Annotated in this window: 97 protein-coding genes, 1 tRNA gene and 2 pseudogenes (1 of these 100 running past the window's edge); 59 read left to right on the forward strand and 41 right to left on the reverse strand. The window is 56.4% G+C overall.

Features of this window, described 5'->3' with window-relative positions; all coding sequences use genetic code 11:
* Window positions 1-199 precede the first annotated feature (199 nt).
* A complete protein-coding gene (locus C5Y44_RS07475; RefSeq protein WP_105324377.1) occupies window positions 200-1,180 on the reverse strand; it encodes a pseudouridine synthase in 981 nt (326 codons plus the stop codon).
* Between C5Y44_RS07475 and C5Y44_RS07480 the strand changes: the two genes are divergently transcribed.
* The 4 genes from C5Y44_RS07480 to C5Y44_RS07495 all read left to right on the forward strand — a co-directional run bounded on the left by C5Y44_RS07480 (window position 1,179) and on the right by C5Y44_RS07495 (window position 3,751).
* Complete coding sequence (locus C5Y44_RS07480; RefSeq protein ID WP_105324378.1) at window positions 1,179-1,379, forward strand: hypothetical protein; 201 nt, start codon at window positions 1,179-1,181, stop codon at window positions 1,377-1,379. The two genes, C5Y44_RS07475 and C5Y44_RS07480, sit on opposite strands and share 2 nt — an antisense overlap.
* A 171-nt stretch (window positions 1,380-1,550) precedes the next feature.
* Window positions 1,551-2,477, forward strand: coding sequence for a universal stress protein (locus C5Y44_RS07485; RefSeq protein WP_066838331.1), 927 nt, complete (start codon window positions 1,551-1,553; stop codon window positions 2,475-2,477).
* A 286-nt stretch (window positions 2,478-2,763) separates the two neighbouring features.
* Complete coding sequence (locus C5Y44_RS07490; protein WP_105324379.1) at window positions 2,764-3,012, forward strand: GlsB/YeaQ/YmgE family stress response membrane protein; 249 nt, start codon at window positions 2,764-2,766, stop codon at window positions 3,010-3,012.
* A 130-nt stretch (window positions 3,013-3,142) separates the two neighbouring features.
* Window positions 3,143-3,751: a TetR/AcrR family transcriptional regulator gene (locus C5Y44_RS07495; RefSeq protein ID WP_105324380.1), complete on the forward strand. Its 609-nt coding sequence runs from the start codon at window positions 3,143-3,145 to the stop codon at window positions 3,749-3,751.
* Here C5Y44_RS07495 and yidC read toward each other — a convergent pair.
* Window positions 3,748-4,845, reverse strand: coding sequence for a membrane protein insertase YidC (gene yidC / locus C5Y44_RS07500; protein WP_233189907.1), 1,098 nt, complete (start codon window positions 4,843-4,845; stop codon window positions 3,748-3,750). The genes C5Y44_RS07495 and yidC overlap by 4 nt on opposite strands.
* 107 nt (window positions 4,846-4,952) lie before the next feature.
* On the opposite strand from yidC, the gene C5Y44_RS13235 reads away from it, so the two are divergent.
* From C5Y44_RS13235 to C5Y44_RS07515, 3 genes are all read left to right on the forward strand, one after another.
* Window positions 4,953-5,546, forward strand: coding sequence for a sortase domain-bontaining protein (locus C5Y44_RS13235; RefSeq protein ID WP_233189908.1), 594 nt, complete (start codon window positions 4,953-4,955; stop codon window positions 5,544-5,546).
* 213 nt (window positions 5,547-5,759) lie between these two features.
* Window positions 5,760-6,977: a sensor histidine kinase gene (locus C5Y44_RS07510; protein WP_105324381.1), complete on the forward strand. Its 1,218-nt coding sequence runs from the start codon at window positions 5,760-5,762 to the stop codon at window positions 6,975-6,977.
* A gap of 39 nt (window positions 6,978-7,016) precedes the next feature.
* Window positions 7,017-7,655, forward strand: a complete 639-nt coding sequence (locus tag C5Y44_RS07515; protein WP_105324382.1) for a response regulator transcription factor — start codon at window positions 7,017-7,019, stop codon at window positions 7,653-7,655.
* Window positions 7,656-7,821: 166 nt separating this feature from the next.
* On the opposite strand, the gene C5Y44_RS07520 is transcribed toward C5Y44_RS07515, so the two are convergent.
* Complete coding sequence (locus C5Y44_RS07520) at window positions 7,822-8,460, reverse strand: DUF6474 family protein (protein WP_105324383.1); 639 nt, start codon at window positions 8,458-8,460, stop codon at window positions 7,822-7,824.
* 92 nt (window positions 8,461-8,552) lie between these two features.
* Between C5Y44_RS07520 and C5Y44_RS07525 the strand changes: the two genes are divergently transcribed.
* On the forward strand, window positions 8,553-10,070 hold the full coding sequence (locus C5Y44_RS07525) for a TM0106 family RecB-like putative nuclease (protein WP_105324384.1): 1,518 nt from the start codon (window positions 8,553-8,555) through the stop codon (window positions 10,068-10,070).
* A 35-nt stretch (window positions 10,071-10,105) separates the two neighbouring features.
* On the opposite strand, the gene C5Y44_RS07530 is transcribed toward C5Y44_RS07525, so the two are convergent.
* Window positions 10,106-11,287, reverse strand: coding sequence for an MFS transporter (locus C5Y44_RS07530; protein WP_105324385.1), 1,182 nt, complete (start codon window positions 11,285-11,287; stop codon window positions 10,106-10,108).
* Window positions 11,288-11,384: 97 nt separating this feature from the next.
* On the opposite strand from C5Y44_RS07530, the gene C5Y44_RS07535 reads away from it, so the two are divergent.
* Window positions 11,385-12,287 (forward strand): LysR substrate-binding domain-containing protein, encoded by a 903-nt coding sequence (locus C5Y44_RS07535; RefSeq protein WP_105324386.1) that lies wholly within the window; start codon window positions 11,385-11,387, stop codon window positions 12,285-12,287.
* Here C5Y44_RS07535 and C5Y44_RS07540 read toward each other — a convergent pair.
* The 4 genes from C5Y44_RS07540 to C5Y44_RS07560 all read right to left on the reverse strand — a co-directional run bounded on the left by C5Y44_RS07540 (window position 12,262) and on the right by C5Y44_RS07560 (window position 15,533).
* Window positions 12,262-12,465: a helix-turn-helix transcriptional regulator gene (locus tag C5Y44_RS07540; RefSeq protein ID WP_105324387.1), complete on the reverse strand. Its 204-nt coding sequence runs from the start codon at window positions 12,463-12,465 to the stop codon at window positions 12,262-12,264. The genes C5Y44_RS07535 and C5Y44_RS07540 overlap by 26 nt on opposite strands.
* 4 nt (window positions 12,466-12,469) lie before the next feature.
* Window positions 12,470-12,922, reverse strand: coding sequence for a hypothetical protein (locus C5Y44_RS07545; protein ID WP_105324388.1), 453 nt, complete (start codon window positions 12,920-12,922; stop codon window positions 12,470-12,472).
* 89 nt (window positions 12,923-13,011) lie between these two features.
* Window positions 13,012-14,154 carry an amidase gene (locus C5Y44_RS07550; protein WP_233189909.1) on the reverse strand — a complete coding sequence of 381 codons (1,143 nt, stop codon included), beginning with the start codon at window positions 14,152-14,154 and terminating at the stop codon, window positions 13,012-13,014.
* Between the two features lie 776 nt (window positions 14,155-14,930).
* A complete protein-coding gene (locus C5Y44_RS07560) occupies window positions 14,931-15,533 on the reverse strand; it encodes a superoxide dismutase (protein ID WP_105324391.1) in 603 nt (200 codons plus the stop codon).
* 149 nt (window positions 15,534-15,682) lie between these two features.
* Here C5Y44_RS07560 and msrA point away from each other — a divergent pair, with 149 nt between their 5' ends.
* Window positions 15,683-16,333: a peptide-methionine (S)-S-oxide reductase MsrA gene (msrA, locus tag C5Y44_RS07565; protein ID WP_066838366.1), complete on the forward strand. Its 651-nt coding sequence runs from the start codon at window positions 15,683-15,685 to the stop codon at window positions 16,331-16,333.
* A gap of 10 nt (window positions 16,334-16,343) precedes the next feature.
* Here the strand turns inward: msrA and C5Y44_RS07570 are convergent, their stop codons facing one another.
* Complete coding sequence (locus C5Y44_RS07570) at window positions 16,344-18,272, reverse strand: alpha/beta-hydrolase family protein (protein ID WP_199186006.1); 1,929 nt, start codon at window positions 18,270-18,272, stop codon at window positions 16,344-16,346.
* A gap of 98 nt (window positions 18,273-18,370) precedes the next feature.
* On the opposite strand from C5Y44_RS07570, the gene C5Y44_RS07575 reads away from it, so the two are divergent.
* The 7 genes from C5Y44_RS07575 to C5Y44_RS07605 all read left to right on the forward strand — a co-directional run bounded on the left by C5Y44_RS07575 (window position 18,371) and on the right by C5Y44_RS07605 (window position 25,977).
* Complete coding sequence (locus C5Y44_RS07575) at window positions 18,371-19,318, forward strand: L-lactate dehydrogenase (RefSeq protein WP_066838369.1); 948 nt, start codon at window positions 18,371-18,373, stop codon at window positions 19,316-19,318.
* A 175-nt stretch (window positions 19,319-19,493) separates the two neighbouring features.
* Entirely contained in the window at window positions 19,494-20,480 is a 987-nt protein-coding gene (gene nadA, locus C5Y44_RS07580; RefSeq protein WP_233189910.1) for a quinolinate synthase NadA, read from the forward strand.
* A 7-nt stretch (window positions 20,481-20,487) separates the two neighbouring features.
* Window positions 20,488-22,008 carry an L-aspartate oxidase gene (nadB, locus tag C5Y44_RS07585; protein WP_105324392.1) on the forward strand — a complete coding sequence of 507 codons (1,521 nt, stop codon included), beginning with the start codon at window positions 20,488-20,490 and terminating at the stop codon, window positions 22,006-22,008.
* A 1-nt stretch (window position 22,009) separates the two neighbouring features.
* Window positions 22,010-22,882: a carboxylating nicotinate-nucleotide diphosphorylase gene (nadC, locus tag C5Y44_RS07590; protein WP_105324393.1), complete on the forward strand. Its 873-nt coding sequence runs from the start codon at window positions 22,010-22,012 to the stop codon at window positions 22,880-22,882.
* Window positions 22,883-22,958: 76 nt separating this feature from the next.
* Window positions 22,959-23,675, forward strand: a complete 717-nt coding sequence (locus C5Y44_RS07595) for a glycerophosphodiester phosphodiesterase family protein (protein ID WP_105324394.1) — start codon at window positions 22,959-22,961, stop codon at window positions 23,673-23,675.
* Window positions 23,676-23,707: 32 nt separating this feature from the next.
* A complete protein-coding gene (locus C5Y44_RS07600) occupies window positions 23,708-24,628 on the forward strand; it encodes a DUF5926 family protein (RefSeq protein WP_066796835.1) in 921 nt (306 codons plus the stop codon).
* Window positions 24,629-24,831: 203 nt separating this feature from the next.
* Entirely contained in the window at window positions 24,832-25,977 is a 1,146-nt protein-coding gene (locus C5Y44_RS07605; RefSeq protein WP_105324395.1) for an HNH endonuclease signature motif containing protein, read from the forward strand.
* Between the two features lie 148 nt (window positions 25,978-26,125).
* Here C5Y44_RS07605 and C5Y44_RS13365 read toward each other — a convergent pair whose 3' ends face one another.
* From C5Y44_RS13365 to C5Y44_RS07620, 3 genes are all read right to left on the reverse strand, one after another.
* Window positions 26,126-27,580 (reverse strand): LCP family protein, encoded by a 1,455-nt coding sequence (locus C5Y44_RS13365; protein ID WP_199186007.1) that lies wholly within the window; start codon window positions 27,578-27,580, stop codon window positions 26,126-26,128.
* Window positions 27,581-27,650: 70 nt separating this feature from the next.
* Window positions 27,651-28,388: a CPBP family intramembrane glutamic endopeptidase gene (locus tag C5Y44_RS07615; RefSeq protein ID WP_105324396.1), complete on the reverse strand. Its 738-nt coding sequence runs from the start codon at window positions 28,386-28,388 to the stop codon at window positions 27,651-27,653.
* Window positions 28,389-28,402: 14 nt separating this feature from the next.
* Window positions 28,403-29,530: an amidase gene (locus C5Y44_RS07620; RefSeq protein WP_105324580.1), complete on the reverse strand. Its 1,128-nt coding sequence runs from the start codon at window positions 29,528-29,530 to the stop codon at window positions 28,403-28,405.
* A gap of 33 nt (window positions 29,531-29,563) precedes the next feature.
* Here C5Y44_RS07620 and pheA point away from each other — a divergent pair, with 33 nt between their 5' ends.
* From pheA to C5Y44_RS07640, 4 genes are all read left to right on the forward strand, one after another.
* Window positions 29,564-30,478 carry a prephenate dehydratase gene (gene pheA / locus C5Y44_RS07625; RefSeq protein WP_105324397.1) on the forward strand — a complete coding sequence of 305 codons (915 nt, stop codon included), beginning with the start codon at window positions 29,564-29,566 and terminating at the stop codon, window positions 30,476-30,478.
* Between the two features lie 10 nt (window positions 30,479-30,488).
* Window positions 30,489-31,166, forward strand: a complete 678-nt coding sequence (locus C5Y44_RS07630; RefSeq protein WP_105324398.1) for a histidine phosphatase family protein — start codon at window positions 30,489-30,491, stop codon at window positions 31,164-31,166.
* A gap of 251 nt (window positions 31,167-31,417) precedes the next feature.
* Window positions 31,418-32,581, forward strand: a complete 1,164-nt coding sequence (locus C5Y44_RS07635; protein WP_105324399.1) for an NRAMP family divalent metal transporter — start codon at window positions 31,418-31,420, stop codon at window positions 32,579-32,581.
* A 38-nt stretch (window positions 32,582-32,619) separates the two neighbouring features.
* Complete coding sequence (locus tag C5Y44_RS07640) at window positions 32,620-33,387, forward strand: putative hydro-lyase (protein ID WP_105324400.1); 768 nt, start codon at window positions 32,620-32,622, stop codon at window positions 33,385-33,387.
* Window positions 33,388-33,396: 9 nt separating this feature from the next.
* On the opposite strand, the gene C5Y44_RS07645 is transcribed toward C5Y44_RS07640, so the two are convergent.
* The 7 genes from C5Y44_RS07645 to C5Y44_RS07675 form a co-directional block, all read right to left on the reverse strand.
* Window positions 33,397-34,011 (reverse strand): GntR family transcriptional regulator, encoded by a 615-nt coding sequence (locus C5Y44_RS07645; RefSeq protein WP_105324581.1) that lies wholly within the window; start codon window positions 34,009-34,011, stop codon window positions 33,397-33,399.
* 61 nt (window positions 34,012-34,072) lie between these two features.
* Entirely contained in the window at window positions 34,073-35,794 is a 1,722-nt protein-coding gene (locus tag C5Y44_RS07650; RefSeq protein ID WP_105324401.1) for a biotin carboxylase N-terminal domain-containing protein, read from the reverse strand.
* On the reverse strand, window positions 35,784-37,337 hold the full coding sequence (locus tag C5Y44_RS07655) for a carboxyltransferase domain-containing protein (protein WP_105324402.1): 1,554 nt from the start codon (window positions 37,335-37,337) through the stop codon (window positions 35,784-35,786). The genes C5Y44_RS07650 and C5Y44_RS07655 overlap by 11 nt, the downstream gene beginning before the upstream one ends.
* Complete coding sequence (locus tag C5Y44_RS07660) at window positions 37,337-38,098, reverse strand: LamB/YcsF family protein (RefSeq protein ID WP_105324403.1); 762 nt, start codon at window positions 38,096-38,098, stop codon at window positions 37,337-37,339. The genes C5Y44_RS07655 and C5Y44_RS07660 overlap by 1 nt, the downstream gene beginning before the upstream one ends.
* Window positions 38,099-38,337: 239 nt before the next feature.
* Window positions 38,338-38,685 carry a metallopeptidase family protein gene (locus C5Y44_RS07665; protein ID WP_105324404.1) on the reverse strand — a complete coding sequence of 116 codons (348 nt, stop codon included), beginning with the start codon at window positions 38,683-38,685 and terminating at the stop codon, window positions 38,338-38,340.
* Between the two features lie 22 nt (window positions 38,686-38,707).
* A complete protein-coding gene (locus C5Y44_RS07670) occupies window positions 38,708-39,799 on the reverse strand; it encodes a septum formation family protein (RefSeq protein ID WP_105324405.1) in 1,092 nt (363 codons plus the stop codon).
* A 35-nt stretch (window positions 39,800-39,834) separates the two neighbouring features.
* On the reverse strand, window positions 39,835-40,587 hold the full coding sequence (locus C5Y44_RS07675) for a GntR family transcriptional regulator (protein ID WP_105324406.1): 753 nt from the start codon (window positions 40,585-40,587) through the stop codon (window positions 39,835-39,837).
* Between the two features lie 130 nt (window positions 40,588-40,717).
* On the opposite strand from C5Y44_RS07675, the gene serS reads away from it, so the two are divergent.
* From serS to glpK, 4 genes are read left to right on the forward strand one after another with little or no spacing between them, the layout of a single operon-like run.
* Complete coding sequence (serS, locus tag C5Y44_RS07680; RefSeq protein WP_066796791.1) at window positions 40,718-41,977, forward strand: serine--tRNA ligase; 1,260 nt, start codon at window positions 40,718-40,720, stop codon at window positions 41,975-41,977.
* Between the two features lie 48 nt (window positions 41,978-42,025).
* A complete protein-coding gene (locus tag C5Y44_RS07685; protein ID WP_105324407.1) occupies window positions 42,026-42,985 on the forward strand; it encodes a 1-acyl-sn-glycerol-3-phosphate acyltransferase in 960 nt (319 codons plus the stop codon).
* 2 nt (window positions 42,986-42,987) lie between these two features.
* Complete coding sequence (locus C5Y44_RS07690; protein ID WP_105324408.1) at window positions 42,988-43,812, forward strand: HAD family hydrolase; 825 nt, start codon at window positions 42,988-42,990, stop codon at window positions 43,810-43,812.
* A complete protein-coding gene (gene glpK / locus C5Y44_RS07695) occupies window positions 43,812-45,311 on the forward strand; it encodes a glycerol kinase GlpK (RefSeq protein ID WP_105324409.1) in 1,500 nt (499 codons plus the stop codon). Before C5Y44_RS07690 ends, glpK begins: the two co-directional genes overlap by 1 nt.
* On the opposite strand, the gene C5Y44_RS13585 is transcribed toward glpK, so the two are convergent.
* The 3 genes from C5Y44_RS13585 to C5Y44_RS07710 form a co-directional block, all read right to left on the reverse strand.
* Window positions 45,295-45,510: a PLDc N-terminal domain-containing protein gene (locus tag C5Y44_RS13585; protein ID WP_105324410.1), complete on the reverse strand. Its 216-nt coding sequence runs from the start codon at window positions 45,508-45,510 to the stop codon at window positions 45,295-45,297. The two genes, glpK and C5Y44_RS13585, sit on opposite strands and share 17 nt — an antisense overlap.
* Window positions 45,511-45,530: 20 nt before the next feature.
* Window positions 45,531-45,869 carry an SdpI family protein gene (locus tag C5Y44_RS07705; RefSeq protein ID WP_105324411.1) on the reverse strand — a complete coding sequence of 113 codons (339 nt, stop codon included), beginning with the start codon at window positions 45,867-45,869 and terminating at the stop codon, window positions 45,531-45,533.
* Between the two features lie 164 nt (window positions 45,870-46,033).
* Complete coding sequence (locus C5Y44_RS07710) at window positions 46,034-48,256, reverse strand: N-acetylmuramoyl-L-alanine amidase (RefSeq protein WP_233189911.1); 2,223 nt, start codon at window positions 48,254-48,256, stop codon at window positions 46,034-46,036.
* A gap of 154 nt (window positions 48,257-48,410) precedes the next feature.
* Between C5Y44_RS07710 and glf the strand changes: the two genes are divergently transcribed.
* The 16 genes and pseudogenes from glf (at window position 48,411) to C5Y44_RS07790 (ending at window position 73,588) form a co-directional block, all read left to right on the forward strand.
* Window positions 48,411-49,619 (forward strand): UDP-galactopyranose mutase, encoded by a 1,209-nt coding sequence (gene glf, locus C5Y44_RS07715; RefSeq protein ID WP_105324412.1) that lies wholly within the window; start codon window positions 48,411-48,413, stop codon window positions 49,617-49,619.
* A 496-nt stretch (window positions 49,620-50,115) separates the two neighbouring features.
* Complete coding sequence (locus tag C5Y44_RS13370; protein WP_199186008.1) at window positions 50,116-50,724, forward strand: three-helix bundle dimerization domain-containing protein; 609 nt, start codon at window positions 50,116-50,118, stop codon at window positions 50,722-50,724.
* Window positions 50,725-50,931: 207 nt separating this feature from the next.
* Window positions 50,932-52,878 carry a glycosyltransferase gene (locus tag C5Y44_RS07725; protein ID WP_105324413.1) on the forward strand — a complete coding sequence of 649 codons (1,947 nt, stop codon included), beginning with the start codon at window positions 50,932-50,934 and terminating at the stop codon, window positions 52,876-52,878.
* Complete coding sequence (locus C5Y44_RS07730) at window positions 52,871-53,395, forward strand: phosphatase PAP2 family protein (protein WP_105324414.1); 525 nt, start codon at window positions 52,871-52,873, stop codon at window positions 53,393-53,395. Before C5Y44_RS07725 ends, C5Y44_RS07730 begins: the two co-directional genes overlap by 8 nt.
* Window positions 53,392-54,399 (forward strand): decaprenyl-phosphate phosphoribosyltransferase, encoded by a 1,008-nt coding sequence (locus C5Y44_RS07735; RefSeq protein ID WP_105324415.1) that lies wholly within the window; start codon window positions 53,392-53,394, stop codon window positions 54,397-54,399. Before C5Y44_RS07730 ends, C5Y44_RS07735 begins: the two co-directional genes overlap by 4 nt.
* A gap of 146 nt (window positions 54,400-54,545) precedes the next feature.
* The gene (gene zomB, locus C5Y44_RS07740) at window positions 54,546-56,465 is read left to right on the forward strand and encodes a flagellar motor control protein ZomB (RefSeq protein ID WP_105324416.1); all 1,920 of its coding nucleotides are present in this window, start codon (window positions 54,546-54,548) and stop codon (window positions 56,463-56,465) included.
* Window positions 56,466-56,632: 167 nt separating this feature from the next.
* The gene (locus tag C5Y44_RS07745; protein ID WP_105324417.1) at window positions 56,633-57,664 is read left to right on the forward strand and encodes an alpha/beta hydrolase family protein; all 1,032 of its coding nucleotides are present in this window, start codon (window positions 56,633-56,635) and stop codon (window positions 57,662-57,664) included.
* Between the two features lie 423 nt (window positions 57,665-58,087).
* Entirely contained in the window at window positions 58,088-60,043 is a 1,956-nt protein-coding gene (locus C5Y44_RS07750) for an alpha/beta hydrolase-fold protein (RefSeq protein WP_105324418.1), read from the forward strand.
* 13 nt (window positions 60,044-60,056) lie between these two features.
* Window positions 60,057-60,566, forward strand: coding sequence for a hypothetical protein (locus tag C5Y44_RS07755; protein ID WP_105324419.1), 510 nt, complete (start codon window positions 60,057-60,059; stop codon window positions 60,564-60,566).
* Window positions 60,567-60,612: 46 nt separating this feature from the next.
* Window positions 60,613-61,554, forward strand: a complete 942-nt coding sequence (locus C5Y44_RS07760; protein ID WP_105324420.1) for a cutinase family protein — start codon at window positions 60,613-60,615, stop codon at window positions 61,552-61,554.
* A gap of 79 nt (window positions 61,555-61,633) precedes the next feature.
* On the forward strand, window positions 61,634-63,484 hold the full coding sequence (locus tag C5Y44_RS07765) for a FadD32-like long-chain-fatty-acid--AMP ligase (RefSeq protein ID WP_105324421.1): 1,851 nt from the start codon (window positions 61,634-61,636) through the stop codon (window positions 63,482-63,484).
* A 204-nt stretch (window positions 63,485-63,688) separates the two neighbouring features.
* A complete protein-coding gene (pks13, locus tag C5Y44_RS07770; RefSeq protein WP_105324422.1) occupies window positions 63,689-68,593 on the forward strand; it encodes a polyketide synthase Pks13 in 4,905 nt (1,634 codons plus the stop codon).
* Window positions 68,577-70,145, forward strand: coding sequence for an acyl-CoA carboxylase subunit beta (locus tag C5Y44_RS07775; RefSeq protein WP_105324423.1), 1,569 nt, complete (start codon window positions 68,577-68,579; stop codon window positions 70,143-70,145). Before pks13 ends, C5Y44_RS07775 begins: the two co-directional genes overlap by 17 nt.
* 243 nt (window positions 70,146-70,388) lie before the next feature.
* The gene (pabB, locus tag C5Y44_RS07780; RefSeq protein ID WP_105324424.1) at window positions 70,389-72,425 is read left to right on the forward strand and encodes an aminodeoxychorismate synthase component I; all 2,037 of its coding nucleotides are present in this window, start codon (window positions 70,389-70,391) and stop codon (window positions 72,423-72,425) included.
* A pseudogene (locus C5Y44_RS13555) lies at window positions 72,422-73,105 on the forward strand (aminotransferase class IV); the annotation flags it as partial. The gene pabB and the pseudogene C5Y44_RS13555, both read left to right, overlap by 4 nt.
* 168 nt (window positions 73,106-73,273) lie before the next feature.
* Window positions 73,274-73,588, forward strand: coding sequence for a helix-turn-helix transcriptional regulator (locus tag C5Y44_RS07790; RefSeq protein WP_199186018.1), 315 nt, complete (start codon window positions 73,274-73,276; stop codon window positions 73,586-73,588).
* Between the two features lie 123 nt (window positions 73,589-73,711).
* On the opposite strand, the gene C5Y44_RS07795 is transcribed toward C5Y44_RS07790, so the two are convergent.
* From C5Y44_RS07795 to trmB, 7 genes and pseudogenes are all read right to left on the reverse strand, one after another.
* Window positions 73,712-74,854, reverse strand: a complete 1,143-nt coding sequence (locus C5Y44_RS07795) for an HNH endonuclease signature motif containing protein (protein WP_105324425.1) — start codon at window positions 74,852-74,854, stop codon at window positions 73,712-73,714.
* A 115-nt stretch (window positions 74,855-74,969) separates the two neighbouring features.
* Window positions 74,970-75,688: pseudogene (locus C5Y44_RS13590) on the reverse strand (urease accessory protein UreD).
* A gap of 294 nt (window positions 75,689-75,982) precedes the next feature.
* Entirely contained in the window at window positions 75,983-76,339 is a 357-nt protein-coding gene (locus tag C5Y44_RS07805) for a DUF3054 domain-containing protein (protein WP_066796707.1), read from the reverse strand.
* Window positions 76,336-77,379, reverse strand: coding sequence for a YbhN family protein (locus tag C5Y44_RS07810; protein ID WP_105324426.1), 1,044 nt, complete (start codon window positions 77,377-77,379; stop codon window positions 76,336-76,338). The genes C5Y44_RS07805 and C5Y44_RS07810 overlap by 4 nt, the downstream gene beginning before the upstream one ends.
* The gene (locus C5Y44_RS07815) at window positions 77,380-79,782 is read right to left on the reverse strand and encodes an MMPL family transporter (RefSeq protein WP_105324427.1); all 2,403 of its coding nucleotides are present in this window, start codon (window positions 79,780-79,782) and stop codon (window positions 77,380-77,382) included.
* Window positions 79,783-79,795: 13 nt separating this feature from the next.
* Window positions 79,796-80,389 (reverse strand): NYN domain-containing protein, encoded by a 594-nt coding sequence (locus tag C5Y44_RS07820; protein WP_066796701.1) that lies wholly within the window; start codon window positions 80,387-80,389, stop codon window positions 79,796-79,798.
* Entirely contained in the window at window positions 80,389-81,138 is a 750-nt protein-coding gene (trmB, locus tag C5Y44_RS07825) for a tRNA (guanosine(46)-N7)-methyltransferase TrmB (protein WP_105324428.1), read from the reverse strand. Before trmB ends, C5Y44_RS07820 begins: the two co-directional genes overlap by 1 nt.
* A gap of 411 nt (window positions 81,139-81,549) precedes the next feature.
* On the opposite strand from trmB, the gene C5Y44_RS07830 reads away from it, so the two are divergent.
* Window positions 81,550-83,373, forward strand: coding sequence for a phosphoenolpyruvate carboxykinase (GTP) (locus tag C5Y44_RS07830; RefSeq protein WP_105324429.1), 1,824 nt, complete (start codon window positions 81,550-81,552; stop codon window positions 83,371-83,373).
* Window positions 83,374-83,409: 36 nt separating this feature from the next.
* Here C5Y44_RS07830 and C5Y44_RS07835 read toward each other — a convergent pair whose 3' ends face one another.
* Window positions 83,410-84,159, reverse strand: a complete 750-nt coding sequence (locus C5Y44_RS07835) for a class I SAM-dependent methyltransferase (RefSeq protein ID WP_105324585.1) — start codon at window positions 84,157-84,159, stop codon at window positions 83,410-83,412.
* A 25-nt stretch (window positions 84,160-84,184) separates the two neighbouring features.
* On the opposite strand from C5Y44_RS07835, the gene C5Y44_RS07840 reads away from it, so the two are divergent.
* Window positions 84,185-85,285, forward strand: a complete 1,101-nt coding sequence (locus C5Y44_RS07840) for a glycosyltransferase family 4 protein (protein ID WP_105324430.1) — start codon at window positions 84,185-84,187, stop codon at window positions 85,283-85,285.
* Here C5Y44_RS07840 and C5Y44_RS07845 read toward each other — a convergent pair.
* Both C5Y44_RS07845 and C5Y44_RS07850 read right to left on the reverse strand, forming a co-directional pair.
* Window positions 85,194-86,696, reverse strand: coding sequence for a hypothetical protein (locus C5Y44_RS07845; protein WP_105324431.1), 1,503 nt, complete (start codon window positions 86,694-86,696; stop codon window positions 85,194-85,196). The two genes, C5Y44_RS07840 and C5Y44_RS07845, sit on opposite strands and share 92 nt — an antisense overlap.
* Window positions 86,686-87,621, reverse strand: coding sequence for a DUF3068 domain-containing protein (locus C5Y44_RS07850; protein WP_105324432.1), 936 nt, complete (start codon window positions 87,619-87,621; stop codon window positions 86,686-86,688). Before C5Y44_RS07850 ends, C5Y44_RS07845 begins: the two co-directional genes overlap by 11 nt.
* A gap of 33 nt (window positions 87,622-87,654) precedes the next feature.
* Here C5Y44_RS07850 and C5Y44_RS07855 point away from each other — a divergent pair, with 33 nt between their 5' ends.
* Window positions 87,655-88,746 (forward strand): acyltransferase, encoded by a 1,092-nt coding sequence (locus tag C5Y44_RS07855; protein ID WP_105324433.1) that lies wholly within the window; start codon window positions 87,655-87,657, stop codon window positions 88,744-88,746.
* On the opposite strand, the gene C5Y44_RS07860 is transcribed toward C5Y44_RS07855, so the two are convergent.
* Genes C5Y44_RS07860 through C5Y44_RS07870 form a run of 3 tightly spaced genes read right to left on the reverse strand, consistent with a single transcriptional unit; the run spans window position 88,671 to window position 92,339 of the window.
* The gene (locus C5Y44_RS07860) at window positions 88,671-91,646 is read right to left on the reverse strand and encodes an alpha-(1->3)-arabinofuranosyltransferase family protein (protein WP_105324434.1); all 2,976 of its coding nucleotides are present in this window, start codon (window positions 91,644-91,646) and stop codon (window positions 88,671-88,673) included. The two genes, C5Y44_RS07855 and C5Y44_RS07860, sit on opposite strands and share 76 nt — an antisense overlap.
* On the reverse strand, window positions 91,647-91,820 hold the full coding sequence (locus tag C5Y44_RS07865) for a DUF2613 domain-containing protein (protein WP_079005596.1): 174 nt from the start codon (window positions 91,818-91,820) through the stop codon (window positions 91,647-91,649).
* A gap of 15 nt (window positions 91,821-91,835) precedes the next feature.
* Entirely contained in the window at window positions 91,836-92,339 is a 504-nt protein-coding gene (locus C5Y44_RS07870) for a universal stress protein (protein ID WP_105324586.1), read from the reverse strand.
* 61 nt (window positions 92,340-92,400) lie between these two features.
* Here C5Y44_RS07870 and C5Y44_RS07875 point away from each other — a divergent pair, with 61 nt between their 5' ends.
* Both C5Y44_RS07875 and C5Y44_RS07880 read left to right on the forward strand, forming a co-directional pair.
* Window positions 92,401-93,468, forward strand: a complete 1,068-nt coding sequence (locus C5Y44_RS07875) for a glycoside hydrolase family 3 N-terminal domain-containing protein (protein ID WP_105324435.1) — start codon at window positions 92,401-92,403, stop codon at window positions 93,466-93,468.
* 28 nt (window positions 93,469-93,496) lie between these two features.
* Window positions 93,497-95,179, forward strand: coding sequence for a VanW family protein (locus C5Y44_RS07880; protein WP_199186009.1), 1,683 nt, complete (start codon window positions 93,497-93,499; stop codon window positions 95,177-95,179).
* Window positions 95,180-95,186: 7 nt separating this feature from the next.
* Here the strand turns inward: C5Y44_RS07880 and C5Y44_RS07885 are convergent.
* Window positions 95,187-95,260 (reverse strand) — tRNA-Gly (locus tag C5Y44_RS07885).
* A 59-nt stretch (window positions 95,261-95,319) separates the two neighbouring features.
* On the opposite strand from C5Y44_RS07885, the gene dcd reads away from it, so the two are divergent.
* Together dcd and C5Y44_RS07895 are read left to right on the forward strand one after the other, a co-directional pair.
* On the forward strand, window positions 95,320-95,883 hold the full coding sequence (gene dcd, locus C5Y44_RS07890; RefSeq protein WP_066796668.1) for a dCTP deaminase: 564 nt from the start codon (window positions 95,320-95,322) through the stop codon (window positions 95,881-95,883).
* Window positions 95,884-95,925: 42 nt separating this feature from the next.
* On the forward strand, window positions 95,926-97,254 hold the full coding sequence (locus tag C5Y44_RS07895) for a UDP-glucose/GDP-mannose dehydrogenase family protein (RefSeq protein WP_199186010.1): 1,329 nt from the start codon (window positions 95,926-95,928) through the stop codon (window positions 97,252-97,254).
* Here the strand turns inward: C5Y44_RS07895 and C5Y44_RS07900 are convergent.
* Window positions 97,166-98,368: a YibE/F family protein gene (locus tag C5Y44_RS07900; RefSeq protein ID WP_105324436.1), complete on the reverse strand. Its 1,203-nt coding sequence runs from the start codon at window positions 98,366-98,368 to the stop codon at window positions 97,166-97,168. The two genes, C5Y44_RS07895 and C5Y44_RS07900, sit on opposite strands and share 89 nt — an antisense overlap.
* A 208-nt stretch (window positions 98,369-98,576) precedes the next feature.
* Here C5Y44_RS07900 and C5Y44_RS13240 point away from each other — a divergent pair, with 208 nt between their 5' ends.
* The 3 genes from C5Y44_RS13240 (at window position 98,577) to C5Y44_RS07910 (ending at window position 101,136) form a co-directional block, all read left to right on the forward strand.
* Complete coding sequence (locus tag C5Y44_RS13240) at window positions 98,577-99,335, forward strand: hypothetical protein (RefSeq protein WP_146108483.1); 759 nt, start codon at window positions 98,577-98,579, stop codon at window positions 99,333-99,335.
* 15 nt (window positions 99,336-99,350) lie between these two features.
* The gene (locus C5Y44_RS07905) at window positions 99,351-99,854 is read left to right on the forward strand and encodes a hypothetical protein (protein WP_146108484.1); all 504 of its coding nucleotides are present in this window, start codon (window positions 99,351-99,353) and stop codon (window positions 99,852-99,854) included.
* 118 nt (window positions 99,855-99,972) lie between these two features.
* Entirely contained in the window at window positions 99,973-101,136 is a 1,164-nt protein-coding gene (locus tag C5Y44_RS07910) for an HNH endonuclease (RefSeq protein ID WP_105324438.1), read from the forward strand.
* On the opposite strand, the gene C5Y44_RS07915 is transcribed toward C5Y44_RS07910, so the two are convergent.
* Genes C5Y44_RS07915 through C5Y44_RS07925 form a run of 3 tightly spaced genes read right to left on the reverse strand, consistent with a single transcriptional unit; the run spans window position 101,120 to window position 103,251 of the window.
* A complete protein-coding gene (locus C5Y44_RS07915; RefSeq protein ID WP_105324439.1) occupies window positions 101,120-102,349 on the reverse strand; it encodes a pyridoxal phosphate-dependent aminotransferase in 1,230 nt (409 codons plus the stop codon). The genes C5Y44_RS07910 and C5Y44_RS07915 overlap by 17 nt on opposite strands.
* Before the next feature lie 19 nt (window positions 102,350-102,368).
* Entirely contained in the window at window positions 102,369-102,911 is a 543-nt protein-coding gene (locus C5Y44_RS07920; RefSeq protein WP_105324440.1) for a DUF1707 domain-containing protein, read from the reverse strand.
* 4 nt (window positions 102,912-102,915) lie between these two features.
* On the reverse strand, window positions 102,916-103,251 hold the full coding sequence (locus C5Y44_RS07925; RefSeq protein WP_105324441.1) for a ferredoxin: 336 nt from the start codon (window positions 103,249-103,251) through the stop codon (window positions 102,916-102,918).
* Between the two features lie 142 nt (window positions 103,252-103,393).
* On the opposite strand from C5Y44_RS07925, the gene C5Y44_RS07930 reads away from it, so the two are divergent.
* Genes C5Y44_RS07930 through C5Y44_RS07950 form a run of 5 tightly spaced genes read left to right on the forward strand, consistent with a single transcriptional unit; the run spans window position 103,394 to window position 108,278 of the window.
* Window positions 103,394-104,176: a phosphoadenylyl-sulfate reductase gene (locus C5Y44_RS07930; protein ID WP_369831078.1), complete on the forward strand. Its 783-nt coding sequence runs from the start codon at window positions 103,394-103,396 to the stop codon at window positions 104,174-104,176.
* Between the two features lie 29 nt (window positions 104,177-104,205).
* On the forward strand, window positions 104,206-105,108 hold the full coding sequence (gene cysD / locus C5Y44_RS07935; protein ID WP_105324442.1) for a sulfate adenylyltransferase subunit CysD: 903 nt from the start codon (window positions 104,206-104,208) through the stop codon (window positions 105,106-105,108).
* A complete protein-coding gene (locus C5Y44_RS07940; RefSeq protein ID WP_105324443.1) occupies window positions 105,108-106,376 on the forward strand; it encodes a sulfate adenylyltransferase subunit 1 in 1,269 nt (422 codons plus the stop codon). The genes cysD and C5Y44_RS07940 overlap by 1 nt, the downstream gene beginning before the upstream one ends.
* A 10-nt stretch (window positions 106,377-106,386) precedes the next feature.
* A complete protein-coding gene (locus C5Y44_RS07945; protein WP_105324444.1) occupies window positions 106,387-107,028 on the forward strand; it encodes a nucleosidase in 642 nt (213 codons plus the stop codon).
* Window positions 107,028-108,278, forward strand: a complete 1,251-nt coding sequence (locus C5Y44_RS07950) for an AI-2E family transporter (RefSeq protein WP_105324445.1) — start codon at window positions 107,028-107,030, stop codon at window positions 108,276-108,278. Before C5Y44_RS07945 ends, C5Y44_RS07950 begins: the two co-directional genes overlap by 1 nt.
* Here C5Y44_RS07950 and C5Y44_RS07955 read toward each other — a convergent pair.
* Window positions 108,268-111,702, reverse strand: coding sequence for a bifunctional proline dehydrogenase/L-glutamate gamma-semialdehyde dehydrogenase (locus tag C5Y44_RS07955; RefSeq protein ID WP_105324446.1), 3,435 nt, complete (start codon window positions 111,700-111,702; stop codon window positions 108,268-108,270). The two genes, C5Y44_RS07950 and C5Y44_RS07955, sit on opposite strands and share 11 nt — an antisense overlap.
* Window positions 111,703-112,192: 490 nt before the next feature.
* Between C5Y44_RS07955 and dnaK the strand changes: the two genes are divergently transcribed.
* The 3 genes from dnaK to dnaJ all read left to right on the forward strand — a co-directional run.
* A complete protein-coding gene (dnaK, locus tag C5Y44_RS07960; protein WP_066796631.1) occupies window positions 112,193-114,052 on the forward strand; it encodes a molecular chaperone DnaK in 1,860 nt (619 codons plus the stop codon).
* Window positions 114,052-114,726: a nucleotide exchange factor GrpE gene (grpE, locus tag C5Y44_RS07965; protein WP_105324447.1), complete on the forward strand. Its 675-nt coding sequence runs from the start codon at window positions 114,052-114,054 to the stop codon at window positions 114,724-114,726. The genes dnaK and grpE overlap by 1 nt, the downstream gene beginning before the upstream one ends.
* 159 nt (window positions 114,727-114,885) lie before the next feature.
* A protein-coding gene (gene dnaJ / locus C5Y44_RS07970; protein WP_066796626.1) for a molecular chaperone DnaJ crosses the window boundary here: on the forward strand, window positions 114,886-115,343 show its beginning. It continues 721 nt past the right edge of the window; only the first 458 of its 1,179 coding nucleotides appear in the window; the start codon lies at window positions 114,886-114,888; its stop codon lies off the right edge, out of view.

Genomic DNA, 115,343 nt, shown 5'->3' on the forward strand with positions numbered 1-115,343 from the left:
GGAAGCTAAGCCTGCCCGCGCTGATGGTACTGCACCCGGGAGGGTGTGGGAGAGTAAGTTACCGCCGACATAAAACATAAATAACTGAATATTAAAAGGAAGGCTAGTACGCGACATGATGTTGCTGCTAGCCTTCCTTTTCGCGTTTTATACCTAAGTTCGCCCGATACCTAGCGAGGTACGGGCGAAAAAGAGAATGTTAGAAGGTCAACGACGTATGGAAATGTCGGGGCTTCCCGCTGAGAGGATCTGTAAAGGCCAATTTGGCTGCAGTGAGATGCATCGGGACATTCATATCTTCCGCATCTACAGGATAGATAACCGGGTAGACAGGGTCGCCCAGGATAGGAACACCGGCCGCCCACATATGCAGTCTAAGCTGATGAGTCTTCCCGGTTTCGGGTGATAAGGAATAGCGTGCTAACTGCGGGTGACTGCCGTGAATGTCTTCCATCGCTTTCTGCTCAGTAGGAGTCAACGGCGTAATGCTATTCAAATTGGTAATGGCGTTGCTTTCACCTGGTTCGATTCGGCCTTGAATCTCCCCGGGTGTCTTCTCCATCCGTGATTGCCACACTAAGGGAGTATCAAAGAGTTTGTACTCGGCGATGGCACTGTAGGTCTTGTGCACCTCGCGACGGGCAAATAGAGTTTGGTAGGCACCGCGGACTTCGCGACGTTTGGTGAACAGTAAAAGCCCTGAGGTTAAACGATCCAAACGGTGTGCCGGAGCGAGGACATCGATACCGGTGCTTCGGCGTAGTTTGACCGTGGCCGTTTCTACGATGTGGCGTGCCCGCGGCATGGTCGCCATAAAAGGTGGTTTATCGGCAACCAGGATGTCATCGTCCTCATAGACGATGGGAATGTCATAAGGAACCGGGGTTTCCGGTGCCGGAGTTCGATAGAAAAAGACATCTTGCTCCGCCGATAATAGGTATTCGGGGGAGATCGGGGTGGAATCGAAAAGCACGACCTCTTGGTCGGCAAAACGTTTCAGCAATGCTTCCCGGTCATCATCAGGGTGACGGTGCCGTTGAGTCTGAATTACCTCCATAAGAAAGTCAGCCGCTTTAATCGGGGCAACTTCTTCTGGCACGCGAACACGCGTAGGGTTCAGCCCATCTTTGATTGGTAATGGGATGTAGCCCCTGCGCTGATGCGGTAATCTGTTTCCCATGGACTATAAAGAACTCCTTGACTCAGCTGTAGAATTTTCTTCCGATGGTATCGGAGCAATCATGCTCAAAGTAGCCGAATTTTTCTACACCATTTTGTACCCATCGAATGCAGACCCAGCAACGCCGGGCTCTCCTGCAGCTTTAGAGTCTAAAGTGGACTCTGCTATGAAGCTAAAAGATGCTCTGGTATCTCCGTAAATGTGAGATAAATTCAGAGTACTGCCCACTGATTAGGGTATAACAACCCCTGCCACCGGTAATAAACAGCTATACTTAAGTCTAGGAAATGAAATTATTTCATCCCCGTAGATTGTCACCTGACCAGTGCGGAATTGCCGTCAACTGGCTAAAACCGAGGAAGGGAACATCATGGCCAAAGAAGACATCGTTGTTGTAGCAGTAGACGGGTCGGAAGCCTCCAAAAACGCCGTCCTGTGGGCAGCTAACACCGCAACCAAGCGCGGCATCCCGCTGCGCATCGCATCCAGCTACACCATGCCGCAGTTCCTCTACGCGGAGGGAATGGTTCCACCGAAGGAGCTCTACGAAGACCTCCAGAATGAGACCGCTGCTCGCATTGAAGAGGCTCGCGTCATCGCGCACGAGGCCTTCCCAGATCTGAAAATCGGGCACACCATTGCTGAGGGCTCTCCTATTGATATGTTGTTGGAGCTTTCACACGATGTCACCATGATCGTCATGGGCTCCCGCGGCATGGGCGGGCTGTCCGGCATGGTTATGGGCTCGGTTTCGGCGAACGTCGTCTCTCACGCTCATTGCCCAGTTGTTGTAGTTCGTGAGAACAACGCAGTGACCGCTGATAACAAGTACGGTCCTGTGGTTGTTGGCGTGGATGGCTCTGAAGTGTCCGGCAAGGCAACTGCGTACGCTTTCCGCGAGGCGCAGGCGCGTGGAGCAGAGCTTGTCGCCATCCACACCTGGATGGATATGCAAGCACAGACTTCGCTGGCAGGTCTGGCCGCAGCACAGGCTGAGTGGGGCGAGATTGAAAAGGAACAGGGTGAGCTGCTTTCAGAGCGCCTCGAGCCTTTTGAAAATGAGTACCCAGACGTGAAGGTTACCCGCATCATTGCTCGTGACCGTCCAGTTCGCGCGCTTGCCGATGCCGCCCAGGGCGCCCAGTTGGTCGTCGTTGGTTCGCATGGTCGCGGTGGTTTCCGTGGCATGCTGCTGGGCTCGACCTCACGCGCACTGCTGCAGTCCTCTCCTTGCCCAGTGATGGTTGTCCGTCCAGAGTCCTACATCGGTGACGAAGAAGGACAAGATGATAAGTAGGTCAGGCTAGCATCTAGCCTCGGCTTCGAGTAGGCTCCAGCTTCCAATAATAGGAAGCTGGAGCCTTTCTTTTTTATTACAGTTCGCAAACAATATCACTACGAACATTTACGTTAGTGGCACAAGGTGGCACCATAGTTGGTAGAGCCTTTTGACTTCACCGATGAAGGCATAAGGTCAGTCTCGATCTAGAAAGAAGAATGACACAAACAATTGATTTGAGCTGAAACTAGAGTCTAATAAAGGCCTAATACGGCTGTTTCAGCCCGCAAGGAGGAAAGAACTCATGAGTATTATCGGCTGGATTATTATTGGTGCCATTGCCGGCTTCTTGGCAGAAAAGATTATGAAACGTGACCACGGTCTGTTGACCAACATCGTCGTCGGTATTGTTGGCGGTGTTATCGGTGGTTGGTTGCTCTCGCTCGTTGGCTTGGGCAGCGGCGGTTGGCTCTGGACGTTGATCACGGCAGTTATCGGCGCTTGTCTGTTGCTGTGGGTCGTGGGAGCAATTCGTTCGAAGGCCGCGAACTAGTATTGGGAGCACAGTCCTAAGCTGTGGGTAGTGAATAGATACCCACCCAAAAAGTAGCGAACAAACCGGTTTGTCTATATTGTATAGATGAACCGGTTTAGTTGTGCCTGCACCCAGGAAGGATGTCACAGTGACCCAAAAGAAGTCGCGCCGTAATCGCCCGAGTCCTCGTCACCGCCTTTTGGCATCTGCAACGAACCTATTTACAACCGAAGGCATCCGCGTTATCGGTATTGACCGTATCCTGCGTGAAGCCGATGTGGCTAAGGCCTCGCTCTATTCGCTCTTTGGCTCTAAAGACGCGCTCGTTATTGCTTATGTGGAAACGCTCGATGAGCAATACCGCGAAGCCTGGGCAGAACGCACCGCAGAGGTTTCTGAACCGCAGGGGAAAATTCTCGCCTTCTTCGATATGGCTATTGAAGAAGAACCCGGTAAAGAATTCCGCGGTTCGCACTTTCTCAATGCAGCGGGCGAATACCCACGACCGGAAACTGATGCCGAGCGCGGCATTGTAGAAGCCTGTCTAGAGCACCGTCGTTGGATGCATTCGACAATGACGGAGCTGCTCAACGAAATTAACGGCTACCCTTCTGGCAGCCAGGCAGACCAGCTGCTGATCTTCTTAGACGGCGGCATGTCGGGCGCGCGTTTGATGCGCGATATCAAGCCTTTGAATACTGCGCGTGACCTGGCGGTCCACATGCTGTCCGAACCGCCAGCGGATTACTCCATTTAGTCTTCTGTCTTCTTGGCGTCTGTCTCTTGAACGTCTAAGTCTTTAACTTCAGCGTTCTCAACCTGTTCAGCAGAGTCCTCGGACTTCGCTTTTTTCTTTTGCGCCAACTTTGCTTGGCGTTCCTCACGGCGTTTGGCCATACGAATCTTGTTAGCTTCGCGGCGAATTTCCGCGGTCTTCTTATTTTCTGCCTTGGTCGCGGCCTTGCGCTCTTTCTTTTCGGCAGATGGCAGCTTGCGGAATTCCTTGAAATCCGTGATGGACTCGCGGCGCATGTTATGGACTTCATCGGTAAGCGGATAGTTTTTCGCCAGCGCGATCTGGCACACGATGGTCAGCGCCAGCGTGAATAGGTTCGTGCAGAACCAGTAGAAGATAACAGCCAGCGGGATAGGACCATTCATCGCCAGGGTCCACAGCAAAATTGGGACGAATGGGATCAAAATCAGCATCAAGATAAAGACGCGGCGGGTGAGCTTCGAGTTGAAGTCGGTGGTCCAGAAGCTACGCGTGGTGGAGATGCACAAGTTGATAACGGTAAAGGCAATCGCCAGTATGAGCCACGGCAGGGCCTTCTCACGTACCAAGGCAGGGTCGACCGCCAAGTCGGTAGCCCAAGAATCAGGCATGGAGATAAACGCCGGAATAGGCACGCCATTTAACACGGTGTCGCGGAAGGAATCGACTTCTTCGGCGGTAATAAAGCCAATGCTGCCGTTGAAAGTCGGGCGCGCCATGCGCAGCACTACTTGGTACAAACCTAGGAAAACCGGCAGCATAATCAGCGGAGGCAGACAGCCAATCGCTGGGTTGTAGTTGTGTTCTTTATGCAGCGCGTCGATTGCCTCTTGGTTTGCCTGAAACTCTTCGGGGGTAGTAGCAGGTGGTAGCTCCGCCTTGCGTGGGCGCAGCAGCGCGGAGATGCGACCGGCCTTAACCGAGTACCACGTCAGGGGCGCAATAAGTGCGCGAACTGTGAGAACCAGCAGGACAATGGATACAAGCCACGCAGTTTGTTCCTCAAAAAAATGATGCGTGAGCAAATGCCACAGCTTCATGATTCCCGAAACTGGGTAGACAAATATATCGAGCATTTCTGCCTTTCTGCGTGGGTCTTTCCGCTCACTATAATTTCAATTATGAAAAATCCCGCATCAGCTTACGCCAAATTTTAGGTGAGCTGCTATTAACAGCCGGTGCTGTGCTGTTGCTCTTTGCGTTTTATGAAGCGTATTGGACAAATGTGGAATCCGGAAAGTTACAAGAGCAAGCCCAAGAGCAGCTCGATGAAACTTGGCAAAATCTCCGTAAGCAGCTTAACCCGAAGCTCGGCGAAGCTTTTGCTCGGATGTACATCCCGGCTTTCGGCGATGATTTGCAGTTCGCGATTGTTGAAGGCACTGATGAAAATGACCTGCTGCACGGACCTGGGGACTATGAACAAACTCAGAGACCGGGCGAGGAAGGCAATTTCGGTGTTGCGGGTCACCGCGTGGGCAAGGGATCGCCGTTTAATGATTTAGGCTCGCGGGAGACTTGCGATGCCATCGTGGTGGAGACCAAACCACCTGAGGGATCTACCGTGTGCTGCCGATTGCGGAGGAGGAGGTGCCGCGGTTGGATGTTTCAGCTCGGAGCAGCAGGACAAGTTGCAGGCAGAATATTTCCACGTGCAAGGTCGGCATATTACGGTGCCGAGCGCATGATTATTCACGCGATGGAAGTAGAAAATCTGCCCAAGACAGCCAGCTGCAACACCGGTAATCGACCCGCACCATTAGAAGAACACCCATAGGAGAAATCATGTACCGCGCACTTTGGAATCTGTTACCCGGACCGGACCGGTGAAAGCACTTTTAGATATCGCGTTGGCAGTCGGAGTATTTTTGCCTGCTCATGGAAGTTGTCATCCCGCAGTCCTCGGCATCGGAGGGGGTTTCAGCGGTGCAGGCGGAGAACACCTGCTGCAACTACCAGCGAGATTGCGCGGGGAAGTAGGCTCAATGGCATGAGTTACAGTCTAGACCAGGACGAGCTAGAAGCCATCGAGTCCTCCGAGGGCGCAGAAATCATGCGCAACGGCGTGCATATTCTCACCGCGACGATCCTTGTTGTGGCGATTTTGATGTCGGTGCGGATGGAATTGTCGCTCGCCGTGCTGAATTTGGTGCTGCTCTCGCTATTTGCTGGGCTGTACTTTGTCGGCAGCTTCTATTTGGAGCGCATGACTGGCGTTTGGAAATTGGCGTGGCTGATAGCGCTGACGGTGGTGTGGATAGCCGATATCCTGGTTGCTTCTGCCGGTATCTACCTGCTGTTTGTGCTGTTTTTCCTGTATCTGCGGGTTCTTGGCATGGTCTGGGGCAGTATCTCGGTGATTTTCGGCACCGCGGTCTCAGTGGGTATTCAAATTCCGCAGGGGCTGACCTTTGGTGGCGTGATGGGCCCGGTGGTCTCCGCGCTGGTGACCGTGGCGATTTTTTATTCCTTTACGCGCCTTCATGAGATTAATACTGAGCGCACCGCATTGATTCGGGAGTTGATGGAAACGCGCGAGCAGCTGGCAGAGACCGAGCGCGCGGCTGGTGTTGCGGGGGAGCGCCAGCGCATTGCCCATGAAATTCATGACACGCTTGCCCAGGGCCTGTCGTCGATACAGATGCTCTTGCATGCGGCTAACCGGGATTTAGACGGTGATATTAACGTGGATAAAGCACGTGAGCGCATTGGCCTGGCGCGACAAACCGCGGCGGATAATCTCCAAGAAGCTCGCGCGATGATTGCAGCACTACAGCCGGCGGCCCTGTCACAAACCTCATTGGTGGGTGCGTTGGACCGCATGGCACAGGGCTTTGCCGCAGCGGCGGACCTTAATATCGAAGTCGAAGCAGATGGGGAGGTTTCTCAGCTGCCGATGAAACTCGAAGCCGTCCTTCTGCGCATTGCCCAAGGGGCGGTGGGTAATGTGGCAAAACATGCTCAGGCTACGCGTGCGCGAATCACGGTGTCTTATTCCGACGACGCGGTGCGAGTAGACATCGTCGACAATGGCGTCGGTTTTGATGTGAAAGCCGTCGAATCACGCCCGGCAGGCCTGGGACACATCGGTCTTGCGGCAATGAAACGGCGTGCGGAAGAAGTCTCGGGCGAAGTAGTTATTGAATCGAGCCCGGGCAACGGAACTGCAGTCAGCGTTAGTGTACCCTTAACAACGAACGCCCATTAAACTTTTGGTGGACGATACATAGCAAAAAGGAGTGATGAAGTGATTCGTGTCTTGCTAGCTGACGACCACGAAATCGTTCGTCTGGGCCTTCGTGCAATTTTGGAAGAAGCCCAAGACATTGAAGTGGTCGGCGAGGTAGCCACAGCTGAAGCTGCGATCACCGCGGCCCAAGCAGGCGGAATCGACGTCATCTTGATGGACCTGCGTTTCGGCGCAGGCATTGAAGGAACCCGCGTGATGGGTGGCGCCGAAGCAACCCAGCGCATCCGTCAGGCGATGGATAATCCGCCGAAGGTGCTAGTGGTGACAAACTACGACACGGACGCTGATATCCTCGGCGCCATCGAAGCAGGCGCTGTTGGCTACCTGCTCAAAGATGCGCCGCCGCAGGAGCTCACCAACGCGGTGCGTTCCGCAGCCGAGGGTGATTCCGCGCTGTCGTCGATGGTTGCTGACCGTTTGATGACCCGCGTGCGCACCCCGCGCTCCTCGCTGACCCCGCGCGAGCTAGAGGTTCTGCAACTAGTCGCAGGTGGCTCCTCGAACCGCGAAATCGGCCAGGAACTGATGCTTTCGGAAGCAACCGTGAAATCGCACCTCGTGCACATCTACGACAAGTTGGGCGTGCGCTCTCGCACCTCGGCTGTCGCAGCCGCCCGCGAGCAGGGTGTTTTGTAGGCTATCGCTACCAAAACACATTAAGTACTAGCGGCACACGCCACGCAGAGCTACCAAAACACGTTAAGTCCTAGCGGTACGCGACAGGCTTGGCATCAAAAATGACCTTGGGAAGTAAATTCTCCAAGGTCATTCTGCTTTTAGGTTAAATTCGGCTTGACCGAATTTAACCCCGGGTGATGCGGTCCTGGATTTCCTGGGTGGCCATATCGATCTCGCGGTTAATCGAGCTGTGCGCGCGGCGGCGCTGCTGTGGGGTCATCAGCTCAGCGTTATCAACGGCGGCATCGAGGTCATCGAGGCGTTCTTTGATATCGCGCTTGAAACCGGCTGGCAGGGAATCATTTTGATCGATGGTGTTGCGAATCCCCTGGGTACGCGCCTTGATGGAGGCGCCATGGCCGGCGAAAGAAGCAAGCTGGTCGGTGGTGACACCGGCCTTTTTCGCGCGGCTTTGCTCGAATTGCTGGCGGCCGGAGACAATAACGCGGTAGAGCAAAGGCAACAGCAAAGGAGCGGCGGTGCGTGCCGCACCGGCGTAGCGCTTGACGTTATCGGTGTTAAAGCGGCCCGCGCGCAGCCTTTCCAATTCGGTCTTAGCAAGCTTAAGCTCATGCTTGCGGCGCTGCTTTAGGCCCTTCTCTTCGGATTTAACCAGCTGCTTCTCCTGATTGGCCAGAAGCTTCTGCTGGCGCTTGCGCGCCTTGTCTGCGGACTTGACCTCGGCTTTCACCTTGGTTTTTGCCGCCTTTAACTCAGCTTTAGCGGCGCGACGTGACTTGCGGAATTTCTTCAGAAGGCTCATGGATTAGTTTCCGTTCATTTCTTTTGTTCATCAAGTGCAGTACTTATTGTATTTACTGTATTCAACATTACCTTGATGAGTGGGTTAAGCTCATGAGAGTGGAAAAACAGGTACGTGCGTCAGATCTCGTGGGCTGCCGACATCGGCTCGTCCAGCGTCGCACCCACCCCGAGGTCCCGCGCACCGATGCAGCACAAGCCCGTGCCGCACGCTATGACGCCGCGCGTGAGGCCGTGTGGGAGAAATTCCCCCGCAAATCAGATTCGCGTCGCAGAGTATTTCGCCGCATCGATCTGGGTCCTCTTCCCGCTGAAGATCCGTGGCTGCGTTCTTTAGAGACCTTAGAAGCTCTCGCCACTGGCGCAACGCATATCACCGGCGCAGTCTTCACCAATGAGAAGTGGCTGGTGGGGGTGGATATGTTGGTGCGCGAGGGGGCATCGACAAGCGAAAGCTCCTATACCCCGGTGATGGTCTCTACCCACCGTGTGGCGCGCAAACATGACTCCGTGAAAATACTGGGCGTGCCCACCCACCGGCTGGGATTAAGTGAGCCTTTAGAACTTGGTTATAAGCCGCGGCACCACGTGCTTGATGGCTACCATTTGGCGATGGCCGCGCGGGCACTCGAAGACTTAGGGCTGAATTCGGGACGTGGTGCGCTGGTAGGCCAAGACCAGTCCCTGGCCTTTTATTCTGATACAGCAAGCTACCAGCCGGCCCTGGACGCGGCTTTGGCAGCGGTGGAGCCAGCCAACCTGCCCACCCAGCCGCGGCGGGTCAAAGAGTGCGCTAGCTGCCGCTTTTGGCCTTTGTGCGAACCGGAGCTCAAAGCCATGGATGATATCAGCCTCTTTCTCCCTGGCGACCGCGCGCGAGCATATCGCGAAGACGGGATTAATACGGTGCAAGGGCTTATCGATGCCTCCCTCGGCCTTCCTTCGCAGCTCGCCTCCGCGTGGCGCGACGGCACGGTACTTCTAGCGCATGGGGATATCACCATGCCGCGTGCCGATGTCGAAATTGATGTGGACATGGAAGCGTACATGGACCAAGGCGCATACCTGTGGGGTGCGTGGATGGACGGTACCTACTACGACTTTGTCACCTGGGAGAAGCTGGGTTCCAAGGCTGAAGCGCACAATTTCGCCGACTTTTGGACCTGGTTGATGGAAAGGCGTGATGAGGCGCATGCGGCGGGCAAGACTTTTGCTGCCTATTGCTACTCGGCGCACGGCGAAAATCACTGGATGCGCATGTCAGCGCAGCGTTTCCATGACCACACCCCGGGCGTGCCTTCAGTGGAGGAAGTCAACGCGTTTATCAATTCTGGCGAGTGGGTGGACATGTTCGTCCACGTGAAGAAGAACTTCGTCGGCCCCTATGGTTTGAGCCTGAAGACGGTGGCGCCACAGGCTGGTTTCAACTGGGAGCAGGGTGATTTCGACGGCGAAGAATCCGTCAACGCGCGCCGGGTTGCAATTGGCTTGGATGAGACGGCAATGCGTGCGCGGGAGACGCTTTTGACCTATAATGCCGATGATGTGCAGGCAACGCTCGCGGTGCGTGAGTGGATGAGCGATAACGCGCCGGGCGTCCCACGTCTGTGATTTATCGGTAGGGGAAGCAAGGAATCTGTAGCTGCTTAGACCGCAACGGGCTCTTTGACGCGGCTGGTGGATTTCAGCAGCCATGCGCCGATGAGGATGACCGCGACGGTGAAACAGGAGATGAAAGCGATAAAGCCAGTCCACGAGGTTGCTTCAAAGACAAGGCCGGACGCAGCGCCGACGGCGGACGAGCCGGCGTAGTAACACAGCAGATACATACTCGATGCCTCAGCGCGGTTGGTGGCAGCGGCCTGGCCGACCCAGCCAGAGGCGGTGGAGTGGGCCGCGAAAAAGCCCGCGGTAAAAATGAACATGCCGGCCAACAGCACCGGCAGCGGCCCGAGTGTCATCACAATGCCCAAGGCATAAAGCACTGCGGAGACAACGAAAGTCTTGCCGTGGCCGTATTTATTGATGATGGTGCCCACGCGTGCCGATGACCACGTTCCCGCCAGATACATCAAAAACACCAGGCCCGTCAGTGTAACCGGTAAGCCGAAGTGGTGGATGAGCCGGAATGTAATGAAGTTATACATGGAGACAAAAGCGCCCATGCCTAAGAAGGCGAAAAGGAAAAGCAGGCCGAGCTCCAGATTGCGCCAGTGATTAATCATCGCGCGTATTTCGGCTTTAAAGTGCAGCTGCTTAGGCCGGAAGTTTTCCTGTTTAGGCAGCAAAATGACAAAGAGCACAGCGAAAATCGCTGACACCGCGGCCGATCCCAGTAGCGCGCCGCGCCAACCGGTAAAGTCCAGCAGCCCGGTGGGAATCAGGCGGCCCGCGATGCCACCGAGGGTATTGCCGGCGATGTACAGTCCCATCGCGCGCGGCAAGATATCCTCATCAAGTTCTTCTGACAACCACGCCATCGCCACAGCTGGAGCACCGGCCAAAACAGCACCCTGCAGTGCGCGGACGGCGATGATCGCCAAAACATTCTCGCCGACCAGTGGCACTGCAAAAGCCAAGATGGTAGCGAGTACTGCAGAGATAACCAGCAGCCGCCCGCGTCCAAAACGCTCAGACAAAATAGATAGCGGCACGATGCACAGCGCCAAAGCACCAGTGGCAGCAGAAACGGTCAGTGCGGCCTCAGTCGGGGTAAAGCCCAGCACTTCGACGAAGGTCGGCAGCATAGCCTGGGTGGAGTACAGACCTGAAAAGATTGCCAAGCCCACAAAGAGCATGGCGACCATGGCGCGGGTATTTCTTTGCATGTACCTATAGTCCCTCACCGCGAAGTATGAGTAAAATGCATTTTAGTACCCAATTCAATGCGTAGCGTGCATAACTGACCGTTCCAGGGGGAAGCCCATGAATTTTCACGACATTGAAGGATTTCTGGCGATCGTGCGCGCAGTGGATGCCGGGGAGAATCTCACCGACGCCGCGGATGACCTGTATCTCTCCCAATCTGCTCTAACGCGCAGGCTGCAGCGACTAGAGCACGAGCTGGGCACGTCGCTGTTTGAGCGGCACGGCCGCAAGTTGGTTCTAAACACCCGTGGGCAGGCATTTTTGCCGCACGCAAAAGCCATGATCGATGAGCGCACGCAGGCAATCGATAATGTCACGCGCTTGATGGATCCGGAGCGTGGTCGCGTCCGCCTGGACTTCATGCACTCTTTGGGTACCTGGATGGTGCCAGACCTTTTGCGTAGCTACCGGCAGATGTATCCGCATGTGCAATTTGCGCTGCATCAAGGAGCATCGCAGTATTTGGCGGACCGGATTCGCGCCGGGTTGAGCGATGTCGCACTTGTGGGCCCGAAGCCGCAGGATCTGGCCGCGCCGGGCCAGGTGCAGCTGTGCTGGCACCAGTTGGAGATGCAGCGGCTGGCGATTGCGGTGCCGGAAGGGCATTGGGCATCGACAAGAAAAAGCATTGCCATGGCAGAGCTTGCCGATGAACCCTTTATCGGCATGTTGCCTGGCTACGGCACGCGCATGTTATTAAATTCCTTGGCGGCTGAGGCAGGGTTCGTGCCCCGTTTCGTATTTGAATCCATGGAACTGACCACCGTCTCCGGGCTGGTCACCGCTGGCTTAGGCTGCGCGTTGTTGCCGCTGGATGACCCGTACTTAAATGCCACAAACTTAATTCCACTCGAGCCTGCCCGCTACCGTGAACTCGGCATGGTGTGGCGTGATGGGGATGATGCCCCGCCGGTGAAACAATTCCGAGAGTTTATTAGGGCGTCGGGGAATCAGGGATGAAGAGATCCTCGATGGCGCAATCAAATTGCGCAGCCAGCTGGAAAGCCAAGGGCAATGAGGGATCGTAGCGGCCTTTTTCAATACTGATGATGGTTTGCCGGGAAACGCCTAAGGCATCGGCAAGCTTTTGCTGCGAAAGGCCATGCTGCTCACGCAGAGTTTTCAAGTTATTGTCCATGATTTTATGAATCGCGGCGCTTGTTCAGGAGATAGCTGCCGGCAAACGCGGCCATAATAACCACGTAGCTGGCGATGGCAAATGTGCCGAGGGAAAGCTTCACATCCGTAAAGACGCTGGCCACGCCCAAGATACCGACGATAACCAGGATGATGTGGAACGTGGTCTGTGATGCATTGTCGTACCACGTGGACTCGATGGAATCCTGGGGATTGGGCGTGGCACCTGCGATGGTGTCGCGATCCACCAACGCCGCCCAAGCTCCAGCGGAGGCGACGGGAAATAGGCATAGCGTGAAGATGCCCAGGTACAGCGCCGCGGATTCTTCAGGGCGCACGATTGCCCAGACGATGAGCGCAGCTACAAAAGAAATTGCTAAACCCGCGATGATGGAGCCTGAGATTAGTGCGGCTGGCGGACCGCCGAATTTTGAGCGGCCGAAGCGTGAGCGTGTCATGAGAACTGATCCTTAAGCGGTCGGAGTGTGGGGGAACTATCTCCAGCCTATGTAAAGTACCCTTTACATGTCAAGGGTGCTTTACAGCTTTAGACGTGAAGCTGGCGCGCCAAAGCAAGCAGTTCTGCATCTTCCAAGGTCAGCGAACCTAAGTGTACTGCCGCCGGCTGTACGCGTCCTGGCACTGGCCACGGCAAGGAAATAGCACAGGTGCCAGCGATATTAAACAATGAAGTCCACGGAACCCAGCGTGCTTGGGCTGCGAAATTCTCCGCCGGCGGTAGGGAAGTGAAAGTGCCGGTCTTAGGCGGATCGGATGCAATAGTCGGATTAAGGATAACGTCCACGCCCCAATATTTAGCGAGCTTGCCCTTGAGTGCGCGGGCATAGGTCTCGGCCTCTGCGACCTGCTCTGGTGTAACCGTCAACCCTTTTTCACGCAGCCACTGCGCGATGTAGTCATAGTGCTCTAACTCGACTAGTCGGTGTGAGAATAAATTGGTGAAATGCCCAAAGGTCACCTCCGCCTCTGGCCAGCCGCCGACTTCGATGACCTCGTGGCCTGCATCGACAAGCTGCCCTGCGGCTTCTTCCACCGCCGTGATGTATTCCTGCTGCACTTCTGTCTTGGAGATAATCGGCGTGGTCAGCACGCCGATGCGAAGTTTGCGCTCCAGACGTGGCTCAATCTGGTGCAAGAATGCCTGGTCTTCCACGGAAGTGGTCAGATACCCATGCACGGCGAGCGTGTTCGCGGATGGCTTGTATCCGACAATTCCACAGGCCGCCGCCGGTATGCGGATGGAGCCACCCGCGTCCGATGCGTGCGCCGCGCGCACCAGCCCGCGCGCCACCATCGCTGCCGCGCCACCGGAAGAACCGCCCGGTGTGTGGCCTGGCCAAATGGGATTATCTACCGCAGGCAGGTCGCGCGGCTCGGCATCAACCGTCAGCCCCAGCTCCGAAGACACCGACTTTCCGGGAATTAGCGCACCACGCGCTTCATAGGCGGCGATGAAAGGGTCTGTCTCCGTTGCCATGCGCGTACGCGCCTTGGAGCCGAAGGTGGTGGGCATACCTGCAACGTCATAAAGGTCTTTGGCCGGAATGATCCACCCCGACAAATCGCCTTCCGCCACCGGTTCGCGTTCTAAATCAATATGGGAGAATCCGTGCTGCTCGGCAGTTAGGCCTTCCAGCGCATTTGCGAGGTCTGAGATTGATTCCGTCATGCTCCCCATCATAGAGCCAGTGTAGGGCGGCCGGTTTTAACTCGAAGACTGACGTGTAGAGGGTAGCTGCTAGGGCATTCGAATGCTTTATTGGCAGGTGGGTTTCCACGTGTATTCCCTTAGACCGAGGTTGTATCAGCAGCTCTGTTTTCTGATCGAGCCATCTCCTACAAGTTCTGCAGCAATTTTGGTGATTAGGCCAATCTTTTCGGTGAGGCGAAATTCGACGTAGGCACTTGATTCTGATCCCGTTAAATCTGCACTAAGTTCGAAACTTCCTCCCTTAGCTAATTACGAACGTGGGACGGCGGCTAATGCCTGGTTGTCGGATAGCTGGTGAAAAATTGTGTCTTCTTTGACCCAAAATAATGGTGCTACTGGAGTACTGGAGAGTCCTGCTTCCTCGAACCGCAGGAACATACCGTCATCGGCGCCAACACATAAGTCATTTTCAACCAAGTATGACGTAGGGGTATTGCGTGCTCACGCCGTCTACAACCTGAGATCCCGAAATGACCGCGGAATTTTCCCAAACATTAATCGCAGCCTTCAAATGGGCACTGAGGAAACCTTGCCCATTCTGAGAGGTAATGAAAGATTCCACATCTAGGAACTCGGTTTCACAGGTCTGAGATATAACCCCTCGCCAGTGCTGTGTCATCGTCATGGGAAAGTACTCAAATGCCAAAACCCCTGCCGGAACTTCTGAAAATCAGAAGAAGCCGGCAGGGGCAGGTGTGTTTCCGCGCACTAAAGCCTGCGCTAAGAAACTTTAACTACTTGGATGCAGCTGCGAAGCGCTCTGCTACGTCATCCCAGTTGAAGACGTTCCAGACTGCCTTAACGTAGTCAGCCTTAACGTTCTTGTACTGCAGGTAGAAAGCGTGCTCCCACATATCGAGCATTAGCAGTGGGGTGAAGTCTACAGAAATATTGCCCTGCTGATCGGTCAACTGCTGAATGATCAGGCGGCCTGCGATGTGATCGTAACCAAGAACCGCCCAGCCGGAGCCCTGCAGGCCAAGTGCTGCAGCAGAGAAGTGAGCCTTGAACTTCTCGAAGGAACCGAAGTCGCGGTTGATAGCTTCTGCCAAGTCACCGGTTGGCTCGCCGCCACCGTTTGGAGAAAGGTTCTTCCAGAATACGGAGTGGTTGGTGTGGCCACCCAAGTTGAACGCCAAGTTCTTGGACAGTGCGCGAACCTTATCTGGGTTTGCGTCACCGTTGCGCTCTGCTTCCAAAGCCTCAAGAGCAGCGTTTGCGCCAGCTACGTAGGTAGCGTGGTGCTTGGAGTGGTGCAGCTCCATGATCTCAGCGGAGATGTGTGGCTCCAGTGCGTCATAAGCGTAATCAAGTTCTGGTAGTTCATAAACAGCCATGAGTGTTTCCTTTCGTTGGGTACGCATCCCATGATATTCCGAAACATTATTTTGGCAACGATATTGTGCCCGAATACTGTGAACTCGCTGGTAGGGGAATTTTTAGGCGGTGGTGTATGTTGATTAAAAACAGAAAGGAGACGATTTCTATGTCGTTCTTATTTGCACCTACCCCTCAACTTGTTGCTAAAGAAGATGCATTACCCGGCCGCGCAGAACCTATCTTGGAGCCTAAGCCGCATGCGGTTTTAGGCACTCCGATTACCGGTCCGTGGAAGGAAGGTCAACGCTCTTTATTGGTAGCGCTGGGATGTTTCTGGGGACATGAAAAGATGTATTGGGAAACTGAAGGTGTGGAATCTACATCGGTAGGCTACGCCGGTGGTACCACCCCCAACCCGACTTATTTCGAGGTCTGCCGTGGCCAAACCAATCACGCTGAGGTCGTAGAAATTACCTATGACCCGGAAAAGATTAGCCTGAAGGAACTCGTGGTGATGGCGCTTGAAGCCCATGACCCCACCCAGGGCTTTAGGCAAGGAAACGACGTGGGCACCCAATACCGCTCTGCCTTTTATCCACGCACCCAAGAAGAGCTTGAAATCATCCAGGAATTGGTGGATAGCTACGACAAGAAGCTCGCCGAGAATGGCTTTGGTGCGATGACTACCGAGGTCAAGCTGCTCAGCGACACCGATTCGGGCGAGTACTACCTAGCCGAGGACGAGCACCAGCAGTACCTATACAAGGTGCCTAATGGTTACTGTCCGCATCACTCCACTGGGGTGAAGTGCGACTAAACCCTGCTAGTTAGCTTGGGTGATCGCGTATCCACTTCTCCGCGCGCTGCGCTAGCCGCGGAGTCAGTGGTGCTCGTGACTGGGAGCCAAGCACTGAATCCCAGTACCAGAAGGTTTCTTCGTAGTAGTTGTGCCCGTGTCCGCCAGGGACGTTTAAAGAGTTAATTTGGTCGAGCCCGATTTGCCAGAAACTAATCAGCGGCGCCCAGCCCATGTCGTGAAAAGTATCGGCGTACAGCGTCGAGGGTGCGGGCTCATGCATCCACGTGGGGCGGCGGTAGATGAGTTTGCTGGACCACCACACGATGGGATCAGAGGTGTGCTGGGCAATTAATACTCGAGGTCGTTGCCATTCATTGCTATAGCTGCGACCGAAGGCATCGTGACGCGTGTGCGCAGGTGCTGCGGCGAAGCGAATATGCCGGCCACCGTCGACGGTAGGTACGCGTTCCAAAGAACCCGGATCGTGCTCTAAATTGGCAAGCAGTTTTGTCATGCTTGGTGGGCCGGTAAATACCGCACCGTCGCAGGAGGCTAGGAGATCTTCAAAGTTGTCATAGCCATCGAGGTGCGCATACGCGCCTAAGGATTCGCCCGATAAGTACAGCTTGGGACGGTTATCTTCGGGCATGGAATCAAGTCGGTTGCGCACCGCGCGAATAAGTAAATGTGCTCCATCAATAGGGGCTTGCTTGTCGACGACATAAGAAAAAGCCGATGGCAGAATCGAATACTGCAGGGTTACTGAAGCGCAATTTCCCTTGGTAAGAAATTCTGGGGCAGCAGACATCCATTCACTGACCCAGCCTGAACCAGAAGGCATCTGAATCACGATGGTGTTGCGGTGAAAAGCTCCGGTTCTCTCCATTTCTAAGAGCACGCGACGAACTTGGCCCCGGACAGTCCGCCCGGACATGAGACCGGCGTAAATCCGAATGGGCTCACGGGCACGGGTAAATTCCATGACTTCCGCGATATCACGTGCACGCGGACCGCCGGATAAAAAGCGGCGACCATGCGCTCCTACTGCTGTCCAACGTTCATAAGACCACGGGCTGCCGGAACGCTCTGGTTCCCACGGCATGATGGAGCCGGGAAAGACTGACCTGTTAATCTTTTGTGCGCGTACCGATGCAGAGTGGATGAAACGGCGCAATACTACCCGGTCAGATAAAGCGACGATGACCACGATAAATGTTGTTACAGCCAGAGGCCAGGCCACCAACATTGGCACTGCACGCCCTAGCTGTTGGGACATTTTGGAGACGGTAAATTGCACAATTTCTCCGAGCAATAACAGCGCACCGTATCCCAGGGAGCCAAGGGAAAGGCCGATAGCAGCCTGCACGGGGCCACGGTCCAGCGATTTACCGACCAGGTCTGCCTGAATGCCCTGGTTGCGCACGGATTTAGCCATGGCTGCGATAGTGATGGTTCCCAAGACCCAGTGAGCATTGCGTTTGAGCCGTGGAGTGAGGTGATCCTGCGGGCGTTTGCCGGCAGCACGTAGTGCATTCTTCAAGCCAAAAGCAGCCGATGCGGCAAAGAAATGCCCGATGGCCTGCCCGATGGCCACATTGAGCGCCGTTACCCACCAGGGCCTGGGCAATAGTGAAGGCCAAATCGCTGCCCAGGTTGCGACTTCCGCACCTAATATGCCTGCCGTCATATTGCGCGGGAGCCGGTTACGCCGGGCCATGCGCACCGCCGGGGTGATATCGCTGAGCACTTCTAAACCGATGATGGAAACCTGCAGCGCACCTGAGGCTAGTTTCAGTGACGATGACGCGGTTTTAAGGGCAATTCGCCGCAGGGAACGGGGAAGAGGCGGCGCCACACTTTTTCGCGGCTCCACCGACTGCGGCTGAGGGCGCGAAATTTTCTGAAATAACCAGCACGCAAGTTGTCCTCTCCGGGGCTTACGTGCATTTTTGCTCATGGACACTATTGTCCCAGAACACGAAATTTTCTGCATACACAATAGTCGAATTTTGGCTGGAAAGCGCCGTTGTAAAACCTCGCGCATAATGAAGAAGTATGAGCCCAAATGTTGGAAACAAAGTTGTCCTCATCGGCGCGGGTGATGTTGGTGTCGCCTACGCATATGCATTGGTAAACCAAGGAACCGTTGACCATCTCGCCATCATCGATATTGATGAAAAGAAGCTTAAAGGAAACGTCATGGACTTAAATCATGGCGTGGTGTGGGCGCCTTCGCGCACGCGAGTTACTGAAGGCACTTACGAAGATTGCAAGGACGCAGCCATCGTCGTTATTTGCGCAGGCGCTGCGCAAAAGCCCGGCGAAACTCGCCTGGACTTGGTGGATAAGAATGTCACCATCATGAATGCCATCGTTGAATCTGCCATGGAGGCAGGCTTCGATGGCCTTTTTGTTGTAGCGACCAACCCAGTAGACCTGCTGACCTATGCCGTGTGGAAAGCCTCCGGGTTGCCCACCTCGCGCGTCATCGGTTCGGGCACGGTGCTGGATTCTGCGCGCTATCGCTACATGCTCGGGGAAATGGCAGGTATCGCGCCAACTTCCGTGCATGCCTACATCATCGGAGAGCACGGCGATTCTGAACTACCAGTTGTATCCTCGGCAAATATTGGTGGCGTCCCGCTTGCGCGCCAGGCGGAAAAAGAGCCCGGATTCAACGAACGCATCGAAGAAATCTTTGAACAAACCCGTGATGCGGCCTATCACATCATCGACGCTAAAGGCTCGACGAGCTATGGCATCGGCATGGCGCTGGCGCGCATTACTCGCGCGATTATCCAGAACCAAGATGTTGCGCTGCCGGTTTCGGCGTATATCGATGGACACTATGGCTACAACGACATCTACTTCGGAACCCCGGCAATTATCAATCGTGGGGGCGTTGCTCGCGTGCTGGAGCTAGACCTCGACGAGCACGAGAAAGAGCGTCTCGATGCCTCCGTGAACACGCTACTGGACATCAAGAACCAAGTATTTGATTAAAATTCAGTTTTAGCCCGCGGGGCTAATTCCGGGTATTCCCGCTGCATGCAGGCGATTGCGAAAACGCATGACGCCTGCCGTGCGGTGGGTCACTTTTTTATTTTGATGGGAGGTGGTGCTACCGTAGCCGGGGTTATCGACCGTGAGACAAAAACCCCAAAAGAAAGAACCCACCATGGCAATCAAATTAGGCACCACCGTAGAAACTGACTGGATGGAAACAGTCCGTGAACTGGCAAGCCAGCGCAATGCCGTCATCCTGGCGCACAACTACCAGCTGCCAGAGATCCAAGACGTAGCTGACTACGTCGGAGATTCTTTGGGGCTTTCGCGCATCGCGGCGGAAACAGACGCTGATGAAGTGATTTTCTGCGGCGTGCACTTCATGGCTGAGACCGCAAAGATCCTCTCGCCGGAAAAGCGCGTGTATATCCCGGATGCTAATGCCGGCTGTTCTTTGGCGGACACTATTAACGCCGACCAACTACGTGAGTGGAAAGCACAACACCCTGATGCGGTGGTGGTCAGCTACGTGAACACCACCGCTGAGGTCAAAGCGCTCACGGATGTCTGCTGCACCTCCTCCAACGCTGCCGACGTCGTGAGTTCCATCGACGAGGACAAAGAAATTCTATTTCTCCCGGATCAGTTCCTCGGCGCACACGTACGTCGCGTGACCGGCCGCAGGAATATCCACGTCTGGGCAGGCGAATGTCACGTGCACGCAGATATTTCCCCGAGTGCCTTGGTGGATACGGTCCGTGCCAACGAGGGTGCGGAACTCTACGTCCACCCAGAATGCGGCTGCACCACCAGCGCTTTGTGGATGGCGGAATCCGGTGAAATTCCAGGCGACAACACCCACATCCTGTCAACCGGCGGCATGCTGGAAGAAGCCAAGAAGACCACTAGTGAGCGCGTCTTAGTCGCAACGGAAATCGGCATGCTGCACCAGCTGCGCAAAGCCAACCCGACCACGGAATTTCTCCCCGTCAACCCGCAGGCCGCGTGCCCATTCATGCAGATGATTACCCCAGAAAAGTTACTCAAGTGCTTGCAGGAGGGAACGGATGAGGTATTCGTCGATAAGCGCACAGCCGATGCCGCGCGCACTGCGGTCGAGCGAATGATTGCCATCGGAAACCCCGGCTCCGGCGAATAGGAAAAGCATGACCACGGAACTTATCACTCCTGCTGAGAGCTTTGCCGAGTGCACCGACGTGCTCATCATCGGTTCCGGCGCGGCAGGTCTCACCTCTGCGCTGACCATTGCTGAGGCCGACCCAGCACGCTCGGTCACCGTTATCACCCGCGGTGAGCCGGCGGACAGCTCCACGGCATGGGCACAAGGTGGCCTTGCGGCAGTCATCTCCCCGGAAGACTCTTTTGACCTGCATATCGAGGATACGATGGCCGCGGGTGGTTTCCACGGCGACCGCGCCCGCGTCACCGAACTAGTCCAGCAGGCAAAAGAAGCCATCGACCGCCTGGTATCCCACGGCGCCCAATTCGCCGATGACCTGCACTTGGAGGGCGGGCACAGCCTACGCCGCATCGTGCACGCTGGCGACCAATCTGGGTGGGAAGTGGAGAAAACCCTCCTGCGCGCAGCCCGTGACCGCGGCATTAACATCATCTCTCATGCCCGTGCGATTGACCTGCTGACCACCGCCGATGGCATCGTGTGTGGAGTGCGCGGCTTCCATAATGGCCAGGTTGGTCGCTGGCTTGCCGATGACGTCGTGCTGGCCGCCGGCGGTGTTGGCGCGCTGTGGACGCTGACCTCCAACCCGGCCGTTGCCACCGCTGATGGACTGGCCATGGCCCTGCGCGCCGGGGCAGCCACGCGCGATATCGAATTCGTGCAGTTTCACCCCACCGTGTTGGATCTTCCCCGCACGGGCGGTCGCGATGTGCTCATCTCAGAGGCAGTGCGCGGCGAAGGAGCAGTGCTTATCGATGCAAAGGGCACCCGCTTCATGAAATCCCTCCACCCTTTAGCCGAGCTTGCCCCGCGCGATGTGGTCTCTGCTGAAATTATTAACCACCTGCAGGAAACCAACACGGAGCAAGTCTTCCTCGACGCTCGCTCGATTACTGATTTCCCGCAACGCTTTCCGACGATTCATGCCAAACTTCTAGCCCGCGGCATCGATGCCACCGTCGATCCCATTCCAGTGCGACCAGGCGCGCACTATCACTGCGGCGGCGTCGCGGCTGATCTTGACGGGCGCACCAGCCTTAAAGGACTTAGTGCCATCGGGGAAGTTGCCGGCACGGGCGTGCAAGGCGCCAACCGGCTGGCCTCGAATTCTTTGACGGAAGCATTGGTGGCGGGCCATCGATGCGGGATCCGCCTGGCCATCTCGAAGCGCGCCGGAATAACCCAAACTCCAATCGCACGAACGCAGGTCACGCCTGTTGACGGCGCTGCAACCATCCGCTCAGCGATGGATTCCTATGTTGGTGTTAGCCGTGATGATGCCGGCCTGAGCGCCGCGTTAGATATCCTCGCCTCATTGCCGCAGGACACGGAGCTAAACGATGCGACCTTAGACTCCACGAATATGGCCGCGGCCGGTCTTGCCATCGCGCAAGCTGCACGCGAGCGAACCGACTCACTCGGCTGCCACCGCCGCAGCGACAACATTGGCGCAACCACCAAGAACTACCACTTTGCAGGAGCATAATATGACCATCTCAGCAGATACCGCCAGACTTGATCTGAACGCAACACGTGCGCACATCGAAGCCGCCCTCGATGAGGATCTCGCCTGGGGGCCGGATGCGACCACCCTCGCTACCATCGGAGCCGATGTCACCGGTACCGCGGAAATCGTCGCCCGCGAGCCTGGCTGCTTGGCGGGGGTTCCCATCGCGGCGCTGGCCCTGCAGATTACCGCCGAGCGTGATGGCGTTGACCTAGACATTGAAATCCTGCGCGAAGACGGCGCAACCGTTGCTGCAGGAGACCCCATCCTGCGGGCGACGGGCCCGGTGCGCACCCTTTTGACCGCCGAGCGCACCGCACTAAATTATGTATCCCAACTATCCGGCGTGGCCACGGCCACCCACCGCTGGGTAAAGGCGCTGGAGGGCACAGGCACTGCCGTGCGCGAAACCCGCAAGACCGTCCCAGGCCTACGTGTTTTGCAAAAATACGCTGTGCGCTGCGGCGGCGGTACCAATCACCGCATGGGCTTAGGCGATAGCGCGTTGATCAAGGACAACCACATCTTGGCCACGGGTTCGTTGGCCGCCGCGTTTAGGGCCGTCCGCGAGCAATTTCCGGATCTTCCCGTGGAAGTCGAGTGCGACACCCTTGAGCAGGTCGCCGAGGCAGTCGACGTCGGCGCGGAGCTGATTCTTCTCGATAATATGTCGCCCGATACCGCTAAAGCCGCCGTAGAAATCTGCCGCCCGGCTGGCGTGCGCACCGAAGCTAGCGGCGGTATTACCTTCGACAATGTCGATGCTTATCGCGACACCGGCGTCGATTACATTGCAGTCGGCGCGTTGACCCACTCCAACCGCGTCCTTGATTTAGGCTTCGACCTGGCCTGAGCATACCGGCGCCTTCGTCAGCAGTGAACTAGAGTTGGTTGAGCACGAGAAAGCAGACTGCGAGGGACGTTCGACGTTGAAGATTGTTGCGCACAGAGGCTATTCGGGGAAGTACCCGGAGCTAAGCCCGTTGGCCTTTAAAAAGGCCTTGGAGCTGCCTATTCATGGCATCGAGTGCGATGTGCGCATGACGCGGGATGGCAAAGTCGTGGTCAATCATGATGCGACGTTGGATAGGACATCGGATCGCACGGGGCAGCTTTCTGCGCTGGATTGGGCGGAGATTAAACGCGCCGATATCGGCAATGAAAAATACCCGAACCAGCACCCGCTGCTGCTCGATGAGCTTTTAGAGTTGTGGGCACCCCGCGGCCAGCACCTTTATATTGAGACCAAGCACCCGGGCGCGATGGGCGATATTTTGGAAGAGCAGGTGGTACTTCGCCTGCGTTATGCAGGGCTTATCGATGACCCCCGCATCCACATCATCTCCTTTTCCCACCGGGCTATCCGCCGCATGAAGTCTTTGGCGCCGCACATGGACCGGATTTATCTGCGCCGCGACTGGGAACGTCACGTCAACCGCACCGACTTCTTGCTGTCCGAACCGACCGGCCTGGGCATGTCGCTTTTGCGCGGGAAACTGCAACCTTCCGCCATCGGGGCGCATGGGCTGCCGACGTACATGTGGACCATCGATAAGCCTGAAGACATGAAATGGGCCTGGGCCAACGGCGTCGACATCCTGGCCACCAACCAACCCGAAGTTGCGCTGCACGCCATTCAAATGTGAGCGGTATAAAACGTCACTGTATCGTGTAAGGCATGGCCAAGAAGAAAAAGAACAAAGAAGAACTACCTGAGGGTATGTCTCGCCGCCAAGCTAAGCTTGCTGCCCGTGCGGCAGAGCGTGCGGCTTTGGAAAAGGATCCCCGACCATATGGTGGTTTAGCTGCTGAAACCCAGCTTATTGCGCTGCAGGAATTCGTTCCTTCCGCGACCGCGAAGCTTAGCGTCAAGGGCTTTGACCGTGACGTGTACGTGTGCTCGATTTTGCCGGGGGCATCGGCAGGCATGGTGCGCGACGCAGAGGCTGGCGGCGCTGCTTATGTTGCGCTGCAGGTACGCACGCACACCCACAACCCAGGTCGTGACCTGGCATACGCTTTGAACTGGGCAAAGAACGCGCAGCCAGGCGAGACTTTGGAATCTACTGCCGCTGATGGCGCGCAGCCAGATCTCAAGGACTTGGTCGATGAGTCGGCTGTTTTGGAGATTACTGACCACCAGGATTTCGCATGGTGGATTCCTGAGGGCACGCAGATCACCCCAGAGATCGCGCAGACCCTGAACCAGGCGAACGAGACTGTTATCGAATCCCACCAGGTTGGTGCAGATATCGATGGTACTTTGTTCTGGGCAAACTCCGGCGGCGATAAAGCGCACATCCGCTGGGTATTCCCAATTGAGAACGAAACCGGTTTGTTGAACGCGATTGCCCGCGTTGCTGCTCGTGGGGAGATGAACCTCGGTGAGGGCACCAAGTTCGCTGGTGTTTTCCGTACCCATGGTTTGATTGCTCCGGTCTTTGACCTGCAGCCTGATGTTGCTTATGACTCTTACGAGTCCGAGCTTGCTCGCGTCGAGAAGGCTCTGAAGGCCGAAATCGACAACGATGCACAGCTCAATCCTGATGAGCGCAAGCAGCTCGAGAACCTGAAGTCGCGTCAGGTGACCCTGCGCTAGTACCCGCGTTAACGCTCGCGTTGTTTAAAGCCTGCTTTGTGGCTCCCGATTGGAGTGCGAAAGCGGGCTTTTTCTGTGCTTTTCGGCGTTTTCGGTAGTGCCTGTGGATAACTAAGCCGTTTGGGTGACGTGTCATGTGAAATTTGGGCAGTTTTTAGAACTTGCTCTGGTGCGGGGTTGCGGCGGGTTTTAGTGTCGAAGCTATGGACGAATTAATGAAAGCTTTCAAGCTTCTCACGAGCAACGGCATCGGATTCCTCCGGCTGTGTGCTGAGTGCTCACCTTACGATCTCGCCGATGACGGGATTGAAATTTCCTTAGCCAAAAATTACGCCAAACTTGCAGACACCCTTTTTAGCCCGTGTGATTCCCCGCGCGTGCAGCGCGAGGCTATCGCGCTTGCCGAACTAAGGGAATTGAGCGTCAACCACCTGTTGATGATTAACAAGCACGCCAAAAAGTTGAAAGCCCGCGGCGCCGCGTGGAAGCTGCGTGCTGAGCTTATCGCTCGTGAAGGCTCATTAGAGGAAGTCAACGAATACGCCAAGACTCGAGTCACCGAGGAAGGCGGCGACACCAAGAAGAAACCGGGCGTGCGTCTCGGCCGCGTCATCGACGGCCTGCGAACTATCAGCATCACCGATACCCAGCGCCGTATTACTGACCTCGGGAAAACGCTTGATGCTGGCATCAAGCACGATGATGGCCAGCCCCGCTCCGAAGCATTGCTCGAGCCTTTCTGGGACTTAGTCGACGGCGACGGCACCGGGCTTATCAAGCCTGAATACCGCACCGTGATTGCCATTGGTCTCGACGATTTCGCGAAAGTCTCCTGTGGCAACGGCGACGAGGTTATCATCGGACTATCCGATGGCACAACCATGACCGGTGCAGAATTTATCAACGCGGCCATGGAAGGCGAGCTTGGCGAACAACTTCACGTCGGGCTTTTCCACCCCACCGCCGGGCCCGTGAACCTCTATGAGGCCCGCTTCGCATCGGACAAGCTGCGCACTCTAGCCATGGCCGAGAATCTGGTCTGCCCGTGGCCGGACTGCAATGTTCCGGCCGATAGATGCCAGGTGCACCACATCGACGCACACAAGAACGGTGGCCATACGAAGCCGTCGAACCTGACGATGCTGTGTAAGTATCACAACGGCGTCAACGACGATGGTGACCCGGGTAATCTCGGGTCACAGAAAAGAAAATATAAGCGAGGAAAAGGCAAGCCAAGTCGCGGCAGGATGCGACGCCACCGTGGCAAGGTCCGCCTGCACACCCCAGGCGGAAAGCTGGTGGGAAACACCCACAAGGTGAGCAGCATGGGGGCGATGAACCTGATTTAATCGCCCGGCGCTGCGACAGCGGCACTCGCTGAAACCCCGACTAGAGATTCCGGTCTGGTCGGGCAATTCGGCGATCCTTTTTAAAAAGCAGAGCTCGTTGTGCAGGTAAAGCGGACCGGCTTTAGCCAGGAGCATTTACTCCGAAGATTTACTGCATGGAGCTAAACAACTCCTGGGCGCCGGCTTCGTCCCAGAGGACGACGTTGCCAACGTTGGTGTCCATGAATCCACCAACCGGTACGGTTTCGGTGTCCACGCCGGAAGACATCGCTAGTGCTACGCGGGCTAGGTGCCAGACGTGGTCATCTTCGTTGACCATAAACGACTGCGAGGTGTTGTTGATCAAGGAGATAGCGCGGAACGGGTTGATTAAAGTTGCTGGTGAGGTGATTTTATCCAGCAGGGCAGCGAAGAACTCGCGCTGGCGTTGTACGCGATCCAAATCGCCTTGCGCGGTGGCGCGGGTGCGGACGTAGCCTAGTGCGTCGGCGCCTTTTAGGTCTTGGCAACCGGCGGCCAAATCAATACCAGCAAGAGGATCTGTGATGGCGTCTTCCACACAGATTTCTACGCCACCGACGGAATCGACGACATTCGCGAGTCCACCCATGCCGATTTCGGCGTAGTGGTCAATACCGACGCCCGTTGCTTCTTCGACGGTTTGTGCCAGCAGTTGCGGGCCACCGTAGGTAAAGGCAGCGTTGATTTTATCGGAGCCGAATCCTGGCACATTGACGTAACTATCACGCGGGATGGACACCAATTGCGCTGTGCCAGAACGTGGAATATGCAAAAGCATAATGGTGTCGGTGCGGCCGATGCCGACATCGCCACCGGTTCCGAGTTCAGCCTGGTCTTCTTCGCTTAGGCCTTGGCGGGAGTCCGAACCAACTAGCAGCCAATTCGTGCCGGAGCCGCTGGAAGCATTACCAGGAGGCAAGGCATCGGTGCGCGAGAGTCGCGAGTCTGTCCAGAACACAAAGAGCACGAGGGAGATAACCAGCGCGAGAGCAATCCAGCCCGAGCAGCCGAAGAAACGCTTGACGGGGTTGCCGCGTTTGCGTCGGGTTCCGCCTTGACGTGGGGAAATGCCACGGTCCGTTCCACGCCCGGTTCCACGACCGCGGGATCCGCCGACCTGCCCGGCACCTTGAAACTGCCGTTGAACTGGTGCTTGGTTGTCTGCGTTATAACCTTCCGGCGGCATCTGCTGGCGAGGGCGTCGCTGAGAGGCGCCAGCAGCGGCACCCGTGGTGCGTGCTGCGTGAGGGCCGATATCGAAGCGGGTGGCCTCAGGCTGCTGACGGTTGGTGGAAGGATTGACCGCACGGAAAGACCCGGCTGAAGGCTCTTGGCGGCTCTGCGGCTGCGGCTGGGGGTTGCGCGGCGTGCGGGGCGGTTGCTGCGCACCACCCCGGGGAGCAGGACGCTGGGACGCAGGACGCTGAGATGCGTTACGCTGTGGACTTCCACCTTCGCGGCGCATGACAGGGCGACCGTAGCGGTCTCTTAAAGGCTGCCCATCGGCGCCAATGACATAACGAGACGAGCGGTCGCCAGCACGGCGGGATTCGCGGTCGGGGTCATGGCCGGAAGAATTCATGGCTTAAGACTACAAGCCTTAGGCCCTGATCTAGAACCAATCCGCAGCCACGTGCAGGATTCGTGCGGGATTACAGACCGAATATGGAGAGATCTCCCAGCAAGGAATAACCGACAAAAGCGATGGCATCGATAAGAAAATGTGCGATGACAAGGGGCCAAACGCGCCCGGTGCGATGGTAGAAGTAACAAAACACGAGGCCCATGATGATATTGCCGAAGCCAGCAGAGACACCTTGGTAGAGGTGGTAGGAGCCGCGCAGTAACGATGACGCGCCGATAATCGCGGGGAGCGACCAGCCGAGGTGCTTAAGTCGGGTCATAAGCCACATGACCACCACGATTTCCTCGCCGAAGGCATTGGCTCCCGACCACAACAGCAGCGCGGGCGCTTCAACCCACGGGTTGGTAAAAGCGGTGGGGATAACTTCTTTGGACAGGCCCAGGTGCACGGCGGAGACATGGAGGACAAGCCCCGGGATGCCGATGAGGGCGGCGAGACCGGCGCCCCAGCTGATATCGGACAGCTTCGGCATGGCCGGGCGAATCCCTGAGCCCGCGAGCAAGAACAAGGCAAGCGCGCCATAGGCAAACAACACCCCAGCGGAGCACAGCTGCAAAGCGATATCCAGCCACGCCAAGTCAGACTGCGGCGCATTCAGCGTGACGCTTTGTTCGTTTAAAGGTGCGGGGTCGAGGAGGGCATCGACAAGTCGCAAGATGGCGCGCACGCCGGAGATACCAAAGGTAATCGCTAGGACGATGAGAATTTCCGCGCGAATGCGCTGCGGGGAATCCGAAACGGTCATGAGGATATAAAACCTTAAGCGTGAAGCGACGATGCCAGGTGCAAAAGCTCGGCATCAGATAGCGTGATTGAGCCTACTTGAACGCCGATTGAGGACCACGGGACGGAAATTGCCGGCAGGTGCGCGACGTTAAACAACGAACCCCATGGCGACCACCGGGTCTGTTCCATGAAGTTCTCATCGTGGTCCAGCGCCAAAAACGTGCCAATCGGTGGCGGGGTATAGGCAAGCATGGGAGTGAGGATTGCATCGACTTGCCAGCAGTCGGCCAAAAGGCGGGGGAGACCGGCTGCGTGGCGGAGGGCATCGGCAAGCATGCGCTTGGACACCTTAAGACCTTGCTGCCTGACCCATTCGAAGTAGCCTTCACCGGCATCCATGCCGGCTAGCCGCGAGGTGAAAATATGCCGGAAGGACTCAAAGGTTACATCGGCGGTTGGGTAGGGCTTAATCTCTTCGACCGGATAACCCGCGGCAGAAAGCTGTGCGGCAGCCTCATCCACCGCGCGCAAATGCCGCGGGTCGACGCGGGTGTGCGCGAAAAGCGGCTGCTTGAGCACGCCAATGCGCGCGGGTGCGGGACGTGGGGTGATGTCGTGGAGAAAGGCGGCATCGGCAACCGTGCAGGTGATAAAACCAGAAACGCCCAAGTCCGTGCCGGACTGTTTGAAACCCACCACGCCGCAGGCCGCAGCCGGAACACGGAGCGAACCGCCGCCGTCCGAACCGTGCGCTGCGCGCAGCAAACCGCGAGCCACCTGCACCGCGGCACCGCCGGAAGAACCGCCAGGAGTCGCGCCGGGATGCAGCGGATTGACCGGATGCGGCATATCCACCGGCTCCGTATCCACGCGCAGACCCAGCTCCGGCGTGGAAGATTTCCCCACAATCAGCGCGCCCTGCTCCTCCAGCGCGGCGATGGTGGCATCGGAAGTCTCAGCGTTATAGGCGCGGTGCTTCGCGCCCTTCGACGTGGGCATCCCGGCGACATCATTGAGGTCTTTCGCAGATAATATCCACCCCGACAACCGGCCTTCCGAGCGCGGGCGGCGGGCGATATCAATGTAGGTAAAGCCATGTTCTTGCGGCGTCAGCGTCGATAAATCACGGGCCAATTGCGAAAGGCTAAACCTGGAATCCATACGCATCAACGTTAGTGGTTTAGATTAGAAGGCATGACTTCAACCGTGGCTTTTTTGGGACCAGCAGGAACTTTTACTGAGGCGGCGCTCGTGGCCTTTGAGAAGGCGGGCGCAGTCAGTCGCGTGCAGCAGCTGCCTGTTAATTCCCCCTCGGAGGCTTTCCAGGCCGTGCGTGAGCGGCGTGCGGATTTTGCGTGTGTGGCCATTGAAAATTCCGTGGATGGCGCGGTGACCACCACGTTTGATGCTTTTACAGAAGGGGATGCGCTGCAGGTCTACCAGGAAGTGGACTTGGAGGTCGCTTTCGCCATCATGGTGAAAAAGGGCTTATCGCTTGACGATGTCCACACGATCGCCACGCACCCCGTCGCCTACCAGCAGGTGCGTGGCTGGTTGGCGGAGAATATTCCGGATGCGAAGTTCCAGCCGGCGTCATCGAATGGCGCTGCGGCGGAGGCGGTGTCGCGTGGTGAGGTGGATGCGGCGGCTGCCCCGGAGCGTGCGGCGGAGATCTTTGGCCTGGATGTACTGGCGAATTCTGTAGCTGATGTTAAGGGAGCTACGACGCGCTTTGTGCTCGTCGGTAAGCCTGGCAAGCCGACGCCGCGCACCGGCAATGACCGCACCTCGGTGGTCTTTACGGTTCCGCATGAGCCGGGATCTTTGGCGAGCATCTTGCAGGAATTTTCCTATCGCAACGTGGATATGCTGCGCATTGAGTCGCGTCCAACGCGTAAGAAATTCGGTACCTATAACTTCTTCATCGATTTGGCCGGCCATATTGAGGATGAGCCCTTGTCTGAAGCGCTGCGCGCGCTGTGGCTGCGTACGGATAACTTGCGCTTTATTGGCTCCTGGCCAGCGGCCGATCAGTCTGGCCCGAAGCTGGATACTACGGAGTTCGATAAGGCAACGGCTTGGGTAGCAAAGGTACGAGAGGGTCGCTAGGTTTGATGTTATGACTGGACGAATCATCTTGCTGCGCCACGGCCAAACATTTTCCAACGTAGAACGTTTGCTGGATACTCGTCCACCCGGGGCAGAGCTGACCGAACGTGGCCGTGAACAGGCCACGGATGTGGGCATTGAATTGGCGCATTTGGTGGCTGCATCGAAAGGCGAGCAAGGACGCCTGCGTGGTTTTGTCACCTCGGTTGCGTTGCGGGCCCAGCAGACTGCGATGTTGGCTGCGCGTTCTTTTGAATCCACCGCCGGTCTGCCGCAGTTTAGCGTGGACGTTGAGGTGCGCACGGGTATTCATGAGGTCTTTACCGGGGATTATGAGATGAGTAATTCCGAGGATGCGCACCGTAGCTATTCCGTGGCGTTGCGTGGCTGGTTGGATGGCGATGTTGACGCTCGGTGTCCAGGTGGGGAGAACTACCAGGATGTTTTGGCTCGCTATCAGCCGGTGCTGGAAAATATTGCCGCGGGACTTGGAGATGATGACGATGTCGTGGCGGTCTCCCACGGCGCAGCTATCCGGCTGGTGGCAAAGCATGCTTCTGGCGTTGATGCGGACTTTGCTTTTACCGGCTACCTGCAAAATTGCCGCTTTGTGGTGCTAGAGCCGCGTGGCCAAGAATTCGGGAAGTGGACGGTTACGCGCTGGGCGGATACAGAAGTAGACCAGTAGTAGTTTTCCTGGAGCCTCATCGTTTCTGCGGTGGGGCTTTTTTGCGTCCGGGGGTGGGCGGTTTTACCCCCGTTGAAACGTGCTGACCTGCTGCTAGTGGCTGAAGCTTAAGCGACCCTTTCAAGATTGTTCAACAAACGCCTAAGATGATGCGCATCACATTTTAAGTGCGACCCTCATCACGAAAGTGAGTTCCCGTGAGTGCTGAAACAATCACCCCAGCCAAGAATCCGCCTCGTGGATTAGGCGCAATGGCAGGCGCCATGTTCCTCATGGCCACCTCAGCTATTGGTCCGGGCTTTCTAACCCAAACATCTGTCTTTACCGTCCAGATGGGCGCGGCTTTCGCTTTCGCGATTTTGCTGAGCATCCTCGTGGATATCGCAATCCAGCTCAACGTCTGGCGCGTTCTGTGTGTCTCCGGCTTGCGCGCCAACGAACTGGGCAACACCGTGCTTCCGGGGCTCGGATGGTTCCTGGCCATCTTGGTCTTCATAGGCGGCGTGGTCTTTAACATCGGCAATATCGCGGGCTCTGGCCTGGGCCTGAATGCGATGTTGGGCATCGACGCGCGTATCGGCGGCGTGCTGTCTGCCGCCATCGCGATTTTTATCTTCTTGTCCAAGAAGGCGGGCATCGCGCTGGACCGCATCGTCGCGGCGCTGGGTGCCATCATGATCCTGCTCATGCTCTACGTCGCGATTGTTTCGCAGCCTCCGGTTGGCGAGGCTCTGAAGAACACCGTAATGCCTGAGCAGATTGACTTCTTTGTCATCACCACGCTGATTGGTGGCACCGTGGGCGGCTACATCACCTTCGCTGGTGCCCACCGCCTGATTGACTCTGGGCTTTCTGGTCCAGAGCACGTCAAAGACATCACTATTACCTCGGTCATGGGCATTATCATCACTGGTGTGATGCGCGTTCTGCTGTTCCTGGCAGTGCTCGGCGTTGCTGCTACCGGTGTGGCGCTGTCTGAAGACACTACTGCTGCCGATGCCTTCTTCCACGCCGCCGGCGAATTCGGTCTCCGCGCATTCGGTGTGGTCCTCTTTGCAGCTGGTCTGTCTTCCGTTATCGGTGCTTCGTACACCTCGATTACGTTCGTGACCACCCAGCGGGTTGCACCGCGTATCCGTAACTTCCTCACCGTGGGCTTTGTTATCGGCTGCACCATCTTGTTCGTCATCTTGAACTCCGCGCCGCAGAAGCTGCTGATTTTCGCAGGCGCTTTCAACGGCATCATCTTGCCTATCGCTTTCGCCCTGGTGATGTGGGTGGCGTTTCGCCGCCGCGACCTGCTGGGCGGTGTGAAGCATCCAGCGTGGCTGCTGGTTGCTGGTGCACTGGCGCTGATTCTGGAAATCTACATCGGCATCAAGGCCTTCTCTGGCATCGTCGATATGTGGGCCTAGCAGCGGAGCAAAAGGAGATAGATGTGCAACCTCATGAGATGACAGCCGCGGATGTGCGCAAGCTTGCCCGTGTGGAAAACCTGACCACAACCTCTGGCTATGCGGCTGGCTTTATGCAGGCCAACCTGCTGGCCGTGCCGCAAGAATACGCTTTTGACTTCCTGCTTTTTGCGCAGCGCAACCCCAAGGCTTGTCCTATCGTCGGGGTCTTGGAAGCGGGCGAGTATTCCTCATCGCTTTTGCCAGAGGGCGATATTCGCACCGATATTCCGAGCTACCGCATATTTAAAGACGGCGAGCTCGTGGATACTGTCACGGATGTGACCGAGTACTGGGGCGAGGACATGGTGGCCTTTTTGATTGGCTGCTCGTTTACCTTCGAAACCGCGCTGGTAGAAAACGGCATCAAGCTCGAGCACATTGAACAAGGCCGCAATGTTGCGATGTATCGCACCAGCACCCCAACCGTGCCGGCCGGCGTGTTCTCTGGACCGCAGGTGGTATCCATGCGGCCAATACCTGCGGATCGAGTTGCCGATGCTGTGCGGATTACGTCCCGCTACCCATCCGTGCATGGGGCGCCGGTGCATATGGGCAACCCAGAGGCTATTGGAATTACAGATTTATCTAAGCCTGACTTTGGCGAGCCAGTAGAGATTCCCGAAGGCCACATCCCGGTGTTCTGGGCGTGCGGTGTAACCCCGCAGGCGGTGGTGATGAATTCACGTCCGCGTCTAGCGATTACGCATGAGCCAGGAAAGATGCTGGTGACTGACGCTCGGGACCTGGAATACCAAGTTCCGTAGCGTTAGGGCTTAAAGAACGAAGCGGATTGAGTTATACGCCTTCAGGAGGCTGTCACGGGAAACCGTGGCAGCCTCTTCGCGTTGCCCGGCAGCAATGAGCGTGGCCAGACGGACGTTGTTTTCAATGTGCTCGTTGTGGATATCAGGCAGGTGTGGCAGCGCCAGCAAGAAGGTCAGGCGCATGCGGGCGAGTAGGCTGCTCATTTGTTCATCGAGAGTCGTGGAGCCCAACGATGCCACAAGCGCGCGGTGGAAACGCTGGTTGATGCTGGATACCGCTTGATCGTCGCCAGTTTCTGCGAAACGGCGTGCGGAGGCGGCGAGCTCGATGAGGCGGTCGGCAGCGGGGAAATCGCCCCACAGCACGCCGGCGTGCTCGAGCGCCATGCGCGCGAGGTAGAGGTCTTTTACGTAGTCCGTATCCGGGGTCGCAATAAAGACCCCGCGGTTGGGGATGCGCTCTACTAGGCGCTCTGCTGCTAGTTCAGTAAAAGCCTCCCGCAGGGTATTGCGGGAGCACCCGAAGCGTTCTGCGGCCTTGACTTCACTAAGTTGCTGACCGGGCTGGTAGTCGCCAGCAGAGATTGCATCCCGGATTGCGGATGCCACGGACTGAGAAAGCATAGCCATAAGTTTAGCTAACCGGGCTAAAGCAGCGCGGTTAGCTATCTCATGCGATCAGGGATTATTCGATGGTCGCAATGACCGTCGAAGTAGACAGTCGGTCGCCTTCTTTGGCCTGCAACGTGATGGTGCCGGTGCGTGGAGCCTTGATGGCAGACTCCATCTTCATGGCCTCAACGGTAGCGATGGCATCGCCTTCAGAAACGGAGTCACCGTCGGAGACTTTCCAGGCGACGAGGTTGGCATCGAAAGGCGAAGTGACTGCGCCGTCGGGGCTCTGCGCGCTGTCTGTGCTTGGGGCGGACGGTGCTGGGGCGGCAGAATTGAAGAACTCCACTGGGATGCCAACGTTGATGAGTTTGCCGTCGATTTCCACGGCGATGTTCTGGCGCTGGGCGTAGATGGCCTCGACCTTTTCGACCTGGTGGGCAGCCGAGGGGCGGTAGTTGTGGTCGACCCAGTCGGTGAACACGCCGAGTTTGTCGCCCGTGAGCGCGGTTTCTTCCATCATGTCGCGGTGGAAAGGCAGGACGGTGCGCACGCCTTCGATGTTGAATTCGCGCAGGGCACGCTTGGCGCGGCGCAGGGCGATCTCCCGGGTTGGGCCCCACACAATCAGCTTCGCGATGAGCGAATCGTAGTACGGCGGGATGATGGAACCAGAGCGCACAGCAGCATCCACGCGGATGCCAGGGCCGGTTGGGGGCTCAAAGCGAACGATGCTTCCTGGGCACGGCGCAAAGCCGTTGAGGATATCTTCGGCGTTGATGCGGAACTCAAACGCGTGGCCGGTGGAGGCGGGGTCTTCGGTGAAAGAAAGTGGCTCGCCGGCGGCGATGCGGATTTGCTCGGCGATGATGTCCACGCCCGTCACAGCTTCGGTTACGGGGTGCTCAACCTGCACGCGCGTGTTTACTTCGAGGAAGGAAATGGTGCCATCTTCGGAGACGATGAACTCGACGGTGCCGGCGCCGGTGTAGTTGACCTTGGAGCAAATTGCGCGAGCACCCTCGATAATCCCGGTGCGTTGCTTCTCGGTGAGATCCGGTGCGGGTGCTTCCTCGATGAGCTTTTGGAAGCGGCGCTGGGTTGAGCAGTCGCGGGTGCCAAGGACGGCGACATTGCCGTGGGAATCGGCAAGCACCTGGGCTTCGACGTGGCGTGGGTGGGTGAGAAATTTCTCCACGTAGCACTCGGCGCGCCCGAATGCTTCCATGGCTTCACGGCCGGCGGAGTTGAAAGCTTCTTCGATGTCCTCGAGGTTGTCCACGACCTTCAAGCCACGCCCGCCACCGCCATAAGCTGCCTTAATCGCAATCGGGAGGCCGTGCTCTTCGGCGAATTCGCGAGCTTCCTGCCAATCGTCGATGGGGTCGGAGGTACCCGGTGCCAGCGGTGCGCCGACTTCTTCGGCGACGCGGCGTGCGGCGATTTTATCGCCGAGCAGCTCGATGGCCTCGGGCTGCGGGCCAATCCAGACCATGCCGGCGTCGGTGACCGCACGGGCGAAATCGGCATTCTCGGACAAGAAGCCGTAGCCTGGGTGGATTGCATCGGCACCCGCGCGCGCTGCGATATCGAGCAGCGCAGGCACATTCATGTAAGTATCCGAGGCAGAGTTGCCGGTCAGTGCGTAGGCTTCATCGGCAAGCTGCGTGTGCAAAGCCCCAGCATCTGCCTCCGAGTAGATGGCAACGGACTTAATGCCCAGGTCACGCGCGACGCGGGCGATACGCACGGCGATTTCACCGCGGTTGGCAATGAGAATGGTCTTAATGGTCATGAGTGTTTCCCTTAACTTCAAAGCGCACTAGAGCCCCGGGTGGGAGCTGGGCTGCAATATCGATATCTTCATCCAAAACGGTGGCGATAACCGGATAGCCGCCGGTCACCGCGTGGTCGCGCAGAAAGAGCACGGGCTTGCCATTGGGAGGAATCTGCACGGAACCTGCGACCATGCCCTCCGACGGGAGTTCGCCTTCGCGCACACGCTCGACGGTGGTGTCCGAGTCCAAGCGCAGTCCGACACGGTTGGAATGCGAGCTCACGGTCCACTCGGTATCTAGGAACAGCTGGACATTGTCGCCGAACCAGTCATCGCGCGGGCCGAGCACGCAGCGCAGCGTGGCGACGGTGCGACCATCGCTGGATTGGCTGACACGCAGTGGGTTCGCCAGTTTGCCGTCAGTCATGCCGGTGGAGCGTGGAAGCACGCCGAGGATATCGCCGGCGCTGACAGGTGCTGGGCCCAAACCGGAGAGAACATCCGTGGCTGAAGAACCTAGTTCGGAATCGGCGATGAGCCCGCCGCGGATAGCGACGTAGTTGCGCATGCCGTATTCAGCAGGCTCGATGACTACCGTTTGGCCAGCGGTGACCAGAACCGGGCGGGCGAGCTGGACTGGCATATCGCCGAGGCGGACGCGCGCTGCGGCACCAGTTACGCACACGACGGTATCGCTTAAAGCGCGCAGTTCCATGCCGCCGATGTTTTCCAAGACGGTCGACTGCCGGGGGTTGCCTACTGCAATATTTGCAGTTGCTGCCGATGCCCTATCTGCCGCACCCGAGGAAGTCACACCAAGGTCGCCGAATCCTGGGCGGCCCAAATCTTGGTACAAAGTCAAAAGTCCTGCGTCGACAACTTCCATGCGCGGTAGGCGCGCCGGGGAACGCTTGGTGTTAGAGCCGGCGTCGTAGATTTCGGGCAAAGAACTCACTGCACGGTAGCGCACGCGGTCGCCGGGTTGGACCAGCGCGGGTGGCTCAGCTTGGGAATCCCACATGGGCGTATTCGTGGTGCCCAGTAGCTGCCAACCGCCGGGGGATTGGCGTGGGTAGACCGCCGAGAAATCGCCGGCGATAGCCACTGCACCTGCGGGAACAGCGGTACGCGGGCTGGAGCGTCGCGGAATGGACCGCGCGTCGGCGGGGTTCGCGGGTGCGCAGTAGCTAAACCCAGGTGCGAAACCACCAAAGGCAGCAGTCCACTCGGTGGAGGTATGCCAGTCGATGACCCCTTCGCGTGACATTCCGAGCAGATCGGCTACTTCATCGATGTCTTCGCCGTCATAAAGTACGTCGATTTCTACCGTGCGTGCCTCGGACATCTTGGCAGGTCCTGGGGTGAATTTTTCTAGGTACTTCGCAGCATGGCGCGCTGAGTCAGGAGTCTCGAACGTAAGCAACACAGTGGTGGCAGCAGCAATGCAATCCACCTGGTTCTTTAGCGGTTTGGCGCTCAGCGCTGCGTGATAGTCCATGACCTGGTTAAGTCCATCAAGATCGATGAGCAGCGCGCGGGTTCCAACGGGGTGGATCTGCATTAGGCGAAGCTCCGGATCTCAATATCGCGACGGTTCAGCTCCGCGACCACCTCGCGCAGAAGATTAACGGATCCCGGGGAATCGCCGTGGGTGCATACTGATTGGGCATCGACCTGCAAGACGCTGCCATCGATAGCTGTAATCGAGCCGCGTTCTGCGACTTCGAGCACGCGGGCAACCACATCGGCTGGGTCGTGCAAGACCGCATTAGCTTTACGACGGCTGACCAATGTGCCGTCTGGATTGTAATTGCGGTCCGCGAAAGCTTCGCGAATGACGGTCAGGCCGGACTTTTCGGCGATCTCGACGGCCACGCCGCCGGGTAGCAGCATCACGGGGATGTCGCCGAATGCCTTGATGCCATCGATAACTGCTTGCGCTTGTGCGTGGTGGTGCACGATGGCGTTGTACATTGCGCCATGTGGCTTCACGTAGGAAATCTTGGTGCCGTTGGCCCGTGCGAGGGCGTCGAGTGCACCGATTTGATACGTGACTTCATCGGCAAGCTCTGCCGGATTGTAATCGAGAAATCGCCGGCCAAACGCTGCTGGATCGTTGTATGCAGGGTGCGCACCCACGGTCACGCCGGCTGCGGCTGCCGCTTTGAGCGTGCCAGCAATGGAGTGCGGGTCACCTGCGTGGAAACCTGTTGCCACGTTGGCTGATGAGACCATTTGCAGCATGGCTCCATCGTCAGCAACGGGGTTACCAGCGGTGGTTTCGCCTAGATCGGCATTCAGATCAATATGCACCGAAGACATACAGCACCATCCCAAAAGTTGTTGAACAATCTATAGGGACAGTGTAGCGCCAATCACTAAGATTTGTGAAGCCCATTACTTTAATTATTTAAAGTGTCGGAGAAATCGCACCTTTCGCGCGCGATTTCCTGCTGCCGTGGTGGAAGTTTCTCGCTGGTGGGGTCCGCGCTGTGGGTGTTTCTCGGTGAGTTTTGCTTTTTGGGTGAGTTTTGCTTTCTCGGTAACGCAGCGGTAGCGAGTTACCCCCAGCCGAGGCGGTGGAGTTCTTCTTCGCTGAAGCCGAAGTAGTGTCCGAGTTCGTGGAAGACGGTGACTTTAACTTCGTGGGCTAGTTGCTCTTCGGTGGAGCACATATTTTGTAGTGCACCGCGATAGATGAAAATGGCGTCGGGTAAAAAGCCGGTGTGGTGGTGGGTGCGCTCGGTAAGGGACACGCCTTCGTAAAGCCCTAAGATGCCGGGGCTGTCTTCGTTGAAATCACGCACCAGGATGACCAGATTGCGCATCTTGGCGACGAATTGGTCTGGGATTTTATCCAGAGCATCGTTGACCATTTCATCGAAACGCTCTTCAGAAACTTCCACCATGTACACTCACCGATGCCCGACGCTACTGCGCTGGTGCAGCCTCGGGCTCGCTTGTGGCAGGAGTGCTAGGGGCGGCGCGCCTATTGTCTTCGGAGCCACGTAGCGGATTGCGTTCAGGCTGCTTTTCGGGAGCCTTGCCGTTGATGGTGAATCCGTCGCGGCCATCGGTGGCGGTGCCAACGATTTCAGAGAAGGAATCGCCATCATCGCCCGCGTGAATCAAGGAACAGTTCACCGAACGCGTGCCGCCATTCCAGGAAGTCTCTGAAATGGTTCCCCAGTAAGGCTGCAGTGTTGATTGGTAGAGATTTTCCTCATCGCCTAGATAAGCAATGGCATCGTCGGCGCATCGTGAAGCAAGGAAATCATTCTGATCGTCGATAGATGGTGTACCGCGTGAGAATTCTTCAGCCAGGTTGACCACGGAGATGGTTTCCATCTGGTGTGGCTGGGCGCAATCGACGGTGCGTAGCACCTGGTCGTCACCGATTTCACGGCACTCACCAGGCTGGGCAATATTTGCCTGGTCTACTTCCGAGACACGGCCTTCGGTGCGCTGCGGGATGCCTTCTTCATTGGTGGTTTGTAGGCCACACAACATGGTGCGATCGCCATTGGCCCAAGCGTCAGCTGGCGGCAAAATAGGAGCAATGGAGTACTTGCCCGCAGGATCGAACTGTCCATCGAGGTAGTTCAGCGTGGACCCTTGGCATAGCTCTTCGCGCAGCTGAGCTTGTCGTTCCAAATCAGGAATCTCAGCCTCAGGGCCGAATTCACTGGTCGGGTAGATAGCCAAGTTTTCTACGGTTGCGACTTCGAAACGGTGCTCATCGGCGCAATTGGTAACGCTGAAATTAGAGAAAGTACCATCGCTTCCCACATCCCAGGTGACACAATCACCGGCGCTAGCTTCGGTAAAAGGCGTAGAACTATTGCCCGGCGAAGGCGCAGAAGTAGTGGTGTTGATGACATCGGACTCAGCAGCAATTTGTGCAGCGTTGCCACTGACGTAATCGTAAGTGCCTAAAAATGCAGCGGCACAAGCAGCAGCGACAAGTGCAATGCGTGGGGCGGCCGCGGATCTCCAGGCCTTCGATGTGCTTGCAGTAGTCATAAGAAACCTTAGTTTAGCCGACTGTATGGGCGAGTCTAGAATTCCAGCGCGCGAGCAATTCGGGTGGACAGTCGGTAACGGTCAGTGCGATATACAGATGAACACCACTCTACGGGTTTATCCCCTGAGCTGGAATATCTAATGATGTGCAAAAGTGGTGTACCAGGGGAGACATCGAGAAGCGATGCGACTTCTTCGTCGGCTGCCACAGCGGTCACGGTTTGATCTGCGCCGGAAATGGGCAGGTCAAAATCGTTTTCTAAAATTGAATAGACGGAGTTATAAACGTCATTCTCGAGCAAGGTTGGCGCCAGTTCGGAGTTGTACCAGCCATCATCGATGGAATAAGGCTCGCCGTCGCCCAGGCGCAAGCGGCGCAGGTGAATGTGCGGAGTACTTTCTTCGGTTTGAAAGAACTTATTGACATCAGTCGGTGCTGTGGCCCGGCCGGAGAGCAAAATCCGCGAGCTCGCAGAGACATCTTGCGCACCCATCTCATCAGAAAAAGATGCTAAGTGCAGGCGTGAGACCAGCGGGTTAGGGGCAACGAAAGTACCTTTGCCGCGCACGCGCCGCAGGCGACCGGCCGCGACCAGATCACCAATCGCCCTGCGCACCGTGATGCGCGAGACGCCGTAGAAATCTTCCAGAAGGCGTTCGCCAGGCAGGGGATCGCCCGGTTTTAAAGTTGTGCGGCACACCTCGGCGAGGATTTCGCGCAATTGGGCATGCTTCGGCGTCGGGCCATCAATAATTTCCTTGTGGGGAAGAATCGGCGCTTCGGACATAGATCCATCCTAGGCTTCTGGTTATGACCAGTGCAACCGGAATGGACGATGTAGTTCTCCTTTAAATAGGAGTGCTGCAGGCTGGTGGTTGTGACTGTAACGCGAGGATGGGTGCGGTAGGATTGAGCTCGTGATTGATCTTAAATTCCTCCGTGAATCCCCTGACGTCGTCCGTGCCTCACAGGTCACCCGTGGTGAGGACCCGCAGCTTGTTGATCAGCTGCTGGAAGCAGATGCTGCACGTCGATCTGCGATCTTAGCTGCCGATGAGCTGCGTGCAGAGCAAAAAGCTTTCGGCAAGAAGATCGGTCAAGCGTCTCCGGAGGAGCGTCCAGCACTGCTGGAAGGCTCAAATGAGCTTAAAGAAAAGGTCAAGCAGGCCGAAGAATCCCAGCGTGCTGCCGAAGAGCAGGTAGAGACCCTGCAGTACAAGCTTTCCAACGTTGTTGAAGGCGCACCTGCTGGCGGCGAAGATGACTTTGTGGTCTTGGACCACTATGGCACAAAGCCGCAGTTCGACTTTGAGCCTAAGGACCACTTGGAGCTGGGCGAATCCTTAGGACTTATTGACACCAAGCGCGGTGCGAAAATCGGTGGCGCGCGTTTTTACTACCTCACCGGTGACGGTGCTTTCTTGCAGCTGAGCATGATGCTTCTCGCTGCGCAGAAAGCGCGTGCGGCTGGATTCACCTTGATGATTCCACCAGTGCTGGTACGTCCAGAGATCATGGCTGGTACTGGATTCTTGGGTGACCACTCGGATGAAATCTACTACCTAGAACGCGATGACTTGTACCTTGTTGGTACCTCTGAGGTGGCACTTGCGGGCTACCACAAAGATGAAATTATCGACCTTTCCAATGGTCCAATTCAGTACGCTGGCTGGTCTTCGTGCTTCCGTCGTGAAGCTGGTTCCCACGGCAAGGACACCCGCGGCATCTTGCGCGTGCACCAGTTCGACAAGGTAGAAATGTTTACCTACTGCAAGCCTGAGGATGCGGAAAAGCAGCACCAGCAGTTGCTGGCCATGGAGCGCGAGATGCTCGATGCGATGAATCTGCACTACCGGGTCATCGATGTGGCTGGTGGTGACTTGGGCGCATCAGCTGCGCGCAAGTTCGACACCGAAGCGTGGGTGCCAACCCAGGATGCGTACCGCGAGCTAACCTCGACCTCGAACTGCACCACCTTCCAGGCGCGACGTCTGCAAACCCGCTACCGCGATGAAAACGGCAAGACCCAGATTGCTGCGACCCTCAACGGCACTTTGGCGACCACCCGCTGGCTGGTTGCAATTTTGGAAAACAACCAGCAGGCTGATGGCTCTGTTGTTATTCCAGAAGCGCTGCGTCCAATGATGGGCAAGGACATCCTGGAGCCAATTAAGTAATTGCGAACCTTCTATCCCGGGCACACAGAAAGCTAAACAGGAAACGTCATGGTTAATTCGAATACCGCGTTGGAACTGCGCGAACGCATTTTCTGGGTGCCTGTTGACTTAGACCGTCTGCCACCCCACAAAGAGCACAAAGAACGTCTCTACGCGGGCATTATTTCGCTTGCGCGAAACATCATGCAAGCACAAGGGCTGCGTATTACCGTGTTGGGCGCGGAGAATATCCCCGCCGATGGTGGCGCGGTCTTAGCGATGAATCACACCAGCTACTATGACTTCATTTTAGGTGGTGTACCTGCGTATTTGCGCGGCAAGCGCATGGTGCGGTTTATGGCGAAGAAGGAAATCTTCGGCAACTCTTTCATCGAGTGGCTAGGCAGAAAGATGAAGCACATTCCTGTGGACAGGTCTGCTGGTGGTTCATCGATAAGCGTTGCGGTGGACAGCATCAAAGAGGGCAACCTCGTCGGCATTTTCCCTGAAGCTACTATTTCGCGTTCTTTTGAAATTAAGGACATGAAAAACGGGGCTGCGCGCATCGCAAATGCTGCTGATGCGCCGTTGCTACCGATGGTGTGCTGGGGCTCGCAGCGCATTTACCCCAAGGGTGGGGAAAAGAACTTGGGGCGCTCGAAGACTCCGATCATCATGATGGTTGGAGAAGCAATCCCCACCACTGGTGATGCCGAAAAAGATATTGACGCGTTGTACTTTGCCATGAAATCCATGTTGGAGCAGGCACGCCAGCTTTACGATGAACGCTACGGCCCTTTCGAAGACGGCCTTGCCTGGCGTCCAGCGTCCATGAATGGTGCTGCGCCTTCGTTGGAGGAAGCCAACCGGATGGATGCGGCAGATCGTGCTGCCCGTGCGGCGCGAAAAGCCAAAGAGACAGAGCAAAAAGCGACTAAAGACGCACGCAAGCAAGAAGATAAGCTGGCCAAGCGTGCACAAAAACAATTGAAGAAGATGGCTAGTAGGGCGCGGAAGGAACAGCAATAACCATGGATGCTCCGAAGTTTATTGCCTCGGATATTGATGGAACCTTCCTAAACCCCGATCACCGAGTAGTTCCGCGCAACCGTGACGTGGTTACCCGCGCGGTGGAAGACGGCGCGAAATTCGCGCTGGCTACGGGGCGTCCACACCGTTGGATTCAGCCCGTGCTGGAGCAAATCCCGTTGCGTCCTTTGTGCGTGACTTCTAATGGCGCGGTGGTCTACGACTCCGACCAGGATCAGATTTTGCGCGCCATTGAAATGGACTCTGCGGCTATGAATGAGATTGTCTCCACCGTGCAAGAGATTATGGCACGCCATGGGGATGTGTCATTTGCCGTGGAGCGCGCAGGCCTTTCCGCCAAGGATCCGCTGGATGAGCTGTATGTAGTCGATGAAATCTACGCTGAGCATGCACCTTTTGAAGGGTTTGGGGTGGCCCCTGTTGAAGGCGTTGTGGCCCAACCAGCGGTGAAATTGATTATCCGAAATCCGGATATGCAATCCCAAGAACTCTTCGACTTGATCAACCCCCACGTGGATCCAGAGATTGGGCATGTCACGTTCTCTATCCCCGATGGCATGTTGGAAGTTGCCGCACCAGGAATTTCAAAAGAAGTCGGGGTGGAGTTTCTAGCGAGCCACTACGGTATCGCCCGAAAAGACGTGATGACCTTTGGGGATATGCCTAATGACATCGAAATGCTCGAATGGGCTGGAGTTGGTGTCGCCATGGACAATGCTGTGCAGGCGGTGAAAGACGCAGCCGACATCGTGACGGTATCTAATGCTGAAGCTGGTGTAGCGCATATTCTTGAACGGTGGTTCTAATGGGAACACCACGCTTTATTGCTGCACTTGACCAGGGCACGACCTCGACTCGGTGCGTCATTGTTAACCATGAGGGAAGTATTTGTGCTTCCGCGCAGTTTGAGCATGAGCAGATCATGCCGCGGCAGGGCTGGGTTGAGCATGATGCCACGGAGATTTGGTACAACGCGCGGCGGGCAGTGTCTGCCGCGATGGTGGAAGTGGATGCAACTCCCCAAGACTTCGCGGCGTTCGGTATAACCAATCAGCGTGAAACTGCCGTGGTGTGGGATAAAGCTACTGGTAAACCCATTTATAACGCGATTGTGTGGCAAGATACGCGCACTTCACACGCCATCAACCCGGATAATAAGTGGTTAGACCGCACTGGAATTTTAGCGAACTCTTATCCCGCAGGTCCGAAGATTGCGTGGATCCTCGACAACGTTGTTGGTGCACGTGAGCGTGCCGAAAATGGCGAGTTGCTCGCCGGCACCATCGATACTTGGTTGCTGTGGAATCTCACCGGCGGTGCCCGCGGGGACCAGGGCAACCAGGCTTTGCACCTCACCGATGTCACCAATGCTTCGCGTACCCTGCTCATGAATATTCGCACCCTGCAGTGGGATGAAGAGCTGTGCAAGGAAGTCGGCGTGCCACTGTCGATACTGCCGGAAATTCGTCCCAGCATCGGCAGCTTCGGTCATGTGCGTGCAGCGGGTTCTTTGGCAAAAGTCCCGATTACTGGTGTGCTCGGCGACCAGCAAGCCGCACTCTTTGGCCAGGCGGCCTTTGACGAGGGTGAAGCTAAAAACACCTACGGCACAGGCTTATTTATGCTGCTTAATACTGGTGAAAAGCCGCGCTGGTCGGACAATGGATTGCTCACTACCGTGGCTTTTCAGTGCGAAGGGCAAAAGCCGGTCTACGCATTAGAAGGCTCAGTCGCGGTGGGCGGGTCACTCATTCAGTGGCTGCGCGATCAGCTCGGAATCATTCCAAATGCCACGTCCAGTGAAAAGATCGCAGCGAAAGACAACGGCGGAGTCTATGTTGTCCCTGCATTCTCAGGCCTGTTCGCCCCGCGCTGGCGCCCTGATGCCCGTGGTGTAATCGTCGGCTTGACGCGTTTTGCCGACCGCACGCATATTGTCCGTGCTGCCTTGGAGGCAACGTGTTTTCAAACCCGCGAAGTTGTTGAAGCGATGGAGGCAGATTCCCGTATTGAGCTCACCGCGCTGCATGTCGACGGCGGCATGGTAGCCAATGAACTGCTCATGCAGCTACAAGCTGACCTCTTAGATACAGCAGTCATTCGTCCGCGGGAGATTGAAACCACGGCGCTGGGTGCTGCCTTTGCTGCAGGTCTTGGCCAGGGCTTCTGGGAAGATTTGAAGTCACTGGAAGAACTAGTAGCTACGGATAAGTGCTGGATCCCGAATATGGACGCTAAAGAACGCGACCGACTTTATGCCGAATGGAACAAAGCAGTCGAGCGCACTTTCAACTGGGAAGACTAGTTTTGACCAGCGGGAAGAATTTCAAGTAAAAGATTAACGCCAGCGGCCCCGCGATGGGTAGAAATAGCACTACCAAGAACCACAGAACCGAAGCGGTCGGCCGCATCTCTGCTTTGAAAATGAGATAAACACTCGCTACCAGCAATAATATCGCCGTCAAAGCAACTGTGGTTGTTAACGCGTCGTATAACGTGATCATGGAAGCAGCCTCAAAGCTTCTTATTGAGTGATCGCAGCGTTGGCTTTATTATTTGCGAGCACCGTGCTGATGAGCAACACCAAAACAACAGGGATGCTTATAAAACCAATGAAGGATTCATTGAGAAAGAGGCAAAGGACACCGAAGATAGACAGGGCGATCCCGCTGAATTTCAGATAGCCAGAGGCAGCTTTGTGTCCCTGAATCCACGCTTCGTCGTTGGCCATAAGTTTCGGTGTACGCAGCCCGATCCAGGAGTTCATTGGCAACTTCCCGTGGGCCATTTTATTGGCTACATAGAACAAACCTGATCCCGCAATAAGAAAAGTTACGGCCATAATTATGGAGTACACAGTCATCTATTTCCCCTTCGGTTGAAATCCCCCAGTGAAGTAAACCTTAGCCCACTGGCCGACTCAACGACTTTGGACATGTAAAAGCGGCGCCTAGCTGTGCATAAGCTAGACGCCGCGGGGGAGATTCTCACTCAAGTGCTACCAGCCGGCATGGCGGCACTCGAAGACTAGTTGGTGTGCACATCCACGGTTGCGGTGTTTGGATCGTAGGTGATGTAGCCGCCCTGGAAATCCACGCGGACGGAAGTGCCGCCGGCTTCGCCGCCCACAGCGTACTGGTCAGTCGTAGGCAGACCCAACTGTGCTGCAGTGTCACCTTGTGCCCAGGCACGAGCGAATTCACCAATCAGCGCGTGAGTACCGGTGTCTTCGGAAGATAGCACTACGCCGTTGTTAAAGAGCTGGTAAACAAGCTGTGCATTCTCGGAATCAGGACCGCCCACTGGCGCGCCCAAAATTGGTCCAAAGATGTTAAGGATGGAATCAAAAGCAGCGATTGCTTCTTCATTACCGGCAATTGCTAGTACCTGGGAAATGATTCCAGGCAAAGCATCGGCGCTAACACCTGGTGCGACTTCACCGCCGGATTCCGGCAGGGTAACTGCGCCAGCGGTAATTGCAAGACCCGCAACCGCAGCGGCAACCGCGGTTACAGCCTGGATTTCCTCATCGCTGAAATCAGAGGAGCCCTGCTGGTTGGCGCCCCGCTCAGCTATCGATGACAGCCCCGGCAGCACGGCAGCTAGATCGTTAGTGCCGGTCTGCTCGTTGCCCGCATTGCCGCCATTATCACCGAGGACAGGAGCAGAGGTATCGCCTGGCGATGGCTCGCTAATTGCGCCACCTGTCGAGATCGCGTCGTACTTGGTCTTTGTGGCATTGCGGATTTCATCCCAGCGCGAGATGACGTATCCGCCCGGGCATGCGGTGTAGTGCAGGTCGGAGTGACCGTGGAAGGTAGGTACGGTAGCAGTAGTTCCAGCTGCGTAACGTGCATTGCTGAAACCACCGGAGCGCAAGCTCACAGTGCCGGAAGGATCAAATCCAGATTGGGCGGCCTTCCATGCAGCGATGCTAGTAACAGAATTGAGCATCTCTGCTGAAGGTTGCGCAGTTTCATAGTTACCAATCATGGAAATGCCCCAGGTGTTGCTGTTAAAGCCACCTACGTGAGCACCCATGACACCACGCTCAAGTCCGCCGTAGCGGCCTTCGTAGATGGTGCCGTACTTGTCAACCAGCACGTTGTAGCCCATATCGCACCAGCCAAGATTTTGCGCGTGGTACTGGAAGATGCCACGGACCTGAGCGGCAGCCTCAGCTGGGGTGTAGTTGTTGTTACCAGCAGTATGGTGCAGGGTTAGCGCCTTAGTTGGCTCAGTGTAATCAGGGTTGGAACAGCGTATGCCCTCATTGGCGCCCCAGCCAGCACGGGTGACTACCGGCGGCATGCCGTCGGTATCAGCCATATTGGCAATGCCGTCTTCTTGAGCGTTGCCGTTAATAAAGACAGCTTCGAGCTCGGATGCAGAGACAGCACCGCTCTCCGCAGGGAGTTCTTCGGAGTCAGCAACGGGCTTAATCTTGCCAATATCACTCGGCTTCGGAGCGACACCCGCAGATACATGCTGGCCAACACGCTGTGCAGTCTCGGCTACGCCTTCGTCCGTTTCCCCAGATTCTGCTTCATCGGAAGCGGCTTCTTCTTGTGCTGGTGCTTCGACCTGCGCCTCAGCGGGCGCTGGAGCTGGTTCATCGGCAGGCGCGTCTGGTGCGTCTTCGTTGGAATCGAGCTCTTCTTCGACCTCTTGGTCGGAAGGAATGCCCAGGTCAACATTGCCGACGGAGACCTGCACGGCATTGGTGTCGCCAACGAAGATGAGGTCGGTGCCGTTGGTGCCTTCAGTGGTTACGTCCATAGGCTCGGCGCTGAACCATTCGCCCCAGGAACCGTCTGCTTGCTCAGCACGGACAAAGGCAGCGACATCCTTGTGGCCCTGCCACGTCAACGCAAACATGGAGAAAGGATCGTCCTGGCGGAATTCTTTCACCGCACGAGGACCTGAGCCTTCGCCTTGGGAAGCGATAGCTGGGTCATCGACGACAACGGTGTTGCCGTCGCCAAAGTTGGCAGAAGAAGAGGTGGCATCGATAGGCCCGGAGCCACCAGATTGCGTATTAAGGATTTGGTTGCCCCCGAATGCCGCAGCTGTAGCTACAGCGATAGCCGCCAAGGTAGCGGTCACCGGGGTAGCCCACGTGGACTTCGTGGGAACGAGTCGGCGTCGTTGTTGCACTGGAATCTCCCTATCAGTTACTTCGCCCTCAACAAGTGATGTCCTGCCAGGGTTCGAAAAGGCGGTTGCCGGCGCCTTTTCGAAGGCCATCATAAGTGACCATAGTGGTATTAGTAAACAGCTGGAGCTAATGATACAGGTGTGAATAGTGTGGCGCAGGTTGAAACGCGTGGCGTGTTGGTCTCAGATGTGCTTTACGTTGCGCGCCATTGCTGCATTGCGGAGTAGATCTAATAGGGTGTCTTTTATGACCAACCTTGATAAGACTTACGATCTCATCGTCGTCGGCTCCGGATTTTTCGGCCTGACCGTTGCAGAACGTGCTGCAACCCAGCTGGGCAAGCGCGTTTTGGTAATCGAGCGCCGCAACCATCTGGGCGGCAACGCTTACTCCGAGCCAGAGCCAGAAACCGGCATCGAGGTTCACAAATACGGAGCGCACCTTTTCCACACCTCTAATAAGCGCGTGTGGGACTATGTCACCCAATTCACGGAATTCACTGACTACCAGCACCGCGTTTTTGCTATGCATGATGGCACCGCATACCAATTCCCTATGGGCTTGGGCCTTATTAACCAGTTCTTTGGCAAGTACTACTCCCCAGATGAAGCACGTGAGCTCATCAAGGAGCAGTCTTCGGAAATCAACGTCGATGATGCGCAAAACCTAGAAGAAAAAGCCATCTCTTTGATTGGCCGACCTTTATATGAGGCCTTCATCCGTGATTACACGGCCAAGCAGTGGCAGACCGATCCGAAGAACTTACCAGCGGGCAATATCACCCGCTTGCCGGTGCGCTATACCTTTAATAACCGCTACTTCAGCGACACCTATGAAGGTCTGCCAGTTAATGGGTATACCGCGTGGCTGGAAAATATGTGTGCATCAGAGCTTATCGATGTCACCCTCGACACCGATTGGTTCGAGGTTCGTGACCAGGTGCGCGCTGCGTCCCCTGAGGCGCCGGTTGTTTACACTGGCCCACTGGACCGCTACTTTGATTTCTCAGAAGGCGACTTGGGCTGGCGCACCTTGGACTTCGACATGGAAGTTCTCAACACCGGTGACTTCCAGGGCACCTCAGTGATGAACTACAACGATGCCGATGTTCCCTATACCCGCATCCACGAGTTCCGCCACTTCCACCCTGAGCGCGAGAAGCAGTATCCAGCGGATAAGACCGTCATTATGAAAGAATACTCCCGCGCGGCAGAAAAGGGCGATGAGCCTTATTATCCAATCAACACCCCGGAAGACCGCGAGATGTTGAAGAAGTACCGTGCACTCGCTGCGCAGGAAGCGCGTGAGAATAACGTGCTCTTCGGTGGGCGCCTGGGTACTTATCAGTACTTGGATATGCATATGGCTATTGGCTCGGCATTATCGATGTTTGACAATAAGATTGAGCCTTTCTTTACGGAAGGCAAACCACTAGAGCAAGAGCGCGGTCACTAAGTGCTGAGTAGATAAGCATTTAGCTAGCTGCTTGGCGACACTGCCTGATGCTGCCCGGGAATTAACCACGGGTGGCGTCAGGCATTTGTTGTTAACGGGGGTGGGATTTTTCCATAGGGAAATCCCACGGGGGATAACGAAGTCGCCACACAGAAGATCGTCTGTGACCTTTATCTCTGACAGGCCTAAATCTTCCGTTGAGAGTTTCGGGCCGCATGTTTTGCACTGTGGGCGGGGGTAGAAGGGATGCACATGGACTCAACTTAGTCAAAATGGGTCGAGGGTTTTTCAGATCAAGTCTGTGGCCTGCGGTTTTACTTCGATTCTTGGGGGAGAATTTCCGCACATTCGCGGCTGAAAAAGTACTTGGTTTGCGCCAACTATTTGACAGCGCCCACGGGTTCACCTAAAGTTAACGTTAGGTTAACAAGAGGTTGAATTTAGATACGCTAAATTGCCTAACACCCAGATACCAGAAAGTGAGTGGGGGGAAGAAATGTTTATTGTTAATAATGAGTCAAGGTTTGAAACTCTTCGTCAAGATTTGCACGAGGCGTATGGCCATGCTCATGATGCGAAGACCATCAACGCCAAGCTTGATGAAATCATCACGAAGCATAAGAGCAAGGCCATTTTGGATGACTACATTGCTGTTCTGGTTGAGCGAGAAGTAATGGAATACTTCGGCGCGCACCGCAACCACGTCCGCTTCGCAGCGGGTCTCAACACAGACTTGGTTAAGGCCGCTATCGCGTTGACCAAAAAGCACGCTGGCGACGCACTTATCGTCGACGGCGCAGTATCGCATCCTGAAAACCACTCGGAGGGACATTTGGCATATGTCCTGGGAGAGCGCGGACTCAGCGCAGACGAGCGTCATGTACACGAAGCTCGTACTGTGACCATGCCTGACTACATCATCTACCTGGGCGCAGACGTCCCACGTGATGAAGCTGGCAAGGACATCAAGATTTGGCCAATCGCACATGCCCAAGACATGGAGCAAACCCGCGAACTGGCTGATGACTTGGAAGCTCGCGTGCTCTACATGCTCAACAAGCTCGGCATCACGCCTCTAAGTGAGCAGGTAAAACTCTCCGCTTAGTTTCGCTTATAGAAGTGAACTAGAACAAGCAAAACCTGAAACAAAGGGGCTGCGATGACAACACCGTCACCGCAGCCACTTTTTTCGTATTTGAGTTCTCAGGTGATTAACAGCGCCCCCGATGCGCGTTGAGCAAGGTATGCCACGGTGGTAACCAGTACTGTGAATGTTTGAAGACTGTAGTGAAATGGGAGAATTGAAACCATCGTGACAGCAAACAACACTGTTTCTGACAATGCCGTTCAGCGCATTTTATTGCCCAAGCGGGGCGAACCCTTCGATGTTCGCATGCTGTACATCATCGAAGCGGAACAAAACCGCGAGCGCCTGCGCTGGTCTGACCGGACCTCGCTAACGGTACCGGCGGGTGAAGAAGTCTCATTCCAGACTTACTTCAATGCCTTCCCGGCATCCTACTGGCGCCGCTGGTCCCAGCTCGACTCCATAATCTTGGCTTTAGACATTGATGGAGAAGCAAATATCTCTATCTACCGCTCCAAGCAGGATGGCCAGCGCATCTCCGTGGCTAACCACTTGGTCAGTTCTGGCCACCACGAGTTTGAACTGGCCTTAAAGAACTTCGAAGACGGCGGCTGGCTCTGGTTCGATGTCACCGCAGAGTCCGAGTCCACCATCTCGCAGGCAGCATGGTGTGCTCCTTCTGCTCCTGGACCACAGACCATGCCAGATGGCTCAACCATCGAGCCATCTGAAAAGCGCGTCGCAGTAGGTATTCCGACCTTTAACCGACCAACCGATGCCGTCGCGGCCTTACAGGCACTGGCAGAAGACCCCGTGGTTGATGGCATCATCGACTTTGTTCTTATGCCGGACCAAGGCAACCAGCACCCAGCGGATGAGCCAGGCTACGACGAGGCAGTTGCACACTTTGGGGAGCGTTTCCGCGAATTCCGCCAGGGCAACCTGGGCGGATCCGGCGGCTACTCGCGCATCATGTTTGAGGCGCTAGAAAACACCGATTCGCCCTTCATCTTGTACATGGATGATGACATCGCGATTGAACCGGACTCCATCCTGCGCGCAGTACAAGCCGCACGTTATGCCGCTAGCCCCATCATCGTCGGTGGACAGATGCTGAACCTGCAGGAGCGCAGCCAGCTGCGTACCACCGGTGAGCAGGTCAACCGTGGCGATTTCATGTGGGGCGCTGCTCCGCATGCCGTCTACGATCACGACTTTGCCAAGTACCCACTCTCAGCTATCGGCGACGGTCAAAGCCATAAGGATCCGAATTCCTATGACTCCCGCGCGCTGCACCGCCGCGTCGACGTCGAATACAACGGCTGGTGGATGTGCCTATTCCCACGCATCGTTGCTGAGACCAATGGCCAGCCGCTGCCGCTGTTTATTAAGTGGGATGACACCGAATACTCCCTGCGTGCTGCCGCCAATGGTTTCCCAACCGTGACCTGGCCAGGCGCCGCTATTTGGCACATGGCGTGGGCGGACAAGGACGATGCCATTGACTGGCAGGCCTACTTCCACCTGCGCAATCGCTTGATTGTCGCCGCCTTGTACCACGATGGTGATGCCAAGGGCATTACCCGTTCCATCTTCAAGTCCACCTTGAAGCACACCATGTGTATGGAATACTCCACCATGGCGATTCAAATTGAGGCCATGAAAGACTTCTTGGCTGGTCCTAACCAACTCTTTGACATCCTGGAGTCGTCGTTGCCGCGCATCGCTAAGCTGCGCTCTAACTACTCGGATGCTGTCATCATTGACTCTGCTGACCAACTGCCTGCACCAACTGGCGCACCAGGTGTGCCAACTCAAAACATTGGTGGACGCTTGGCCAAGATCAAGAAGATTCCATGGGCAGTCAAGGGCCTAAAGCACCTGTTGTCGAAGGAAGACCCACGTCACCACGAGGCACCGCAGCTCAACCTCACCCCAGATGAGGCCCGCTGGTTTACCTTGTCCCGCGTCGATTCTGCGACCGTTTCCACCGCCGGCGGCACTGGAGTGGCTTTCCGCAAACGCGACCGTGACTTGGCGCGTGATCTAGTGGAGCAAACCCGTGAGCTGCTAAATGATATTGAAGACAACTTCGACGAGATGCGCACTGAGTACCGCAAGGCCTTGCCGGAGCTAACTTCGCGTGAATCGTGGAGGAAGATCTTTGAGTAGCCCGAATAAGTTGAGCACGGCCGAATCCCACATTCTCGAAAGCATCCAGAATATAGCTTTCGATGCACCTGGGGTTTTGCCCACCGCACGCGGTCTAAGCCACATGGGCGAACACGCTCTGGGATGGATGGGTCTATCGGCGCTGGGCTGGAGCCTGGATAAAAAACGTCGCCGGCAGTGGATTGCCGTGGGTGCCTCGGCTTTTACCGCCCATGCTGCCTCTGTTGTCATCAAGCGAATTGTCAGGCGCAAGCGTCCAGATTATTCTTACGTGCGCGTTGGAGTAGGAACACCGTCTAAATTGTCCTTTCCTTCTTCACACTCGACCTCGACTACTGCCTTTTTGGTTGCTGTCGCACGCCTTTATGGAACCTCCGCGCCACTTGCCGGAATTCCAGTCATGATGCTCTCACGCATGGTGCTCGGTGTGCATTATCCGACCGATACTGCTTTCGGAGCAGCATTGGGCGCGGCAACCGCTGAAGCGATCACTCGTTATGAAAGGAAAACTGCATGACCGAGAAGCCTGAAACCTTTGAAGGTGACGGCCAGCAGAAGTTTTTCCACCCTGAACCACATACCCAGGGTATCGAGGACTCCCGCAAGCGCCAGCCACCGAAGAACCTTGCCGATGGCATGATCAAAGCGCTGCGTCCTAAGCAGTGGGTAAAAAACGTTCTGGTCCTGGCAGCCCCTGCAGCTGCCGGTGCTGATGCGCTCTTCCATACCCGCACCTTGCTGGATGTGGCCTTGGCCTTTGTCGTGTTCTGCTTGGGCGCTTCGTCGATCTACTTAATCAATGACGCGCGCGACGTCGATGCTGACCGTGCGCACCCGACCAAGCGTTTCCGCCCAATCGCTGCGGGCGTGCTGCCAGTCAACCTGGCCTATGCTATGTCGGTTGTGCTCATCGTCGCGGCGGTCGGCCTGTCCTTCTTGGCCACTTCTGGTTTGCAGCTGGCACTGGTCATTGCGGTCTACATCGCGCTGCAGCTGGGCTACTGCTTCGGCTGGAAGCACATGCCAGTTATCGATATCGCCCTAGTCTCGTCCGGCTTTATGCTGCGTACGATGGCCGGCGGTGTTGCTGCAGGCATCGAACTGTCCCAGTGGTTCTTGCTGGTCGCTGCCTTCGGTTCTTTGTTCATGGCTTCCGGTAAGCGCTACTCCGAGATTCTTCTGGCAGAGCGCACCGGCGCTAAGATTCGCAAGTCTTTGGCTGGCTATACCCCGACCTACCTGCGCTTTGTGTGGACCCTTTCGGCTACCGCGGTGGTAATGAGCTACTCGCTGTGGGGCTTTCAGCTCGCTAATGAAACTGAAGGCTGGGCGGCTGTCTGGTACCAGATTTCCATGGTGCCATTTACCATCGCCATCCTGCGCTACGCAGCCGATGTGGACCGCGGCCGCGGCGGCGCACCGGATGAGATTGCGCTAGAAGATCGCACCTTGCAGATCCTCGCACTGCTGTGGCTGGCATGTATCGCCATGGCTGTTTATATCTTCCCACTGTTCGCTTAAGCGCAACTTACATAAGCAGAAATCGAAAGCACCTCATCAGGAATTTTCCTTTGGTGGGGTGCTTTTGGCGTCTCGGGGGAGACAATGGTGATTCTCCTGTGTGTTAAGTTTCCCGGGTGGGTGGGCACCGAGTAACCTCTAAAATCATGCACCATGCCTCAACCCGTACTTTAGTAGAGCGTCAGTCCACCTGGTGGGCTTACGGTACGGCTGTGATCGTCGGAGTTGTGGCATTCATCGTCGGTTTCCAGCGCCGCTGGATGTCGGACGATGGACTCATCGTGCTGCGCACCGTGCGTAACTTACTTGCTGGCAACGGCCCAGTCTTTAACGCTGGTGAACGCGTGGAGGCTAATACTTCTACGCTGTGGCAGTACATCATCACGCTGGTGCACGTCATTACCCGCCAAGAATTAGCGGTCGTCGCACTGTATTGCGCGCTCGGGCTCTCCGTGCTTGCCGTTGTCATCGGCTGCTGGGCTACCGCCCGGTTGTACAAACCCGAAAGCGGCCCGGCTGCAACGCCCGTGCACTGGTCCACGTGGACGGTCATTCCCGCAGGCGTGCTGGTCTATATTTCCTTGCCGCCTGCCCGCGACTTCTTTACCTCCGGTTTGGAGTGGGGGCTGTCCATTTTCTACCTCGCGGTGCTGTGGGCGCTGCTGTTGTGGTGGGCCGGAAACACGGATGGCACCAAAAACCTGGACCTTTCCGCTCTCGTTTTAGCCTTTTGGGCGGGGCTGAGCTGGCTGGTACGCCCCGAACTTGCGCTCTACGGCGGGGTAGCGGGCATCGTGCTTTTCCTTGCACACCGCAATTGGAAAAAGTGGCTCTTAATCCTCGCAGTAGCTTTGCCCGTTCCCGGCGGTTATGAAATCTTCCGCATGGGCTATTACGGATTGCTCACCCCGCACACCGCGGTGGCAAAGTCCGCCAGTGATTCACAGTGGGGCTCGGGCTTTAACTACTTAGGCGATTTCATCGGCCCCTACTGGCTGTGGTTGCCTGTTTTGGTGCTCGCCATCGTCGGTGCCTTCGCGCTAAGACATCCATTGAATCTCGCCACCGCGCGGGCTCAAGCTCTGTCCTCGCGCCGCCGGTACCGGGACGCATCTGCGACAGATAATAAGAAACAGCGCCGCGCAATGTGGACGTGGATGGATCACGCCCGCTCCGAAAAGGCTGCGGTCATCGTGCTGGTCGGCTGCGCGCTATTGCACATTATTTATGTACTGCGCGTCGGCGGGGACTTCATGCACGGACGCATGTTCCTTCTGCCGCTCTTCGCTTTGTTGCTGCCAGTATTTGTGCTTCCACTGAATCTCTTTGGAAATATCATTATTGGCGCGGTCATCACCGCAGCGATTGCTCTTTGGTCACTAGTTATTGCCTATCGCGGGCTGCCGAATGATTGGTCTGAGTTTGATACCGGCCGCATCATCGTTGATGAGCGTGAATTTTGGACTTATGCCACCGGCCGCGAGCAAGGCCACCCGCCCATGAACGCAGAGGATTTCCACGGATCCCCATTCCTTAACGGCTGGGACGATGGAATTGCAGCGCTAGATTCGGGCGATGCGATGATGCTGCGCTATCTGAAGACGCCTGAGCCAGAAGAATTTGATTGGCAGCCCATCCCGCGCGATGAAAACCGCACCGACCCGCCCACCGTGTACTTGGTCAACATGGGTATGTCGTCGATGAATGCGCCACTGAATGTGCGCGTCCTGGACAATATCGGCCTTGCCACTCCAATTGCTGCACGTCAGCCACGCATTGAAGATGGGCGTGTGGGGCACGATAAGAATTTGGACCGCATCTGGCAGGTCGCAGATTCAGCGGTTGATCTCGAGCAACTGCCGGAGTGGATTGATAAAGATGACGCGAAGGCAGCGCGTGCGGCATTGGAGACGGAGGAATTCCAGAAGCTCTTTGCCGCCTACCGCGACCCGCTGACGGTTAAGCGCTTTCTGGCCAATATCGCATTTTCGCTTGGCGATGGCCGTACGATGCAGCTTTCCTCCGATCCTTACGATTACCTGCCGGAAAACTTCTCCGAGCGGTAGAATTTGCCAGTAAATTCTCAAAAACTACTAATTTCACTTGATGTGCGTTACGCTTACGTCAACTGTTATCCTTTCGTGATGTTAACGCTTGGGGCTTTCTAAGCGATAGATGTGAAGAACATAAAAATTGCGACTTGGACGTTGTAGCAAAAGTTATTAGGAGAAACATGAAGTTCCTTACTGCGACCAGCATGGGGTTTTATCGCCGTGCCATCGCCGTGCTCGCGGCAGTAGTCATGGTGGCGACCATGCTCACTGTCGCTGGCGCACCGAAGGCAGAAGCTGCTAACCGTGACTGGCTGCGTCCAGACTCCAACGGCTACTGCTCTTGGGACCCAGTAAAGTACTGGGTTCAGCGCTGTGACGTGTGGTCTGATTCCATGGGTCGTACCGTTCCGGTTCAAATCCAGCCAGCAAAGCGCGGCGGCAACGCAGCTTTGTACCTGCTTGATGGTCTGCGCGCGACCGAACGCACCAACGCTTGGGTCAACGACGTCAACGCGGCGCGTTTGTACGAGCCACACAACATCACCTTGGTTATGCCAATCGGTGGCGCGGCTTCCTTCTACGCTGACTGGGATGGTCCAGCAAAATACGACCTGACTGATCCGGTCAACTACCAGTGGGAAACCTTCTTGACCAAGGAGCTCAAGGGCTACCTGCAGCGTCAGTTCGGTGTTTCTCCAACCAATAACTCGATTGCTGGTCTGTCCATGGGTGGCACCGCTGCCATCACCTTGGCTGGTAAGCACCGTGACCAGTTCCGTCAGACCCTGTCCTACTCTGGTTACCTAGCGACTACTGTTCCAGGTGCGCAGACCCTGATGCGTTTAGCGTTACTTGATGCTGGCGGATTCAACCTGAACGCAATGTACGGCTCGATGATCAGCCCACGTCGCTTCGAAAACGACCCATTCAACCAGATTGAAAACCTGCGCGGTACTGACGTCTACATCTCCGCAGGCTCCGGTATCCCAAGCCCATCTGATGCGAATTACCCATGGAACCTCGCATTGTCTGGCGCGGCTTTGGAAGCAGTAGCCTTGGGCTCCACCCGCATCTGGGATACTAAGGCGCGCGCACTGGGCGTGAACTTCACCGCGAACTACCCAGCAACTGGTATTCACAACTGGAACCAGTTTGGTTCACAGCTGTCCAAGACCAAGAACCGCGTTCTGGATGTCATGAACGCTTGGTAATACTTTCGTCCTAGCGCAATTACCGCAGCGCCCCCTGATTTCTTGCTTAAAGCAAGAGGCAGGGGGCGCGGCGGTTTTCTTTATGGTGTGGTGTGTCGCCATCACGAAAGTCTGAAGTTCAACTTAAACTTAAGCACACAACAGACAGCTACTTACTTTAAAATTCGCAGCTGCCGGAGGAGGGGAACCTTCGGGAGATGGGAAGAGCATGACGGTAGTACCGCTATTTGGTGCCACAACCTGTGGCACCTGATTTTTGGCTATCTCATGACACTTTAAACAAGTGTTGGACTGACAACGTGTTTCGTGCGTTTACCGTTGCCACACACATTTTGGTGGCGCGCGAAACACAGGTGTGTCCACTTTTTCTAGCGAGAGAACATAAATTTAATTCACCTACACACCAACGATGAGGACATGTTCATGCGCTCTAAAGATTCCCGTTCCACCGTGCGTAGCCCCCAGGCCAAATCGGCTAGCACCAAGCGTCGCCGCATGGCGCTGGTAGCGCTGCCGACCGCAGCCGTGCTGGGGTTATCCCTAATTCCTTTCGCAGGCGCACAGTCCTTGCTGCCAGGTGGCTCGAGCCTTTCTGACTCGGTTGCACCAGGCAACCCACCGCAGCGCGATCCCATCAACACCACCTACCCAGAGGTAGAAGGCTTGCCAGAAGGCGTTGACGTCAACCGCGTGGAGTACCTCTCCCCACGACACGTCAAGGTCTACATCCAGTCTGCGGCTATGCCAGATCATGAGCAGGTAGTGCAGATTCTTCTGGCGCGTGACTGGTACTCCCAGCCAGATAAGCAGTTCCCAGAGGTCTGGGCCCTCGATGGCCTGCGTGCGCGTGACGATGAATCCGGCTGGACCATTGAGACCAATATCGAGCAGTACTACGCCGATAAGAACGTCAACGTGATCATGCCAGTGGGCGGCGAATCCTCCTTCTACTCTGACTGGGCTGAGCCTGATAACGGCAAGCACTACATGTGGGAGACCTTCCTAACCCAAGAACTCGTGCCAATTTTGGACAATGAGTTCCGCTCCAATAAGCAGCGCGCCGTCGTCGGTATCTCCATGGGCGGTACTGCCGCGATGAACCTGGCAGAGCGCCACCCATACCTGTTTGACTTCGTTGGTTCTTTCTCCGGCTACTTGGATACGACCTCCACGGGTATGCCACAGGCGATTCAGGCAGCACAGGCGGATGCTGGTGGATATGACTCTACAAAGATGTGGGGAGAACCGTACTCGCAGGAATGGTACAACCACGATCCGAAGCTGGGCATTAAAGAACTCAAAGACATCACTACCTACGTCTCTGCTGGTTCCGGCCAAGATGACTATGGACAGGACAATTCTGTTGCCAAGGGTCAAGCCAACTTAGCTGGCAAGGGACTGGAAGTTCTTTCCCGCATGACCACCGACTCCTTCGTCAAGCGTGCGAAGCGCGAAGGCGTTGATGTTATCTCCAAGCTGCGCCCCTCTGGTGTTCACAGCTGGGAGTACTGGCAGTTTGAAATGACCCAGGCATGGCCATATATCGCCGATACCTTTGGTCTGGGTGAGGTCGACCGCGGTGCTGACTGTGAAGTTACCGGCGATATCGCGACGGTGACCGGCAATGGTGAAATCGGCAACTGCCTCAACAATGAGTACAAGGTGGAAGACGGTAAGGCACAGGACTTCTCCGGCGGTACCGCGTACTGGTCACCGGATAACGGCGCACATGCGCTATTTGGTCGTATCGATGCGCGCTATGCCCAATTAGGCGGTCCGACCTCCTGGCTGGGCTTCCCACTCACCGGGGAGAAGACCACCCCGGATGGCAAGGGTCGCTTCGTGCACTTTGAAAACGGTTCGATCTACTGGACCGCATCGACAGGCGCATATGCCGTCACCAAATCCATGATGGGCATCTGGGGTAAGAATGGCTATGAAAACGGCGATCTGAAGTACCCAACCGGTGCAGTGACCAACATCGAAGGCGGCGGACAGTTCCAGAACTTCCAAAACGGCGTCCTGGTCGAAGCCAAGGAAGGAAACTCCAAGAAGGGCTACATCGTCCACGGAGCGATTGGCGCAAAGTACAAGGAGATGGGCGGCCCTAACTCCGCAGCCGGTGCACCACGCGGTGGCGAGAAGAAGATCAAGGGTGGCTTCTTCCAGGAATTTGAAAACGGCAATATCTACTGGTCCGCATCCTCCGGCGCGCACTTCATTCCATACGGTGACATTTTTGACCACTGGGGTGACAACGGCTACGAGAACGGTAAGTACGGCTACCCAACCTCCGACCAGGAGGACATCCTCGCTGGCGGGCTGAAGCAGGACTTCCAAGGCGGCACCATCCGCCAGACCATGGGCCGTGTGCACTAAGGAGCGTTAAGCGATGAAGCGACTAATGACAGGCACGCTCGCGCTGCTAGCTACTTTCACCTTGGCAGCGTGTGGCTCTGCCACTGTAGAAAGTGGCTCGGAAGTTTCCCCTGATGCCACCGTGGCACCACTAGAGCGCGGTGACGGCGATCTGTCGTCCTCGTCTGAGTCAGGAACATCAAAGGAGACGAGTTCGAAGGAGGCGAAGGAGAGCACGGAGGCATCGACAAGCAAAAGCGAACCAGCGCCTGAAGACCGTGGCGCGCAGGAAGTAGAACAAGCCCCCACCCCGCAAGTTGATACTTCCAATGCTGGATTCCTCGACGCCGTTGCAGGCGGCGGAGTCGACATAACTGGTGTAGAAAACCAACTTGTTAGCGCAGCTCACACTGCCTGCAACCCAGACGATGACGTCACCGTACTGGCCGTAGCGGGACAGCTTGTAGAGCAAGAACGCACGGACAAGGACGTTGAGGAAGTCGTCGCATTGATCAACGAACAGGCACAGGCAGCCTACTGCTAGCAAAATTCTTGATCCTTGCCAGGATAATGGAGTAGAACTTCCCCCTATGAGAAAAACACTGACTATCCTCGCCGTAATCATTGTTCTAGTGGTGGTCGGCGGGGGAGCCGCGCAGTACTTAATGCGTGAGACTTCCAGCCCATCCGGCGATGGCGACCGCACGCCGGCGCCTGGGGAGTCTACTGAAGCTGCGCCCGAAACCCCGGAGCAACCAGAATGGTGCCCGGCTTATGAGTTCATTTCCGCGCCAGGTACATGGGAATCATCGGCTGACGATGACCCCTTCAACCCGCAGGCGAACTCACGTTCTTTCATGCTGTCTATAACTAATCCTTTGAAAGAACAATTCGGTGAAGACCAGGTACGTGTGTGGACCTTGCCTTATACCGCGCAGTTTCGAAGTATTCAATCTCAAAAGGAAATGAGCTACGACGACTCCCGCAACGAAGGCCGCGCGAAGCTGGAAGGTGAACTGAAGTGGATGCACGGTGAATGCCCACAGACGCAGTTCATCCTGGCTGGCTTCTCTCAGGGAGCTGTAATTGTGGGCGATGTTGCCGATGATATTGGCGGCGGCACAGGCGTTATTCCTGCCGAATCCGTCGCGGGTGTAACAGCGATTGCTGATGGCCGCCGTGAAAATGGTGTCGGCATCAACCCTGGTTACGAAGTAAAGGGCATCGGTGCAGAAATTGCACTACAGCCAGTGACAGGATTAGTGCAGTTGGTTGTGCCAGGCGCCTCCATGCGTGGACCACGCCCGAATGACTTCGGGTCCTTGGCTGACAGGACTTATCAGATCTGCGCTCCATCGGATAGTATCTGCGATGCGCCGCACAATATTAGCAATGCCGCGGAACGCGCAATGGAGCTTATCGAGGCCAATGGCATACACGCGCTCTATGCCTCAAACGACAAAGTTATCCCAGGCATGACCACCAATCAGTGGGTTGTGGGCTGGGCATCGAAAATCATAAACGGCGGCTAACTTACTGTCAGGTAACGTTTTAGACAATAATACTGATAGTTTTAAATGCCTAAGTTAACACTTCTTTAAAGGAGATTCCATGGATTTGCATGCCGCAATGCAGCAGTTCTACAACGATAAGGGAGAAATCACCTTAGCCCCGCAGCTTTCTTTAGCGGGCTTGGCAGAGTTGCTGTACCAAGGCGACTTGCACACCGGTGGCGGAGACCGCAAGGTTCTGCGCTATTGGGATTACTCCAACTCCCGCGAAGGCGAACTGGTGGTATTTACCCGCCAGGAAGTAAATACGCGTATTAAGGCCGTGGCCGCACGATTGCAGCAGGTCGGCAAATTAAATGACCGCGTAGCCATCTTGGCAGGTAACTCCCCGGAGTACCTGTTTGGCTTTATCGGCGCGCTGTATGCCGGCATGGTTCCTGTGCCGCTTTATGATCCAAACGAGCCGGGTCACGCGGACCACCTCACCGCCGTGTTTGCAGACTGCCAGCCCAAGTTCGTGCTGACTAACTCGGAATCGGCGCAGGCGGTGCGCACGCACTTCTCGGCGCTGCCATCCCGTGAGCGTCCACGTATTTTGTCGGTTGATTCCTTGCCGGATTCTTTGGCGGAATCTTATGTCACCCCGCAGTCGACGCTGGAAGGCCAGCAGTTGCTGGCGATGTCGACGGTCATGCCGATCGACCAAGCCGCATTCTTGCAGTACACCTCCGGCTCAACCCGCACGCCCGCGGGCGTGGAGCTTACCAACCGCTCGATTTTGACCAATGTTTTGCAGATTTACGCTGCTGCGAAGCTGAAGATGCCGCTGCGCCTAGTTACCTGGTTGCCGCTGCACCACGACATGGGCATCATCTTGTCGCTGTTCGTAGTGATTATGGGCTTGCCATTTGAGATGATGCGTCCGCGTGACTTCATCCAGCAGCCCAAGCGCTGGATTGACCAGCTCAAGCGCAAGGACGTCGACGAGAAGCTCGCGGCAACCTACGCGGTTGTGCCGAACTTCGCACTCGAGCTGGCTACCCGCTACGGCAAGCCTGCTGCGGGCGAAGAGCTGGACTTGTCCAATATCGACGGCATCATCATTGGTTCAGAGCCAGTCACCGAAACCGCCGTGGAGAACTTCTACGAGGTCTTCAAAGACTTCGGTCTCGACCGCAAGGTGCTGCGTCCATCCTATGGCCTGGCTGAGGCATCTTTGCTGGTATCGACGCCGCAAAATGATGAGCGCCCAGTGTTTAACCACTTCAACCGCGAGGCATTGGCCAATGGCGAGGCAAAGCCTCAGGAGAAATCGGATGACACCGTGCCATTCGCGTCCAACGGTCAGGTGGTTACGGGACAGTACCTGACCATCGTGGATCCAGAAACCCGCGCCGAAGTTGAAGACGGCGTCGTGGGCGAGCTGTGGGCACACGGCGAAAACATGGCTGTGGGCTACCTCGGCCGCGAAGAAGAAACCAAGGCCACCTTCCGCAACACTTTGGGTGAGCGTTTGGCATCCGGTAGCCGTGTCGAAGGCGCGCCTGACGATGACAAGTGGATGGCCACCGGCGACTTGGGCACCATCCTGGACGGCGAGCTCTACATCACCGGCCGTTTGAAGGACCTCATTGTTATTGCAGGGCGTAACCACTACCCACAAGACATTGAAGGCACCATCCAGGAAGCAACTGACCACGTGCGCCCGGACTCGATTGCGGCGTTCTCCGTGGAAGGCGAAAACACCGAGCAGTTGATTGTCTTGGTGGAGCGCGCTGATTCCGCTGATGAATCCGGTGATGCGGCAGCAACCGAGGCAATCCGTACCGCTGTCAGCAAGAACCACGGCATCGTGCCAGATGCGATTGAGTGGAAAGCGCCACATGAGATCAACCGCACCTCATCCGGCAAGATTGCTCGCCGCGTAGCAAAGAAGCACTACATGGCCTAACCTGCCACGGGAAATTTACCTGCGGCAATACCCCTGCCCGGTCCAGCTGCAACGAGCTAGGCCGGGCGTTGTGATTTTCAAAACCAACAGCACATGATGTGTACTAGTGGTATGTAACAATAAGCCGGACATGTCGCGATATGACAATGTAACTGGTTTTCTTAGTGAATTAGTGATTTGTAAATTAGTAAGGCAACAACCTTTATGACCGTTGAACAACTCCGAGGCTGGATCCGCGCTTGGGTGGCAGACGTAACTGGCCTGCCAGAAGAAGAAGTCGTAGATACGAAACCTCTGGAGAACTTTGGACTTTCCTCACGTGATGCCGTGGTGCTATCAGGTGAGTTAGAAAACCTCCTCGGTCTCCAACTGGATGCGACCGTGGCTTATGAATACCCCACGATTGCAGCTTTAGCCGAGCGCTTAATCAACGGACCTGCCCAAACTCCTGCTGCCGCGCAAGTTGTGCGCAAGGCGCAGAATAAGGCGACGGGAACCGGCGCGCACGATATCGCGATTATTGGCGTCGCAGGGCGTTTCCCTGGCGCGGATAACGTCGAAGAGTTCTGGCAGATGCTTATTGAAGGCCGCGCTGGCACAGGCGAACTTCCAATTGGTCGCTGGTCTGAGTACAACGCCGATGAAGTGCTACGTACAAAGATGGAAACGCAGAATCTCCAAGGCGGCTACTTAGAGGATATCTCCAGCTTCGATCCGGAGTTCTTCGGCCTTTCCCCACTTGAGGCCACCAATATGGATCCGCAGCAGCGCATCATCTTGGAACTGGCGTGGGAAGCATTAGAAGACGCCGGCCTGCCTGCAAACGAACTACGAGGCACCGCCACTGGCGTTTACATGGGCTCGACCAACAATGATTACGGCATGCTCATTGCCGCAGACCCAGCTGAAGCACACCCTTATGCGCTCACGGGCTCGTCTTCTTCCATTATCCCGAACCGCGTGTCCTATGCTTTGGATCTGCGCGGTCCTTCGGTCAACGTCGATACTGCGTGTTCTTCTTCTCTCGTTGCTATTCACCAGGCCGTGCGGGGTCTGCGCGAAGGCGACGCGGATGTTGCCCTGGCCGGTGGCGTCAACATTCAGGCTTCGCCATTTATCACCACTTCCTTTGGTGAGCTCGGCGTTATTTCACCTACCGGCGGTATCCACGCCTTCTCCGATGATGCGGACGGATTCGTGCGCGCCGACGCCGCAGGCGTTGTCGTGCTCAAGCGCCTAGAAGATGCAGAAGCCGACGGCGATAATATCCTCGGTGTCATCAAAGGCTCTGCCGTTAACTCCGATGGTCACTCCAATGGCCTGACTGCACCGAACCCGGATGCGCAGGTCGATGTCCTAGAGCGCGCGTACCTCGATGCCGAGGTCGATCCGCTGACGGTCGACTACATCGAAGCACACGGCACCGGCACCATCTTGGGTGATCCGATTGAAGCTACTGCCCTGGGCAAGACCGTGGGCGCGGGCCGCGACGCAGCGAACCCAGCGTTGCTTGGCTCCGCAAAATCCAATATCGGCCACTCCGAATCCGCCGCGGGCATCGTGGGCCTCATCAAGGTCATCGAAGGCATGCGCCATGGCATCATTCCGCCATCGATCAACTTCAGCGAACCGAACCGCTACATCGATTTCGATGCCGAGCACCTCGAAGTCGTGGAAGACCCACGCGAGTGGCCAGAATACTCCGGCTCCAAGCTCGCAGGCATCTCCGGCTTTGGTTTCGGTGGCACCAACGCACACGTGGTAGTTGCCGAGTACACGGGTGAGCAGACGGCGGCGAAGGCACAGGTTGCCATCGACACGCGGGAAGGCGACGCGGGCGAAGAAGAACCAGCCACCGTGGCTTTGCCGGTATCTGGTTTGCTGCCGTCGCGTCGTCGACACGCGGCAAGCAACCTGGCGGACTACATCGAAAATGAACAGCTGGACCACACTGGTTTGCTGGAGCTTGCGCGCTCTTTGGCTGGCCGCAACCACGGCCGTACCCGCGCCGTTGTAACTGCCAACAATGCCGAAGATGCCATCAAGCGCCTGCGCCAGGTCGCCGACGGCAAGGTGTCTTTGGGCATCGCAGCTGCCGATGCCCCAGCAAGTGCCGGACCGGTCTTTGTCTACTCGGGCTTTGGCTCCCAGCACCGCAAAATGGCCAAGGATCTCATGGCCGTCTCGCCGCTGTTTGCCGAGCGCTTGGCCGAGCTCAATGAAACCATTGACTTTGAGGCTGGCTGGTCGTTGCTAGAGCTTATCGATGACGACGCGCAGACCTACAACACCGAAACCGCCCAGGTAGCGATCACCGCTATCCAGATTGCTCTGACCGATTTGCTGGCGCACTTTGGCGTGCGTCCGGCAGGTGTCATGGGCATGTCCATGGGTGAAATCGCAGCGGCCTATGCCGCTGGTGGCCTCAAAGACACTGACGCTTTGCTGATTGCTAGCCACCGCGCCCGCCTGATGGGCGAGGGCGAAGCTTCGCTGACCCCCGAAAACCAGGGTGCGATGGCTGTGGTGGAAATGACCGCCGCGGATATTGAAGCACTCGGCAACGATATTGAGCCAGCTGTCTACGCAGGTCCTGGCATGACCACTGTCGGCGGTCCACGCCAGCAGGTCCTCGACCTGGTGGAAAAGCTGGAAGGCGAAGGCAAGTTTGCCCGCGCGCTCAACGTTAAGGGCGCAGGCCACACCTCGGCTGTGGAGCCTTTCTTAGGCGAGCTCGCCGCAGAAATCGCCGGTATTGAAGCCCGTCCTATCCACACCACGGTGTTTAGCTCCGTCGACCGCGGCACGGTCTACCAGCCAGGTGCAACCATCCACACCGATGAGTACTGGATTCGCATGACGCGTCAGGCCGTGTACTTCCAGGATGCTACCGAGCAGGCTTTGGCTGCAGGACACAACCAGCTGGTGGAAATTTCGCCGAACCCAGTGGCGCTGATGGGCATGATGAATACTGCCTTTAGCGTCGGCAAGCCGGATGCGCAGCTGCTGATTTCGCTCAAGCGCAAAGTCGATCCATCTGAGTCACTGTTGGACCTTTTGGCGAAGCTCTATGTCACCGGCTCTCCGGTGGATTTCCGCAATGTCTTTGGTACCAGCGCTGGTAACACTACCGGCAACACCCCGGTCAAGGCGCCGTTTACACAGTTTAAGAAGCAGCGTTTTTGGACCTCAGCGCGGCCATCGTCAGGCGTTTCTGGCCTGCCGGGCACCCGCGTGACCTTGCCGGACGGCAAGATCGCCTTTGCTACCGATGCCGACCAGGCTCCTTCAGCCGTTGCTATCTTGGAATCTGCTGCCGCGGCTGTCGATGCCCGCGCGCAGGTCGTAGCCAGCGAAGAGCACGGCGTGTTGCCGGCGCAAGGCGAAGTAACCACCGTTGTCGACCGCAACCTAGGTGGGCTTTCCATCGCGGTCTACACCGTGGTTGGCGGGCTTACTCAGCTAATCGCCGAAGGTTTTGCTTCCACGCTGGACCTGGGTGGTGCTCCTGCTCCACTGCAGGGCGTGAGCGCGGTGCCAGAAAGCCAGGATTCACCAGCTGATTTCATCTCCGATGGCATCGAGGCTGTGCGCTGGGATCCGGAAAAGGAAACCGTCGAAGAGCGCCTGGCAACCATTGTTTCCGAGTCGATGGGCTATGACGTCAGCGACCTCCCACGCGAGCTGCCCCTGATTGACCTGGGTCTGGACTCCTTGATGGGCATGCGTATTAAGAACCGCGTGGAGAATGACTTCCAGATTCCACAGCTGCAGGTCCAGGCATTGCGGGATGCCTCGCTTGCCGATGTCATCGTGATGGTCGAAGAAGCCGTATCCGAGACAAGTTCTCCCTCCCCTACATCTTCATCGGAGTCATCAGCAGAACAAACGGAAACCACTTCGGAGACTGCTGCTGGTTTGGAAGAAGCCGCCGAAGCAATGGGCGAGCTAGATGCTGCTGAGGTAGCTGACGCAGTCGACGCCGCTGACGCAGATATTGAGCCGCAGACCTCGAAGGCTTCTGGCGTGGGCGTTGCCCCACGTGATGCCTCTGAGCGCATGGTCTTTGCTACCTGGGCGACCTTTACCGGTGCTGCGGCAGGTGGTGTGACCAGCGAGTTGCCATCGATTAGCGATGAGCAAGCAGCCCAAATCGCAGAGCGTCTCACTGAGCGCGCCGGAGTGGAGATTACGGCTGAGCAGGTCAAGGAAGCAAAGACCCTTGAGCCTTTGTCAGACCGTGTCCGCGAAGGCTTAGAGTCTGAGGTCGAAGGCAATATTCGCGTGCTGCGCGAAGCCGATGGCCCAGCTGTGTTCATGTTCCACCCTGCCGGTGGCACCACCGTTGTCTACCAGCCGCTGATGCGCCGTCTTGGTCAAGATGTCGCGGTCTACGGCGTAGAGCGCCTCGAGGGCACCTTGGAAGAGCGTGCTGCGGCGTATCTGGATGACATCGTGAAGTATGCCCGTGGACGCAAGGTCATTTTGGGTGGCTGGTCCTTTGGTGGCGCTTTGGCTTTCGAGGTCGCGTTGCAACTGGAGAAGAAGCACCCAGAGGTCGAAGTCGCGTACATTTCGCTGCTGGATACCACCCAGCCTTCGGATCCTGCGCCGGATACTTTGGAAGAAACTAAGGCCCGTTGGGAGCGCTACGCTGCCTTTGCGAAGAAGACCTACGGCCTGGAATTCCCGGTACCTTATGAGCTGCTAGAAACCGCTGGTGAAGCAGCTGTTATGCAGATGCTGGAGCAGCTGCTGGCTACCACGGATGCCTCCGAGCACGGGCTTGCAGCTGGTGTTCTGGAACACCAGCGCGCATCCTTTGTGGATAACCAGATTCTGTCCAGCATTGACTTCATCCGCTGGGTCGACGTGAAGGCACCAGTGCTTTTGTTCCGCTCCGAGCGCATGCACGATGGCGCGATTGAGCTGGAGCCGCGCTATGCGCATATTGACCCAGATGGTGGCTGGGGCGCTATCGTAGAAGAATTGAAGATTGTGCAGCTGCCAGGTGACCACTTGGCGGTGCCAGACGAGCCAGTGATCGGCATCGTGGCAAAGCACATGGACACTTGGATTGAGGAGAAGATTCGTGGCAACGGCAGCTAATAAGCCGACGACCACCGCGGAGAAGATCGCTGATCTGGCATCCCGTCTGGAACAGGCGCAGGACCCAGGCAGCGAACGCTCCCGCAAGCGCCGCGATGACGCCGGTCATTCAACCCCGCGTCAGCGAATTAACGCGCTGCTAGACGAAGGTTCCTTCGTTGAGGTCGGCGCTTTGGGCAAGACCCCCAATGACCCAGACGCTATTTACTCTGATGGTGTAGTCACCGGCTACGGCCGCATCTCAGGCCGTCCCGTGTGCATTTACGCGCACGATAAGACTGTCTACGGCGGCTCAGTCGGCGTGACCTTCGGGCAAAAGGTCTGCCAGGTCATGGACATGGCGATCAAGATCGGTTGCCCTGTCATCGGCATTCAAGACTCCGGCGGTGCCCGTATTCAGGACGCCGTGACATCGCTTGCGATGTACTCGGAGATTTCTCGTCGTCAGCTGCCGCTGTCCGGCCGCAGCCCGCAGATTTCCATCATGTTGGGCAAGTCTGCTGGCGGTGCCGTCTATGCGCCGGTGACCACGGACTTCGTCATTGCCGTCGACAAGCAAGCGGAAATGTACGTCACCGGTCCGAAGGTTATCCGCGAGGTAACCGGCGAAGATATCTCTTCTGCTGAGCTCGGTGGCGCGAGCCAGCAGGAGCTCAACGGCAACGTCTCGGCGGTTGTTGATAGCGAAGATGAAGCTTTCGACTTGGTCCGGGATCTGCTTGACCACCTGCCATCATCGTGTTTCGACGAGGCGCCGGAGTTTGCTGCGCCGAGCGATGAAGAGCTGCGCGAAGACACTGAGCTCGACTCATTCATGCCTGATGACACCAATGCCGGCTACGACATGATTGAGCTCTTAGAGCAGCTTGGCGATGATGACGAGATCATCGAACTGCAGCCCAACTTCGCGCCGAATATGATTACGGCCTTTGGGCGTATCGATGGCAAAACCGTTGGCTTTGTGGCGAATAACCCGATGCACCTGGCGGGCTGTATTGACGCTGATGCAGCCGATAAGGGCGCGCGCTTTATCCAGATTTGTGATGCCTACAATGTGCCTTTGGTATTCGTTGTCGATACCCCGGGTTACATGCCCGGTGTGGAGCAGGAAAAGGTCGGGCTTATTCACCGCGGCGCGAAATTTGCTTTCGCCGGCGTTCAGGCCACCGTGCCGAAGGTTTCGCTGATTGTGCGCAAGGCTTTCGGCGGTGCTTATGCGGTGATGGGCTCGAAGAACCTGTCTGGCGATATTAACCTGGCGTGGCCGACCGCGCAGATTGCCGTGATGGGCTCTGCCGCGGCCGTGGTCATGATTGCGGGCAAGCAGCTCGATGCCGCTGAAACGCCTGAGCAGCGCGAGATGACCAAGAAGATGTTCATGGATTTCTATGATGAAAACATGACTTCGCCGTATGTGGCTGCTGAGCGTGGCTATATTGACGTAATGGTTCGCCCGCGCGAATCACGCATCGCTTTGCGGCAGGCTTTGCGCCAGTTGGAAACTAAGAATGTTTCTGATCTGCCAAAGAAGCATCCGATTGCGCCGATGTAGCGCCTCATCGATGTAACGTAGTGTCACTCTATAGCGGATATTAAACAGTAGACTTTCCCAAGAAGCTTTTATAAGGAGTTTTCCTCATGCTATCTAGCGTTATCGACGTAGTCGGTGAAGTGATCAGCTACCTGGTCATGGCCATCAACGGCATTGCCGCACAGTTTATGTAACAGCGGCGCAATAATGCGGGCCCCGTGGTTTCCACGGAGCCCGCATTTCTAGATCAGACAGGGGGCGTTGATGATTCTCCTACTCGATAATCATGACTCTTATACTTTCAACCTCTATCAACTCATCGCAGAGGTAGCAGGAGAATTACCGCTGGTGGTTCGAGCTGAATTCAGCGAGCGCGAAAACCTAGCCCAGCGCGTACACGACGGCGAATTTAGCCACGTCGTGATTTCACCAGGCCCAGGCACACCGGAAAACCCACGCGACTTTGAGGCCGCGCGCCAAGTCATCGAAGCCGCACGAGACATTCCTGTCCTCGGCATTTGCCTGGGGCACCAGGGCCTCGCGCTTCTCAATGGCGCTCGCGTCAAGCCCGCTCCTGAACCGAAACACGGTTTCATCAGCACTGTCCACCACACCGGGACCGGACTGTTTGCCGGTATCCCGCAGGATTTCAAGGTGGTGCGCTATCACTCGTTGTGCGTCGACGATATTGATAGCACTCGTATCCGCCCGACGGCGTGGTCTGAAGACGGCGTGATTATGGCACTTGAAGTGCTCGGTCGTCCACATTGGGGCGTGCAGTTCCATCCAGAATCAATTCTGACTGAGCACGGACGGATTATCGTGGAGAAGTTCTTGAACCAAGAGATTCCCGCAAAATGGAAGCTTGCGCATCGCGAGGTTGCGCTGCCGATGAACTGCGAAGCCACCTTCGCTCGCTTGAAAGATGCCGCACCTGACGCTTTCTGGCTAGATTCTGCCACGGCCGATACCGGCGCAGCAGATACAGGCGCAGGGCGCTACTCGATTCTCGGCACCAACACCGGTTCCCAGTCCGCGTCCATTTGCTATGATATAAGCCGTGGCAGCGTCCAAGTATCCCGCGGTGACGAGACCACAACCGTTGAGACCGACGTCTTGTCTTATCTGCAAGAGCTCTTGGCCGAATCAGTCGATACCCACAGCCTGCCGGAGTTGCCATTCCGGGGCGGATATGTCGGCTTTTTGGGATATGAGTGTAAAGCCCTCACGGTCGGACCCGGTGTTTACAGCGCCGATACTCCCGATGCCTATTGGGTGTTTCCGCAAGCGTTTGTGGTCTTTGATCATCGAGAAGCGATGGCGCATCTATGCGTTGTTTATGACGCAGTTGAAGGCCCGACGACAGAGACCGCGGAGCTGATGAATTGGCTCGAAGAATCCTTGGACGTTGAGACACCTGCTCATACAGCGAGAAAATCGGAAGAGGATCTCGCTGGAAATTGGCGGTTGTCGTCGGATGAATACGTGGCGCGCATCGGGGAAGTGGATGCGGCGCTACGCCGGGGCGATAGCTACGAAGTGTGCCTGACCGATACCTATGAAACCCAAGCAGCAGTCGATGGCTGGGTTTTGTACCGGCAGCTGCGGCGCAACAATCCGGCGCCCTATGCCGCCTACCTGAAGCTTGGCGCCTTTGGTGATGAGCTGGAGATTCTGTCATCTTCGCCCGAGCGATTCCTTAAGGTCGAACGCGATGGCACCGTGTCGAGCAAGCCCATCAAGGGCACGATTGCGCGCTCCGAGGATCCTGATGAGGACCGCCGGCGCAGCTACTTCTTACAAACCGATGCGAAGACGCGGGCAGAGAATCTGATGATCGTGGACCTTCTGCGCAACGACTTAGGCCGCGTGTGTGAAGTCGGCTCTGTCGAAGTTCCCGTGCTGATGGGCGTGGAATCGTATCAGACGGTTCATCAGCTGGTCAGCACCGTCGTGGGCACATTGCGCGGCGATGCCAACCTCATCGACCTGCTTCATGCCACCTTCCCCGGCGGCTCCATGACGGGCGCTCCTAAAGAACGCACACTGAGCATCATCGATTCTTTAGAGGCAGGACCGCGCGGCGTATATTCGGGCACCATCGGATATTTGGGACTGGATGGCACGGCGGATTTGAATATCGTTATCCGCACCATCGTCAAAGCTGGCGACAATATCACCGTGGGTGCCGGTGGCGCGATTGTTCTCGACTCCGATGCCAAGGAAGAAAACGCCGAGAAAGAACTCAAAGCCGCAGCTCTTTTGCGTTCTATCGCGCAAGTCAGGAGCGCCAACTCATGACTCCGCTGATATGGCACGATGGCGACTTCCGTGAACTACCGCTCGCGGACGACTATCGCTTACTGATCATCGATTCCTGGCGGCATCGCTTTGGAAAGTCTTTCGGGCTCGGGCAACATGCTGCTCGCTTCGACGCGGCTTGTGCCTCCATGGATTTTGTTCCGTCTACACAGCAGGAACGCGAGATGTGGCAGCGCATTGAAGCATTTCTAGCTCGTCCTGAAAATTGCAGCCGTGAGCTTTTTCCACGGATATCACTTCTGGAGTTTCCTGACGGAACCAGACACATAGGCTTCGAAGTCCGGCCAGCGCCAGCGGTCCGCGAAACGACGACGTTGGTGTATGGGGCGGGGGAGGATCATCGACAAGCACCTGTGCTCAAAGGCCCCGACCTGGCGCTCTTTGCGAAGATGAAAGCCGGTGTGGAGGCTGACGATGTCATTATCAGTGACACCGATGGCGCGTGCCTGGAAACGACCACGGGTGCATTGGCGCTGTGGAAAGACGATGTGCTTGTTCTATCCGACCGGCTGGATAAGCAACTGCCCAGCGTGACTTTGTACCAAATCTTCATGCGTGCACGGGATCTCGGAAAGAGAATCGAGTTCGCGCCGATTTTTCCGGATGATTTAGCTGCTGGGCCCGTGTGGTTTCTCAACGCGCTGCACGGAATCAGCCCGGTGACACAGATTCAGGTGGGGGACAAGGTTTTCACGCCGCCGCGCCATTCGGACGAGTCCGAGTGGATAAGCTGGTGGTGGGCGCAGTTCGGCGCACACACAGATAATTGCGAGCACCCAGATTTAACCGCATTTGTCTTCTCGACCAACAGCAGAAAGGACGCGGCCATGGCAGAGCAGGGCGAATTGCAACGCAACCTCGACCTGGCGGAAGAATGGGCCGGCACTTTCAAAACCTTGGGTGACCCGACGCGGCTGAAATTGCTTAGCGCCATCCACTTCGCCGGGCGCTTCGTGTATACCGTCAGCGAACTAGCCGAGGCGACCGGCGTGCGCATCCCCACCGCTTCGGCGGCGTTGCGAGCGATGGAAGCCAACGGCACCGTCATCTCCCAACGCGATGGCCGCAGCATCCGCTACGGCATCCACAATGAGCATGTCCACGAGCTGCTGCACTGGATCGGCACCGGGCACCAGCAATAGTCGTAAATGCTCGGGTGCGCCTGCATGTGCACTTGCTATGACAAATGCATGAGGGATCGCCAGATTGGCTAACCAGCCCGGTTGGCTCGTTAGCTTTCGCTAGCTGTGGGGATCGCCCCTGTTTTAAATCAGGTCCATCGCCCCCATGCTGCTCACGTGGTGGGTGTTGCCCACCAGCTTCCCACCAGGGGTGTGCAGGCGAACATTGCCGCGGTGGCGTCGCATCCTGCCGCGACTTGGCTTGCCTTTTCCTCGCTTATATTTTCTTTTCTGTGACCCGAGATTACCCGGGTCACCATCGTCGTTGACGCCGTTGTGATACTTACACAGCATCGTCAGGTTCGACGGCTTCGTATGGCCACCGTTCTTGTGTGCGTCGATGTGGTGCACCTGGCATCTATCGGCCGGGACATTGCAGTCCGGCCACGGGCAGACGAGATTCTCTGCCATGGCTAAAGTACGCAGCTTGTCTGACGCGAAGCGGGCCTCGTAAAGGTTCACGGGCCCGGCGGTCGGGTGGAAGAGTCCGACGTAGAGTTTGTCGCCGAGTGCTTTTTCCATCGCGGCGTTGATGAACTCGGCACCCGTCATGGTTGTACCGTCGGATAGTCCGATGATGACTTCGTTGCCTTTACCGCAGGAGACTTTCGCGAAATCGTCGAGACCAATGGCGATGACCGTGCGGTATTCGGGCTTGATAAGGCCGGTGCCGTTGCCCTCGACTAAGTCCCAGAAAGGCTCGAGCAATGCTTCGGAGCGGGGCTGCTCGTCGTTGGTTCTGGCGGCGTCGAGGGTTTTCTCGAGGTCAGTAATGCGGCGCTGGGTATCGGTGATGCTGATAGTTCGCAGGCCGTCGATGACGCGGCCGAGACGCACGCCCGGTTTCTTTTTGGTGTCGCCGCCTTCCTCCGTGACGCGGGTTTTGGCGTATTCGTTGACTTCCTCTAATGAGCCCTCACGAGCGATAAGCTCAGCACGCAGCTTCCACGCGGCGCCTCGGGCTTTCAACTTTTTGGCGTGCTTGTTAATCATCAACAGGTGGTTGACGCTCAATTCCCTTAGTTCGGCAAGCGCGATAGCCTCGCGCTGCACGCGCGGGGAATCACACGGGCTAAAAAGGGTGTCTGCAAGTTTGGCGTAATTTATGGCTAAGGAAATTTCAATCCCGTCATCGGCTAAGTCGTAAGGTGAGCACTCAGCACACAGCCGGAGGAATCCGATGCCGTTGCTCGTGAGAAGCTTGAAAGCTTTCATTAATTCGTCCATGACTTCGACACTAAAAGAGCAATGCAAGTCCTGGCTAGTGCAAGCTCGAAAATCTGTGGATAACTACGTTGACGCGTCACGCAACTGGCATAGTTATCCACAGGCAGCGGAAAAACTAGTACTTGCGCAGGTGAATTTCGCCTTGGCCGCGAAGCTGAGAGCGGACGAAATTCGCGGTGGCAAGCACTAAAGCGTGCAGTTCTTCGGTGCGGTTGCCGAGTGCGCGCAGTACGAAGCCGGGTTTGTCGCATTCGGTGACCGCGGCGATCAGGGAGCCATCCGGGGAGTGGTGGGTGGTGATGAGGTGGGAGAGGGCATCGATAAGCTCTGGCGTAATGCCGGGATCGAAGCAGATCGCTGTGGCGACATGCGTGCGCCCGTCCATGAAGAAGTCTTGCACCTCGCCGAAATCGCTGGCAAGGGGATTGATCCGCAGGTTATCCAGCAGCACCGGCTCACCATCCATGTGGACCTCGTTGAGCAGGTGCGCCTGCTTGTATAGGAACTTACCGCCGTCGGGGACCAGCCCGGGTTGGTGATATCGCTAAGAAACAGCGAGGCCTGCGGGTGCATATTGACCACGGTGCGTTGGCGGAAATCCGCGTCTCGGTACAAAATCAGCTGGTCGGGGATATACTCCAGCGCTGCCCCGGCGCCGAACAAAATCGCAAAGGCCGCGCCTGTCGATGCCCCAGAGTTAATACCCAGCGTAAACGGATCCGCCAGCATATTGAGCACCACGGCCTGCAAAACCGCACCGGCGACCGCCAAACCTGCACCGACCGCAAAGCCCAAAAAGCAGACGCGGCAGGCGGATATCCCACACGATGGCATCGGCGGTCCGTAGCTCAACTGGCAAAGCGGAGCCGAAAAGATGATGCGAGGCAATCGCGCCCAAGTCGGCGATATTCAGCGGGGTCGGCCCGACAACGACGCCGAGGGCAAGGACTGCGATCAGTGCGCAAAAATAATTCCTGACCAGGCTAGGGCTCGGCGGCGTTGCGCGCGAAACCCTAGAATGTCAGTACTCATGGAACAAAGAGTATCAATCGATCAATTGAATATAAAAGCCCGAAAATGGCATAAGAAAAACCGTGAGTGACCTGCACTCACGGCGTGGGGTAGAAGCTACGCTGTAGCCTTCTTGCGCGACATCCACTGCGCAACTGCGCGGCGGCCAAAGAGCAGCAGCGCCGACATAGTGATTGCCACGATGAGGAAGCTGTAGTGCGGCAGCGAGGAGTTCACCAGCGCCCAGAAAATCATGCCGAAGATAATTGCCGAGGCCCAGACCGTTAGACCCTGCAGCCAGATATTGCTGGTCTTAAACAGCCAAGTCAAAATCGCCCAGCCGAGAACCGCGCCGACAGCCCACGGCCAGAAGGCGTCGAAGATGCCGCCGAGGGTAACTGGTGGGTGCGCAAACCGCGCCAAGATGGCGAAGACGGCGATAGCGATGATGTCGTAGGTTAACTGTTTAGTCATGATGTTTCTTTCTCACCAGAAGTGGTGCTCAACGAGGACATTTTCAGGCCCTTGCGCGCGTAGTGCCAGAAGTACACTACCCAGCCGATGGCGGTCATCAGGGCAAAGGAAATCAGGCGGTAGATGACCGCGGTGCCGGTGGCCTCCACCGCGGTCATACCGGTTGCCACCAGCGTAGCGATGATTGCCGCTTCTACCGTGCCCAGTCCCGCCGGGGTGATTTGTGCGGAGCCAGCTAGCTTCGCGGTGATATAAGCCAGGGTTACACCGGCCAGGGTAGTTTCATTTTCGCCGGCATTAATCCATGGGATGGCCCCGCTGACAGCCCACACGCAGGCCCACAGGGCAACCATGTCAAAAAGTCGGTGACCGAAAGACAGCGCGGATACGGAGAGGAATTGATACCGCGACAAGTGCACTTCTTTTAAGTTGCGGGCTTGTTCAACTAGGCCGTCGCGCACTTTGCCTTTGATAATCTTTTGGCGCTTTAACCAGCGCTCTACTGTGCGGGGATTGTTGGTGACCCAGAATAATCCGGCGAGTAGCAAGACCATCAGCGCCAGTGAAATTATCAGTGCGCCCAAGCCTATCGATGCGCGCAGCAACATCACCCCGGACAGTCCAATCAGCACCAGCCAGATGGTGGAAACCGCTGAAGAGACGACGAAGAACCAGGCGCACAAGGCGATGGTTGCGCCCCAGGCGCGTTGCACATGGAAGGTTAAAAGGGCGGAGAACGCCGGTCCGGCAGGCAAGGTGGTAGACCAGGCATTAGAGGCGAGTGAAATCGCGGTTGCTTCTTTCACCGAAACGTTGACTCCGCCGGCCACCATGAGCTGTTGCATCACCCCGCTCATCGCGATTAGCGATGCAAGAGATGCGATGATGACAATCACGACAGCGAAAGCATTGGCGTGGCTGAGTCGTCGGAAGCCTTCCCCGAGGAAGTCCAACTCGTCCCGAAAGACCCAGATCAGCACGATGAGCACGAGGAGCGAGGCGCCCCAGCGCAGCCAGCGCATGCCGGATTGCATAGTCATCTAGAAATCGTCGTCCTTGGCTTGTGGCAGTTCACGGCGCTGTGGGCCGCGGTTTAAGGAACGGCGCTCGCGCGCTAAACGCTCCATAAGCTCATTGAATGGAATCAGCGAAGCATCTTCCTCGATGGAGCGCCCCGAGCGTCCCGGGCCTTCGTCCGCGGCGTCTTCGTAGGAATCGTGGAACTCCTCGTCATAAGTTTCCGGCTCGGCAGCTGGAGCCGGTTCCACGGCAGGCTCAGCGGCTGGAGCAGTGCTTGAGGGGTTGACTGTTTCTTTTTCTGCTGATGAGCGAAGCGAGGAAGCAGCAGGTTCGGAGCCGTGCCCCATCTTTTCGTAGGCCTTGTGGATGAATTTCGGTGCCCACCAGTTGTCTTCGCGCAGCAGGTGCATGACGGCTGGGACCAGCAGCATGCGCACGATGGTGGCGTCGATAAATAGCGCGAAGATCATGCCGAAGGCGATGTACTTCATCATCACGATATCGGAGAAGCCAAAGGCAGCAGCGACCACAATCATAATCAGTGCTGCGGCAGTAATAATGCCGCCGGTGTGTGCGGTGCCGGAGTTGATGGCCTCATCGGTGGTTGCGCCTTGCTTGCGGGCTTCGACCATGCGCGAGACCAAAAAGACCTCATAGTCCGTGGACAAGCCATAGATAATAGCGATAATCAGCACCAGAATCGGGCTCATCAACGGGCCAGGGGAGAAGCTCAGCAGGTTAGAGCCCACGCCGGAGACGAACATGGCGGTCAAAATGCCCAAGGTTGCACCCAAGGTCAGCACGGTCATCAAGATGGCCTTCATTGGCAAGACCACAGAGCCAAAGACCAAGGCCATGAGGATGAAGGTTGCAACCAGGATGTAGATAACCATCCACGGCAGCTTGTCAAAGAGGGCGTCGAGGGATTCCACTTCCATCGCTGGAGTGCCGCCGACGTACAGGTTTACGCCTTCAGGGGCATTGAGATTTTCCAGCTCGTGGACGATATCGGCGTAATCGTCGCGGTCTTCGATACCGGCAGAAAGCACGGTGGTGCCATCGACAGTCGCAGACGATGGTGCCATCGGGGAGGTTAGCCCGTCGAGTTCGCGGACCTGCATGATGACATCGACAAGCTGCTCATTCGACGCATTTTCCACCACCAGCTTCACGGGTTCCGTGCGGAAAGAAGGAAATTCTTCGTTGAATTTATCCTGCGCGACGCGAGTTTCCTGCGTCGGCGGCAGATAGCTTTCGTTGATTCCGCCGAAAGAAATATTCAAAATAGGCAAGGTCAGCGCGATAAGCAGGCCGCAAATAGCCAGCGTCATGACCTTCGCGTGCTTCATGGCCCACTTCGGAAGGCGGTACCACCAGGTATCTTCAATCCGGCGCGCGGTGCGCTTAGTGCGGCGAATCGACCACTTGTCGATGTTATGCCCCAGCATGCCAAATAGTGCCGGCAGCAGGGTGACAGAAAGCAGCGCCGCTAAACCGACTGCGGAAATCGAGCCATAGGCCACCGATTTGAGGAAGGCCTGTGGGAAAATGAACAGGCCGGAAATCGCAACCGCAACCATGGCGGCGGAAAAGACCACGGTTTGTCCCGCGGTGGCGGTGGTAATCGCGACGGCGTCTTTAACGTTGCGGCCTTTATCCAATTCTTCGCGAAAGCGCGAGACCATAAACAAGCCATAGTCGATGGCCAGACCTAGGCCCAAAAGCGTGACAACGGCTTGGGCAAAGACGTTGACCTGCAAAAAGCCGGCGAGGATGGCCAAAATACCAATCGAGCCCAAAATAGATAAACCACCGACAATCAGCGGCATAAAGGCTGCGACGACGGAGCCAAAGACGACCAGCAGCAACAGCCCGACCAGCGGCAAGGCTGCGCGTTCGGCACGCGAGATATCTGCGGCCATGCCTGCATCGAGAGCATCTGCGACAGCGGTTGCGCCGGCGACCTCAACATCAAGGGAGGTATCGGTCAATGCATCTTGGATGATGCGGAAGTCTTTGAGTGTTTGCTCTTCATCGCCGGCGAGCCCAATCGCGATGAAGGCGGTATCGCCTGCTTCGTTTAAAAGATTGGGATTTTGGGTATCGAAGTAGCTATTGACCTGGGCGATTTGCTCAGGGTAGGAGCTTTTGAGCTTATCGACGTATGCGCGGCCTTCCTCCAGGTTTTCCTGCGGGTTATTGACCATGACGATCACGTCGCCGGATTTATCGCGGCCGAAGACCTCGTTTTCGATCTCGGCGGCGCGCGTGGATGCCGCGTTTGGATCTTCCCAGCCTTCTTGGCTCATGCGGTTGTCCAACTGCGTGCCAAAGACTCCGAAGAGCACCAGGATTAACCCAATGAGTACAAAGGGGATGAATTTACGGTAGGCGTAGGAAAAATGGCCCCATTTTAAAAACACGTCTTTACTGCTCCTAGTGCTCTAATAAAGCGGATAGGGAACGGAAAGGCTGCAGCCAAGCACCTTCCGGTGGCAAAGCATCCAGCGAAATGCGTGGCAGCGGGTCGCGGAAGACACCGGGGATGTCTTCGAGATCCACAAACTCTAACAAGTCAGACCCGATGGCCCAGGAGACGTGCTCGTGGAAACCGAGCACGGTCACGGGAATGCCTTCGCCGGCGAGTTCTTCTAGCAAAGGCTGGAAATTCTGCCCATCTGCAGAGGCAACGACAAGACCTGCGAGCTCATCCCGGTTATCTAGGATGTATTCGATCATGTCTGGGTCGACATCAGAGTCATCGTCTGTTTTAGGTTTAGCGAAGACGGAGAAGCCGACGTTGCGGATGGCTTCAACCCAGGGGCGAATGACATCAGCGCCGCCGGGGGTGACATTCGTAAAGACGGAAGCTTGCGGTTCAGCACCGATTTCCATGGCGCGCAGGACAACCCAGCGGCCGATGGCATCAAAGCGCGGGCGATAAGCGGCGGTGGGGCGACCGCCTAAAATGGCGCCAAGCCCCATGTCCATATTCGGCGCATCCCAGATAAGTGCGTATGAGCGGCTCATTATTTCTTTTCCCACAGGTATTCAGTAATGACGTGGTCTTTATCCAGGCCCTTGCCTTCAAACTTGGTGATGACCTGGCGGTTGGTCAGCTGCGGGCACTCATCCCACGGCCAGCCCTTGAAATCTAAGGTGGGCTCGACATCGACAAGCTCATTGATCCACTCGGCGTAGTCCGCGTGGTCAGTAGCGACGTGCAACACGCCGCCCTTCTTCAGGCGGGATGCGAACAGATTTAGCGTGCCGGACTGGATGATACGGCGCTTATTGTGGCGCGCCTTCGGCCACGGGTCCGGGAAGAATACACGGATGCCGTCGAGGGATTCTGGCTCAAACATGCGCACCATAACCTCGACGCCGTCGCCGCGCACCATGCGGATATTGTCCAACCCACCTCGGACCACCTGGCCCATGAGCTTGGCCAGACCTGGCTTGTATAGCTCAACGGCGATGATGTTGGTGTCAGCTTCCAGTGGTGCCATTGCCGCAGTGGAGGTGCCAGTGCCGGAGCCAATCTCGACGATGGTCCGGTGTCCTTGACGATTGAACCAAGCATCGACATCGATGATTTCATCGGCCAGGTCTTTGCCGATGGTGGGCCAGTTCTCATTGAACATAGCTTCTTGGTTGTCCGTTAAGGTGCCGCGGCGGAAGGTGACATTGCCAAGACGTGGGTAGTCCAAATCATTGTCAAAGACTTTGTTGAAGTCAGTCTGCGGGGGACGGCCAGCGTGGGTTTCAGTATTATCCATGAATTTTTCTTTTAAAGGTTAGTAATTAATAAGAACAAGATGTGGTAAAAGTGATTACTGTTATCTCACACTATTGTCCATGGACAAAGGGGTGTAGGCAAAGATCGGCACTCGAAAGTGCACAAAAACACGCCGTTTACGCCCGGCGGGTATAACCAGTTGCGGCTCGGGGGTGGCTGACTGGAAAGGGTTACCGGGGAGGGGTTTCCTTGTCCTCCCCCGTTAAGGGGTGTAAAACCTGGTGTCTATCTGTGGTTTACGTCCTGTTCGTGCGCTAAATCTTGTGGTAGGTTCGGTGGATATAACCAGCGTGTGTCGAAAATAGTCCAATTTCTTCACTTCGACAGTTAGGCTGGTGCATGAGACTAACTCAGAGAAGATCTTTCCCAATTATCGCAGGAGACTTAGTAGATGACCGCCGCTATTCAAGGCCTCGTTGGTCAAGCACCAACTAATAACGAAGAGCTCATTAAGTGGATTAATGAAAGCGTCGAGCTTTTCCAGCCAGACCAGGTGGTCTTTATCGATGGCTCACAGGAAGAGGCAGATCGCCTAGCTGCGGAGCTAGTGGAAAAAGGCACTCTCATCAAGCTGAATGAGGAAAAGCGTCCTAATTCTTACTTAGCTCGTTCCAACCCTTCGGATGTCGCGCGCGTGGAGTCCCGCACCTTCATCTGTGCTGAAAACCAGGAAGATGCCGGCCCTACCAACAACTGGGTACCTCCAGCAGCAATGAAGGAAGAAATGACGGAGGAGTTCCGCGGTGCTATGCGCGGACGCACCATGTACGTCGTTCCTTTCTGCATGGGCCCAATCAGCGACCCGAACCCGAAGCTCGGTGTTCAGCTGACTGACTCGGCATATGTGGTTTTGTCCATGCGCATCATGACCCGCATGGGCCAGGAAGCACTGGACAAGATTGGTGAGCACGGCGATTTCGTACACGCTTTGCACTCTGTTGGTGCTCCTTTGGAGCCAGGTCAGGAAGATGTTCCATGGCCTTGCAATGACACCAAGTACATCACGCATTTCCCAGACACCAAGGAAATTTGGTCCTACGGTTCGGGCTACGGCGGCAACGCTATCTTGGCGAAGAAGTGCTACGCACTGCGTATCGCATCGGTCATGGCGAAGGAAGAAGGCTGGATGGCTGAGCACATGCTCATCCTCAAGCTAATCTCTCCGGAGGGCAAGGCGTACCACATCGCCGCGGCCTTCCCATCTGCATGTGGCAAGACCAACCTGGCTATGATCACCCCAACCCTTGAGGGCTGGACGGCTGAGGTTGTCGGCGATGACATTGCATGGCTGCACCTGCGCGAAGACGGCCTCTATGCTGTCAACCCAGAAAACGGCTTCTTCGGCGTTGCGCCAGGTACCAACTACGCGTCTAACCCAATCGCGATGAAGACCATGGAGCCAGGTAACACCATCTTCACCAACGTTGCGTTGACCGACGACGGTGACGTCTGGTGGGAAGGCATGGACGGCGAGAAGCCTGAGCACCTCATCGACTGGCTCGGTGAGGACTGGACTCCACAGTCCGCTACTCCTGCAGCACACCCGAACTCCCGCTACTGCACCCCGATTGCACAGTGCCCAACTGCTGCACCGGAATTTGATGACTGGCAGGGTGTAAAGCTTGACGCCATCTTGTTCGGCGGCCGCCGCGCAAGCACCGTCCCATTGGTTACCCAGTCCTTTGACTGGGAGCACGGCACCATGATCGGCTCCCTGCTGGCATCCGGTCAGACCGCAGCGTCTGCTGAAGCTAAGGTTGGCTCCCTGCGCCACGACCCAATGGCGATGCTGCCATTCATTGGTTACAACGCTGGTGACTACCTGCAGAACTGGATCGACATGGGTAACAAGGGCGGAGACCTCTTGCCAAAGATCTTCCTGGTCAACTGGTTCCGTCGTGGTGAAGACGGCCGCTTCCTGTGGCCTGGCTTCGGCGAGAACTCCCGTGTTCTCAAGTGGGTCATTGACCGCGTGGAAGGCAACGTTGGCGCTGAAGACACCGTTATCGGCAGCACCGCACGTGCAGAGGACCTGGACCTGACTGGTCTGGATACTCCACTGGAAGACATCAAGGAAGCACTAGACGTTGACCCAGCTGAGTGGGGCGGCGACTTGGAAGACAACCTTGAGTACCTGCGTTTCCTCGGCCCACGCGTGCCGCAGGAACTGCATGACCAGCTCGATGCACTCAAGACCCGCATCGAATCGGTCTAAGTCTTAAAGCATCCAAGCCCGCCAGCCTGTTGAAGGCTAGGCGGGCTTTTTGCGCAAGACCAGCACTAAGTTCGAGGTCAAGAACTCCCGCAACACCGGCACGCGCACAATCGCCCACGCCCAGGCGGGGTGATAGCGCGGAAACGCGGCGAGGAGTTCTTTGTCGCGTGCATAGTCCAAGCCTTCGCGCACAGAGACGGCAAACAAAGACTCGCCCCAGACATTCTTCGGCGGATGCCCATGGACTTTCTCATAGCGCTGCCTGGCAAACTCGCCGCCGATATAGTGTTGCCACAGCCCGGTTTCATGCCCGCCAAAAGGACCTAGCCACGCGGTATAGCTGATAAGAGCAATGCCGCCAGGGCGGGTTACGCGCAGCATTTCATCGGCCATCGCCCAGGGCTTGTCGATGTGCTCTGCCACATTAGAGGAATACACCACCTCAAAGGTGCCATCGGCAAAGGGCAAAGCGGTGCCATCCCCGCGCACAGAATTACTCAGCGTAATTCCGGCTGCTGCCATCTCTCCGGCATCGGGCTCGACGCCGAAATATAGTGCGCCGCGGTCTTCAAACTCGCTGGCGAAATACCCCGGACCACCGCCGACATCCAAGACCTTGGCCCCGGAAAGTGTGAGACCGGTGTCGCGGCAGATGGCATCGATAAGCAAGGCAGTGTCGCGCGCAAGTGCTCCGTAGAAGATATCGGGCCGGGATTGCTCAAAGCGAAAAGCCCGCAAGAGCTGCCAAGCGCGCGAAAAGGTTGCTAAAGCCCGGGTATGTTGCATGGACTTGCTAGGCTTATTACCCACGATGAAGATCCTCCTGTTGTGCTGGCGCGATTCCACCCACCCACAAGGCGGCGGTTCAGAACGCTACCTCGAACGCGTCGGGGAGTATCTGGTATCCCGTGGCCACGACGTCATTTTCCGAACCGCACGGCACATGAATGCTGCGCGCAGTGAAGTCCGCAATGGCGTGAAATACTCCCGCGGTGGTGCTAAATACAGCGTATATCCCACCGCTTTGGCGATGATTGCTGCGGGTCGTTTAGGCATTGGCCCTCTGCGCGGCGTGGATGTGGTGGTTGATACCCAAAATGGTATTCCTTTCTTCGCGCGGGTGGTTTCTGGCAAGCCGACGGTATTGCTGACACACCATTGCCACCGTGAGGTGTGGCCGGTCGCCGGTCGGATTATTGGCCGGTTGGGCTGGTTTTTAGAATCTCAAGTTGCGCCGTGGGTCTACCGCAATTCGGAAACGGTGACGGTCTCAGCTGCCTCGCGCGCCGACCTAGCGGAGCTGGGCGTGCATGGTGCGCACATCATTGAAAATGGCGTGGATCCTATCCCTGCGCACATTCCGATTATTGAACGCGAATCTCCCATTCACCTGGTCACGCTGTCGCGGCTGGTGCCCTATAAGCAAATTGAACACGCGATTGATACGGTCGCATCGCTTTCCGATGCCACCCTGGATATCATCGGTTCCGGCTGGTGGGAAGCACAACTGCGCACCTACGCGCGCGAGCGCGGTGCGTTGGCGAAGGTGAATTTCCACGGGCAGGTCACCGAAGATTACAAGCACGCGCTTTTAGCCCGCGCCGATATCCACCTGATGCCCTCGCGCAAAGAAGGCTGGGGCCTAGCGGTCATGGAAGCTGCCCAACACGGTGTGCCCACCGTGGGATATGCCTTCGGGCTGCGCGATAGCGTGCTGCACAATAAGACTGGCTTGCTGGTAAATGATGAGAAAGAATTTGCCGAGGCAACACAGAGGCTTATCCGAGATAGCGGATTGCGGGAGAAGTTAGGGCAGACGGCTAAAGATTTTGCCCTGGGCTTTTCGTGGGATTCGACTGGCGCTCGTTTCGAAGAATTGCTGCACAGGCTAGGACAGCAATCAGCGGACTAAACATCCATAGGCTGGTTAAAATCCATGGCACTTTCGGCGTGCTCGCGGCGGTTTCATAAAGGATTTCTTCGCCTTCCACGACCACACCAATGCCGAGTTCTTCCACGGCTTTTCGGTCATTTTCCTGCCAGGCGGTCATTGCTGCTTGCCAGCGGGGGCTCGGGATATCGACGACCTCTCCGTCGACGGTCAGCTGGCCTGATTCGACCTTGTTGACCATCTTGGAATAAGGGTCGATGGCCAAGCGACCATCGGTAGTGACCAAGGTATCGCGGTCTACGAAAAGAACCTCGCGGGAGCCGATTTCGCGGACCAACTCAGGGTCAACCAGCTGCGCGTGGGTACCGCGCAGTACCGCTAGCGAGGATGAGGCATCGGGGGTTTGCAAGATGATAAACCCCAGCGCGCATGCTGCTGCGATAGTTTGCTTCGCGGGAATGCGCCCGATCGCCGCGACATAGGCGGGGAGAGCCAGTATTAGCAGCTTCTGACTATCGCGGAACAAGCCCGCGCCAGGAATATGCTCAAGTGCCCACGCCATCGCCGCGGGGGCTAGCCAAGCGAAAATAGCGATGCCCATGCCAACAAGCGCCAAGCCGATGAGCCGCTTGGGCACAAAACGGATACCAATGAGCACGCAGGCGAAGACCCCGAGGCCAAAAAGTGCAAAGCCTAAGTTCCGGGAGTCGGGCACTGCGTCCGCATTCCAGATTCCGCCCAACCCTAGCAGCGCGCCGAGGGTCCCCACGGCCTCTTCGGCGCGCGGAGCAAAAGCTTGCGCTGCAGCCAGCGGGTTCATATCCTGTCCGCCGCGAAATGTCGCAATGATGCCAGGAATAGCCCACGGCAGTAGATACAGCACGCCCAGGCCAAGGGTTACTAGGCGATGCTTATTCATGCACACTAAGGCCACAGTGATGCCGACGAGCGCGCCAGTGGGCGTTAGCGATGCCACAAATACCAAAAGCCACACGAGCAGTGCGCGCCCGTTTAAAGCGGCGGCAGCAATCAGCGGCAGAAGCCAGGCAGCAATTACCATCGACCAATGGCCTTGCAAGAGCCTTTCGATGACAAAAGGGTTAGCCACCGCTAACGCGATCGTGGATAGTGTGGGTAGAAGTTCTTTATTACTTAACCACCAGGCGCCCGCGGCAGCGCCGATAGCGGAAGCAACCATCAGGGCTTTGACCACCCAGGTCGCAGGCATCACTACAGCGATAATGCTTAAGAAACCATCTTGGGGAGCATTGCGGGCAAAGAGATCACCACCGCCGAAATTCGACGCCGTCATCTGTGGGTAATCCAAGACGAGCATGTCCCGCCACGCTAATTGCCCGCCGAAGAGAAAAGGCCACACTACGGCCAGGACTGCTGCCGCCGAGAAGGCGGAAAAGACCAGCCTATTTCTCACGCTGCCTGCTAAAACGCCATGCGCAGACAAGCAAGAGCACGGCACCGACAATCGCTAGGACCCAGCCGATGATGCTGACTACCTGAATGGCTAAGACAGTGTTTTTCACCTTATCCAGCTCAGCCTGCGTGGAGGCTGCATCCCAGGAAATATCGGTGGCGAATAACGTGCGCTCATCCGTCGGTTCTTCGTGCGGCGTACCTGCGAGATAAATTTGCATCTTCTCGTTGACATCCACGATCCGCCCGGTCGTGGGCTCTACCCACACGGTGCGCTCAACAGCGTAATAGGGGCTGAGATTGTCGGGGAAACGTTGATCATCGAAAAGCTGCGAAACGTCAATCCCTTGGCGCTGCTGGTAAAAGGAATAGGTTGGGATACCTGCGACCTTTTCATCAGTTAGATAGTCAATCGGCTCCGATTTTTGCATCACGGGATCGAAATAGGGATAAGAGCGCTGCTCGGTTTGAGAAGGGAAGAAATAGTCAATGCCGTCGATTTCCGCGCCCTCGGAATTCAGCACTGCACCACCATGAATGGAAAATTCCTGTGTGGTATCCGTCCCCGCCATGGGATACGCCGATTCGCGGTTAAGTAGCGCGCTTTGCGCAATCTCGGCGATTTTCTTACCATCCAAGCTTGCTTCGATAGTGCTTTCAGCAACCGCTGCAGCATCATCTACCTCGGTCTTTGCGGTGGTGGAATGGCGTGTAATCTCAAGCTCTGAAGTTTCTTGGGAACATTCGCCGTCATCCGCGCAGCGTGAAACCTGAGCCTTGGCCGGGCCCATGGTGATTGAAATATCTTCTTTAAATGACAAAGGTCGCGTGCGCTGGGTAACCAGGCTGGGCGCGAGCGCTCCTACAATCAAGCACACCAGTGCGATGATGGCGGTGAGCTTTAGCGAAGACTGGTTACGTAGCATTTAAGAAAGATTATCCAATTCAAATAACAGGAGGTGATAACGATTAGTACTTTACCGCAGCATCTACCCGCTTTAGACGGCATCCGCGCGGTAGCCGCACTGGGAATCGTTGTCACCCATGTTTCCTTCCAAACCGGCACCGGCTGGGCACTGGCAGAACGCTTTGACTATTTTGTCGCAGTCTTCTTCGCGCTCTCGGCCTTTGTGCTGTGGCGCAGGCCCGTAAACCAGCACTATTACCGCAACCGCACCGCGCGCATCGCCCCTGCTTATCTGGTCTGCGTCAGCGCTGTGATTCTGCTTTTCCCCGAGGCGCGGACCATGGATATTTGGCAGATTCTCACCAACCTCACGCTGACGCAGCTGTATATCCCCGACGGGCTCGCGCCTGGGCTGACACACCTGTGGTCATTGTGCGTGGAAGTGGCCTTTTACCTCGCTCTTCCTGTGATTGCCTGGGCGATGCGCAGGCTAAGTCGCCGAGGGCGCTTAGCCGCGATTATCGGTGCCGCAGTGCTGTCCTTTGCCTGGCCGTGGCTACCTTTCGTCGCGGGTTTCGACGGCGAGGGCATTAACTTCCAAATCTGGCCACCGTCCTATATTTCGTGGTTTGCGATCGGCATGCTCGCCGCGGAATGTGAAGGCCGCGTGAAAATTCCCTCGCGCATTCGTCCTTTCGCGTGGCTGCTTGCCGCAGCCATCATGTGGGTGGCTTCGCGCGCATGGTTTGGTCCGCAAGGTTTGGTACACCCAGAACCGGCAGAGTTTAACCGCCGTATTCTCGCTGGTGGACTATTCGCCGCATGCATCGTGGTGCCTTATGCCCTGGGGGGTCCTAGCCAGATTCTGCATAGCAGAATCTGGCAGTTTCTGGGCAAGATTTCCTATTCCATCTTCTTATGGCACGTCGCTATCTTGGGGCTGATGTTCCCGCTCACGGGTATTCCGTTATTCTCCGGGCACTTCGCGCTGATTTTTATCCTCACCGTCGCGTTTACCATCGCGGTTAGCTACGCCAGCTATGAACTGATTGAGGAACCCGCGCGGCTTTATTTCCGCGGCAAGAAAAGACACGCCACAGCGGCGGCGGATAAGCCGGCAACCAAGACGGAATCACCGGCATAGCTTTCCGATGGCCACGGCGCCCTGGCCAACATCGCACCCGCAATGAGCATCAGCGCCGGCGATAAGTACGCCGGCTGAAGATTGGTCCAGCGCAACACGGCCCACACGCCGAGCGCAGCTAGGCCGAAGACCCAATTGACCGCAGCTAGAACCGCAAGACCGAGTACCCACGGCCGACCCATTTCTAATTGCGCTGGCTCACCGCGCACACGCCCTGTCCATGCGCACGCCACAAGCGTTGCGATGCCAATCGCCCCGCCAATGACAAGCCACGCGCGGTAAAAGCCATCGGCAACATGGTCCATGTGGAACTGGCCCGAAGCCCCAGCCGGAATTACAAAAGCCTGCGATGCGGCATCAATCTGCACGGGCTCTAATTCCACATCACCGAGATAGCCGCGCAGACCAGCGTTAAATGCGCGGCCGGTGTTTAAAATCCGCTCGGAATCGGCAGCCGCAATTTCAGCGCCAGTAGCTTCATAAGCCACTTGCGCATCCGTGGCAGTCAGGCTCATCCACTGCGCGCGGGTTTCCACCCGGTGCGTGCCCTTCTCCAAGGAGATGGTGTCGCCGGGGGAGTAGAGAGTGTCATCGATAAGCACTTCTGCTCTATCAGCATCTAGGGTGACGGTCATCTCGCGCGGAGCGGTGAATTTGCGGATGATAATGCCGGTGTCGAGGAAAAGGCGCTGGAAAATAAACTGCTGCACATTCGGCGAGGTATCCGGCACCGTGACCACGCGCTCGGCTTGAGCGATTTCGGCAATGCCGACGCGCTCGGTCAACTCCACGCGGATGGTTTCGGTCGGCCCGCCAGGCACGGTAATGGTGCGCGGGGTATCGGCCTCTAACTTGGCGGTGACCTTCGCGCCGTCGGCGCCGTGGATTTCCACCTCGGTGTTGCGCGTGGCGGTCAGCGTGATTTCGGGCGTAGGAAAATCGCCGTCAAGCTGTAACCAGCCGGTGTGTCCCGGTGCTGGCCACCAGGCGGTTTCGGGGTTGCCATCGGCGGCAGCGGTCAGAGAGCGCGCCGGGTTGGCGCCGCCAAAGGCAGAAGCATTGCTTGCCGATGACACCGCCGACAACCTCACATCCCCCTCCCTCACGGTGGTCAGCGGCCCAGCGCTGGGGTAATCGCGCGCGGCGTTGTTGGAGGTAGATTCGTCCCCTTCGGCCAACTGCGCGCTGGATGCGCCATCGAGTGTGCCGAAGTTCCTGTCCACCAGCGCTGGAGTATCGGTGACGATGTCGGCGTTGTCTTTGACTAGTTGACGCGGGCCGGGAGTACCCAGCATGTCGAGCAGAGCGAGGATTTCCCCGCCGCCAGCAACGGTGGTGGGCTGGTTGTCGGCGATGAGCATGTCGGGTTGCTCGTCCAGGAGCACCACGTCGACCTCGCCGAAGGTATGCACGGTACCGCGAAGTTCCTCCGGGTCGAACTCAGTAAAGGAATTCTCCAAGTCATGGCGGTAGACAACCACGCCGATTCCCAGGCGCTGCAAGGACTTGGCGCCCTGGGCGGGGTCGTAGCGCAAGATGTCCATGATGCCGTCGAGCCCGCGGATGGCCTCGGCGGGAATCAGCGGGATGGCGTCGCGGAAAGCCAGCGGGGTATCCACAAGCGGTTGGGCTGGTTCATCGCGGGTCCAGCCCCAGTCTTGGCGGGCAAAAGAAGTCTGCGGAGCAATCAGCGTGCGGGTATCTTGCGCGTTTTTGTTGATAAAGTCGGCGGCTTCCTGCCAGTACTGCGGCACCTCTTCATAGGCGCCTTTAGGCAAAAGCCGGCCTGTCCAAGCAGGCGCGGTGCTGGTGAGCACCACCAAAACCACTAACGTGGCGGCAGCCATACGACGGGTAGCAAGCTTGTGCGCTGCGACCGCCACCCCGAGTGCCAAGGGCAAGCGCACCAGGGGGTCGAATTTGTGCAGGTTGCGCATAAAGGCGCCAGCGCCATCGAGGAAATCGAGGTAAACACCTAAGTGCGTGCCCATGACGGCGATGCCGATGAGCAACATCGCGGTCCACACTTTGGGAAGGCGGGTTAGCCCTGCCAAGCCCACTGCAGCGACCGCGCAGGTGGCGAGGACAAAAAGCGGCTCGGTGGTGAGAAGGGAACCGGCTTGGCGTTCGGTTTCGACAAACGTGGACCAGCTGGTGGCACCACGCAGCAGCTCCGGCAGGTTCAACCAGCGCGTGGTTACATAAGCAGATTCAATATAGTCCGTAAAAGCAGGTGCGTATGTGCCCAGGATGAGCAGCGGGCCGATCCACCAGGCGCTGACCAGCGCGCAGCCGATAAGCCACAGGCCGAGGGCTTTGAATTGTTTGCGGTACAACAACACGATGGCCGCGGGGACACACGCGGCTAATGTCGCGGTGGCATTAATCGCGCCCATACACGCCACCGGAACGACGGCAGCAGCAATGTGCCGCCACGAGATGCGCTGCACCAGAAACGGCGCCACCACCCAGGGCGCGAGCATGACCGGCCAAGTCTCCGAAGAAATCGCCGTCAATGTCGTTAACGCACGCGGGCTCAGCGCATAGACGAAACCGCCGAGTACCAGCCAGGCAGGGGAAAGAGTGACAACTTTGCGGGCAAGGACAACAAAGCCCGAATAGCCCACGCCCAGCACAATTGTCCACCACAGACGCTGAGCTACCCAGTCGGGGAGAAAATCCGTAAAGAGGAAAAAGGCACCTTGTGGAAACAGGTAGCCATAGGCCTGGTTTTGTAACTGGCCAAGAGGAAAATTATCAGAGTAGACAGAAAAAGCGCCGGCTAAAAAGCCTAAAGGATCGGCGCTCAAATCATGTTTGGTATCCGCAGCAATCAGCCCGAAAGGCTGCGCAAAAGCTAAAACGGCACAGATTACCCACCCGATAGCGTGGACATACAACTATCCGCGGGATCCGTATTCAGGGCTGCCCATCACGGCTTCATCGGCAGGCACTGCATGCGACGATGGCACCGAATCCTGCCCGGAGAACTGTGCCACCCCAATGATGGTAATAATCCCCAAGGCAATACCCACGACAACAGAGCCGAGGGCGGGGCCGAAAGTGCGAGGCATATTTTCTACAATTCCTTAGTCGAAGTATTCGGGGGCATCGTCTTCATCATCTTTTTCCGGCGGGACAATAAAGACCGGGCGGCCAGCATGACGCACAATGTGCTCCGCCGTGGAATTATTCCACCAGCCACGAAAACCCTTCAAAGCGCGGGTACCAGTGACAATAATATCAACATCTAACTCGTCAGCGGCGTCCACGATAGCAGAAGCGATGGTTGTTGCTGACTCTACTAAATGCGCACGTCCAGCAAGACCTAAATCCTCAGCGACTTTCACACCTTCGCGGCAAATCGCTAGAGCCTCTTCATATGCTGGGTCATCTTCGACCGCCTCGGTGTCCATGGCGGCTTGTTGCAGGCCCGTGCGCGTCACCACGCGTGCTGCTTGGCGCGCCACGGGCTCCCAGGCAGTTAAGATTTCCACCGTTCCAGGTTGCAAGAAACGCGCAGCGTATTCCATGGCGCGCGCGGCTCTATCGGAGCCGTCGTAGGCAATGAGCATGGTCTGTGCATTATTCATATCGACAATTGTAACCATGCCATTAGCCAAAATGGGGTGAGTGCGGCACACTAGGAAATCGATGAAAAGGTTTGTTGGATTAATTCTCGCGGCAAGCATGCTTGCTGGCTGCGCCGCGCCTGTCGATGACACCCCCGCCCCAACCCCGACCAGCACCACCACCTCGACAACGCCGACAACGACGACAAGTACGCCCAAGCCAGAGGTAGATGTGCGCGAACAAGTAGCCCGCATGCTCATGCCGGGTGTGGTCAATTACGCCGATGCTAAAGCCAAACTCCAAGCCGGCGTCGGCGGGATTTTCATTACCAGTTGGGCCGATCCGAACCTGCTCTATCAAATCGAGGGGTTGCGGGAAGAAATCGGCCGGCCTTTTGATGTTTCCATTGATTTTGAAGGCGGACGCGTGCAGCGCTTTTCTGAGATTTTAGGCGCACACCCTTCCCCCCGTGAACTAGCTGCAACAATGAGCATTGAGCAGGTAGAGGCCAAAGCGTATGAAATCGGTAAAAGCCTGCGAGCGTACGGCATCACGGTGGATTTCGCGCCGGTCATTGACGTTGATGGCGGCGGATTGGAAGTTGTCGGAGACCGCTCCTTTTCCCAAGACCCGCACCTTGCGGGTGATTATGGCGCGGCCTTTGCCCGCGGTCTGCAAAGCGCCGGGGTGCAAGCTGTCTTTAAGCACTACCCCGGCCATGGACATGCCTCAGGCGATACGCACCTGGGTGAGGCAATCACCCCGCCGTTGTCGCAACTTTTTCAACATGACCTGATTCCTTTTAAGGAAGCTTTCGCCCAGGCTCCCGATGCCGCGGTGATGGTTGGACACATGGTGGTGCCAGGGCTTGGTGATGGCATAACCCCTGCCAGCTTAAACAATCACGCTTACGGGCTTTTGCGTAACCACCATCAATTCCATGGCACGGCGTATACCGACGATCTCACCGGTATGGCCGCGATTTCCAATACGATGAGCATTGAACAAGCAGTCCCCGCGGCGCTGGCGGCAGGTGCTGACCAGGCACTATGGTCATCGGCAAGCAATATTGATGCGGTCATTGAGGCCTGCGTCCAGGCCGTGGAGTCTGGGCAGATTCCCCGCTCACGCCTGCCACAGGTTGGATAGCGTGTAATAACGCATTACCCTAAGATCTGTGAATAAAGCTGGTACAGGGAAAAAGTGGGCCATTATCGCCGGGCTCCTCGTGGGCCTTTTGGTGATCTTGGGCGTTGCCTACGCACTGGATGTTGTCAGTGGCAAGGGCAAACTTCCACGCAAGACGTCAGTCGGCGGCGTGGATATTTCGCGCATGGAGCCGCAGGCTGCCATCGACAAGCTAGAAAGCGAACTCGGCGGCGCTACCTCCCAGTCTGTGACCGTGACGGCGGGAGAGCGCGAGGCACAATTTATCCCTGAGCAGGCCGGCATGTCGCTGGATTTTGCTGCCGCGGTGGACTCGATTCCTGAAGCTTCGATGAACCCCTTTGCCCGCTTGGCAGCGTTTTTCGGCGGACCCCAAGAAATTGATGTCGATGCCGATATTGAACCAACTGCCCTAGAGCCTGTGCTGAACCGCCTGAGCAATGAGCTTTCTTTCGATGCCACCGATGGCCAAGTCGCCATTGAAGAAGGCGAGGTCAAGACCGTTGATGCCAAGCTTGGCCAAAGCGTTGACCGCGGCCAGCTGGAGGAGAAAGTCACCAGTGATTGGCTTGACCCGAAGGGCGTTGAGGTCGAGCCAGAAGACGTGCAGCCGGTCATTGACCAGGACAAGGTCGATGAATTCGCCGCAGGTCCAGCCAAGGCCGCACTCAACGGCGACTTGGAGCTCAAGGGGCGCGAAGATGTCACCGCAAGCTTGGATAAACAGGCTATTTCCAGCTTTGTTGGGGTCAAGAAGGAGGGAGAAAACCTCCAGCTAGACATTGATGTGGAGCGCGCACAAGAGCTTTTCGATGCCACCTTGGCTGATACTGAAACCGAAATGCAAAATGCGCAGATTTCCTTTGCCTCTGGGGCTATGCAGGTCACCCCGCATTCCGATGGCGAAGTGATCGACTGGGAGACCACCCTGCGCGATTTTGATATGCGCGTTTTAGGCGAAGAGCCTCGTAAGTGGGATGCGGCCTATGAGGATGAGCCGGCAGAATTTACTACTGAAGACGCAGAAAATGCCTCCTTTGATGAGGTCGTCGGCGAGTTTACAACTTCGGGTTACTCGGCTGCCTCTGGCCGCAATATTGAGCTGACCGCGCAAATGGTCAACGGTGCGGTTATTTCTCCGGGCGATACCTTCTCTTTGAACGGCTACACCGGTCCCCGCGGTGCAGCCCAGGGCTTTGTGGAATCCGGCATCATTATTGACGGCCACGCAGGCACTGCTGTCGGCGGCGGCATTTCACAGTTTGCGACTACCTTGTACAACGCTTCCTACTTCGCCGGCATGACCGATGTTGCGCACACCCCGCACTCCTACTACATCTCCCGTTACCCAGCGGGCCGTGAAGCCACGGTGTACGAAGGTGCGATTGACCTGCAGTTCAAGAATGATTCGCAGTACCCTGTGCAGATTCAAACCAGCTTTGGCGGCGGCAACGTGACCGTGAAATTGATGGGTGTGAAGACTGTAGATGTGGAATCTGTTAACAATGGCCGCTGGGCACAAACCTCGCCGCACCGGATTCAATTATCCGGCAGCGATTGTGCGCCTTCTTCAGGTGCGCCTGGATTTACGACGTCCGATACTCGCATCATCCGGGATTTGAGCGGGAATGAAATCAACCGCGAGACAGTAACCACCGTCTATGATCCCCAGCCGATTGTGACCTGCAGCTAGGTTAAAATGGAGCCGGCGACGAGAATCGAACTCGCACTCTCAGCTTGGGAAGCTGATGTTCTACCACTAAACTACGCCGGCGCGTAACAAAATATAAGTGTACACCGAGGAATTAAGCCTCAGAAACTTGGAGGGTCATTGTGCTTCTATCCGACAAGGATATCCGCGCTGCCATTGAAGCTGGACGCCTAGGCATTGAGCCTTTTGAGCCGGAGCTTATCCAACCGTCGAGCGTGGATGTGCGCATCGACAAGTACTTCCGGGTTTTTAATAACTCGAAGTACACCCACATCGACCCTAAGCGCGACATGCCTGATTTGACCACTGAGGTCGAAGTACCTGAGGGCGAATCTTTCGTGCTGCACCCTGGTGAGTTTGTACTCGCTGCCACCTTGGAGAAGTTCACCCTGCCGAATGACCTGGCGGGCCGTCTGGAAGGTAAATCTTCCCTTGGCCGACTGGGCCTTTTGACCCACTCCACCGCGGGCTTTATCGACCCCGGTTTTTCTGGGCATATCACTTTGGAGCTTTCCAACGTGGCAAACTTGCCGATCACCTTGTGGCCGGGCATGAAGGTTGGCCAGATGGCGATGTTCATGATGAGCTCGCCGGCTGAAGTTCCTTATGGCTCCGGCGCTTTGGGCTCGAAGTACCAAGGTCAGCGCGGCCCCACCCCGTCGAAGTCCTACCTGAATTTTCAATAGATTTAATCGTGGGTTCAACTTGGACCACTAGGCTGTGCAATTATGAAAATGACAGTCTTTGGTACCGGGTATTTAGGCGCAACGCACGCAGCATGCATGGCCGAATTGGGCCACGAAGTGCTCGGCGTGGATGTGGATGACAATAAGATCGCGGCGTTGTCGTCGGGCACGGTGCCTTTTTATGAACCTGGTTTGCCGGAAGTGCTCGAGCGGAATTTGGCCGCTGGGCGCTTGAGCTTTTCGACGGACTATGAGCTCGCCGCAGAGTTTGCCAACGTGCACTTTCTCGGCGTGGGCACCCCGCAGCGCCACGGTTCTTATGCTGCCGATATGACCTATGTGCGTGCGGTGATTGAGCAGCTCGTGCCGTTGTTGCGCGGAGAGCACGTTATTTTTGGCAAGTCCACGGTTCCAGTTGGCACTGCTGCTGAGCTGCAAGAGTTGGCGGATTCTTTGGCGCCGGAGGGAACCTCGGTGGAAATCGCGTGGAATCCTGAATTTCTGCGCGAAGGCTACGCGGTTAAAGACACGATTACCCCAGACCGGATTGTGTTGGGCGTGCGCTCTGGCGATAGCGCTGCAGAGTCTTTGGCGCGCGAAGTCTATGCACAACCCTTGGCGGATAATACGCCCTTCTTGGTCACTGACTTACAGACCGCGGAGCTGGTAAAAGTCGCCGCTAATGCTTTCTTGGCTACCAAGATTTCCTTTATCAACGCGGTCTCAGAAATCTGTGAAATCGCTGGCGGCGATGTCGTGGCGCTCGCGGATGCTATTGGCCACGATGACCGCATCGGCCGCAAGTTCTTAGGCGCCGGCCTAGGCTTCGGCGGCGGCTGCCTTCCCAAAGACATCCGTGCCTTTATGGCGCGTGCCGGCGAGCTCGGCGCGGACCAAGCGCTGACCTTTCTGCGCGAAGTCGACGCGATCAACATGCGCCGCCGCGACCGCATGGTGGATTTGGCCAAGCGCGCCTTCAACGGCTCTTTGCTGGGACACCGCGTGACCGTGCTGGGCTGTGCCTTCAAACCCAACTCGGACGATGTCCGCGACTCGCCCGCGCTATCTGTTGCAGGTTCCCTATCTCTCGGCGGCGCCGCAGTAACTGTCTATGACCCCCAAGGCATGGACAACGCCCGCAAGGTTTTTCCGACGCTTGGCTACGCAGAGAGTGCTTCCGAGGCACTTGCTGATGCGGAATTAGTTATCCTTGCGACCGAATGGCAAGAATTCCGCGACTTAGACCCGAAGGCCGTGGCTGAGCTGGTTGCGCGAACCCATATCATTGATGGACGTAACGTCCTCGACGTCGCTTCCTGGAATGCCGCGGGATGGACCGTGGAGGCTCTAGGTCGGACCTTGACACCGTAAGTGCCGCAATCACCGTAGTCAACGGAACTGCGAGCGTTAGCGCAATCGCGCCCACACCTGAGCGCAACAGTTCCGTGGCCATGACATCGGAGCTCAACGTGCTGGCAATAGTTCTATCGGCGGCGGAGATTAAAATCAGCAGCGGCAAACTCGCACCCGTATACGTCAGCACCAGCGTGTAGACCATCGACGCGATGTGGTCACGTCCGACCTTCATGGCGGAGACAAAAAGCTCCCACACGCCCGCATCGGGCTGCGCATAGGCCAGCTCATTAACCGTCGAGGCCTGCGCAATAGCCACGTCATTCAAACTTCCCAATGCGCCGATGACGAAGCCGCTGAGCAAAATGCCCACGATGGACACACCGGGGACGTAGAGGAGAAGCTTGAGGTTGGAATCATCGGAAAGCCCTTGCAATGAGGATGAATCAATCGCTACCCACGCTAAAAATCCAGCCAAACCCAGGGCGATAAGCACGCCGCCCAGCGAGGATGCGGCTTTCCAATTGATGCCGTGGACCAGCGGCACGGCCACGAACACAATCGTCGAACACGCCACCAGAGCCAAGAGCAGGGGATTAGTACCTGCCATGAGCCCTGGGATGAGGAAGACAAACACCACCGCGAGGCTGTACGCCAGACCGATGAGTGCGCGCAGACCCTGCCACGCCGCAACCACCACGATGACAATCGCCGCAACAACACCCCAGACAAGCAAGTTGTTGGTGCGCTCATAATCGGCGAAAGCATATAGGCTGCCGTCGGTCTCCGACATGACGATACGGTCGCCTTCAGCTAGCTCCGGCTCGCCCGCCACACCCCAGTGCACCAGCTGAGTGAAAGTGCCGTCATCAAACTCCACCAAGGAACGCGTGCAGTCACCGCCGTCACCAGCAGGAATCAGCGGCGCCGTCTCCATGCGTGTTCCGGTCAGCGCAGAATCACACAAATGGTTATCCACCTTGACCACCGTGCCCAGAACTTGCGGTTGATTAAACGGGAAATCCTCGCCCGCCTTCGTCGTAGCGCTCGGCCACAACCACACCAGCCCAACCAGCGTTATTACGCCCACCAAAGCCAACAGTGCCAGCAAACCCTTCCGCCACATATTCATTCCACATACTCTAGCCTGCGGGTTAACAGATCGTCCGAGCGGTTATCCACAGGTTTGAGGGCAAAATTCTTTTTCCTGTTGGCAGGGCTGCGTGCTGGTCTGAGACTCAGGTTCATGACTAACGCATATTCTTCATACCTCGCCGCACCAAGGGTGCCGCGGGGGGAATTTGCAGATTGCTGAACTGTGCGAATGGCTTATCGGGGGGATGTCTTTCCTATTTTTCAGGAAAAATCGCGGCCCGACAACTAGATTTAGGGGCACGCAGAATCCAGGCGCGGGAATACCCCAGAACCGAATTTCCAGAAATCGTTGGACCAGTTTAGTTTTAGCTCCAGTATGTGTTGGCTCATTAATACTGTTCGCACCCTCTGCCGACGCGGAAGAAGTACCTTCAGTTGGCCTTGAATGCACAGAGGCCGAAGATAACTCAAGTTCTAACGTTAGGGTGACTGAAAGCGGATTATGGGTAAATGACGACTACATTACCGAGGAAGAATTTGATCAATACCTCAATTCGTTAGTCTATGTTGGTGGATCTTGTAATCCAGAGAACATTCCTGTTTTGCAGCCAAGGGCACTAGTTGCTGCGCCAGGGATTTACTTTATTCCCGGAATCGGACAAATTGCCATTGCTGCTACAGGTGGCATCATAGTTGCCGGTGTCGCTATAGCTGCTGGTTCATGGTTGGCTAAGAAAATTAGTACAGTCCTTGCAGATAGATCAGCAACAGAAAAGGCCAAAATTCGTGGAAGTATTCCCACACGAATTAGGGACAACAATGGAAATGTGAGACTAGAAAAGTTTACGAAGCCTGTTCGAAACAGCGGGGATAAGAAGGAGTCTGGAGGGTGGAGGATCAGCCCCGACCGTTCAGGGCATGGAGGTAGCAAGTGGAAGCTTTTTGATTCAAGAGGTAAGCGGATAGCGTCGTTAGGTGGGCGCGGAGAGGTGCTTCGTGGTTAGTAAAGGAGAGTTCTAGTGATGGACGAGCTGACAAAAGCTGAAACAGAATTTATCGAGCGCACTTTGGCCTCGGAGAAGTACCACGTAATTGATTACATTCCGTTTCATCCTGAAGATCAGGAATTTCTCAAACTCGAAGCGTTCTGGGAGAAAAACGAACGTGCGACCTTTTCCAAAGGCGTTGCCTTTGTTCTCTTGAACTTTATGTACCAGCACTATCGATGCTTCGGTATGCGACAGATATCTGACTACCAATGGGTGATCAGCGCCAACGCTACCACTGAAGTTGAACTCGCGAAACTATATGACACCCTCCTGGACACCGCTATGAGCACTGGGCACTACCAGGTTGTTTATTTCATCTGTGAAGAAGACGGCGTTCTTGTAGAAGTTCAACCGGACTTTTCCGTGACGCTCTTCGGGTTTAGTAAACAGAAGCTGGAATTTTTATTGCCTCTAGTTCGAAGCCGCGGGTTGTTTCTTAAGTCCTATGATGGTGGATTCCGGTCGGCGCTCTGAAAATTGCACATGCTGTGGCCTGCGGTTTCGTGTTTCGCCTGAAAAGTTATCCACAGGTTTTGGGCTGCGGGATTGACAAAGGTTGGCAGACGGGAGGCGCGGTCTTAGGCTCAGAGACATGGAAAACGCATACACCTCATACCTCGCCGCGAAGGCGAGTGGGTGGGATGTGTTGTTGGCGTTTCATCGGCAAGCAGGCAATCTGCAGCCGAGCCGGATTGCACGCCGCGATGGCATTGCGGAGTCCGAGGTTCGTGAGTTGCAGCGGGTGTTCAATCGGATTCGCCCGCGCGGCAAGATTGCGGCCAAGCTGGGCTTGAGCTTGGATTTGTTGGGATTGGTGTCGAAGTCGATTGGCAAGGTGGACGCACGGCTTAACGATGTCCCCGCGATTCTAAGCCGCATGCTCAAAGCATGTGAAGGCGCGACCATGCACGAAGCGGATGCGCGGTTGCGCAAAATTGTGGCGCAGACTGAGCGCGGAGGGCGCAAGGGCAGGACCAACCGGCTGAACTTTGCCAAGCAACCGGATGAAAATGGCATGCTGAATCTGATGGGCAAGTTCAAATCGGACCAAGCACGCGCGATTATGACCGCGGCGGACCCGTATATAAAAACCGCGATGAAGAAAAACCCGGCGCTGCAGTACGACCAGTTGCTTGCGAACTGGGTGATTCGGCGGCTGCTGGAAGGCTCAGGGAATTCGGTAGATGAAACGAATATTACGTATACGCCGATGATTATTCTCTCCGGCGACCCAAACGTGGATATTGCCCGCGGGCACTTGAATACCTTGTCCGGGGCGCAGATACCGCTGGATGAAGCGATAAATCTCAAGCTTGCCGGTACCGGTTACGTGGCATTGACCACCATCAAAGACGGCAAAGCCCATCTGGAGACTATCGCGCCGATTATTAATGAAAGATTTTCCAAGGGCTTGCACCGAGTGGGCGTGATTATGGAGAACCTGGTGTGCGCGCACGAGGCTTGTAATCTGCCGGCGATTTTATGCGCGGTGCACCACATCCGCTCAGTGGGCTATCACGATGGCGAAACCAGTTGGGAAAACACCGTGAGCCTGTGCGGTCCGCACAATGCGCAAAACGATGATAATCCGAATGCGCCGCCGAAAAATGGGCGCATCGAACGTGATGAGTATGGCTGGGCAGGCCGCCAAGAAGAACCGGGCGGTCCCATCCATCACAATCCCAACCCGCAGTTTCGGGAAGGGTGGAGGGGAACCGCCCAGGACATAGCCGATAATTTTACTGCTTATAACTAACCAGGAAGTTGCCGAGGCGTTCAATCGCCTCTTCCAACTGCGAAACCCAGGGGAGGGTGACAATACGGAAGTGGTCGGTGGTCGGCCAGTTAAAGCCGGTGCCTTGCACCATGAGGATTTTCTCAGAGCGCAAGATATCGAGCATTAACTTTGTATCATCATGAATCTCATACACATTGGGGTCTAGACGCGGGAAGGCATAAAGCGCGCCCTGGGCCTTGGTCACGGAGACGCCAGGGATTTCGTTGAGCTTTTCAAAAGCAACGTCACGCTGGCGATGTAAGCGACCGCTTTCTGCGGTGAGCTCATAAATAGACTGCTTGCCACCGAGAGCTACCTGAATGGCATGCTGTGCTGGCACATTCGGGCATAGGCGTGTGCCTGCCATCAAATCCAGGCCTTCGATAAAACCGGCAGCATGGTTCTTCGGGCCGGTTAGCACCATCCAGCCAGCGCGGTAGCCGGCGACGCGGTAAGCCTTCGACAGGCCGTTATAGGTGATGCACAACAAGTCCGGCACGAGAGATGCCATGGAGATGTGCTGTGCGCCGTCGTAGAGGATGCGGTCGTAGATTTCATCAGCGAGCACCAATAGGGAGTGCTTGCGGGCCACAGCCGCGATATTTTCAAGCACTTCGCGCGAATACACGGCACCCGTCGGGTTATTCGGGTTGATGACCACAATCGCCTTGGTACGCTCGGTGATCTTGGATTCGATATCTTCGATGGACGGATTCCAGTCGTCTTGCTCATCGCAGATATAGTGCACGGGTGTACCACCCGAGAGCGAGGTCGCAGCAGTCCACAGCGGGTAGTCAGGGGCAGGGATGAGCACCTCGTCGCCATCGGAAAGCAAAGCCTGCATGGTCATCATGATCAGCTCAGAGACACCATTTCCGAGGTAGACATCATTGATGTCAAAAGCCGGGAAGTCCTCGAGCTCATAGCGAGTGTAGATAGCCCGGCGCGCAGACACGATTCCCTTGGAGGTGGAATAGCCCTGTGCAGTCGGCAGGGCAGCAATCATATCGCGCATGATGACATCGGGAGCATCAAAGCCAAAGAGTGCTGGGTTGCCGGTATCTAGGCGCAAGATCCGGTTGCCGTCCATTTCCATGCGCTCCGCCTCCGCTGACACCTCGCCGCGGATGTCGTAGGCGACATTGCGCAGTTTGTCGGCTTGGTCAAGGATTCGAAGTCGTGGAGAAGTCATACGCAATATTGTGCCATAACTACTTCTTATTCCACCTCGATAGCTGGCGTTGCGCGAGTCCTAGGGCTTCATCGGAAAGCTGGCTCCATTTATCCTTGCGTTGCGCCTCGATTTCGCGTTTGCGCATGCGTTCTAGTTGGCGCAGGGACGGGGCGTGCCAGGAGTCTGGGCCGACCTTCATGACGTAGAGCAAAATCCAGATGATCGGCACGGCGATCAACGAGGCAATCCCGGCGATGGCCAGGTTCGAAGTAATCAGTAGGGCCCCTGCGGTAATGCCCACGAGCGAGGAGATTAGCGCGATGCCAAGGCGGGTTTTGCGGCCGTCGGCGCGCAGCTTGTCGATGTCAGCGCGCGAAAATTCTTTAATGTCCGTATTCCTGTGCGCGGGAATGTCGCGCAGTACGGGCACGAGGTCTTTGCCATAGGTTGCGCCCATAACATCGGTGGAGCGTTCTTCGAATTCTTCCATGCTCAACCGACCCTCGCCGACGGCGCGGGCGAGTTGGTTTATGGCCTCATTGCGGTCATTGTCTGACAGCCGGATGTGTTTATCATTCATTACCTCATAAGTATACGACGGGCACTAGGCTGGCGCGTTCTATGACCGCGTCCCAGTCGATGGGGTTTTCGGGGCATCCGCCGCTCCAGGAGGTATATGCGACTCCGCGGGCGCGCAGGAGGGCTTCGGCATCATCGTGCAAGATTTCATCCATGGTGATGTCCACACCGATGCGGATATTGCCAAAGAGACGCAAGGCGCCTCCGTCGGGGCAATTGTTGAGTAGGCCGAAGGGTGCGGGTTCTTCGGTGAAAAGGTCGACGGACATCCCGGCGCGGATAAGATGTTCGGCTGTCTGTAGGCTCGTTGCAGCAGAGCCAACGATGGAAACGCGTGTCATGGAAACTCCTTTATAGACTGCTTAGTCTACTAAAATAGACTAAGTGTTTCACTTTGGCGAGATATTTATTCTTCCTAAACTGCCCGCTTAGCCGCCTAAATGATTTCCGCAGGTGTACAAAAGGCGTAATCCGCTTAAAGTAATGGGCATGACCGACCTACTGAACGCAGGCAAGAACTACCTGGATGCATCGATAAGCCCGCAAGGCACCCGCGACACCGCGCCCCTTGCGGCTGATGTTGCCCAGAAAAACCAAGAATTAGTCGAGCAATGGGCAGATAAGCTTTTCGATGCCACTGCGACCGACATCATGGCCTGGGCCGCTGAGCACACGCCCGGGCGCTTGGCTGTGACCATGTCGATGGAAAATACCGTGCTCGCGGAATTAGCCGCGAAAGCCGGACTGGATGCGGACCTGTTATTTATCGATACCGGCTTCCACTTCCCGGAAACCTTAGAAACCGCCGACGCTGTGGAAAAGCGCTATCCACAACTTCCGCTCAAGCGCATTAAGCCGCTGCTAAGCCCTGAGCAGCAGGACGAAATTTACGGCCCACGCATGTACGGCTGGGACCTGGCGGCCTACAACCGCATGCGCAAGGTCGAACCGCTGAATATGGCCATGGATGAATACGCCGGCTGGATTACGGGCCTGCGCCGCGCTGACTCCGAGCACCGGGCAACCGCTCCGGCGCTGAGCCTGGATCGGACCGGGCGATTGAAAATCTCCCCGATTATCACTTGGGACCTAGCTGATACGGACAAGTACATTGCCGATGAAAACCTGGTCATCCACCCCTTGACCTTGCAAGGCTACCGCTCGATCGGTTGTGCGCCCGTGACTTTCCCCGTTGGCGATGGGGATGATGCGCGCGCGGGTCGCGTCTTTGCTGATGGCAAAACCGAGTGCGGATTGCACGAATAACTTTTTAGATATAAGGACTTTAATCTCTCATGACTACTACTTTATCGCCGCACCTGCAGGACTTGGAGAATGAATCCATCCACATCCTGCGCGAGGTGGCTGGCCAATTCGACAAGGTGGGCCTGCTGTTTTCTGGCGGCAAAGACTCCTGCGTTGTCTTTGAACTAGCGCGCCGGGCTTTTGCGCCGCAGACTGTGCCTTTTGAATTAGTGCACATTGATACCGGCCATAACTTCCCTGAGGTCATCCAGTTCCGCGATGAGCTGGTGGAAGAAACCGGAGCACGCCTGCACGTAGCTAAGGTCCAGGATTGGATTGACCGCGGTGACTTGCAAGAACGCCCTGATGGCACACGTAACCCTTTGCAGTCGGTGCCTTTGGTAGAAACCATCGCTGAGCGTGGCTACGACGCAGTACTGGGTGGTGCGCGCCGCGATGAGGAGCGTGCCCGCGCGAAAGAGCGCATCTTCTCCGTGCGTGATTCCTTCGGCGGCTGGGACCCACGCCGTCAGCGCCCAGAGCTGTGGGATTTGTACAACGGCGGCAAGAAGGCGGGCGAGAATATCCGCGTCTTCCCAATTTCCAACTGGACTGAAGCGGATATCTGGGAATACATCGGCGCGCGTGAGCTGCGTCTGCCGGAGATTTACTACTCGCATAAGCGCGAGCTGTTCAACCGCAACGGCATGTGGCTTTCTCCTGGTGAGTGGGGCGGCCCGACCGAAAATGAGCCGCTGCAGCTAAAGACTGTGCGCTACCGCACCGTCGGCGATATGTCCTGCACCGGCGCTGTGGAATCCACGGCAGCCACCCCGGATGAAATCTTGGCAGAGATTTCTATCTCCACCCTGTCGGAGCGCGGTGCAACCCGAGCCGATGACAAATTGTCTGAATCTGCCATGGAAGACCGCAAGAAGGAAGGCTATTTCTGATGAGCTCGGTGGCAACACTAAAAACCCGCGAGACCCTGCGCCTGTGCACCGCCGGCAGCGTCGATGATGGCAAGTCCACTTTTGTGGGCCGCCTTTTGCACGATACCAAGTCGGTGCTGGCGGACCAGCTAGAATCGATGGAAAAGTCCTCGAAGGACCGCGGCTTTGATGGCCTGGATCTTTCGCTGCTTGTCGATGGCCTCCGTGCCGAGCGCGAGCAAGGCATCACCATCGATGTGGCGTACCGCTACTTTGCAACCGATAAGCGCACCTTCATCATGGCTGATACTCCAGGCCATGTGCAGTACACCCGCAATACCGTCACCGGTATGTCAACCTCGCAGGTTGTGGTTGTGCTTATCGATGCCCGTCACGGCGTTGTGGAGCAAACCCGCCGCCACTTGAACGTGGCTGCGCTTTTGGGCGTGCGCCACGTGATCTTGGGTGTCAACAAGATCGACTTGGTTGATTTCTCTGAGTCTGTCTTCCGCGATATTGAAGCGGAATTTACCTCGGTGGCTAATCGTTTGGGTATTGAAGATACCCACGTGGTGCCAATCTCGGCGCTGCGCGGCGATAATGTGGTGGAGCCTTCTACCAATATGCCGTGGTACACCGGCCCGACCGTGCTGGAGCTTTTGGAATCTTTCGAGGTCGGCACCGGCCGCGCATCCGAGTTGGATTTCCGCCTGCCAATCCAGTACGTCATTCGCGAGCACGCTTCGGACTACCGCGGCTACGCCGGCCGAATTGAGGCTGGTTCGGTCAAGGTCGGCGATACTGTTTACCTCGATAGCGGACGCAGCACCACGGTTACCCATATCGACCGTCCAGAGCCTGCAGAGTCCGCTGTCAATGGTGATTCTGTCGTGCTGCGGCTTGCCGATGACATCGACCTGGCCCGCGGCGACCTCATCTCCGGTGCGCAGCGTCCAGAAGCAGTGCGTTCTTTTGAGGCTACTGTTGTGGCCTTGACTGAAAAGGACTTGAAGATCGGACCAATGTACAAGGTCCGTTATGGCTCCAAGGTTGTCAAGGGCCGCATCACGAGCATTGAGCGCGTGCTGGACCTAGATGGCGTCGACTTCGATGTTCTGGAGCCAGAAAAGATTGCGCTCAATGACATCGCGCACGTGAGCATTGAAGTTGCTGAGGAACTCCCAGTAGAAGACTATGCAGCACGTGGTGCAGTCGGTAATTTCCTGGTGACCGATTCATCGACAGGAAATACCCTTGCAGCCGGACTAATTGGACACCGTCTGCGCTAGTCTGGAGTTCATGAGTGAACGAAGCGTAGATCAATACAACGTCGGCCAGCTTGTTAGTGGTGAAAGCCTAGCTGGCCGCACCCTTTTCGTGGCAGCGGTACACGGCGAGGCTGAGCGCCTGCCAAAGAATGTTCCGCTGCTGGTTACGGGAATTGGCACAGTGCCGACTGCGATTTCAGTCGCCACTGTGCTTGCGCGTGCGCAGGCCCAAGGAGCTATGCCCGCGCGCGTCGTCAACGTCGGCACCGCTGGAGCACTTCGTGATGGCCTCGCGGGGGTTTATGAGGTCAACCGCGTGACCAAGCATGATTTCCACCTCGATGACCATTCCGGGATTGCGCAGTACTTGCTGCCGGATGTCATTGAACTTCCTACCTCAGGCCGTTTGCCTACCGCAGGTCTTGCCACCGGTGATCAGTTCGTGGGCGATTCTGAAACTCGCGAGCGCCTGGCTCAGGAGTCGAGCCTGTGCGACATGGAAGGTTACGCCGTAGCCGCCGCCGCCGGACTATTCGGGGTGCCAGTCACTTTGCTCAAGCAAATTTCTGACTCTGCGGATGAGCTGGCGGAAGAAAGCTGGGCCGAAGCCGTGCCACGAGGCGCGCGTCAACTGTTTACCGCTTTAGGTGAACTTGGATTATTGGAAGACTAATGACAGAAAACCAAGAGCAAGAAATAGTCGCCGAAGATCAAGACAATATCGGTCAAGACCTGTCGACAGAAGTTCCTGCGGTAGATAATAAAACTTCCGTCATGGTCTCAGATGGCCGAGCTCTGACGAGTTTTTCATGGCGTTTTATCGTCATCGTCGCAGCGCTCGCTCTGGCCGGATTTGTGCTGAAATTCGTCTGGGTCGGTTTGCTGCCAGTTATTTTGGCGATTTTACTTTCCTCTGTGCTTGCCCCGGTTACGGCGAAGCTGCGCAGTTGGAAATTCCCAGCCGCGCTGGCCTCTATCTCCACGCTTTTGGGCTTGCTGCTGATTATTGGCGGAACCTTCACGGCGATGGGCCCTGTTGTCTCCCGCCAGGGCTCGCAGCTGTGGGATCAGGCAGAAGAGGGCATTAACCAGCTCATGGGCATGGTCAATGATATGCCTTTTAACATTGATGCTAAGCAAGTAGACCAGCTTATCGATGACGCAATGTCCTTCATCCAAGGCCAAATGTCCTCGATTGCATCAGGCGTTATCTCCGGTGCGTCGGCAGCATCGTCGGTCTTGGTCACGGTGGCCGTGATGTTTATTATTTCCTTCTTTATTCTCAAAGACGGCGATAAATTCTTGCCGTGGGTACGTAAATACTCCGGCGCTTCGATTGGCTGGCACGCGACTGAGGTCTTAACCCGCGTGTGGAAAACGCTTGCTGGCTTTATTCAGGCGCAGGCAGCAGTGTCGTTTGTGGATGCGCTCTTTATCGGCCTCGGTCTGTGGGCCCTCGGTGTGCCGCTGGCCTTCGTGCTGGCCGTGGTGACTTTCTTCGCAGGCTTTATCCCGATTATCGGTGCTGTTACCGCCGGTGCCCTGGCAGTTGTCATCGCCCTGGTATCCAACGGGCTCATCAATGCGCTGCTGGTGCTGGCGTTGATTCTGCTCGTGCAGCAAATCGAAGGCAATGTGCTGCAGCCAATCTTGCAGTCCAAGGCCATGGGCCTGCACGCAGCTATCGTGCTGCTGTCAGTCACCGTGGGTTCGACCTTGGCCGGCATCATCGGCGCTTTCCTCGCGGTACCAGTGGCCGCAACGATCGCGACTGTCTTGCGCTACCACGCAGAAATGATCTCGCTGCGCGCCAAGGAAATTACGCCTGAAGACATAGATATACGCACCGGCGAAGTGGGAGATGATCCTGAAGATTCTCCGCGTGCACAGGTGCGCAAACTCTACGAAGCGCTTAGCGCTTAATACCAGCTACCGAACGGATAATTCCGAAACGGTGCATGGTCACGGTGACCGCCTGCTCGAGTAGATAAGGCAGTAGCTCGCGGCGGCCATCGGCAAGCACAGGCTGTGCGAGAACTACCGAGTTAGATTTCACCGCAGCCTCATAAACCTCCGGCTCGACTTCGCCTAGTGCGCGAATTCGGGCCGATTCTGCATTCGCGACCTCCTCAGCAAATTCCGCGGTGGACTGTACCGTGACCGAAACCCCAAGGCTTTCGGCTACATCGGCAGGGGCAGAAATCCGGATTTCAGTTCCCGTAATCAGCGCTGCAAGCTGCTGGCGTAAAACGTCGCGCAACTGGTATCCAGCACCTACGCGGATGCGCAAGACATCCAGCAGCGGGCGGTAGCGGAAGATATTCGCCTCAGACACCAATCCGGTGCGGTCATGCTCGCGGCCGAACTCCGTCTGCCAGGCTAGTTGGTCCAGCTCAGCGGCGCGCCAGAGCCAGGCGGTATCAGCTGCGCTTAACGATGCCACCTCACGCAACCACGACGCAATCTGCGGCGCGATATCCACATCGACCGGGCTGAGATCGCCATCTTCCCAGGAACCAAACTGCGCTACGTAGTTTGGACCGCCGGCTTTCGCACCTGGTCCCATGACGGATTTCTTCCAGCCACCAAAGGATTGCCGCTGCACAATCGCGCCGGTAATTCCGCGGTTGACATAGGCATTACCGACTTCGACATTGTCGATCCAGTAGCGCAGTTCTTCATCGTCAAGCGAGTGAATGCCTCCCGTGAGTCCAAAGCCCGTGGAATTTTGCCACTCGACGGCTTCTTCCAAAGTCTCTGCATGCATGATGCCCAAGACCGGGCCGAAGCACTCGTTGAGGTGATACCACGAACCCGGCTGCACATTATCGCGCACGCCAGGGGACCACAGGGTGCCTTCCTCGTTGAGCTTCTCTGGCTTAATCAGCCACTTCTCACCAGGATCTAGCTGGGTTAGACCGCGCAGCAATTTTTCGCTTGGAGGTTCTACGAGACCGTTCATGGTGGTCTCGATTTCAAAGCCGGGGCCGACTTTGAGGGTGCGCACGGCATCGAGAAGCTGATTGCGTAGACGATCTGACTTGCCGGCTGCTCCCACGAAGATGACCAAGGAAGCGGCTGAACACTTTTGGCCGGAGTGGCCGAAAGCCGAGTCGTAGAGATCTGCAATCGCCAGGTCTGGGTCTGCCGCCGGGGTAATAATCAGTGCATTCTTACCAGAGGTTTCCGCAGACAGGTTCATCTCTGGGCGCCAGGAGCGGAAGAGCTGCCCGGTATCGGAAGCGCCGGTGAGAATCACATTATCGACATCCGGATGCGAGATCAGGGCCTTGCCGGCATCACCTTCATCGGTGTAGACCAGCTGGACTAAGTCTTTATCCAAGCCCTGCGCTTCAAGTGCTGTGTGAATGGCATCGACGACGGTCTTCGCACAGTGCACCACCTGCGGTGCCGGCTTGATGATGACCGCCGAGCCCGCCGCCAACGCTGCCATCATGCCGCCCGTCGGAATAGCGATAGGGAAATTCCACGGCGGGGTCACCACGGTGATCTGGTGCGGGGTGAACTTCGAGCGCGCGGAATCAAGCTGGCGCGCCGAATGTGCGTAGTAGACGCAAAAGTCGATGGCCTCAGAGATCTCCGGGTCAGTTTGCGTGACGGTCTTATTCGCCTCATGAGCAGCAACACTGACTAGCTTGCCGCGGCTGCGCGCAAGTTCATCACCGATGGCCTCTAGAACCGCGGCGCGTTCATCGGCAGGCTTTGCACCCCACTGAGCACCCAACTCCTGGGCTTTGGCTACAGCTTGGTTTACAGCCTCAGTGTCAGTGACCTCGGTGAGCCCGTGCTCGCCTGGATCATTAGCCAATGCCTCCAGTGCCCAGGTGCGGTTGTCTTCCAAGGCTGGGTCAGTATCTGGTTCATTGACAAAGCGGCCAGTCTTGGCAGCTTGACGCCCACCTTCTTCTGTTAAACGGTCCTGGGTGCGGCGCGGCCCGGCAAAAACGTCCCAACGATTAGCAACGGCCTCGCGGAAGACCTTTTCCTGCTTCTGCAGCGGCGTAAGCCCTTCATTATCTGCCACATCTGGTGCAAACAAAGCATAAAGGAAGTTCTGCTCGGCAGAGTTTTCTTCCAAACGGCGCACCAGGTAAGACACCGCGACATCGAAGTCTTCCATGTGCACGACTGGGGTGTAGAGAATCTGCCGGCCAAACATTTCGCGTACCGCAGCCTGCTGCGATGGCGACATGCCCTGCAGCATCTCCGAGTCCATCATGGACAGGACGTCGCGCTTTTTACCCAGCTCATAGGCCAAACCTGCGGTAAAGAGGTTATGGGTAGCAACACCAATGCGGACGGCTCCCTCGAACTGCGGGCGCAAAATATAATCCAGCAGGCGGTAGTAGTTGGCATCGACTTCGTCTTTGCTCAAGTACGTCGCGACTTGCCAGCCGTGCACCTCACCTTGGACATGCTCCATGGACAGGTTCGCGCCTTTCACGAAGCGAATCTTAATCGGCGCCCCGCCCTGGGCCACGCGCTCTTGCGCAAATTCCGCCAAATCCACCAGGCACTCGAAGGTATCTGGCAGATAAGCCTGCAAAACAATGCCTGCTTCTAGATCCTTGAACTTTGGGTCGGCCAGAATTTCTTTGAAAAGCCGGATGGTCAGGTGCAGGTCGTGGTATTCCTCCATGTCTAAGTTGATGAAGACGTTGGGGGAGCGCTTCGCGGCTTCATCGTAAAGCGGAAGCAAACGCTCCTTGAGCCGCTTCAGCGAACCTTCAATATCCCAGGGGTTTAGCTGCGCGACCATGGAGGAGGCCTTCACAGAAACATAGGTGACCAGCGGATTGCGAATCAGTGCGAGGGTACGCTCAGCGCGGGAGCGGGCTTCATCTTCGCCCAGCACCGCCTCACCCAGCAGGTTGAGATTCAATTGTTCACCGGACTCGGCAGCTTTAGCCAAAGTCTTATTCAGCTTGTCGGATTCGGCATCAAGCACCAGGTGGCCGACCATTTGCCGCATGCGCATGCGCGCCAAAGGCATGACCAGGTTGGGCAAAATGGGGCCGAAGAATCCGCCCATACCAACCAGCAGGCCATTAAAACGACCCAGAAACGACGGATCGAATTTATTGGTCATGGCCTTGAGCGCCTTGGCCGCTACCTTGTCATCTTCCGGGCGCATAACCCGGTCGACAAAGTCCATGGTGAAAGCAACGCCGTCTTCATCACGAAGCAGGTCAGCTAGTTGTTCTGAGGATGCATCGTGTTCACCTTCAGTGACCGCAAGCCACTTGCGTGCGCGCTGGGCAGCGGCATCAACGACGGCTTCGACGTCATCAGATTCAGTTAAACGAGTATGTGCAGCAGTGGTCATGAGAAATTTCCTCTACATAGAAACAGTGGATGAATGAAAGAAAAGCATTCATCAATTAACCGGCGGACGGTCACTGGAGCGGCGTTTCCGCACAAACTCTCTGTTCAACTCTCACCCCTTAAGCGAAAAATATATGTGATCTGTATCAAGTTAACAATACTATGTAACCCCCGCCCATTGTATAGAAGGGCTGGGGGCAACGCTTTTCGATGCCTCCGGGAGGGGCACCGACAAGCTGTTATGCACTTGTGACTTAAGATTTTTAGAAGAATTTTAAACCGTCTTAGCTGGGGTTATGGAAAATTATAAAGAAAGTTGAGCCTGGTTGGAACAAGTTTGGAACTTGTGTCGTTATACTAGTTGAGTGACCAACGCTCAGGATGGCTACGCAAGTGCACAATTTTCTGTTAGTGTGGGCGAGTAGCTTATTCGAAGTTGAGTCACAGACAATCAACTTAAATGAAACCCAAGCTAGAAGGAGAACAAAAATATGGGACGCGCAGTAGGTATTGACCTTGGTACCACCAACTCGGTTGTATCCGTGTTGGAAGGTGGCGAGGCCACCGTTATTGCTAACTCAGAGGGTGCACGTACCACCCCATCTGTTGTAGCTTTCGCGAAGAACGGCGAAATCCTTGTTGGACAGTCTGCAAAGAACCAGGCTGTTACCAACGTTGACCGCACCATCCGCTCCGTTAAGCGCCACATCGGCACCGACTGGAGCGTAGATATCGATGACAAGAAGTACACCTCCCAGGAAATCTCCGCTCGCACCTTGATGAAGCTCAAGCGCGACGCAGAGGCTTACCTCGGTGAAGACGTTACTGACGCAGTCATTACTGTTCCTGCATACTTCGAGGACGCGCAGCGTCAGGCCACCAAGGAAGCTGGCCAGATTGCAGGCCTGAACGTTCTGCGTATCGTTAACGAGCCGACCGCAGCAGCACTTGCTTACGGCCTAGAAAAGGGCGACAAGGAACAGACCATTTTGGTCTTCGACCTTGGTGGCGGTACCTTCGACGTTTCCTTGCTGGAAATTGGCGACGGTGTTGTTGAAGTTATGGCAACCGCTGGCGATAACTCGCTGGGTGGCGACGACTGGGATCAGCGCGTCGTTGACTGGTTGGTTGAAAAGTTCAAGGCCGCAAACGGCATTGACCTGACCAAGGACAAGATGGCCCTGCAGCGTCTGCGCGAGGCAGCTGAGAAGGCAAAGATTGAACTGTCTTCCTCCCAGCAGGCAAACATCAACCTGCCTTACATCACCGTTGATGGCGACAAGAACCCACTGTTCTTGGATGAGACCCTGTCTCGCACCGAGTTCCAGCGCATCACCCAGGATCTGCTGGACCGCACCAAGAGCCCATTCAACCAGGTCATCAAGGACGCGGAAATGTCCGTTGGCGATGTTGACCACGTTGTTCTCGTTGGTGGCTCCACCCGTATGCCAGCTGTCTCCGATCTGGTTAAGGAACTGACCGGCCGCGAGCCAAACAAGGGCGTTAACCCAGACGAGGTTGTTGCAGTAGGTGCAGCACTTCAGGCTGGTGTCCTGCGCGGTGAAGTTAAGGACGTTCTGCTGCTGGACGTCACCCCACTGTCTCTTGGTATTGAAACCAAGGGTGGCGTGATGACCAAGCTGATTGAGCGCAACACCACCATCCCAACCAAGAAGTCTGAGACCTTCACCACCGCGGAAGATAACCAGCCTTCCGTACAGATTCAGGTCTTCCAGGGTGAGCGCGAGATGGCTTCCGCTAACAAGCTGCTCGGCTCCTTTGAGCTCGGCGGCATTGCTCCAGCTCCTCGCGGTATGCCTCAGATTGAGGTCACCTTCGACATTGACGCAAACGGTATTGTTTCCGTTTCCGCCAAGGACAAGGGCACCGGCAAGGAAAACACCATCAAGATCCAGGACGGTTCCGGTCTTTCCCAGGAAGAGATCGACCGCATGGTCAAGGATGCTGAAGCACACGCTGAGGAAGACAAGAAGCGTCGTGAAGAGCAGGAGACCCGCAACAACGCGGAGAACACCGCTTACCAGACCCGTAAGTTCTTGGAAGAAAACTCCGACAAGGTCGATGAAGCAATCAAGACCAAGGTCACCGAGGCTGCCGATGCTGTCGATGAAGCTCTCAAGGGCGATGACATCGAAGCAATCAAGTCCGCTGTAGAGAAGCTGTCCACCGAATCTCAGGAAATGGGCAAGCAGATCTACGAGGCACAGGCTGCTGAAGGTGCTGAGGCTGGCGCTGCTTCTGAAAACTCCGACCCTAACGTCGTTGACGCTGAGGTTGTAGACGAAGAAGATGCTGACGCAGAGTCAGAGAACAAGGACGGCGATAAGTAATGACTCAGCCGAACGGAATGCCAGAGAACCCCGGCGACCCAGAGCAGACTGACCCTGAGGCAACCTCTGCAGACCGTGCTGAGGCCGCAGCGGAGGAAGCTTCGGAAGCCCAGGCAGATGCGATCAAGGATGAATCCTTCGAAGCAGCTGCTGAAGGCGACGTGCAGGTAAGCCCAGAGATGGAAGCTGAAATTGAAGAAAGCCTAGAAGGCGTCGATGCTGATGCCGAGGCTTCCGATGTTGAAGCACAGCTTGCGGAGCGTACCGAAGATCTACAACGCCTCAATGCTGAGTACACCAATTACCGCCGCCGCACTGAGCGTGACCGCCAGGCAGTAATTGAAAATGCCAAGAGCCAGGTTATTGCAGCATTCCTGCCCATCCTGGACGACTTGGATTTGGCTCGCCAGCACGGTGACCTCAATGAGGGGCCGCTCAAGGCGATTGCTGACAAGCTCTCGAGCACCCTTGCAAGCCAAAAGCTTGAAGGCTTCGGCGAAGAGGGCGACGCATTTGACCCAGAGATCCATGAAGCAGTTCAAGATCTCTCCTCCGGTGGAGAACAGGTAGTTGGTACCGTTCTTCGTCGCGGCTACCGCGTCGGCGACAAGCTGGTGCGCAATGCCATGGTCATCATCGCTGATCCTGAAACATCAGCGGAGCAAGAAAGCTAGCCAATGAGAAAGGGCGTCAGGGGTGTGTTTGAACAAACTCTGACGCCCTTACTTGCATTAGTGGCAGTATTAAGAAATTAAGAACTAAATAATTAGCTTAGATAAAACAATAATTACTTATGACATTTTCTACTCTTCAATGAAAGGAGGAGATGCCCAGTGAGCGCAAAACCTGAATGGGCAGACAAAGATTACTATGCGGATCTGGGGGTCTCCTCGTCCGCGTCTGCAGATGAAATCAAGCGCACTTATCGCAAGCTTGCTCGCGAAAACCACCCGGACACAAATCCCGATAACCCTGAGGCGCTAGAACGTTTCAAGCGGGCAGCTGAAGCCTACGACACCCTATCTGACCCTGATGAGCGCAAGGAATATGACAACTTCCGCAAGATGGTCCGCTCCGGCGGATTCGGAAGGTCAGGAGGCGCCGGCTTTCCCGGCGGGTTTCGGTCGACGCAAGAAGACTTCGACCTCTCCGACATCTTCGGCGGACGGGCGTCTGGACAAGGCGATAGCGGTGGCTTTGGGGATATCTTCGGTGGCGTTTTCAACCGCGGTGGCGGTGGCGGCCGCGCAGCTCGGCCGTCGCGGGGGGCGGACGTCGAGACGGAAGTAAC

It is taken from the genome of Corynebacterium sp. J010B-136 (genome assembly GCF_002967075.1).
Classification (GTDB): Bacteria; Actinomycetota; Actinomycetes; order Mycobacteriales; family Mycobacteriaceae; genus Corynebacterium.

Coding starts and splice junctions, on each gene's coding strand:
- C5Y44_RS07480 (WP_105324378.1), top strand. CDS start 1,179: ATGGACTATAAAGAACTCCTTGACTCAGCTGTAGAATTTTCTTCCGAT.
- C5Y44_RS07475 (WP_105324377.1), bottom strand. CDS start 1,180: ATGGGAAACAGATTACCGCATCAGCGCAGGGGCTACATCCCATTACCA.
- C5Y44_RS07485 (WP_066838331.1), top strand. CDS start 1,551: ATGGCCAAAGAAGACATCGTTGTTGTAGCAGTAGACGGGTCGGAAGCC.
- C5Y44_RS07490 (WP_105324379.1), top strand. CDS start 2,764: ATGAGTATTATCGGCTGGATTATTATTGGTGCCATTGCCGGCTTCTTG.
- yidC (WP_233189907.1), bottom strand. CDS start 4,845: ATGCTCGATATATTTGTCTACCCAGTTTCGGGAATCATGAAGCTGTGG.
- C5Y44_RS07510 (WP_105324381.1), top strand. CDS start 5,760: ATGAGTTACAGTCTAGACCAGGACGAGCTAGAAGCCATCGAGTCCTCC.
- C5Y44_RS07520 (WP_105324383.1), bottom strand. CDS start 8,460: ATGAGCCTTCTGAAGAAATTCCGCAAGTCACGTCGCGCCGCTAAAGCT.
- C5Y44_RS07525 (WP_105324384.1), top strand. CDS start 8,553: ATGAGAGTGGAAAAACAGGTACGTGCGTCAGATCTCGTGGGCTGCCGA.
- C5Y44_RS07530 (WP_105324385.1), bottom strand. CDS start 11,287: ATGCAAAGAAATACCCGCGCCATGGTCGCCATGCTCTTTGTGGGCTTG.
- C5Y44_RS07535 (WP_105324386.1), top strand. CDS start 11,385: ATGAATTTTCACGACATTGAAGGATTTCTGGCGATCGTGCGCGCAGTG.
- C5Y44_RS07540 (WP_105324387.1), bottom strand. CDS start 12,465: ATGGACAATAACTTGAAAACTCTGCGTGAGCAGCATGGCCTTTCGCAG.
- C5Y44_RS07545 (WP_105324388.1), bottom strand. CDS start 12,922: ATGACACGCTCACGCTTCGGCCGCTCAAAATTCGGCGGTCCGCCAGCC.
- C5Y44_RS07550 (WP_233189909.1), bottom strand. CDS start 14,154: ATGACGGAATCAATCTCAGACCTCGCAAATGCGCTGGAAGGCCTAACT.
- C5Y44_RS07560 (WP_105324391.1), bottom strand. CDS start 15,533: ATGGCTGTTTATGAACTACCAGAACTTGATTACGCTTATGACGCACTG.
- msrA (WP_066838366.1), top strand. CDS start 15,683: ATGTCGTTCTTATTTGCACCTACCCCTCAACTTGTTGCTAAAGAAGAT.
- C5Y44_RS07570 (WP_199186006.1), bottom strand. CDS start 18,272: ATGAGCAAAAATGCACGTAAGCCCCGGAGAGGACAACTTGCGTGCTGG.
- C5Y44_RS07575 (WP_066838369.1), top strand. CDS start 18,371: ATGAGCCCAAATGTTGGAAACAAAGTTGTCCTCATCGGCGCGGGTGAT.
- nadA (WP_233189910.1), top strand. CDS start 19,494: ATGGCAATCAAATTAGGCACCACCGTAGAAACTGACTGGATGGAAACA.
- nadB (WP_105324392.1), top strand. CDS start 20,488: ATGACCACGGAACTTATCACTCCTGCTGAGAGCTTTGCCGAGTGCACC.
- nadC (WP_105324393.1), top strand. CDS start 22,010: ATGACCATCTCAGCAGATACCGCCAGACTTGATCTGAACGCAACACGT.
- C5Y44_RS07600 (WP_066796835.1), top strand. CDS start 23,708: ATGGCCAAGAAGAAAAAGAACAAAGAAGAACTACCTGAGGGTATGTCT.
- C5Y44_RS07605 (WP_105324395.1), top strand. CDS start 24,832: ATGGACGAATTAATGAAAGCTTTCAAGCTTCTCACGAGCAACGGCATC.
- C5Y44_RS13365 (WP_199186007.1), bottom strand. CDS start 27,580: ATGAATTCTTCCGGCCATGACCCCGACCGCGAATCCCGCCGTGCTGGC.
- C5Y44_RS07615 (WP_105324396.1), bottom strand. CDS start 28,388: ATGACCGTTTCGGATTCCCCGCAGCGCATTCGCGCGGAAATTCTCATC.
- C5Y44_RS07620 (WP_105324580.1), bottom strand. CDS start 29,530: ATGGATTCCAGGTTTAGCCTTTCGCAATTGGCCCGTGATTTATCGACG.
- pheA (WP_105324397.1), top strand. CDS start 29,564: ATGACTTCAACCGTGGCTTTTTTGGGACCAGCAGGAACTTTTACTGAG.
- C5Y44_RS07630 (WP_105324398.1), top strand. CDS start 30,489: ATGACTGGACGAATCATCTTGCTGCGCCACGGCCAAACATTTTCCAAC.
- C5Y44_RS07635 (WP_105324399.1), top strand. CDS start 31,418: ATGGCAGGCGCCATGTTCCTCATGGCCACCTCAGCTATTGGTCCGGGC.
- C5Y44_RS07640 (WP_105324400.1), top strand. CDS start 32,620: ATGACAGCCGCGGATGTGCGCAAGCTTGCCCGTGTGGAAAACCTGACC.
- C5Y44_RS07645 (WP_105324581.1), bottom strand. CDS start 34,011: ATGCTTTCTCAGTCCGTGGCATCCGCAATCCGGGATGCAATCTCTGCT.
- C5Y44_RS07650 (WP_105324401.1), bottom strand. CDS start 35,794: ATGACCATTAAGACCATTCTCATTGCCAACCGCGGTGAAATCGCCGTG.
- C5Y44_RS07655 (WP_105324402.1), bottom strand. CDS start 37,337: ATGCAGATCCACCCCGTTGGAACCCGCGCGCTGCTCATCGATCTTGAT.
- C5Y44_RS07660 (WP_105324403.1), bottom strand. CDS start 38,098: ATGTCTTCGGTGCATATTGATCTGAATGCCGATCTAGGCGAAACCACC.
- C5Y44_RS07665 (WP_105324404.1), bottom strand. CDS start 38,685: ATGGTGGAAGTTTCTGAAGAGCGTTTCGATGAAATGGTCAACGATGCT.
- C5Y44_RS07670 (WP_105324405.1), bottom strand. CDS start 39,799: ATGACTACTGCAAGCACATCGAAGGCCTGGAGATCCGCGGCCGCCCCA.
- C5Y44_RS07675 (WP_105324406.1), bottom strand. CDS start 40,587: ATGTCCGAAGCGCCGATTCTTCCCCACAAGGAAATTATTGATGGCCCG.
- C5Y44_RS07685 (WP_105324407.1), top strand. CDS start 42,026: ATGGTTAATTCGAATACCGCGTTGGAACTGCGCGAACGCATTTTCTGG.
- C5Y44_RS07690 (WP_105324408.1), top strand. CDS start 42,988: ATGGATGCTCCGAAGTTTATTGCCTCGGATATTGATGGAACCTTCCTA.
- glpK (WP_105324409.1), top strand. CDS start 43,812: ATGGGAACACCACGCTTTATTGCTGCACTTGACCAGGGCACGACCTCG.
- C5Y44_RS13585 (WP_105324410.1), bottom strand. CDS start 45,510: ATGATCACGTTATACGACGCGTTAACAACCACAGTTGCTTTGACGGCG.
- C5Y44_RS07705 (WP_105324411.1), bottom strand. CDS start 45,869: ATGACTGTGTACTCCATAATTATGGCCGTAACTTTTCTTATTGCGGGA.
- C5Y44_RS07710 (WP_233189911.1), bottom strand. CDS start 48,256: ATGATGGCCTTCGAAAAGGCGCCGGCAACCGCCTTTTCGAACCCTGGC.
- glf (WP_105324412.1), top strand. CDS start 48,411: ATGACCAACCTTGATAAGACTTACGATCTCATCGTCGTCGGCTCCGGA.
- C5Y44_RS13370 (WP_199186008.1), top strand. CDS start 50,116: ATGTTTATTGTTAATAATGAGTCAAGGTTTGAAACTCTTCGTCAAGAT.
- C5Y44_RS07735 (WP_105324415.1), top strand. CDS start 53,392: ATGACCGAGAAGCCTGAAACCTTTGAAGGTGACGGCCAGCAGAAGTTT.
- zomB (WP_105324416.1), top strand. CDS start 54,546: ATGCACCATGCCTCAACCCGTACTTTAGTAGAGCGTCAGTCCACCTGG.
- C5Y44_RS07745 (WP_105324417.1), top strand. CDS start 56,633: ATGAAGTTCCTTACTGCGACCAGCATGGGGTTTTATCGCCGTGCCATC.
- C5Y44_RS07750 (WP_105324418.1), top strand. CDS start 58,088: ATGCGCTCTAAAGATTCCCGTTCCACCGTGCGTAGCCCCCAGGCCAAA.
- C5Y44_RS07755 (WP_105324419.1), top strand. CDS start 60,057: ATGAAGCGACTAATGACAGGCACGCTCGCGCTGCTAGCTACTTTCACC.
- C5Y44_RS07760 (WP_105324420.1), top strand. CDS start 60,613: ATGAGAAAAACACTGACTATCCTCGCCGTAATCATTGTTCTAGTGGTG.
- C5Y44_RS07765 (WP_105324421.1), top strand. CDS start 61,634: ATGGATTTGCATGCCGCAATGCAGCAGTTCTACAACGATAAGGGAGAA.
- pks13 (WP_105324422.1), top strand. CDS start 63,689: ATGACCGTTGAACAACTCCGAGGCTGGATCCGCGCTTGGGTGGCAGAC.
- pabB (WP_105324424.1), top strand. CDS start 70,389: ATGATTCTCCTACTCGATAATCATGACTCTTATACTTTCAACCTCTAT.
- C5Y44_RS07790 (WP_199186018.1), top strand. CDS start 73,274: ATGGCAGAGCAGGGCGAATTGCAACGCAACCTCGACCTGGCGGAAGAA.
- C5Y44_RS07795 (WP_105324425.1), bottom strand. CDS start 74,854: ATGGACGAATTAATGAAAGCTTTCAAGCTTCTCACGAGCAACGGCATC.
- C5Y44_RS07805 (WP_066796707.1), bottom strand. CDS start 76,339: ATGACTAAACAGTTAACCTACGACATCATCGCTATCGCCGTCTTCGCC.
- C5Y44_RS07810 (WP_105324426.1), bottom strand. CDS start 77,379: ATGACTATGCAATCCGGCATGCGCTGGCTGCGCTGGGGCGCCTCGCTC.
- C5Y44_RS07820 (WP_066796701.1), bottom strand. CDS start 80,389: ATGAGCCGCTCATACGCACTTATCTGGGATGCGCCGAATATGGACATG.
- trmB (WP_105324428.1), bottom strand. CDS start 81,138: ATGGATAATACTGAAACCCACGCTGGCCGTCCCCCGCAGACTGACTTC.
- C5Y44_RS07830 (WP_105324429.1), top strand. CDS start 81,550: ATGACCGCCGCTATTCAAGGCCTCGTTGGTCAAGCACCAACTAATAAC.
- C5Y44_RS07835 (WP_105324585.1), bottom strand. CDS start 84,159: ATGCAACATACCCGGGCTTTAGCAACCTTTTCGCGCGCTTGGCAGCTC.
- C5Y44_RS07840 (WP_105324430.1), top strand. CDS start 84,185: ATGAAGATCCTCCTGTTGTGCTGGCGCGATTCCACCCACCCACAAGGC.
- C5Y44_RS07850 (WP_105324432.1), bottom strand. CDS start 87,621: ATGCTACGTAACCAGTCTTCGCTAAAGCTCACCGCCATCATCGCACTG.
- C5Y44_RS07865 (WP_079005596.1), bottom strand. CDS start 91,820: ATGCCTCGCACTTTCGGCCCCGCCCTCGGCTCTGTTGTCGTGGGTATT.
- C5Y44_RS07870 (WP_105324586.1), bottom strand. CDS start 92,339: ATGAATAATGCACAGACCATGCTCATTGCCTACGACGGCTCCGATAGA.
- C5Y44_RS07875 (WP_105324435.1), top strand. CDS start 92,401: ATGAAAAGGTTTGTTGGATTAATTCTCGCGGCAAGCATGCTTGCTGGC.
- C5Y44_RS07895 (WP_199186010.1), top strand. CDS start 95,926: ATGAAAATGACAGTCTTTGGTACCGGGTATTTAGGCGCAACGCACGCA.
- C5Y44_RS07900 (WP_105324436.1), bottom strand. CDS start 98,368: ATGAATATGTGGCGGAAGGGTTTGCTGGCACTGTTGGCTTTGGTGGGC.
- C5Y44_RS13240 (WP_146108483.1), top strand. CDS start 98,577: ATGTCTTTCCTATTTTTCAGGAAAAATCGCGGCCCGACAACTAGATTT.
- C5Y44_RS07910 (WP_105324438.1), top strand. CDS start 99,973: ATGGAAAACGCATACACCTCATACCTCGCCGCGAAGGCGAGTGGGTGG.
- C5Y44_RS07915 (WP_105324439.1), bottom strand. CDS start 102,349: ATGACTTCTCCACGACTTCGAATCCTTGACCAAGCCGACAAACTGCGC.
- C5Y44_RS07920 (WP_105324440.1), bottom strand. CDS start 102,911: ATGAATGATAAACACATCCGGCTGTCAGACAATGACCGCAATGAGGCC.
- C5Y44_RS07925 (WP_105324441.1), bottom strand. CDS start 103,251: ATGACACGCGTTTCCATCGTTGGCTCTGCTGCAACGAGCCTACAGACA.
- C5Y44_RS07930 (WP_369831078.1), top strand. CDS start 103,394: ATGGGCATGACCGACCTACTGAACGCAGGCAAGAACTACCTGGATGCA.
- cysD (WP_105324442.1), top strand. CDS start 104,206: ATGACTACTACTTTATCGCCGCACCTGCAGGACTTGGAGAATGAATCC.
- C5Y44_RS07940 (WP_105324443.1), top strand. CDS start 105,108: ATGAGCTCGGTGGCAACACTAAAAACCCGCGAGACCCTGCGCCTGTGC.
- C5Y44_RS07945 (WP_105324444.1), top strand. CDS start 106,387: ATGAGTGAACGAAGCGTAGATCAATACAACGTCGGCCAGCTTGTTAGT.
- C5Y44_RS07950 (WP_105324445.1), top strand. CDS start 107,028: ATGACAGAAAACCAAGAGCAAGAAATAGTCGCCGAAGATCAAGACAAT.
- C5Y44_RS07955 (WP_105324446.1), bottom strand. CDS start 111,702: ATGACCACTGCTGCACATACTCGTTTAACTGAATCTGATGACGTCGAA.
- dnaK (WP_066796631.1), top strand. CDS start 112,193: ATGGGACGCGCAGTAGGTATTGACCTTGGTACCACCAACTCGGTTGTA.
- grpE (WP_105324447.1), top strand. CDS start 114,052: ATGACTCAGCCGAACGGAATGCCAGAGAACCCCGGCGACCCAGAGCAG.